The sequence below is a fragment of the Carboxylicivirga litoralis genome, from assembly GCF_025499605.1.
GTDB classification, from domain to species: domain Bacteria; phylum Bacteroidota; class Bacteroidia; order Bacteroidales; family Marinilabiliaceae; genus Carboxylicivirga; species Carboxylicivirga litoralis.
Genome location: NZ_JAFMVC010000017.1, coordinates 1 through 112,906, shown reverse-complemented (window position 1 = coordinate 112,906; position 112,906 = coordinate 1). Strand labels below are relative to the sequence as shown.

Annotated in this window: 82 protein-coding genes and 2 tRNA genes; 57 read left to right on the top strand and 27 right to left on the bottom strand. The window is 40.1% G+C overall.

Annotated elements, in window-relative coordinates:
• Window positions 1–590: 590 nt before the first annotated feature.
• Genes mce through J1N10_RS15165 form a run of 5 tightly spaced genes read left to right on the top strand, consistent with a single transcriptional unit; the run spans window position 591 to window position 4,697 of the window.
• Entirely contained in the window at window positions 591–1,001 is a 411-nt protein-coding gene (mce, locus tag J1N10_RS15185) for a methylmalonyl-CoA epimerase (RefSeq protein ID WP_262327579.1), read from the top strand.
• 32 nt (window positions 1,002–1,033) lie between these two features.
• On the top strand, window positions 1,034–2,593 hold the full coding sequence (locus J1N10_RS15180; RefSeq protein ID WP_262327578.1) for an acyl-CoA carboxylase subunit beta: 1,560 nt from the start codon (window positions 1,034–1,036) through the stop codon (window positions 2,591–2,593).
• 11 nt (window positions 2,594–2,604) lie between these two features.
• On the top strand, window positions 2,605–2,967 hold the full coding sequence (locus tag J1N10_RS15175; RefSeq protein WP_262327577.1) for an OadG family protein: 363 nt from the start codon (window positions 2,605–2,607) through the stop codon (window positions 2,965–2,967).
• Window positions 2,968–2,973: 6 nt separating this feature from the next.
• Window positions 2,974–3,402 (top strand): biotin/lipoyl-containing protein, encoded by a 429-nt coding sequence (locus J1N10_RS15170; protein ID WP_262327576.1) that lies wholly within the window; start codon window positions 2,974–2,976, stop codon window positions 3,400–3,402.
• A 38-nt stretch (window positions 3,403–3,440) separates the two neighbouring features.
• Window positions 3,441–4,697 carry a sodium ion-translocating decarboxylase subunit beta gene (locus J1N10_RS15165; RefSeq protein ID WP_262327575.1) on the top strand — a complete coding sequence of 419 codons (1,257 nt, stop codon included), beginning with the start codon at window positions 3,441–3,443 and terminating at the stop codon, window positions 4,695–4,697.
• A gap of 62 nt (window positions 4,698–4,759) precedes the next feature.
• Here the strand turns inward: J1N10_RS15165 and J1N10_RS15160 are convergent, their stop codons facing one another.
• The 3 genes from J1N10_RS15160 to J1N10_RS15150 all read right to left on the bottom strand — a co-directional run bounded on the left by J1N10_RS15160 (window position 4,760) and on the right by J1N10_RS15150 (window position 8,678).
• Window positions 4,760–5,446: a DUF4377 domain-containing protein gene (locus tag J1N10_RS15160; protein WP_262327574.1), complete on the bottom strand. Its 687-nt coding sequence runs from the start codon at window positions 5,444–5,446 to the stop codon at window positions 4,760–4,762.
• Window positions 5,447–5,510: 64 nt separating this feature from the next.
• A complete protein-coding gene (locus J1N10_RS15155; protein WP_262327573.1) occupies window positions 5,511–7,892 on the bottom strand; it encodes a polysaccharide biosynthesis tyrosine autokinase in 2,382 nt (793 codons plus the stop codon).
• 9 nt (window positions 7,893–7,901) lie between these two features.
• The gene (locus J1N10_RS15150; protein ID WP_262327572.1) at window positions 7,902–8,678 is read right to left on the bottom strand and encodes a polysaccharide biosynthesis/export family protein; all 777 of its coding nucleotides are present in this window, start codon (window positions 8,676–8,678) and stop codon (window positions 7,902–7,904) included.
• A 358-nt stretch (window positions 8,679–9,036) separates the two neighbouring features.
• On the opposite strand from J1N10_RS15150, the gene ffh reads away from it, so the two are divergent.
• The 3 genes from ffh to J1N10_RS15135 all read left to right on the top strand — a co-directional run bounded on the left by ffh (window position 9,037) and on the right by J1N10_RS15135 (window position 13,167).
• Entirely contained in the window at window positions 9,037–10,374 is a 1,338-nt protein-coding gene (gene ffh, locus J1N10_RS15145; protein ID WP_262327571.1) for a signal recognition particle protein, read from the top strand.
• Window positions 10,375–10,606: 232 nt separating this feature from the next.
• A complete protein-coding gene (gene folD / locus J1N10_RS15140) occupies window positions 10,607–11,488 on the top strand; it encodes a bifunctional methylenetetrahydrofolate dehydrogenase/methenyltetrahydrofolate cyclohydrolase FolD (protein WP_262327570.1) in 882 nt (293 codons plus the stop codon).
• Between the two features lie 188 nt (window positions 11,489–11,676).
• On the top strand, window positions 11,677–13,167 hold the full coding sequence (locus J1N10_RS15135; protein WP_262327569.1) for a NapC/NirT family cytochrome c: 1,491 nt from the start codon (window positions 11,677–11,679) through the stop codon (window positions 13,165–13,167).
• Between the two features lie 82 nt (window positions 13,168–13,249).
• On the opposite strand, the gene J1N10_RS15130 is transcribed toward J1N10_RS15135, so the two are convergent.
• The 4 genes from J1N10_RS15130 to J1N10_RS15115 all read right to left on the bottom strand — a co-directional run bounded on the left by J1N10_RS15130 (window position 13,250) and on the right by J1N10_RS15115 (window position 18,190).
• Window positions 13,250–13,588, bottom strand: coding sequence for a DsrE family protein (locus J1N10_RS15130; RefSeq protein ID WP_262327568.1), 339 nt, complete (start codon window positions 13,586–13,588; stop codon window positions 13,250–13,252).
• Between the two features lie 100 nt (window positions 13,589–13,688).
• Complete coding sequence (locus J1N10_RS15125) at window positions 13,689–15,389, bottom strand: UvrD-helicase domain-containing protein (protein ID WP_262327567.1); 1,701 nt, start codon at window positions 15,387–15,389, stop codon at window positions 13,689–13,691.
• 84 nt (window positions 15,390–15,473) lie between these two features.
• The gene (locus J1N10_RS15120; protein WP_262327566.1) at window positions 15,474–16,214 is read right to left on the bottom strand and encodes a DUF4197 domain-containing protein; all 741 of its coding nucleotides are present in this window, start codon (window positions 16,212–16,214) and stop codon (window positions 15,474–15,476) included.
• A gap of 20 nt (window positions 16,215–16,234) precedes the next feature.
• The gene (locus tag J1N10_RS15115; protein WP_262327565.1) at window positions 16,235–18,190 is read right to left on the bottom strand and encodes a YgiQ family radical SAM protein; all 1,956 of its coding nucleotides are present in this window, start codon (window positions 18,188–18,190) and stop codon (window positions 16,235–16,237) included.
• A gap of 160 nt (window positions 18,191–18,350) precedes the next feature.
• On the opposite strand from J1N10_RS15115, the gene J1N10_RS15110 reads away from it, so the two are divergent.
• The 8 genes from J1N10_RS15110 (at window position 18,351) to J1N10_RS15075 (ending at window position 28,549) form a co-directional block, all read left to right on the top strand.
• Window positions 18,351–18,644, top strand: coding sequence for a hypothetical protein (locus J1N10_RS15110; RefSeq protein WP_262327564.1), 294 nt, complete (start codon window positions 18,351–18,353; stop codon window positions 18,642–18,644).
• Window positions 18,645–18,653: 9 nt separating this feature from the next.
• The gene (locus J1N10_RS15105; RefSeq protein ID WP_262327563.1) at window positions 18,654–18,959 is read left to right on the top strand and encodes a cell division protein ZapA; all 306 of its coding nucleotides are present in this window, start codon (window positions 18,654–18,656) and stop codon (window positions 18,957–18,959) included.
• 105 nt (window positions 18,960–19,064) lie between these two features.
• Complete coding sequence (gene rny, locus J1N10_RS15100; protein WP_262327562.1) at window positions 19,065–20,606, top strand: ribonuclease Y; 1,542 nt, start codon at window positions 19,065–19,067, stop codon at window positions 20,604–20,606.
• Between the two features lie 148 nt (window positions 20,607–20,754).
• Window positions 20,755–21,741, top strand: coding sequence for an SDR family oxidoreductase (locus tag J1N10_RS15095; protein WP_262327561.1), 987 nt, complete (start codon window positions 20,755–20,757; stop codon window positions 21,739–21,741).
• A gap of 85 nt (window positions 21,742–21,826) precedes the next feature.
• Window positions 21,827–22,291: a DUF4625 domain-containing protein gene (locus J1N10_RS15090; protein ID WP_262327560.1), complete on the top strand. Its 465-nt coding sequence runs from the start codon at window positions 21,827–21,829 to the stop codon at window positions 22,289–22,291.
• A 73-nt stretch (window positions 22,292–22,364) separates the two neighbouring features.
• On the top strand, window positions 22,365–23,543 hold the full coding sequence (locus J1N10_RS15085) for a MalY/PatB family protein (RefSeq protein WP_262327559.1): 1,179 nt from the start codon (window positions 22,365–22,367) through the stop codon (window positions 23,541–23,543).
• A gap of 25 nt (window positions 23,544–23,568) precedes the next feature.
• Window positions 23,569–24,597, top strand: coding sequence for a glutaminyl-peptide cyclotransferase (locus J1N10_RS15080; protein ID WP_262327558.1), 1,029 nt, complete (start codon window positions 23,569–23,571; stop codon window positions 24,595–24,597).
• A gap of 94 nt (window positions 24,598–24,691) precedes the next feature.
• Complete coding sequence (locus J1N10_RS15075; protein WP_262327557.1) at window positions 24,692–28,549, top strand: leucine-rich repeat domain-containing protein; 3,858 nt, start codon at window positions 24,692–24,694, stop codon at window positions 28,547–28,549.
• A gap of 45 nt (window positions 28,550–28,594) precedes the next feature.
• On the opposite strand, the gene J1N10_RS15070 is transcribed toward J1N10_RS15075, so the two are convergent.
• Window positions 28,595–28,993, bottom strand: a complete 399-nt coding sequence (locus tag J1N10_RS15070; protein WP_262327556.1) for an acyl-CoA thioesterase — start codon at window positions 28,991–28,993, stop codon at window positions 28,595–28,597.
• Between the two features lie 95 nt (window positions 28,994–29,088).
• Here J1N10_RS15070 and J1N10_RS15065 point away from each other — a divergent pair, with 95 nt between their 5' ends.
• A complete protein-coding gene (locus J1N10_RS15065; protein WP_262327555.1) occupies window positions 29,089–29,487 on the top strand; it encodes a DUF134 domain-containing protein in 399 nt (132 codons plus the stop codon).
• 181 nt (window positions 29,488–29,668) lie between these two features.
• Window positions 29,669–30,028 (top strand): NifB/NifX family molybdenum-iron cluster-binding protein, encoded by a 360-nt coding sequence (locus J1N10_RS15060; protein WP_262327554.1) that lies wholly within the window; start codon window positions 29,669–29,671, stop codon window positions 30,026–30,028.
• Between the two features lie 45 nt (window positions 30,029–30,073).
• Here the strand turns inward: J1N10_RS15060 and J1N10_RS15055 are convergent, their stop codons facing one another.
• Together J1N10_RS15055 and J1N10_RS15050 are read right to left on the bottom strand one after the other, a co-directional pair.
• Window positions 30,074–31,363 carry a cryptochrome/photolyase family protein gene (locus J1N10_RS15055; protein ID WP_262327553.1) on the bottom strand — a complete coding sequence of 430 codons (1,290 nt, stop codon included), beginning with the start codon at window positions 31,361–31,363 and terminating at the stop codon, window positions 30,074–30,076.
• A gap of 163 nt (window positions 31,364–31,526) precedes the next feature.
• Window positions 31,527–32,402, bottom strand: a complete 876-nt coding sequence (locus tag J1N10_RS15050) for a DMT family transporter (RefSeq protein ID WP_410053449.1) — start codon at window positions 32,400–32,402, stop codon at window positions 31,527–31,529.
• A 129-nt stretch (window positions 32,403–32,531) separates the two neighbouring features.
• Between J1N10_RS15050 and J1N10_RS15045 the strand changes: the two genes are divergently transcribed.
• Window positions 32,532–33,344, top strand: coding sequence for a M48 family metallopeptidase (locus J1N10_RS15045; protein WP_262327551.1), 813 nt, complete (start codon window positions 32,532–32,534; stop codon window positions 33,342–33,344).
• Between the two features lie 38 nt (window positions 33,345–33,382).
• On the opposite strand, the gene J1N10_RS15040 is transcribed toward J1N10_RS15045, so the two are convergent.
• Entirely contained in the window at window positions 33,383–33,886 is a 504-nt protein-coding gene (locus J1N10_RS15040; RefSeq protein ID WP_262327550.1) for a hypothetical protein, read from the bottom strand.
• Window positions 33,887–34,099: 213 nt separating this feature from the next.
• Here J1N10_RS15040 and J1N10_RS15035 point away from each other — a divergent pair, with 213 nt between their 5' ends.
• From J1N10_RS15035 to trpB, 3 genes are all read left to right on the top strand, one after another.
• The gene (locus J1N10_RS15035; protein WP_262327549.1) at window positions 34,100–34,690 is read left to right on the top strand and encodes a DNA-3-methyladenine glycosylase I; all 591 of its coding nucleotides are present in this window, start codon (window positions 34,100–34,102) and stop codon (window positions 34,688–34,690) included.
• A 74-nt stretch (window positions 34,691–34,764) separates the two neighbouring features.
• Window positions 34,765–36,165 (top strand): NfeD family protein, encoded by a 1,401-nt coding sequence (locus J1N10_RS15030; RefSeq protein ID WP_262327548.1) that lies wholly within the window; start codon window positions 34,765–34,767, stop codon window positions 36,163–36,165.
• Window positions 36,166–36,392: 227 nt separating this feature from the next.
• Window positions 36,393–37,619, top strand: a complete 1,227-nt coding sequence (trpB, locus tag J1N10_RS15025; RefSeq protein WP_262327547.1) for a tryptophan synthase subunit beta — start codon at window positions 36,393–36,395, stop codon at window positions 37,617–37,619.
• A 522-nt stretch (window positions 37,620–38,141) separates the two neighbouring features.
• Here trpB and J1N10_RS15020 read toward each other — a convergent pair.
• Window positions 38,142–39,023 (bottom strand): porin, encoded by an 882-nt coding sequence (locus J1N10_RS15020; protein WP_262327546.1) that lies wholly within the window; start codon window positions 39,021–39,023, stop codon window positions 38,142–38,144.
• Window positions 39,024–39,113: 90 nt separating this feature from the next.
• On the opposite strand from J1N10_RS15020, the gene hrpB reads away from it, so the two are divergent.
• Window positions 39,114–41,600 carry an ATP-dependent helicase HrpB gene (gene hrpB, locus J1N10_RS15015; protein ID WP_262327545.1) on the top strand — a complete coding sequence of 829 codons (2,487 nt, stop codon included), beginning with the start codon at window positions 39,114–39,116 and terminating at the stop codon, window positions 41,598–41,600.
• A gap of 67 nt (window positions 41,601–41,667) precedes the next feature.
• Here the strand turns inward: hrpB and J1N10_RS15010 are convergent, their stop codons facing one another.
• Window positions 41,668–42,273, bottom strand: coding sequence for a zinc ribbon domain-containing protein (locus J1N10_RS15010; protein WP_262327544.1), 606 nt, complete (start codon window positions 42,271–42,273; stop codon window positions 41,668–41,670).
• Window positions 42,274–42,458: 185 nt separating this feature from the next.
• On the opposite strand from J1N10_RS15010, the gene J1N10_RS15005 reads away from it, so the two are divergent.
• Entirely contained in the window at window positions 42,459–43,550 is a 1,092-nt protein-coding gene (locus tag J1N10_RS15005) for a BamA/TamA family outer membrane protein (protein WP_262327543.1), read from the top strand.
• A 137-nt stretch (window positions 43,551–43,687) separates the two neighbouring features.
• A complete protein-coding gene (locus J1N10_RS15000; protein ID WP_262327542.1) occupies window positions 43,688–47,767 on the top strand; it encodes a hybrid sensor histidine kinase/response regulator transcription factor in 4,080 nt (1,359 codons plus the stop codon).
• A gap of 38 nt (window positions 47,768–47,805) precedes the next feature.
• Here the strand turns inward: J1N10_RS15000 and J1N10_RS14995 are convergent, their stop codons facing one another.
• Entirely contained in the window at window positions 47,806–48,684 is an 879-nt protein-coding gene (locus J1N10_RS14995) for a helix-turn-helix domain-containing protein (protein WP_262327541.1), read from the bottom strand.
• A gap of 293 nt (window positions 48,685–48,977) precedes the next feature.
• Between J1N10_RS14995 and J1N10_RS14990 the strand changes: the two genes are divergently transcribed.
• The 16 genes from J1N10_RS14990 to J1N10_RS14915 all read left to right on the top strand — a co-directional run bounded on the left by J1N10_RS14990 (window position 48,978) and on the right by J1N10_RS14915 (window position 75,502).
• Window positions 48,978–50,078 (top strand): glycoside hydrolase family 26 protein, encoded by a 1,101-nt coding sequence (locus J1N10_RS14990; protein ID WP_262327540.1) that lies wholly within the window; start codon window positions 48,978–48,980, stop codon window positions 50,076–50,078.
• Between the two features lie 19 nt (window positions 50,079–50,097).
• Window positions 50,098–51,282 (top strand): glycoside hydrolase family 130 protein, encoded by a 1,185-nt coding sequence (locus J1N10_RS14985; protein ID WP_262327539.1) that lies wholly within the window; start codon window positions 50,098–50,100, stop codon window positions 51,280–51,282.
• 45 nt (window positions 51,283–51,327) lie between these two features.
• Window positions 51,328–52,704 carry an MFS transporter gene (locus J1N10_RS14980; protein WP_262327538.1) on the top strand — a complete coding sequence of 459 codons (1,377 nt, stop codon included), beginning with the start codon at window positions 51,328–51,330 and terminating at the stop codon, window positions 52,702–52,704.
• Between the two features lie 22 nt (window positions 52,705–52,726).
• Window positions 52,727–55,300, top strand: a complete 2,574-nt coding sequence (locus J1N10_RS14975) for a beta-mannosidase (protein WP_262327537.1) — start codon at window positions 52,727–52,729, stop codon at window positions 55,298–55,300.
• Between the two features lie 280 nt (window positions 55,301–55,580).
• Window positions 55,581–58,787 carry a SusC/RagA family TonB-linked outer membrane protein gene (locus tag J1N10_RS14970; protein WP_262327536.1) on the top strand — a complete coding sequence of 1,069 codons (3,207 nt, stop codon included), beginning with the start codon at window positions 55,581–55,583 and terminating at the stop codon, window positions 58,785–58,787.
• A 12-nt stretch (window positions 58,788–58,799) separates the two neighbouring features.
• On the top strand, window positions 58,800–60,500 hold the full coding sequence (locus J1N10_RS14965) for a RagB/SusD family nutrient uptake outer membrane protein (RefSeq protein ID WP_262327535.1): 1,701 nt from the start codon (window positions 58,800–58,802) through the stop codon (window positions 60,498–60,500).
• Between the two features lie 19 nt (window positions 60,501–60,519).
• The gene (locus tag J1N10_RS14960) at window positions 60,520–61,761 is read left to right on the top strand and encodes a glycan-binding surface protein (protein ID WP_262327534.1); all 1,242 of its coding nucleotides are present in this window, start codon (window positions 60,520–60,522) and stop codon (window positions 61,759–61,761) included.
• Window positions 61,762–61,789: 28 nt separating this feature from the next.
• The gene (locus J1N10_RS14955) at window positions 61,790–64,078 is read left to right on the top strand and encodes a hypothetical protein (RefSeq protein WP_262327533.1); all 2,289 of its coding nucleotides are present in this window, start codon (window positions 61,790–61,792) and stop codon (window positions 64,076–64,078) included.
• A gap of 87 nt (window positions 64,079–64,165) precedes the next feature.
• On the top strand, window positions 64,166–65,572 hold the full coding sequence (locus J1N10_RS14950; RefSeq protein ID WP_262327532.1) for a glycoside hydrolase family 26 protein: 1,407 nt from the start codon (window positions 64,166–64,168) through the stop codon (window positions 65,570–65,572).
• Between the two features lie 26 nt (window positions 65,573–65,598).
• The gene (locus J1N10_RS14945; RefSeq protein ID WP_262327531.1) at window positions 65,599–66,996 is read left to right on the top strand and encodes a sialate O-acetylesterase; all 1,398 of its coding nucleotides are present in this window, start codon (window positions 65,599–65,601) and stop codon (window positions 66,994–66,996) included.
• 19 nt (window positions 66,997–67,015) lie between these two features.
• Entirely contained in the window at window positions 67,016–68,224 is a 1,209-nt protein-coding gene (locus tag J1N10_RS14940; protein WP_262327530.1) for an AGE family epimerase/isomerase, read from the top strand.
• Window positions 68,217–69,203: a glycoside hydrolase family 5 protein gene (locus tag J1N10_RS14935; RefSeq protein ID WP_262327529.1), complete on the top strand. Its 987-nt coding sequence runs from the start codon at window positions 68,217–68,219 to the stop codon at window positions 69,201–69,203. Before J1N10_RS14940 ends, J1N10_RS14935 begins: the two co-directional genes overlap by 8 nt.
• 29 nt (window positions 69,204–69,232) lie before the next feature.
• Entirely contained in the window at window positions 69,233–70,612 is a 1,380-nt protein-coding gene (locus tag J1N10_RS14930) for a cellulase family glycosylhydrolase (RefSeq protein WP_262327528.1), read from the top strand.
• A gap of 125 nt (window positions 70,613–70,737) precedes the next feature.
• A complete protein-coding gene (locus J1N10_RS14925; RefSeq protein WP_262327527.1) occupies window positions 70,738–72,693 on the top strand; it encodes a glycoside hydrolase family 97 protein in 1,956 nt (651 codons plus the stop codon).
• Between the two features lie 211 nt (window positions 72,694–72,904).
• Window positions 72,905–74,500, top strand: a complete 1,596-nt coding sequence (locus J1N10_RS14920; protein ID WP_262327526.1) for a glycoside hydrolase family 43 protein — start codon at window positions 72,905–72,907, stop codon at window positions 74,498–74,500.
• A 279-nt stretch (window positions 74,501–74,779) separates the two neighbouring features.
• On the top strand, window positions 74,780–75,502 hold the full coding sequence (locus J1N10_RS14915; RefSeq protein ID WP_262327525.1) for a DNA alkylation repair protein: 723 nt from the start codon (window positions 74,780–74,782) through the stop codon (window positions 75,500–75,502).
• Between the two features lie 187 nt (window positions 75,503–75,689).
• Here J1N10_RS14915 and J1N10_RS14910 read toward each other — a convergent pair whose 3' ends face one another.
• The 8 genes from J1N10_RS14910 to J1N10_RS14875 form a co-directional block, all read right to left on the bottom strand.
• Window positions 75,690–76,094 carry a LytR/AlgR family response regulator transcription factor gene (locus J1N10_RS14910; protein ID WP_262327524.1) on the bottom strand — a complete coding sequence of 135 codons (405 nt, stop codon included), beginning with the start codon at window positions 76,092–76,094 and terminating at the stop codon, window positions 75,690–75,692.
• Between the two features lie 41 nt (window positions 76,095–76,135).
• A complete protein-coding gene (locus J1N10_RS14905; RefSeq protein WP_262327523.1) occupies window positions 76,136–77,488 on the bottom strand; it encodes a TolC family protein in 1,353 nt (450 codons plus the stop codon).
• A 30-nt stretch (window positions 77,489–77,518) separates the two neighbouring features.
• Entirely contained in the window at window positions 77,519–78,277 is a 759-nt protein-coding gene (locus tag J1N10_RS14900) for a Clp protease/crotonase-like domain-containing protein (protein WP_262327522.1), read from the bottom strand.
• Window positions 78,278–78,293: 16 nt separating this feature from the next.
• Window positions 78,294–81,335, bottom strand: a complete 3,042-nt coding sequence (locus tag J1N10_RS14895; RefSeq protein ID WP_262327521.1) for an efflux RND transporter permease subunit — start codon at window positions 81,333–81,335, stop codon at window positions 78,294–78,296.
• A 3-nt stretch (window positions 81,336–81,338) separates the two neighbouring features.
• Entirely contained in the window at window positions 81,339–82,415 is a 1,077-nt protein-coding gene (locus tag J1N10_RS14890) for an efflux RND transporter periplasmic adaptor subunit (protein ID WP_262327520.1), read from the bottom strand.
• Window positions 82,416–82,549: 134 nt separating this feature from the next.
• Window positions 82,550–83,116, bottom strand: coding sequence for a TetR/AcrR family transcriptional regulator (locus tag J1N10_RS14885; protein ID WP_262327519.1), 567 nt, complete (start codon window positions 83,114–83,116; stop codon window positions 82,550–82,552).
• A 365-nt stretch (window positions 83,117–83,481) separates the two neighbouring features.
• Window positions 83,482–83,555, bottom strand: a tRNA-Arg gene (locus J1N10_RS14880).
• A 356-nt stretch (window positions 83,556–83,911) separates the two neighbouring features.
• Window positions 83,912–85,951, bottom strand: a complete 2,040-nt coding sequence (locus tag J1N10_RS14875; protein ID WP_262327518.1) for a M13 family metallopeptidase — start codon at window positions 85,949–85,951, stop codon at window positions 83,912–83,914.
• A gap of 379 nt (window positions 85,952–86,330) precedes the next feature.
• On the opposite strand from J1N10_RS14875, the gene J1N10_RS14870 reads away from it, so the two are divergent.
• The 3 genes from J1N10_RS14870 to J1N10_RS14860 all read left to right on the top strand — a co-directional run bounded on the left by J1N10_RS14870 (window position 86,331) and on the right by J1N10_RS14860 (window position 90,274).
• The gene (locus J1N10_RS14870; protein WP_262327517.1) at window positions 86,331–87,641 is read left to right on the top strand and encodes a dihydrolipoamide acetyltransferase family protein; all 1,311 of its coding nucleotides are present in this window, start codon (window positions 86,331–86,333) and stop codon (window positions 87,639–87,641) included.
• 71 nt (window positions 87,642–87,712) lie between these two features.
• Window positions 87,713–89,758 (top strand): alpha-ketoacid dehydrogenase subunit alpha/beta, encoded by a 2,046-nt coding sequence (locus tag J1N10_RS14865; RefSeq protein ID WP_262327516.1) that lies wholly within the window; start codon window positions 87,713–87,715, stop codon window positions 89,756–89,758.
• A 12-nt stretch (window positions 89,759–89,770) separates the two neighbouring features.
• The gene (locus tag J1N10_RS14860) at window positions 89,771–90,274 is read left to right on the top strand and encodes a flavodoxin (RefSeq protein ID WP_262327515.1); all 504 of its coding nucleotides are present in this window, start codon (window positions 89,771–89,773) and stop codon (window positions 90,272–90,274) included.
• 55 nt (window positions 90,275–90,329) lie between these two features.
• Here the strand turns inward: J1N10_RS14860 and J1N10_RS14855 are convergent, their stop codons facing one another.
• Window positions 90,330–90,890, bottom strand: coding sequence for a manganese efflux pump MntP (locus J1N10_RS14855; protein WP_262327514.1), 561 nt, complete (start codon window positions 90,888–90,890; stop codon window positions 90,330–90,332).
• A gap of 681 nt (window positions 90,891–91,571) precedes the next feature.
• Here J1N10_RS14855 and J1N10_RS14850 point away from each other — a divergent pair.
• From J1N10_RS14850 to J1N10_RS14835, 4 genes are all read left to right on the top strand, one after another.
• Window positions 91,572–91,700, top strand: a complete 129-nt coding sequence (locus J1N10_RS14850; RefSeq protein ID WP_262327513.1) for a hypothetical protein — start codon at window positions 91,572–91,574, stop codon at window positions 91,698–91,700.
• 220 nt (window positions 91,701–91,920) lie between these two features.
• Window positions 91,921–92,373 carry a helix-turn-helix domain-containing protein gene (locus J1N10_RS14845; protein ID WP_262327512.1) on the top strand — a complete coding sequence of 151 codons (453 nt, stop codon included), beginning with the start codon at window positions 91,921–91,923 and terminating at the stop codon, window positions 92,371–92,373.
• A gap of 227 nt (window positions 92,374–92,600) precedes the next feature.
• Window positions 92,601–93,371 (top strand): dihydroorotate dehydrogenase electron transfer subunit, encoded by a 771-nt coding sequence (locus J1N10_RS14840; RefSeq protein ID WP_262327511.1) that lies wholly within the window; start codon window positions 92,601–92,603, stop codon window positions 93,369–93,371.
• A complete protein-coding gene (locus J1N10_RS14835) occupies window positions 93,365–94,276 on the top strand; it encodes a dihydroorotate dehydrogenase (RefSeq protein ID WP_262327510.1) in 912 nt (303 codons plus the stop codon). The genes J1N10_RS14840 and J1N10_RS14835 overlap by 7 nt, the downstream gene beginning before the upstream one ends.
• A 401-nt stretch (window positions 94,277–94,677) precedes the next feature.
• Here the strand turns inward: J1N10_RS14835 and J1N10_RS14830 are convergent.
• Window positions 94,678–94,750: transfer RNA gene (locus J1N10_RS14830), tRNA-Lys, on the bottom strand.
• 104 nt (window positions 94,751–94,854) lie between these two features.
• Entirely contained in the window at window positions 94,855–96,018 is a 1,164-nt protein-coding gene (locus tag J1N10_RS14825) for a hypothetical protein (RefSeq protein WP_262327509.1), read from the bottom strand.
• A 217-nt stretch (window positions 96,019–96,235) separates the two neighbouring features.
• On the opposite strand from J1N10_RS14825, the gene J1N10_RS14820 reads away from it, so the two are divergent.
• The gene (locus J1N10_RS14820) at window positions 96,236–96,535 is read left to right on the top strand and encodes a hypothetical protein (RefSeq protein ID WP_262327508.1); all 300 of its coding nucleotides are present in this window, start codon (window positions 96,236–96,238) and stop codon (window positions 96,533–96,535) included.
• A 58-nt stretch (window positions 96,536–96,593) separates the two neighbouring features.
• On the opposite strand, the gene J1N10_RS14815 is transcribed toward J1N10_RS14820, so the two are convergent.
• A complete protein-coding gene (locus J1N10_RS14815; RefSeq protein WP_262327507.1) occupies window positions 96,594–97,700 on the bottom strand; it encodes a substrate-binding domain-containing protein in 1,107 nt (368 codons plus the stop codon).
• Window positions 97,701–97,811: 111 nt separating this feature from the next.
• Between J1N10_RS14815 and mtnA the strand changes: the two genes are divergently transcribed.
• From mtnA to J1N10_RS14785, 6 genes are all read left to right on the top strand, one after another.
• The gene (gene mtnA / locus J1N10_RS14810; RefSeq protein WP_262327506.1) at window positions 97,812–98,843 is read left to right on the top strand and encodes an S-methyl-5-thioribose-1-phosphate isomerase; all 1,032 of its coding nucleotides are present in this window, start codon (window positions 97,812–97,814) and stop codon (window positions 98,841–98,843) included.
• Window positions 98,844–99,222: 379 nt separating this feature from the next.
• Window positions 99,223–101,643, top strand: a complete 2,421-nt coding sequence (gene thrA / locus J1N10_RS14805) for a bifunctional aspartate kinase/homoserine dehydrogenase I (protein WP_262327505.1) — start codon at window positions 99,223–99,225, stop codon at window positions 101,641–101,643.
• Window positions 101,644–101,654: 11 nt separating this feature from the next.
• Window positions 101,655–102,866 (top strand): cofactor-independent phosphoglycerate mutase, encoded by a 1,212-nt coding sequence (locus J1N10_RS14800; RefSeq protein WP_262327504.1) that lies wholly within the window; start codon window positions 101,655–101,657, stop codon window positions 102,864–102,866.
• Window positions 102,867–102,869: 3 nt separating this feature from the next.
• A complete protein-coding gene (gene thrC / locus J1N10_RS14795; protein ID WP_262327503.1) occupies window positions 102,870–104,171 on the top strand; it encodes a threonine synthase in 1,302 nt (433 codons plus the stop codon).
• 117 nt (window positions 104,172–104,288) lie between these two features.
• Window positions 104,289–104,927, top strand: coding sequence for a tetratricopeptide repeat protein (locus tag J1N10_RS14790; protein WP_262327502.1), 639 nt, complete (start codon window positions 104,289–104,291; stop codon window positions 104,925–104,927).
• Between the two features lie 140 nt (window positions 104,928–105,067).
• Window positions 105,068–105,949, top strand: coding sequence for a tetratricopeptide repeat protein (locus J1N10_RS14785; protein WP_262327501.1), 882 nt, complete (start codon window positions 105,068–105,070; stop codon window positions 105,947–105,949).
• Window positions 105,950–106,065: 116 nt separating this feature from the next.
• Here the strand turns inward: J1N10_RS14785 and J1N10_RS14780 are convergent, their stop codons facing one another.
• On the bottom strand, window positions 106,066–108,585 hold the full coding sequence (locus J1N10_RS14780) for an ATP-dependent Clp protease ATP-binding subunit (protein ID WP_262327500.1): 2,520 nt from the start codon (window positions 108,583–108,585) through the stop codon (window positions 106,066–106,068).
• 349 nt (window positions 108,586–108,934) lie between these two features.
• Here J1N10_RS14780 and gyrA point away from each other — a divergent pair, with 349 nt between their 5' ends.
• Together gyrA and J1N10_RS14770 are read left to right on the top strand one after the other, a co-directional pair.
• Entirely contained in the window at window positions 108,935–111,463 is a 2,529-nt protein-coding gene (gyrA, locus tag J1N10_RS14775) for a DNA gyrase subunit A (RefSeq protein ID WP_262327499.1), read from the top strand.
• Window positions 111,464–111,511: 48 nt separating this feature from the next.
• On the top strand, window positions 111,512–112,672 hold the full coding sequence (locus tag J1N10_RS14770; protein WP_262327498.1) for a tetratricopeptide repeat protein: 1,161 nt from the start codon (window positions 111,512–111,514) through the stop codon (window positions 112,670–112,672).
• The last annotated feature ends 234 nt before the right edge of the window (window positions 112,673–112,906 follow it).

Sequence of the window (112,906 nt, the reverse complement as noted above, 5' to 3'; positions counted from 1 at the left end):
GCCGATGGTACTGCGTAGAAGTGGGAGAGTAGGTCGCCGCCTTTTTTTAGAGAAATCCGATATTCATTTGAGTATCGGATTTTTTGCGTTTATAGGATTCTGATAAGGTTTCCATTAGTATAGTGGTACTGGAAACAAATTCTGACTTCAGCATAAATTTTTAAAGCCAGTAAAGGAAAAACTTGACATCTGTTACGCATCTAAATTGTCTTCTCAATACAAAGCGTACTTACCTGGCAAGCCAATTTTTTAAACTATAGATTTTAGACCAATGACAAGGGCTGAATTCTAATTAATTCAATATCCTGTTATTTGCTTTCATATAGTAAGTATATGTCTAAATTGACTTATAGTATTTTGCACTAATTCTTTCAAATTGTAAGTACTGTAGGAGGTGACATGTCAGCTACTGGGTTATAAAATTGAATATATGCAAATATCTAACAAGTTTGATTTATTACTATTTAACGTTGTTTTAAGGACATTATATGTTTTAAAACAATCTTTTTTTTAGGGGAAATATGCGGAAACATTTCGATTAGTTTCTACTTTTGTTCTTTCATTTTTTATTAAACAATAAATTATTAGATATGAAGCCTACGCATATTGAGCACATTGGGATCGCCGTTAAAGATTTAAAAGAAGCAATTCCTTTCTTTGAAAAGGTTTATGGATTAGAGTGTTACGCTGTTGAGGAAGTAGCTGATCAGAAAGTGAAGACTGCGTTTTTTAAAGTTGGTGATACTAAAATTGAACTTTTAGAATCAACAGATTCTGAAGGGCCAATTGGTAAGTACATCGAGAAAAAGGGAGAAGGTATTCACCACATGGCTTTTGCCGTAGAGAATTTAGCTGAAAAGTTAACATTCGCGGAAGAGCAAGGAGTAAGATTAATTGACAAAGCGCCTCGTAAAGGTGCAGAAGGTTTAAACATAGGCTTCCTTCATCCAAAATCAACTTTTGGTGTATTGACAGAGCTTTGCGAAGATCCTAACAAATAATTTAATCGTTTGACTAAATCGTACAATTTCATATGTCAACTCAGGATAAAATTAAGAAACTAATTGACCTCCGCTCAGAAGCCAAGTTGGGTGGTGGTGAAAAGCGCATTGAAAAGCAGCATTCGCAAGGTAAAATGACTGCGCGCGAAAGAATTGAAGTATTATTAGATGAAGGTTCTTTTGAAGAACTGGACATGTTTGTAACCCACCGTTGTACCAATTTTGGTATGGAAAAGAACAAGTTTCTTGGTGATGGTGTGGTAACAGGTCATGGTACTATCGATGGTCGTGTAGTGTATGTTTATGCACAGGATTTTACAGTATTCGGAGGATCATTGTCTGAAACAATGGCTCAGAAAATCTGTAAAATTATGGACATGGCCATGAAAGTAGGAGCTCCAGTTATTGGTATCAATGATTCAGGAGGTGCTCGTATTCAGGAAGGTGTAACTTCATTAGCTGGTTATGCTGAGATTTTTGAGCGTAATATTCTTGCTTCTGGTGTTATTCCTCAAATTTCGGCCATTTTTGGTCCATGTGCCGGAGGTGCTGTTTATTCGCCTGCATTAACCGACTTTATTATGATGACAGAAGAATCATCGTATATGTTTGTGACAGGTCCTAAGGTGGTTAAAACTGTTACTGGTGAAGAAATCACAGTTGAAGACCTTGGTGGTGCAGATGTTCATGCTTCTAAGTCAGGTGTGGCTCACTTTAAATGTGAGAATGAAGAAGAAGGCTTGTTGTTAATTCGCAAATTGGTTTCTTATTTACCACAAAACAATATGGAGGAAGCTCCAGTATTGGAATGCAACGACCCAATTGATCGCTTGGATGATGCATTAAATAATATCGTACCGGATAATCCGAACTTACCATACGATATGAACGATGTTATCTTCTCTATTGCCGATGAAGGTGAGTTTTTAGAAGTGCACCGTAACTATGCTAAAAACATCATTACCGGATTCTGTCGTTTAGATGGTCAGTCGGTTGGTGTGGTAGCTAACCAGCCAAACTATCTGGCAGGTGTGTTAGATTGCGATGCATCGCGTAAAGCAGCTCGTTTTGTGCAAATGTGTGATGCTTTTAATATTCCTATCTTAACATTGGTTGATGTTCCAGGATTCTTACCTGGCTCGGGACAGGAGTATGCAGGTATTATAATACATGGTGCGAAATTAATGTTTGCTTATGGTGAGGCAACTGTACCTAAAGTAACTGTTACCATCCGTAAGTCATACGGTGGAGCACACGATGTAATGTCATCTAAACAGTTGAGGGGTGACTTTAACTATGCATGGCCAATGGCGGAAATCGCGGTAATGGGTGCCAAAGGAGCTATTGAAGTATTGGAAGGCAGAGCTATTTCGAAGCTGGAAACTGAAGAGGAGAAAGCAGAATATGCTAAGAAAAAGACCGACGAATACGAAGACTCATTTGCTAATCCATATCAGGCGGCTTCTTATGGTTATATTGACGATGTTATTGAGCCACGAAATACACGTTTTAGAGTGATTAGAGCTTTCCAGAATTTACAAACTAAGAAAGTAACAAATCCTCCTAAGAAACACTCGAATATTCCACTTTAAACCACAGAAATATGAATTTATTAATCGTAGACTCGATGACGTGGACCATTACCGTATTAGGTTGGTTCATTGTATTTGTGGCTTTGGTGTTCTTAATCGGCGTGTTTTTAACGGTCCCCAAAATTTTAACATGGGGCACAAAACGAGCGCTTCGTAAGAAAAACAGAATGGCAAAGAAAGATGTGGCTGTAGAAGATGATGAATTGGTTATCACTGGTGAGACCAATGCGGCTATTGCCATGGCTTTGCATATGTATTTCAACGAACAGCACGATGAAGAAAGTAATGTGATCACCATTAAAGAGGTGAAAAAACGTTACTCTCCATGGAGTTCTAAAGTGTATAGTTTTAACAATGTTAATTTCCCCAGATAACAGGACATGAAAAAGTTTAGTTTTACCATAAGAGGTAATAAATATGATGTTCATCTTCAGGATATTGAGGAAAATATCGCTCAATTAGAAGTGAACGGCACAAAGTATGAAGTAGAAATTCATCAGGAAGTTAAAAAGACAGCCAAAACACCTAAGTTGGTTCGTAAAGAAATACAGCGTAAACCAGGTGAAGGCTTTATTACTAAAAAAGACGGTGGCAAAGCCATTAAGGTGAATGCACCGCTTCCTGGTAACATCTTCAAAGTATTGGTTAACGAAGGTGACACCGTGAAAAAGGGTGACGTTTTGTTGATTATGGAAGCCATGAAAATGGAAAACAACGTATTGGCTGAAAAAGACGGTACAGTTTCTTCTGTTAAAGTATCAGTTGGTGATGCAGTATTACAAAACGATGTATTAATTGAAATGGTGTAATTTCATTGTGAAGTTATGCTATTGAATAAAAATTAATTATGAAAAGATTTATCACTCTTTTTGGTGTTTTATCGCTTCTTTTCAGCCTTCAGTTTATTGGAGGTGGTTTTGAAGCGTTCGCTGCCGGCCCAGATGCTGCTGGCGACACCTTTATGGATCATGCATCAAAAGGGCTGGAAACATTCTGGAATTTTACAGGATTTCATAACGTGCACTTCACACACCTGATTATGATTGGTGTGGGGTTGTTCTTTATTTTTCTGGCCATTAAATATGATTACGAACCACTTTTATTAATTCCAATTGGTACCGGTGTAATTTTGGGTAATATCCCATTTTTAGAGGGGTATAAAATTGGTCTTTACGAAGAGGGTTCTGTATTAAACTACTTATACTTTGGTGTACAACAAGGGGTTTATCCGCCATTAATTTTCTTGGGTATTGGAGCCATGACCGACTTTTCGTCATTGATTTCCAATCCAAAGTTAATGATTCTTGGAGCTGCTGCTCAGGTAGGTATTTTTGCTACATTCTTAGGGGCATCATGGATGGGCTTTACACCTCAGGAAGCAGGTGCAATTGGCATTATCGGTGGAGCAGATGGTCCTACGGCAATTTTCTTGTCGTCGAAGTTAGCGCCAACCTTGATGGGAGCGATTGCTATTGCAGCCTATTCATACATGGCATTGGTGCCGGTGATTCAGCCTCCAATTATGCGCTTAATTATTCCAAAGCATGAGCGTACAATTAAAATGAAACCTCCGCGCGCCGTTTCGAAGACAGAGAAAATCATGTTCCCGATTATTGGCTTATTACTAACGACGTTTATCTCACCATCAGCATTACCACTATTAGGTATGTTGTTCTTCGGAAACTTATTAAAAGAGTCTGGTGTAACTGAACGTTTAGCTGATACAGCGCGTAACTCAATGATTAATATCGTTACTATTTTATTGGGTATCACTGTTGGGGCATCAACTCAGGCCGATTATTTCTTGACAACAGATTCGTTGAAAATCTTTGGCTTAGGTGCTGTTTCGTTTATGGTGGCTACAGCTGGTGGTTTATTATTTGCTCGCTTAATGAATGTTTTCTTAAAAGGCGATAACAAAATTAATCCATTAATCGGAGCGGCTGGAGTATCAGCAGTACCCGATTCAGCGCGTGTTGTTCAGCACGAAGGATTGAAAAGTGACCCGAACAATCACTTGCTAATGCATGCCATGGCACCAAACGTTTCTGGTGTAATTGGCTCGGCAGTAGCAGCGGGTATTCTGTTATCATTCTTGATGTAAAAAATACATTAGAAATATATAAATGGCCGGTAGATTATACTATCGGCCATTTTTTTATTCTATTAATCCATGCGCTTGCATTTAATGATGACTGTATCATTGTGCAACAAATAGAGATTTTGGTTGAACCTAAAGTAGGCATCCACTTGATTCAAAGTTTGTATGTATTTATTTTCCAAGCTTTGATGGGGGCAGGTGCGACGTGAGGCTAAAATATTTTTAAACTTGATTCGATTACTGTTTTCCAGTATCGATATTTCGCCTCTATAGTTATTGCAGCCACCTTTCCCCATAGCAATGCTATCGGCTAGATTAATTTCAATGGTTTGTTCGCAATTTGATTTTAAAGGATTTTCACCCATCACTTCAACAACACCCCAGATGTCGTGCAATACTTGAGTGTTTGGATTATATGGATGCGATTCAATGATTTCTATTAATTCATAAGCTAAAGATGAGGCATCTGCAGGTATATTCTTCTTCTTCCTGGTTTTTACTTTAATTTTATATGATATTCCTGCCTCGTGCTGAAAGCCTTTAATTGGCGAATAGAAGTTTTCCCATTGTTGGTTGATTTCTCTTTTAACCAGAAGACAATTCATCGGGCCAACACCAACACAATCAACTTTGTACGGAGCTACAAATAAAACTGAAGTATCAGATTTCGTAGCTTTAGTGTCTTGCTTATTTCCACTTGAGAAACAAGCCAAAAGAACTAACGATAGGGTAATGTAAATAGAGTACTTCATGGTAATAAGTGATTGATTACCATGTAAATTACGACAATAATAAATTAAATAGCAATAATGTTAATTATTCTTCATAATAGCCGTGACCATACCCGTAACCGTAACCGTATCCGTAACCATAGCCATATTTATGCCTTTTAGCATGAATGTCATTTAAGAGGATACCAACATTTGTAATTTCTTCTTCTCGCATGTTTTTAATAGTTTGCGCAAGAACCGTTTTAATCGTATGTTGTTGACGGACTAAAAATACCAATGTATCCGTATGGCGTGCTAACAAGTAGGGGTCAGAAACAATGCCCATTGGAGGTGTATCTAGAATGATAATGTCAAATTCTGATTTTAGTTTTTTAATCAATATCCCTGTTTTATCAGAACTAATCAGTTCTGAAGGGTTCGGAGGAACGTTACCTGAAGGTATAATTGTCAGGTTTTCTTGTCCCGATTCCATCAATATATCTTCGTATTCTACTTGTCCAATCAGGTAATTTGAAATACCCAGCTGGTTATGACTATCAAAAATTTTATTCATACCTGGTTTACGCATGTCAAAACCAAGTAATGCTGTTTTCTTGCCACTAAGCGCAAAGGCAGCCGACATATTTAAGGCGCAAAATGTTTTTCCTTCGCCAGGCATCGATGATGAAACGCCAATAATAGGCGATTCAATACCTTTATTCATGAATTCTATGCGTGTTCTAACGCGTCTGAAAGTTTCGGTAACAACAGATTTAGGGTGCGAATTAACCACGTTGGATTCATCATTGGGATTGTGTATGATATTTCCTATAACCGGGAGTGAAGTGATGCGTTCAATATCCTCTATATCGATGATTTTGTTATTCAGCAATTGGCGTAACGCCAGAAATACTAAAGGAATAATGATTCCAAGTAATAAAGCTTTTTTCTGGTTACCTGCTTTATCTGGTGATACTTGTCCTGAGAATCGAGCACTTTCCAATACTTGATGATCAGGCGTGTTGGATGCTTTTTGTATCTGAGCCTCTGACTGCTTTCGTAATAAAAATGTATATACTTCATTACTCAATTCAAATTTACGCTCAATGCCCAGTAGTCTGCGCTCAGTTTCGGGCAGACCATATAATTCTTGCTCATTCTTGTGTTTTTCGGCCATTAAACGCTTCCTATTATTTTCAAAAACACTCAGCTGACTGGTTATGGTTTTTAAGAGTGTCTGACGTGCAATTTCAATTTGATTTACTAAATCTTTGTTTGCCAGATTCAGTTGCTCACCATACAAGCCAATTGATAAACGCTGCGAGTTAAGTTCCATAATAGCTTTAATCTGCTCACTAAGGATACTGTTTTCCATTTCATACATGGCAGGGGCGAGTACATGCTCTTCGGTTAAATCAGCAGAGAAATAGTCTTTTAAATACAAGTAGTAACTTTTCTTTATCTCTAACTCAGTAAGTTTCTGATCGATTTCCTGCATACCACTAAATAAGTATTCCGCTTTGGCCGAAACGCTTTGAATTCGGTTATCAGTTCTAAACTGACTTAGTTCAGAGCCTGTTAACTGCAGTGTATCTGCTATCACAACCAGCTGTTGACTAATGAAATCAATGGTATTGGTGGCTATTAAATTCTTTTGTTTGAGGTTATTGGCAATGAAAACTTCAGCCAGCTTATTTAGGAAAACCTGGTTTTTATTGTTGTTTTTACCAGTCATCGAAACTCTAATAATAGAAGATCCTTCGCTTGGTAGTTGAGCTCTAAGTTTACTCTTATATTGGCTAGCTAAGGTGCGGGGATTGTTAAAAATAAAATATTGCTCAATGTTCGAGTGATTATTAGGGTTGCGAGGAACTACCTTAAAATTGGCCCAAGGTGTTTTAACCGTCTCGTTATAATTAACAGTTGTATCAAAGTTGATGGGACCAACTGTTCCTCCACTTGTTTTACTCTGATAAAGATAAGTGCTGCCTCCGTTTTCAGCTTCAACTCTAATCTCGCATTTTTTGTCGTCTAGCGGAACAACATAGATTGGCACATTAATTAATTGAGGATAGGCAGAATCAAATTCTATCACATAATTAGTGCTACGATACATTTCTGTATTTTTCAAGCGACCTTCGGCATAATAGCTCACATGAAAATCAAGTTGATCGATGGTTTGCTGCACAATATCCCAAGAGGTAAGGATGGCAATCTGGTTATCAACGCTTCGTTGTCCAGGGGTTAAACCAAATCCTTGCATAATATCGTTTTTCGGCATCACATCGCCGCGTTCTTCCATTAATAGAGTGATGGTGGCGCTATAAACCGGATGGATATAGCGATGCACCATAAATACACTTAATAAACTGATGGGAATAGTTATGGCAAACAGCCACCAGTAGTGTATTAAATCCTGGATAAAGCGTTTTATGTCTATGTTAAATAACGAATTGTTCGGTTGAGAATTATGTGTTTCGGGCGACATGAATTCAAATTAGTTGATAATGGTTTGTAAGGTCAGGTAAAGAGCTAAAGCGGTAGTGATAATTCCGATTGAGAATGATTCGCCAATGCCTAACTGTTTAGCTTTCATTGGACGTACATAAAGCATGTCGTTAGGGTAGATGTAATAATACTCTGAATTGACAATGTTTTTATCGGTCAAATCAATCTGATAAGTAACAGGCCCATCCGGTAGTTGACGCACCAATTTCATTTTTCGTTGTTTACCAAATGGGGTAACACCGCCCGCCATGGCCACGGCTTCAAAAATGGTGACTTGCTCTTTTTGCATTATAATCACCCCTTGTTTTCTAAACTCTCCAAGAGCTGTAAACGTATTTGATGCCAATTTAAAGGTCAGGCTGTATTCTTTAAGGAAGGGTTTAAGCGCTTCCTGCACGCGTTCTTTACCCATTCTAACATTGCAATTGCTCATATTGATTTTACCTACATACGGGAAATCAATATTCATCGAATCATCTAATTGATAAAAAAAGAAGTTCTGGTTGCGCTGCGTAGTTGCATTACCACTTTGTGACTGGTTAAAGAATTCTGAGATTTTTGGATCTGGTGTTGAAACATTAATAAATAAGTAATCATTCGGTTGAAGGAAGTATTTATCAGTAATGTTATCGAGCGGCTGAAAAGGATTTTGGTAATTTCTATCGTCACTTTTATCCTGTAATAAAACAATTTCTTTTTGTGGGATACAACTTGAGAATAGTGAAACAACAAACAAGAAACCAGCTAATTTTGGTAAAAACTTCATGTGTTTGGTTTGATTACAATTATATGTGTGCATTGCTATTTTGAGTGTTTAGTAGCTATAAAAATAGAAAAAAGATAGAGTTGCTCATATTTTATGCAAAAATAAGTTTTTATTCGTTTTCCAGGCTTTATTCCGACTATGATTAAAATAAATAAACGGTTAAATGCGTTGAAAATTGTCAGTAATTAGTATTGTTGTTTGTAAATGGCAGATTATCAGCGTGGCATGAGAGAAAGTGAGTTCTCCTTTTTTAGATCATGCTTTAGGTTTTATTATTTGCATTCACTTCTGTATAAAAAACTAACAACTATCTGTTATAATTTTTTAATTTTGCACAAAATTTAAAATAGTTACAGGAATGTTTGAGAATCTGAGCGAAAGGCTGGAGAGGTCATTTAAACTACTGAAAGGTGAGAGTAAAATCACCGAACTAAATATTGCCGAGACACTTAAGGATATTCGTCGTGCATTATTAGATGCCGATGTTAACTATAAAACCGCCAAAACCTTTACCGAAACAGTAAAGCAAAAGGCCATGGGCCAAAACGTGCTAAATGCTGTTAAACCAGGTGAGATGATGGTGAAGCTGGTTCATGACGAGCTGGCTGTTTTAATGGGTGGTACGTCAATCGACATCAACCTTAACGGTTCACCAAGTATTATTCTGATTGCAGGTTTGCAAGGTTCTGGTAAAACCACATTTACCGGTAAGCTGGCCAATTTATTAAAAACTAAGCGTAGCAAGAATCCTTTATTGGTGGCTGGCGATGTTTATCGTCCGGCAGCGATTAACCAGTTGCAGGTACTGGGTGAGCAGATAGGTGCCACGGTTTATACCGAAGAGGGGTGTAAAGACCCGGTTAAACTGGCCAAAGATGGTATTGCACAGGCTAAAAAAGGAGCACACGATGTTGTTATCATCGATACCGCCGGTCGTTTAGCGATTGATGAGCAGATGATGGAAGAGATTTCAGCTGTTAAGAAAGCTGTAACTCCGGATGAGATTCTGTTTGTGGTTGACTCGATGACTGGTCAGGATGCGGTGAATACAGCCAAGGAGTTTAACGACCGCTTAGACTTTGATGGTGTAGTACTAACCAAGTTAGACGGTGATACACGTGGTGGTGCTGCATTATCGATTCGTAGTGTTGTTGATAAGCCAATTAAATTTGTTGGTACTGGCGAAAAGATGGAAGCATTGGATGTGTTCCACCCGAATCGTATGGCCGACCGTATTTTGGGTATGGGTGATATCGTTTCACTTGTAGAGCGTGCTCAAGAGCAATACGATGAAGAAGAAGCCCGTAAGCTGCAGAAGAAGATTGCCAAGAACCAGTTTAACTTCGACGATTTCTTGAAGCAGATTCAGCAAATCAAAAAGATGGGTAACCTGAAGGATTTGGCAGCCATGATTCCTGGAATGGGTAAGATGCTGAAGAATATCGATTTTGACGATGATGCCTTTAAAGGGATTGAAGCAATTATTCGTTCGATGACACCGGCAGAGCGTGAGCAACCGGGCATTATTAACGGAAGCCGTAAAAAACGTATCGCAGCAGGTAGTGGAACAACCATTCAGGAAGTGAATCGTTTGATCAAGCAGTTTGACGATACGCGCAAAGTCATGAAGATGATGACGACCGGTAATAAAATGGGCAAAATGATGGGAAAAATGCCAACTGGACGCCGTCGTTAAATAAGAAAGTATTAAAATCCTAGATTAAGGATGTCGAAATTATACCACAAAGACACTAAGAATGCAAAGGGAACTACTTTGTGTACCTGGTGTCTTTGTGGTTTAATATATAAATAAAAACGCGTGGGTCGCAGATGTTTAGATTTAAGTGGTTCTATCTACTTCTGTCTTCCCCCGATAGCTATCGGGGCTTCTGTCTTCCGACTTGGTAATAACCCCTAAATCAATAATCATGCAACTGATTGATGGAAAACTAACATCGAAAGAAGTAAGAAAAGAGATTGCTGCAGAAGTAGAAGCTATCAAAGCAGCTGGAGGTAAAATACCTCATTTGGCAGCTATCCTGGTAGGCCACGATGGTGGTAGTGAATCATATGTATCAGGTAAAATGAAAGCCTGCGAAGAAGTGGGTTTTAAATCGAGCCTCATACGTTACGACGATGATGTAACTGAAGAAGAGTTATTAAATAAGGTGAAGGAGTTAAACAATGACCAGGATGTAGATGGATTTATTGTTCAGTTACCATTGCCAAAGCATATTGATGAAGAGAAAGTTAACGAAACTATCGATCCGCGTAAAGATGTGGATGGTTTTCATCCGGTTAACGTAGGACGAATGACAATTGGTATGCCGGCTTTTATTTCAGCAACGCCACAGGGTATTATGGAGCTGTTAAAGCGATACAAGATTGAAACATCGGGTAAGCATGTGGTTGTGGTTGGTCGTAGCAATATTGTAGGACGCCCAATGAGCGTGCTGTTGTCGCAAAAAGGTAATCCTGGTAATGCGACGGTTACAGTGGCTCACAGTCGCACGGCTAACCTTAAAGAATTGTGCTTGAGTGCTGATATTATTGTAGCGGCTATCGGTTCGCCAGGTTTTGTTAAAGGCGATATGGTGAAAGAAGGAGCTGTGGTGATTGATGTGGGTACAACTCGTGTTCCGGCAATGGATACTAAATCAGGATGGCGCTTGAAAGGGGATGTGTTATTTGATGAAGTAGCGCCTAAATGCTCTTATATTACACCAGTTCCGGGTGGTGTAGGTCCAATGACCATTACTTCGTTGATTATTAATACGCTGAAGTCTGCTAAGAAAGAGATTTATAGTTAAGAAGCGTTAAAGGATATGACAAGGGCTGATGGTTATACTGTCAGCCTTTTTTATTTTTTTTTATAAAGCACAAATACAGTGGTTTAGAAGCATTTCATTGACGAATAGTTAATGTGTAATTGACCATTGAACAGGCCAATGTGTTGAAAATATAGGGCAGGAGTCGTAACTTTTATCAAAACGATCCGATGAAGTTGCCTCATTCATACTACAATCCCTTGTCGCTAGCCGGAACCGTTATTAGTGGTTTCGCACTTGTTTTAATTGTTTTATCCTTTTTGTTTTCTGTTATTTTTGATGCAGGCAGTTCCTATCTGGGGCTGTTTACCTACATTCTTTTGCCGGTTATATTAATCATGGGCTTGTTGTTGATCCCGATTGGGATGTACAGGGCCGTTAAGCGGGCAAAGCGCCTTAATGAGCCTGTATCTACCCGTTGGCTTGTCATTGATTTTAATGATCCGCGATACCGAAATGCAGCGGCCATATTTGTAATAGGAACGGTTGTCTTTATGCTGATTACTGCCGTTGGTAGCTACGAAGCCTATCACTATACCGAATCGGTTGAGTTCTGTGGGCAGGTGTGCCACAATGTGATGAAACCTGAGTACATCACCTATATGAATTCATCTCATGCCCGGGTGGCTTGTGTTGAATGTCACGTAGGGCAGGGGGCTAACTGGTATGTTAAATCCAAATTGTCGGGTTTGTACCAGGTCTATGCTGTTGTAGCCGATAATTATCCGAGGCCGATACTCACACCAATCAGTGATCTTCGTCCGGCCAAAGAAACCTGTGAAGAATGTCACTGGCCCGAAAAGTTTTATACGCCGCGAATGCAGTTCGAACGGCATTTCTTGTCCGATTCAGCCAACACGCAATGGGATATCCAGTTGTTGATTAAAACCAACAGTCAGCACAGTGCCAACAACCTGGTGGAAGGCATTCATTGGCACATTAACCCCAACGTGCGCATTGAATACATTGCTGAAGATGAAAGCCGGGAAGTTTTACCCTGGGTGCGTTCCGTGAATCTGGCAACGGGCGATACAATGGTGTATGAGGATAGCTGGGCTCCGCTGGATTCGGCCACCATTGCTGCTGCCAAGCCGCGGGTAATGGATTGTATGGATTGTCATAACCGGCCTTCGCACAATTACCTGTTGCCCCAGCAGTTTGTGGATGTGGCCATGGCTTCGGGCAATATTCCTTTTCTTCCGGAAATAAAGCGCGTCGCGATGGGTATTTTAAAAGATCCATATCCGACCGAAGACGCTGCCTTGTCGGTAATTAAGACCGAAATAAGTAAGTTTTACCAGGGAAATTATCCCGGGATACCCGCTGCAAGTGTTGATAAAGCCATTGCTGGCGTGTCTGATGGTTTCAGACGCAATGTGTTTCCTGAGATGAAAGCCAGCTGGGATGTGTATTCCGATCATATCGGGCATGTTGAATACAATGGCTGTTTCAGGTGCCATAACGATACGCACATGAGTTCGACTAATGACAAGATTACGCGTGATTGTAATGCCTGCCACACTATATTAAAGCAGGGAAGACCAGGCGAAGAAGAATTTTCAGGCGGAAGCGAACCGCTGCCATTTAAGCATCCGGTGGATATCGATGAAGTTTGGAAAGAGTCGCTGTGCACAGATTGCCATCGTTACTTATATTTGTAATAGGATGGCCATTAAAAAATCTCCCTTTACAAGGTGTATAGGGAGATTTTTCTATTTGTCATTTCGTTGTTTCGTAAGAAAACTACAGCGTGATTACTTTATCGGCATCACTTTGCAAGGTGATGATATCGGGCATGGTACCTTTAATACCCGCCACAGGCTCAATGTTGTAATAATTTAGGCAGGTGGTGCAAGCTATTAGTTTACAACCTTTCTGTTCTAAATTTAATAGTTCCTCTTTATAACCATTGGATTCATCCAGCACTTTAACTCCCTCATTGTAAAATACTATTATTGAAGGAAGTCTGTTGTCTTCAGCAATAAGTCTAAGATACGTTTTTAGTAATTTGTGCGAAAGTTCTTGAGCGCCACTTCCCATACCATTTCGGGTTATCTGCAGTAGGTCAGTTAATTTTTTCATTTGAATAATTTTTAAGTATCAAAGGTATTGAAAACAGCTGATTTATCGGGTAAATATTCGATTTACTCTAGTCATAATTGAGATGAATAGGAGTGGAACTTTAAAACCACAAATCCAGCTTTTCCACCCGCCTTATGACAGCGCTTTGGCTTCTGCCTAGTAGTAAGGCAATTTCTTTTACTGTTTTGCCTTGGATGAACAACTGTTTCAATTCGGCTTCTTCCATTTTTGACCACAATTGATTGCTCCGCTGTGGTTTAGTTTTAACAGTCTTGGGTTTAAGCGACAGGTTAAGGTTATTACTTACCGTATTAAAATCATGAATTTGATAGGAGGAAGGTAGTAGATGGATAGGCAGGTGCAGCTTTGATTTAGTCCGCGTGGCGGCCACATACAGCAGGTTAATTTCTTCTGCCACCGCTTCTGGATTAATTTCCTGCGCTTTTATGGCTTCTTTAGCATCAATTATCTGCTGTTCATTAATAAAATCATCCATAATAAACACCTGGTCGTATTCCATGCCTTTGGCTTTATGAACAGTTGAGAATACCATGTCGGCCTTGTCTTTATCAGCTTCATCTACACAACATTCTTTAATGCGGCTGATAAAATACGGGATGTCTTTGTGGTATTTTTCCACTAAATCAACTAAAGCTTTTAATGAGGTGTCTGAAGTTTCTTCCAGGTAGTCTTTTAAGTGGTCGAAGCTTGGTATTGATTTAATAAGGTCATCTTTAATTAAATGGCGTTGGTTGTTATATAAATTCAATACATCGTAAATGGAACCGCCGTCTTCAGAGAAAGTGTAGGAGCTCAGCTGTCCTTCAAAATATATTTTGCTGAGTTCTTTTTGCTGGATGAGTAGTTCAATAGCGCGAGATACGAGTTTACTGTTGGAGCGGGCTAAGGTAACACGACTATTAATTGGTTGATGTGTACCCAGGCCTTGTAAACATACTTTGCTATTTTGGCCAATGTGTGTTTTAAGCTGAAGGATGGATTTCGATAGCCGCGCCACTTCCTGGTTAAATCGAAAGCTCTTGCTTAAATCCATTGTTTGAAAATCAACTTGCTGAAGGGCATTGGTGGCAAAGCGCCAGCCATATATTTGCTGATGCTGGTCACCAATAATAATTTTATTGGCCGGCTGCTTGATAAATGCTGCCAGCATGGCACCTGATGCATCTTGTCCTTCGTCAAATAATATATAGTCGTATGAAAGTACGGGTTGGCTAAGTTGGAACTGTTTCAGGTAAAAATCGTGGATAATATCTACTTCGCCTTTGTGCATTTTTGCCAGGAAGAGACGGGTGTAATGCACTATCAACTCATGGTTTTCGGTGGCAAATGCCAGGCTCTCCAGGTCGCTTAGTGTTTCCAGATAGTTGATTTCAGCCACTTTCTGAGCCATGGAGTTGCAAAAATAGCGTACAAATCGATAGACATGGCTGGCCAGCTTGAGATGTGATAAATCGCCTGCTTTTGGTCTGATGTTTAGTATTGCTACAATTTCATGCGGCTTATAATCAAAGCGTATTTTGTGGCGCTGATAAGGCGCTGTATACTTGTAAGCCAATGAGTGGGCTGTTTCAACCCGCACATTGCTTAAACTCATCTGACTTAGTTTATACTCAGCCTCAAGTTTAACCGATTTGTTAAAAGCCAGGTATAAAATAGGTGATTTAGGTCGCCTTTGAGCATACTGAAGAATGGTAGTTGTTTTGCCAGAGCCAGCAACCGCATTGACTTTTAAGTTACCTTCGTGCGCTATTATTTGTTCCTGTTCGTCGGTTAGTTGCACTTGATAAAAGAGAAAAGTGAAAAATTAAAATAGAAAACATCGTTCTAATAATCTAATTACCTATCGACCTTCCGATCTATTGACCTAAACACTACCAAACACTCGCTTTAAGATATCATTGACCCTGGCCATGGGGTCTTTACGAATGTGTGCCTCTTCTTCGGCAATCTTAATAAAAAGACCATTGAGTGCTTGTTCTGTCAAATAGGCATCCAAATCAACATTTACCGTATTAAGTCCGGCCATTTGTCCAAGCGGATTACCAGCAATTTTATTCCATTTGCCAGTCAGTGTTTCCCATGACATATTAGGCGATATGCCCGCTGCAATCTCTTTATCTAATGAAGCTTGAATACGTGGATTGTATAGTTTAAATAACTCATCGTAAGTTGTTGTCTTTAAGTACTGAGTAGCAGCATCCTTTTCGCCGTTTAAAATATTAAAAGCATCTGTGATACTCATTTGTTTAATGGCGCCCCAAAAGACAGGACCGGCATCTTTGGCAGCATCTTCGGCCGCCCGATTGATATGCATCACCACATCTTCAATCACTTTTTCGCCACCTGGTATTTTTGAGGCATTTTTTACGATGATATCGGCTTCTTCGGGTAAAAGAATCTTCACCAGGTCATCGCCATAATAACCATTGGTATGGCCCAAATGAGCAGATGCAGAATCCGTTCCAACTCTAAGGGCTTCTTTTAATCCGGTTGCTACATCTGTTTCAGTTAAAGGAGCAGATGCTTCGTAGGCATCAATTACGGCAGTTAACTCGGCACAAGCGCTTAGGGTTAGTATGGACAGAAAGTAAATGATTCTTTTCATGGAATTTATGTTTATGGCGATTATCTTCTTGATTTGAAATTGTTTTTCTTATGTTTCGAAAATTGTTTCGGCTTATTTCTTTTGCCTTTGGCGTGTTTGACTGGTTCTTTGTTTTCTTTTTCAGGGAATAACTTTTTAAGCATGTCAAACCGTTTAAAGCTTTTAAGGCGTTCTTTGATTTTTTCTTGATACTCTTTTTTGTACCAAAACAAGTACATGCGTTGCTGTAATTTTTCGTTTTTAGTACGAGGGGTATAGGTTTCTTCCAGCGTATACGGATGGACGCCGGAATAATAGATAACCGTAGCTACCGTCATAGGAGTAGGCGTAAAATCCTGTACCTGTTCCAGTTTAAAATCCATGTCATGGGTTTCGCAGGCCAGGTTAGCCATGTCCAGTTCTTCACTTCCCGGATGACTAGAAATAAAATAGGGAATAATCTGCTGGTTAAGTTGTTTGGTTTTGTTAATGCGGTCAAAATCTGCTTTAAACTTATGAAATAGTTTAAATGTTGGCTTGCGCATAATCTTCAATACCTGGTCGGAGGTATGTTCGGGGGCTACCTTTAATCGTCCGGAAACATGATTGACAATCAGCTCTTCCATATAGGCTTTATGGCTTTTTTGCTCATCCGCTGAGGCCATTGGGTTGTATAACATGTCGTAGCGCACACCACTGCCAATAAAAGCTTTCTTAATATCTTCCCGTTGGTTAACTGACTTGTAAATATCAGTCATCTCACTGTGATCGGTATTGAGGTTGGTGCAAATATTCGGATGAATACATGACGGGCGTGTGCAACGTTGACAAATGCGTAGGTTTTTGCCTTCCATCTTGTACATGTTAGCACTTGGCCCGCCTAGGTCAGATAAATAGCCTTTAAAGCCTGGCATTTGAGCAATTTCATCCACTTCTTTCAATATGCTTTCTTTGGAACGGGATGCGATAAATTTGCCCTGGTGCGCCGAGATGGTGCAAAAGCTACAGCCGCCGAAGCATCCGCGATGCATGTTGACAGAAAACTTAATCATTTCAAAAGCCGGAATGGGGCCTTTGGCCACATAGCGCGGGTGAGGTAGGCGCGTGTAGGGTAAATCAAAAGAAGCATCTAGTTCTCCCGTGGACATAGGGGGATAAGGCGGATTAATTACAATTTTACTATCGCCAATGGTTTGTATTAATCGTGCAGCATTCCAGCGATTGGACTCTTCCTCCACGTGGCGAAAGTTTCTGGCATAGTTCAATTTGTCGTCCAGGCATTCTTCGTGCGAATGAAGCTCTAAATCTTTCCAGTTCTTATTTTTGGGTAAAGGTGCTTCTTGATCCAGTAAAAAAGCTGTTTGCGGAATGGTTTTCAGGCTTTCAACAGGCACCCCGCGGTCGATCAGGCGGATGATTTCTAATAAAGGCTGTTCGCCCATGCCATAGACCAATAAATCGGCTTTGGATTCTGCTAAAATACTGGGTTTAAGTTTGTCGGCCCAATAGTCATAATGAGTTACACGTCGCAATGAAGCTTCAATGCCACCCAGTAAAACTGGTACATCCGGATACAGCTCCTTTAAAATATTACAATAGACTGCAGAGGCATAATCAGGTCGTTGTCCTGCTCGTCCATCTGGTGTATAAGCATCATCAGAGCGTAACCGTCGATTGGCTGTATAGTGATTCACCATTGAATCCATAGCACCGGCCGTCACGCCAAAAAAATAGTTGGGGCGACCCAGTTTTTTAAAGTCGCGTAAATCATCGCGCCAGTTAGGTTGTGGGATTATGGCTACACGTAGTCCATGTGCTTCTAACATACGACCAACCACAGCGGCACCGAAGGCAGGATGATCCACATAAGCATCACCCGTAAATAAAATAACATCAACACTGTCCCAACCGCGTCTTTCTACCTCTTTGGCTGATGTTGGCAGCCAATCTTCCATCTTTCTCCGATTGTTATCGGTGCTTCGTTCTGTTTTTATCATATCGTTGGCAAATGTAGCTGAATTTTAATTATCTTGCTTTCTCATTCGTTTCGTTGCTTTAATTTAAAAGCAGCTTTATGAAAGAATAACCACTAAAAGAGTTAAAGGTTTTTTTTTATATTTTAAAACCAATGTTAACTTTGTAATGAAAAATTTGGCCATGACAGATCCAAATAGCGAATTAATTGTTGAGTTAAAGGATAAAATAAACAGACTTGTTCAGCAGTACCAAAGCTTGAAGTCGGAGGTGCAACTGTTGGAGGATGAGAAGAGAAGATTAACAAGTCAATTGGAGACTGCTTCCAATGAATATAATAATTTGGAGCAGCGATTCAACAATTTAAAACTATCGAAAGAATTGGTAGCCGGAAGCACAGAGGCTAGCGATACAAAAAAACGGATCAGTCAGATTGTGCGGGAAATTGATAAGTGTATTGCACTATTGAATCGTTAAGCAAGTTAAATGGAAGATAAATTATCTATACGCGTTAATATTGCCGACAGGTATTATCCATTACGAATTGATCGTAATGATGAAGAGCGCATCCGTTTAGCAGCTAAACTCATTAATGAAAAGGTTTCACAATATAAGCAACGTTATTCAGATAAAGATGTACAGGATTTTTTGGCAATGGCTACTTTGCAGTACGTCATTAAATTATTAGAGCTGGAAAACCGTCATGATGTGGATCCATTCATTGCTTTGGTTCGCGATTTAAATGAGCAATTAGATAATGTATTGACTGAAAAAACAGATAAAGTTTTGTAGTTAAGACATTGTAATTTTGAAGTTTACCCGTATTATTTGTTTTGTTACTTTAGTTAGTGAAAAGACATGATAATGCGGTTTTGTTATATATATAAATGCGATAATATGGAATTACCATTAGTAATAGGAATCGCAATTGGAGCACTATTGTTGGGTGGTTTGGTTACATGGCTGATAATAACCAAAGCATTAAAAAACAGGAGTGAACGAGTTGTGAGAGAGGCAGAAGCGGAAGCGGAAGTCATTAGAAAAGATAAAATACTACAAGCTAAAGAAAAGTTTCTTCAGCTGCGTACAGAGCATGAGAAGGAAATTAATTCTCGTAACTCTAAAATGGTGAATGCTGAAAACAAGATGAAGCAAAAAGAATCGGCTTTATCTCAGCGCATCGAAGAAAACAATCGTAAGAAAAAAGAAGTAGAGGCGATTCGTGAAAACCTGACAGCTCAATTAGAAATTGTTGAGAAAAAGACGGAAGAGGTTAATAAGGCGCACAAGCAACAGGTTGAGCAGTTGGAAGCTATTTCGGGTATGTCGGGCGATGAAGCCAAAGAAATGCTGATTGAAAGCCTGAAGGCAGAAGCCAAAACGGAAGCCATGTCGTACATCAACGACATTATGGACGATGCTAAAATTAATGCCAATAAAGAGGCTAAACGCATCGTGCTTCAAACAGTTCAGCGTGTAGCAACCGAAACGGCTATCGAGAATTCAGTCACTATCTTCCATATCGATTCAGACGAGATGAAAGGCCGTATTATTGGTCGTGAAGGCCGTAATATCAGGGCTTTGGAAGCTGCTACCGGTGTTGAAATCATTGTGGATGACACGCCCGAGGCCATTGTGCTTTCAGCTTTTGACCCCATGCGCCGTGAGATTGCCCGTTTGGCGTTACATCAACTGGTAACAGATGGTCGTATTCACCCGGCTCGCATCGAAGAGGTAGTAAATAAGGTGCGTAAACAGGTTGAAGAGGAGATTTTGGAAACAGGTAAGCGAACAGCTATTGATTTAGGTATTCATGGTCTTCATTCAGAACTAATCAAATTAGTTGGTAAAATGAAGTACCGTTCATCATACGGGCAAAACCTGTTACAGCACTCGCGCGAAACAGCTAACCTTTGTGGTATTATGGCATCAGAACTTGGTTTAAATGCCAAAAGAGCTAAACGTGCCGGTTTATTGCATGATATTGGTAAAGTGTCGGATGAAGATCCGGAACTACCACACGCTATTTTAGGTATGAAGCTGGCAGAGAAGTACAAAGAGAAAGCTGATATTTGTAATGCTATCGGAGCTCACCACGATGAAGTAGAGATGACAACCATGATATCACCAATTGTTCAGGTTTGTGATGCTATTTCAGGAGCTCGTCCGGGGGCACGCCGCGAAATTGTAGAAGCTTATATCAAGCGTTTGAAAGATTTAGAAAATCTGGCTCTGTCGTATCCAGGTGTTCTTAAAACATATGCTATCCAGGCAGGGCGTGAATTGCGCGTAATTGTTGGAGCTGAGAAGACATCGGATAAAGAGGCAGAAGAGTTGTCATACGATATTGCCCGTAAGATTCAAACTGAAATGACCTATCCGGGTCAGGTGAAGATAACGGTGATTCGTGAGACACGCGCTATTAGTTATGCAAAATAGTTCATTAGGCCGATAGCAGGAAAGAGTACAAAAAAGCGACCACTGGTCGCTTTTTTTATACTCTTATATTCAGTCCACAATATTTATTGATAATTGTTGAATGTTTTTGTCCCTGCTTTACTACTTTTACATGATAAAGACAGACAGAATGAGCAGAATACTTGAAAATAAAAAAGTACTTGTAACAGGGGGAGCCGGATTTATAGGTTCAAACCTTTGTGAGAAACTATTGACTCAAAATAACCATGTGGTTTGCCTGGATAACTTTGCAACTGGTAAGCGCGAGAATATAGCTCCATTTCTATCTCATGAAAACTTCACATTAATTGAGGGGGATATTCGCAATATTAATGATTGCACTAAGGCTGTAGATGGAGTAGAAGTGGTGCTGCATCAGGCCGCCCTTGGTTCTGTTCCGCGTTCAATAAAAGACCCGATTACTTCCAATGAGGTTAATGTCTCCGGTTTTCTTAATGTATTGATTGCTGCACGTGATAATGGTGTAAAACGAATTATATATGCGGCCAGTTCATCAACTTATGGCGACAGTACTAATCTGCCCAAGGTTGAAGATGTGATTGGCAAACCTTTATCTCCATATGCTATTACTAAATATGTCAATGAATTATATGCCGATGTGTTTGCCAAACTTTACGATATGCAAATCATAGGACTACGGTATTTTAATGTGTTTGGCCGACGCCAGGATCCGGATGGTGCTTATGCCGCTGTTATTCCCAAATTTGTAAAGTCATTAATTAACCATGAATCACCCACTGTTAATGGTGATGGAACGTATTCGCGTGATTTTACTTACATCGATAATGTAGTGCAGGCTAATGAGCTGGCAGCCACAACTGATAAACTTAACGCAATTAATACGGTTTACAATGTGGCTTTTGGAGAGCGAACCACGCTTAATGAGTTGATTGGCTATTTACAAAGGTATTTAAGCGACTTTGATGCTGAGATAGCTAATGTTGAAATTAAACATGGACCTGAACGTGCGGGCGATATCCCTCATAGTTTGGCATCGATTGCGAAAGCAGAAGAACGATTGGGCTATCAACCAAAATATAATATTAAAAGTGGCTTAAAAGAGGCAATAGGTTGGTATTGGGAGAATTTGAAATAAGATTAAAATCATGAATCGAGATTATTTCAGTTCATTTTTCTGCTAGTATGCTTCAAAAAATTATATTTGTGTAAAATTTAAACCTATGATCAAAAAAATTACAAAAACTTTAGCCCTTAGTTTTTTACTAATCGGAGTATTCGCTTGTGGAAGTGATAGTGAAGGGCCGGATACAGAAGGACCTTCAGTTGATATTACAACGCCGAATGAGACAGATACATACAAAAGAGGCACTGCACTACCATTAAATGCCAAATTTACAGATAACAAAGAGTTGGCAAAATGTATCATTTCAATTTCTTACGTTACACCAGCTTCTTCTGCTGCACAACTAAAAGGTATTGGAACACCATGGACACCTGCTGAGAATGGTGATACTGAAGTGATTAATTTTACAGAGAAAAAAGAGCAAACTGTTACAATTTCAATGCTATTTGGACAAGAAATTGAAGCAGCTTGTTTAAGTGGTGATTATAAGCTTAAGTTTGAAATGACAGATGCTGAAGGTAATGCAACCACAGAAGAAATTACCATTAAAATTGGCGGATAAGCTTCAATATTAATGAATGATATTAAAGGGCTTCGGCCCTTTTTTTAGATTTATACTTTAATAAAAGACCATTATGTACGATTTTGATAAGATAATTGAGCGCTCAGGAACCAATGCCTATAAATTGGATTTAAGGGAAAAGTACTTTGGCACCGATGACCTTGTACCCTTGTGGGTTGCCGATATGGATTTTGCTGCTCCGCCCGAGGTTCAGGATGCTATCAAATCGCGTGCAGCTCACGAAATATATGGTTATACCATCAGAAAAGACGAGTTTACTGATGCGATTGTTGATTGGTGTTCCTATAAACATCAGTGGAATATTAAAAATGACTGGATAGAGTATTCGCCTGGGGTGGTGCCGGCTTTGGTTTTTTCGGTGTTAGCGTTTTCTAACCCGGGAGATGGTGTTATTATCAATACGCCGGTTTATCCGCCATTTTATTCAGTCATTGCCGATAATGATCGAAAAGTAATCAAGAATGTTTTAGTGAATAACAATGGACGTTATGAAATTGATTATGATCTGCTGGAGCAACAAGCAGCTGACAAATCTACGAAGCTTTTCTTACTGTGTTCGCCTCATAATCCGGTTGGAAGGGTTTGGAGTGAGGAGGAGTTATTGAAAATCCAGACTATTTGTCAAAAGCACAATGTGCTGGTGTTGGCCGATGAAATTCATTCTGATTTAGCTTTGTTCAATAATAAGCATATTCCTTTTGCTTCAATTTCAGATGATGCCGCGCAGAATAGCATTTCTTTTATGGCACCTTCGAAGACTTTTAATATTGCAGGTTTCAGCACGTCGTATGTGGTAGCAGCCAACCCGACACTGCTGGAAGCATACCGTAAAGTGCAGAACAGGTTGCAATTGCACATGGGACATTTATTTAGTGGTGTAGCTCTAACTGCAGCATATAATTTAGGAAGAGACTGGTTAAAGGAGCTCACAGCTTATTTGGAAGGCAACATTCTGTTTGTTGAAGAGTTTTTAAGAGAAAATTTGCCTGAGTTAAGTTTTTTCAGACCAGAGGCTACCTATTTAATTTGGATTAACTTTAAGGATTGGGGGTTGAGCCAAAAGCAATTAAGGCAATTTATGGCCAATGAGGCGAAGGTTGGTTTAAATGATGGCGTTTCGTTTGGTATGGAAGGAGCAGGTTACATGCGTATGAACGTAGCGAGCCCACGTGCGACTTTAGAAAAAGCCCTGAACCAGATTGTGGAAGCACGTACTAAGCAAAACGTCTAATGTTTAATTAGAACAGGTTTTACTGATGAAGTACTTCTTACTTTGCATGTTTGTATTCACGCTATATGGCTGTGGTGTATATCTCGAATATCCGCCAATTGGTAATAATATGCAATGGAAGTTGATACAATACAACGATACCGCTGTTTATCGTTTGGCAAAGAAGGGGGCTTTAATTGATTCGGTTGTTGATATGACGAATCAAGACGTTTATTACCCAGATGACCAACAGTCGTTTATGTTGTTAGCTTCGAAGCTTGAGCCCGGAATAAATGAGGTGTCTCTCGACTTTTATTCCGAAGGAAAGAGAAAGCGCTCCAATGAAAGGCTTTACATGGTTTCTGATGTTGAGCCCCTTCAGGTTGAATTAGACGATTACTATATTTTGAAGCACGATGAAGAGGCATTTACACAAGGTTTACTTTATTGGAATGATTATTTGTATGAATCAACGGGGCTGGTTGGTAAGTCATCATTGCGCATCATCAATCCTGAAAATGGTGATGTAATTCAGAAGCTTCAACTTGATTCTGCAATTTTTGCAGAAGGCATGGCATTAGATGACAATATCTTGCATGTACTGACCTGGAAAGATGGCCTGGTATATCAGTTTAATCATAATTTGGAACAATTAAGTGTTCATTCGTACCGACAAGAAGGATGGGGGCTAACAAGTGTTCATGATCAACTTGTTGCCTCGGATGGTTCCAATGTGTTATATTTTTTGTCCAATAGCTATAAGGTAGCTTCAACAATTCAGGTTTTTAACCACCGTGGTCCAGTCCATTATATTAATGAATTAGAGTATATTAATGGTATGCTTTGGGCCAATGTGCTCGGCAATGATAAAATCATCGTTATTAATCCTTCAAATGGCAAGGTAGAAGTTGAAATCGATGCTTCCAACTGTATCAATCGTCATCGCTATCCCGATGCCGGAGTGCTTAATGGAATTGCTTTTGATGCAGACAAGGAGCTGGTGTATTTAACCGGTAAAAATTGGCCTCACCTTATCGTTTGCCGACTAATGTCCTTTGATAAATCGAATAATTAAGCTATGTTTGTTAACAATTGTTAACAGTTAGTTTAGGGAAAAATTCAACCTCGTAATGCTCAAGTTTGCATCTAAGATATTTATTACTCTTGTCATGCTAAGCTATCAAGTAACTTACGCCCAGTCAGGTGTTAAGGAATTTGATTTGCTGCTAAATATATTGCCAGAGCTGGATGGCGACAATGACGGAATGCCCGATGATAATTTCATTAGACTCAATAGAGATGGTAAAATTATTCGCCTTTCAGTCAACCATATTATCACCAGAGATTCATTAATTGCCGATTTATCATTTTTACCTTTCCTTGAGCAATTGGATTTATCGAGCAACCACCTTAGTTATTTAAAGCTTATAATTGGAAAAAAGAATTCACTTAAGGTGTTGGATTTGAGTGAGAATGACTTGGTTGAGCTAGATGTTAACTTTAAAGATTTAAACCGTTTGCAAGAACTGGAATTATCAGGCAATCAGTTAAAACACTTTGTGCATGATTTTGCGAGCGACAACAAGCTCCGGAGACTAAATATTATTAAAAATCAGCTTGAAGAAATTAATATTGATTTCCAGAAGCTTAGTAAATTGGAAGTACTGTTATTAAGCTACAATCAAATTGAAGACTTTAAGCATGCATCGGGCTACAATAGCCGTCTGCATACCCTGTTTATTGATCACAATAAGCTCATTAACTTCAATAATGATTTAAATAAGTTTGTTAACCTAAGGGAGTTAAATTTATCATCCAATCGCTTACAGACTTTCACCCCCAACTTAAGCGGATGTAAAGCACTTGAACGACTAGCCTTAAGTAACAATGAATTGAGCCACTTTAGTTACGATTTATCAGCCTGTAAGCGTTTGGCTGGTTTGTATTTAGCATCAAACCGCATTCAGGAGTTTAATAGTAATTTAAAAGGTTGTGCAGAGCTTCAGGTAATTGACTTATCGTTTAACGACTTAAGGTACTTTAGTGGAGATTTTAAGAGTAATCCAAAGTTATTTAAGCTTTTGCTTAACTCTAATTATATATCAGAACTTAATCTTGATTTAAGACATTCTAAAGAACTTAGAGAGTTAGATTTATGGGGAAATAACTTGTATAAATTTGATGTTAACATTAATTATTGTCGAAACCTGGAAGTACTGAACCTGGGTAATAATAATCTTGAATTCTTTGCACCAAGTTTACGATACAATACCAGGTTAAATAAACTGTTTTTAGGGAATAACCGCTTGTCGGTGTTTAATCAGCAATTGCAAAATCACAAACAACTGGAGATTTTGGTATTAAGAAATAATCAGTTGTATGAGTTTTCAGCACAGTTGAACCGTTGTTCGGCTTTGGTTAATGTTGATTTATCCAATAATCAGCTAACTTATTTTGAGTATAATCTGATGACATGTCCAAATCTTAAGTATTTGGATATTAGTAATAATAGAGTGTCTGACTTCCAAATTGACTTCAAACGTAATTGGCAGTTAGAAGCGCTGCGATTAAATGGTAATGAAATTAATAGTTTTGATGCGCAATTATTTCATTGCCCTAATTTGAAAGAAATTGATTTATCGGATAATCAGCTGCAACAGTTCGAAATAGATTTATTGAACCAGCACAGGTTAGAGGTTTTAGCACTTCATCACAACCATCTTAAAGAAGTTAATCTTAAATTATTTAATTGCCGTGAACTGAAAGTGCTCGATTTGTCTTATAACCAACTGGATACTTTTAAATTAGATTTAAGAGCTAATCATAAGCTGGAAATATTAAACCTTTCGAATAATCAGTTGACTAAGTTTTCTGATTTGAAAGTCAATGGTTTTCGAACTAAAGTATTGGATTTGAGCTACAATAAGTTAAGTCATCCGAATATTAACTTCTATCTGTTTCCTCAATTACGAGAGCTTAACTTACGCGGTAATTATATCTCGCGCTTTAATTATAATTTGCGAAACAATGAGCAATTGGTATACCTTGATTTGGGTGAGAACTATTTGAGTCACATTGAGAGTAAGCTCAATTATTGTCCGCGTTTACGCTATTTGGTATTGGATAATAATGATTTTAAGCAGTTTGCGCACAACCTGGATAGTTGCAAGTTTTTACATACACTTGATTTGAGTCATAACCGAATTGAATATATCGGCACACCAATAGGAAAAATGCGCAAGCTTCGACAACTGAATTTATCACATAATAACTTGTACGACATTCCTTTTTCGTTTAAAAATCTCACAGAGCTAAGATATTTAAATTTAAGTCATAATTACATCAGTTTTTTAGATAATGGCTTGGATATATGCTATAACCTTGAGGTAATGCTGTTGAATGATAATCGTCTGGTACAATTCGATATTGAGTTTGACGACTTATTTTACTTAACTGAAATTGATTTATCGGCTAATGAACTTTTCTTTTTTGTAGCCAATTTATCCAATAGTTTCAACTTGAGGCGATTAGATTTTTCAGATAATAATATTGCTTTATTAAAACTCGATTTGAATGAATGCTGGTTTTTTGAAACACTTGATGCATCAAACAATATCATTGAACAAGCTTATTTCGATTTTAAAGGATGCTCCTTAATTAAGGACATTAACCTGAGCACGAATAAAATTAAAACCCTGGATTTAAATTTGGAATGGAGCCCATATTTGAAGAATTTATTTTTAGATAATAATTTGTTGAGCGAATTAGATCTAAGATTATCGATGGGAGTGGAATTGGATTCTCTGACTTTAAATGATAATCATCTTTCACTCGATTTTCTGATTGGTGCCAGTAAGACATATGGAAGATCAGCTAGTTTCTTTAGTTATAAAAATCAGTATTCGCCAGGTTTGTTGAAGTGGCAAAAAGTAAATTCGAGTCAGAGTGTTTATTCGCTCATGGCACGAATTGAAGACTTGCAAATTGATTGGTATTTCAATAATAAACTAGTTAAAGGCGAATCAAATCAATTGGTGATAAATAACAAATACACCGGGGTGATTGAGTGTGTTATTGGTCATCCGGAATTGCCAGGTTTAAATTATTCCTACCAGGCGTATTTGAACATTGATGTGCCTAAGGAGCAAATTATGGCGCTTTCCAGTTTTTATAACGAGTTACAAGGAGATAAGTGGAATAGTAATCATGGTTGGAATCAGATTAAACGCGGGAAGCGACTTTCCAAGTCTTTCATGGCACTATACGGTATCCGTTTTGATAAAGACGGAAATGTTATAGACATTTCTTTGCCAGATAATCACTTAAGGGGTTATTTGCCAGGTGATTTTAAAGCTTTTACCGAATTGCAACATGTTGATGTTTCAAATAATGAAATTGCAGGTGTATTAGCTGATAATATTTTTAGTAAGCAATTGGCAAGTATTAATTTGTCTGGTAATCTGTTTCGGGAGTTTAATGTGGATTTAAGTAATTTAAATCAACTGATTGAGTTTGATATTAGTTCAAATCACTTGAGTTCATTTGAGCCATTATACGCTGGTGAAATGGCATTACGAAATCTAAATATTAGTCATAATCGCCTGGATAGTATTCGGTATAAGGTGTATTCGCCCGATTTGCAATTCTTTTCGTTGGAAGATAACAACCTTCAGAAGCTGAACTTGGATTTAACTGCTTGCCTCAAACTGGATACCCTTAATCTGTCGATGAACTATTTGAAGTTTGAGGATTTAACACCATTGCTATATAATTTACCTAAAAAGGTAGGAAAGCTGATAACCGGACAGCAGAAGGTAAAATATAAACTGGCTTACGATAATGGGGTTAGAGCTGTATATGTTAACGATGTGATGGATAAAACGAACACCATCAAGTGGTACAAAGCAGGAGAGGCCGTAAAAACACAAAGGCCTTATATTGGTCTTAAGAGTGAATATTATCGCGATTATTCAGCCTATATAGAAAATCCATTTTTCCCTGGGACGTCTATTGAAGCTGTGTGGTAATATAATCTAGCTTCTTATATAAGCAATACTAACTTCATTTCCGAATTATAGTTGGTGAACCAAGCTGTAATCGATGCGTTGTGGCTGATTTTCATCGTTTAATGACACCATGATAAAGTTGCTCTCAATGGCTAATTCGCGCTCCTGATTATACATGTTTTCTGTAAAAATCTGCACCTGAATAGTCAGGCGAACAGCTCCGGCTTTTATCACGCGCGCAACAACTTCTATAATTGAATTTGGTTTCACTGCTTTTAGAAACTTAATTGCAGTAGTATTGGCAGTAAACATACGTTGTCGCGTAAAACGTGTAGCTGAGATATAGGCAGCTTCGTCCATCCATTGCATGGCTTTGCCACCAAACAAGCTATTATTGGCATTGAGTGTTTCGGGAAATATTGCTTTACAAATGCGTGTTTCGCTGATATTAAAGAACTCTTCCATAAATTTATTTGTAATTTGAATGCAAAAATAAGATTCGTAATGAACATTTGTTCATTATAATTAATAAATTTGTGCAATCTTTTTAAAATAATTTCATGCCACGTCCTAAACGAAAAAGACTAATTGAGCATCCACCTCCAATTGATGGCTTTAAGCCATTTGGTGTACCAATTCAAAATCTGGAACCTGTTATATTGTTATATGAAGAATATGAAGCTATGCGTTTGGCTGATTACGAAGGGATGAATCAAGAGCAGGCAGCAGAAAAAATGCAGGTTTCGCGACCTACGTTTACACGTATTTATGACAGGGCCAGAAGAAATGTTGCAAAAGCCTTTGTGGAAGGCAAAGCTTTGATGATTGAAGGAGGAGATTTTCATTCGGAGAATTACTGGTATAAATGTGAGGCATGTCAGAAGTTAAACGTGAGTGATTTAGAGATGGTTAATTGCAGGTATTGTCAAGCTAATAGTTTACGTCTGATAAACGGATAAATCATGGAATTAGAGCAAAAAGGATCATGTATTTGTGTGAAATGTGATATTAAAATTCCTCACTATAAAGGTCAGCCATGTCGTGAGCAAACTTGTGAAAGGTGTGGAGGGCCGTTAATGCGGGAAGGAAGTTATCATCATCAGTTATATTTAAAAAAGATAGGAGACAAAAGTTATGAAAATGGCAATTCCAACCAGGGGTGAAAGGGTTGACAGTCACTTTGGGCATTGTGAAGCGTATACTGTTTATACAGTAGAAAACAATCAAATTGTAGGTTCAGAGTCTGTGCCGTCGCCTCAAGGCTGTGGGTGCAAAACCAATATCATCCCGGAATTAAAGGAACGCGGTGTTGAAGTAATGCTGGCTGGTAACATGGGAGCCGGAGCCTTAAATAAGATTGAACAAAATGGTATTAAAGTGGTAAGGGGCTGTCAGGGAACGACAAAAGAGGTTGCAGAAGCCTACTTGCGCAACGAAGTTGTAGACTCTGGCATTGGGTGCGAGCATACGCATGACGACGGACACCAGTGTGCACATTAATTAAAGCTTGAGTTATGAATGTATGAAGGCTGCCAATGGCAGCCTTTATTTTTTTACAGCTGTCTGATAGGTTTCAAGTGCTCTTTTTCTAGCCATAACATGTTCTACCATTGGTTTGGGGTAGGATGTGGTATCGAACTCTTCAATCCATTGTCGCACATAACTGAAATCCGGATCAAATTTACGCTGTTGTTCTGTCGGATTAAATATTCGAAAGTAGGGGGCTGCATCGCAGCCAGTTCCAGCTGCCCACTGCCAATTGCCGTTGTTGGAAGCCAATTCATAATCAAGCAATTTATTGGCAAAATATGCTTCTCCCCATCGCCAGTCAATTAAAAGATGCTTGCACAAAAAACTGGCACAAACCATTCGCACACGGTTATGCATACAACCAGTTGTGTTTAATTGGCGCATGCCGGCATCCACCAACGGATAACCAGTTTGCCCCTGGCACCAACGTTCAAATTCGACTTCATTATTTCGCCACTTGATATCATCGTATTGCTTCCTAAAACTCTGGGTGACAACGTAAGGAAAGTGGAATAGAATCTGCATGAAGAACTCACGCCAGATTAGTTCACTTAAAAAAACAGTATGTTCCATTTTTAATTGAAGTAGTATCTGACGCACGCTAACTGTGCCAAAGCGTAAATGTGGTCCTAAATAACTTGTACTATCCAGGTAAGGAAAATCACGTTCTTCGGCATATCTATCGATGGATAATAATGTATAATCAGGCACATTGATGCATGAGTTTCTAAAACCAATTAATTCGATAGGTGGAAAGTTAAAATCTTGCTGTAAAAAGTTATCTGATATACCTGATTCTGAATCTAGTTTTATGTGTTTAAAGTGTTTGAGCCATTGTTTTTTATAAGGTGTATATACAGTATAAGGTGAAGCATCCTTTTTTAATATTTCATGGGCTTCAAATACAACATGATCCTTATAATTTATGACATTTATTGATTGCTTTTGCAGAAAATCTGTTACGAATTTATCGCGTTTAATTGCATAAGGTTCATAATCGCGATTAAAATGCACTGATTCGATATTAAATTCCTCTGCGAGTTCCTGAAAAATATCTATAGGATTACCGTACTTAATAAGAACGCTGCTTTTGTAATTTAGCTTCAGTTTCTTATTTATGTGCTGTAACTGTTTGTGAATGAAATTGACCCGGGCGTCATTTGGGGCTAATTCATCCAGTATATTGGTGTCAAATATAAACAAAGGAAGCACAGGTGATTGGCCCTTAAGAGCCGTATTTAAGGCTGTATTATCCTCTAAACGCAAGTCGCGTCGAAACCAATGAATAGTAATGTCTTGCTTCATTTAGTTATTTTTTAGCATGGCCTTTAAGGCAGATTGAAGAAAAGCGGTGGAATACATATGAGAATAGGTAGTTACACCTGTTAGTAGACTCTACTTCCTTTTAAAAGCAACAAAAAGCCACATTGTTCACTAATAATTAAATATTAATAAACAATATTGCCAGCTATTTCTTTTGGAAACGTTCAATAACAGGATGAAGAAAAACTGCGGCTAAAATGACTAAAGTGCCTATATAAAAGCCACCTGACATAAACTCGCTTTGTCCAAAAATGGCAAATGCCAGTAAAATACCGTAAACAGGCTCCATGTTAATGGCTAGCACAACTGTATAAGCCGATAGTACCTTCATCACATCAACTGCCACCACAAAGGCATAAGCTGTACATGCAATTCCCAAAATCAAAATATAGATGATGTCAGTGGTCGTTGGCATGAGTAGATTGTATGGTAATACATCAATAAACAGAAGGAAGAAACCAATGCTTATAAAGCCACTAATCATTTCATAAAAACTGATTGTTACCGGGTGGTGCTTATTGATAAATAATTTGTTAAGTACTGTAAATAATCCTGCTAAAAAAGCAGATATCAAGGCAGTTATGATACCTTCCCAGTAATCTAGCTCAAATTGAAAAATTAAATATAGTCCTCCAATGATTAGCAGACCAATAAATACTTCGAGCCATTTAATTTTTTTTCGGAAGATGATAGGTTCCAGAAAACTGGCAAAAAGTGTTGTAGAGGCCATACATCCAAGCGTCACTGATACATTAGATATTTTTACGGCATGAAAAAAAGTAATCCAGTGGAAAGCCACTACAATACCAACACCCATTATTTTTAGAATGTTGTATCGGCCTATTTTTACCGGTATTTGTTTATACCAAATAAAGCCACCCAAAACAATGAGAGCAATCAACATGCGGTACCAAACCATCTGAGGAGCCGGCAAGGTGATTAATTTTCCTAAAATTGCTGTAAAACCATACAATAAAACAACAAAATGGAGTTTTAAGTGGTTCTTTAAAAGTGCACTCATACGTGTTAAATAAAAAGGTGCTATTGTTTGGGCAAAAATAGAAATACTTTCGATGTAACGCATTAATTTTGTATTTCATCGTTTATAAATAAGGATATAACTTTATCACACTATAATTTTAAGCTGATTATGAATAAAATAGCATTTAAATGGACTGCTGGCTTTAGTTTGTTACTCGCACTTACACTGTTGTATTCGTGTTCTACTGTACCAATTACCGGGCGAAAGCAGTTGAACCTGGTGTCTGATTCAGAAATGATGGGCATGAGTTTTAGTCAGTACGATCAATTTTTGAAGGAGAATAAGTTATCGGCTAATAAACAACAAGTTGAGATGGTGAGGCGCTGTGGGAAACGCATTGCTGATGCCGTTGAAAAGTATATGCGGGATAACGGTCATGCCAACCACATTGCGGGTTTTGAGTGGGAGTTTAATTTAGTTGAAGACGATACACCCAATGCCTGGTGTATGCCAGGAGGCAAAGTTGTGTTTTATACCGGTATTCTTCCTTTTACTCAAGATGAAGAAGGAATGGCTGTTGTAATGGGACACGAAATTGCTCACGCAGTTGCCAAACACGGTAATGAACGCATGAGTAACCAAATGGCGGTTCAAATGGGAGGTACAGCTCTTTCAGTGGCGGTTGACGAAAAGCCAGAGGAAACGAAAGCTATTTATATGGCTGCATTTGGTTTAGGTGCGCAATATGGTTTTATGTTACCTTATTCGCGTACGCATGAGACTGAGGCTGATAAAATGGGGCTTATATTTATGGCCATGGCAGGATATAACCCGGAGGTAGCAGTTGATTTTTGGGGTCGCATGGCAGCTTCAGGAGGACAAAAGCCGCCTGAGTTTATGAGTACGCACCCGGCCGATGAGACACGCATAAAAAATTTGCAAGCCTTTATGCCCGAAGCAATGAAATACTACAAAAAATAACAAGTAAGAAAGCGTTCTGAGAAGAGCGCTTTTTTCTTTTAAAAATTATAGCCCAAACTAACAGAGGGAGCAACAAATGTGTCTAAACCAAAAATGGCATTGGCTCCTGCGCGTATAACCAAGCCGCCGGCTTTTTGATAGCGATACATCATTGGAAGAAAAATACCATAGGCCACTAGGTTATTATCTTCATAGGTATAATCGTTGATGCTTAAAATGGCACCTGCACCAAACTCCAGGTGATGATGTTTTAAGCTTGCAGTCAACCAATTGATAGAAAAGGGAATGTTGGTTGTTCTGTCAAAATCAGTAGAAATACCAATACGTATTGATAGGCGATAGAGCTTATCCAGATAGCGTTCATAGTTTAATGAAGGATAGCCAAAATTATACTTGGCGGTATTCATTAGAAATCCCTCAAAATACACGGCATTGCTTTTAAAACCAGTGTGTTCATTAAAGGAAACTTCATTGTCCTGGCTATATCCAGCTGTGCAAATCAGGCATAGTAGTAAGCCCAGCGTTAACAATTTTCTTTTCATAAAATGCTTAGTTGGCAATTAAAAGTGTGAGAACTAAGTTTATTATGTTGCGTCATACTAATTATTACCTTTAAGGTTACAGTAATTGTGTAATACGTTACTTATTTGTTCTTTGTGTAAATAAGAGAAGATGCAAATTAGATTATTTATTTGGTAAATGACACTAAATGTGAATTTTAGATACTAAGAATAACTATAATTGAAAAGTAGTTTATGAAACACAGGTGTAAATGGAGTTTAGGTTCAGAGTTGTATGTGGCTTACCACGATGAAGAATGGGGTGTTCCCTTGCATGATGATGATAAGTTATTTGAGTTTCTTATTCTTGAAGGCTTTCAAGCAGGTTTAAGCTGGTCAACAATTCTGAATAAACGAGAGGCTTTCAAGGAAGCATTTGATGGCTTTGATGCTAAAATAATTGCTGAATATAACGATACTAAAGTGTCTGAATTACTGCAAAATGCAGGAATTATAAGGAATAGACTGAAAATTAAGGCGGCCATTAAAAATGCAAGGACTTTTCTGCGCATTCAAAAAGAATGTGGCAGTTTTGATAAATATATCTGGCAGTTCGTTAATTATCAGACCATTCAAAACCATTTTGAAAACGAATCGGATATTCCAGCCACGACCAACCTGTCTGATAAGATGAGCAAACAACTCAAAAAGGATGGTTTTTCTTTTGTAGGCAGCACTATCTGTTATGCATTCATGCAAGCTACAGGAATGGTCAATGATCATACTACGAGTTGCTTTCGTTATAAGAAGTGTCGTTCCATAAGCGATCAGGCTTTATCTGATTAATTTTAATGCGCATTATGGTGTATAAACTACGAACTAATGTGTATTTTTAAACTTCAACATAATTCTACTAAATAATGACTGTTAGAAAACTATTGAGTTTAGCCTTGCTTTTTATTGTGGTGTTCAGCTTGCGTGCTGAATCATCGGATAGCCTGAAAACACAGGTTTATACCTATAAAATTTTCCGCGAGATTGGCAGTACGTCATGGATTCATACACAAGAAGCTTTTGCTGAAGCCAAAGCCATGAATGCCGATGTGATTTTGCTACACATGAATACTTACGGAGGGCAGGTCGTATTTGCCGATTCTATTCGAACGAAGATATTAAACAGCGATATTCCGGTTCATGTGTTTATTGATAATAATGCCGCTTCGGCTGGCGCATTGATTTCAATAGCTTGCGACAGCATCTACATGCGTCCCGGAGCCAATATTGGTGCTGCTACAGTGGTGAATCAGAGTGGGGAGAAAATGCCGGATAAATACCAGTCGTATATGCGGTCAACCATTCGGGCCACTGCCGAAGCACACGGGAAAGACACGATTGTATCGGGCAAAGACACGACCTATGTATGGCGTCGCGACCCGCATATTGCCGAGGCCATGGTGGATGAAAGTATTTACATTGAAAATGTAGTTGATACAGGTAAAATACTAACATTTACCACCTTGGAGGCTATCGAGAATGGTTTTTGCGAAGGACAGGCCAATAACATTGACGATGTGCTGAAGCAGTTAAAAATATACGATTACGAAATGACCACTTTCAAACCTTCATTTTACGATGGACTAAAGGGTTTGCTGACGAGTCCCATACTTCAGGGGATTCTGATTTTGGTGATTATGGGAGGCATCTATTTTGAACTGCAAACGCCGGGAGTAGGTTTTCCGTTGTTGGCAGCAACCATAGCCGCTGTGCTTTACTTCTCGCCACTTTATATCGATGGTTTAGCCGATAATTGGGAAATCATCCTATTCATTATCGGATTGGTGCTGATCGGCCTCGAAGTGTTTGTGATACCTGGTTTTGGCGTAGCAGGGGTGTCGGGTATCATCCTGGTTGTAGGTGGTTTAACCTTAAGTTTACTGGATAACGACTTATTTAATTTCGATGGCGTTGGTTTCAATAAGCTTCTGGAAGCGATGGGAATTGTCCTATCCGGCTTATTTGGGTCCTTTTTAGCCATTATTTATCTCAGTAAGAAATTACTGTCATCATCCACATTTGGAGCGAAAATAGCCTTGCAAACTGAGGAAAACGTGGAGTTGGGTTATATTGGTGTGGAAGCATCGCTTGGCGAATTGGTAGGCGAAGAAGCTGCGGCGTTTACCAGTTTAAGGCCATCGGGCAAAATAATAATTGATGATGAGCAATACGATGCCGTGGCAGAGACGGGCTATATTGAAAAAGGAACCAAAGTGAAAGTCACCCGTTTCTTGCATGGTCAATTGTATGTGAGAGCTCAAAAATAAGCCGCAATGCTTTGCGATAAATCAATAAATAAGTATTATTGCGGAATAGAATTGAAAAAATGACAAATCAACTGTTTCATACGTATTGGTGGCGTTGCTCTACTTTTTAAACAAGTGGAACAGTAGGTATATGTCTTAAAAATATAGAAGCCGCAGGAATTCCACCTGCGGCTTTTCTTTTAATAAATTACTAATAAAGAGCCTTTGGGGCTCATAAACTTAAATGAATGAATAAATCACTTTTAAACGGTGAGGTAATGCCCAACGCAGAAGGTTTCTTCGGCGAATACGGTGGTCGTTTTGTGCCGCCAATGCTGGAGCCAATCATGCAGGAGATTACCGACGCTTATGAAAAAATCAAAGACGATCCGGTGTTTAAAGAAGAGTTGTATTACCTTCAAAAACACTACACCGGCCGTCCTTCACCGGTATTCCATGCCAAAAACCTTTCTGATAAACTGGGCGGTGCGCAAATTTACCTCAAGCGCGAAGATTTAAATCACACGGGAGCACATAAAATCAACCATTGCTTAGGCGAAGCCCTTCTGGCTAAGAAGATGGGCAAGAAAAAGCTAATTGCCGAAACAGGTGCTGGTCAGCATGGCGTGGCCCTGGCAACCGCCGCCGCTTTGGTAGGATTGGAGTGCGATATTTATATGGGTGAAGTAGATATTTACAAGGAACACCCTAATGTGGTGAGGATGCGCATATTAGGGGCTAATGTTATTCCGGCCACGCATGGATTAAAGACATTAAAAGAAGCGGTTGACGCAGCTTTTGAAGCCTACCTGCAAGACCCGGTTAACCAACTGTATGCCATTGGTTCGGTGGTAGGTCCGCACCCGTTTCCAATGATGGTGCGCGATTTTCAGGCGGTGATAGGACGCGAAGCTAAAGAGCAGTTTCAGGACATGACCGGGCAATTGCCCGATAATCTGGTGGCCTGTGTGGGCGGTGGTTCCAATGCCATGGGATTGTTCTCAGCCTTTTTACAGGATGAAGGGGTGAATATTTACGGCGTTGAACCGGCTGGAACCAGCTTTAAAACCGGCGATCATGCAGCAACGCTCACCTTGGGGAAACCGGGTATGATTCATGGCTTCAAATGTTATTTGTTGCAAGATGAAAAGGGAGAACCTTCACCGGTTAATACCGTCGCATCGGGCCTGGATTATCCGGGCGTGGGACCGCAACATTCTTACCTGAAGGATATTGAGCGCGTTAATTATAAAACCATTAACGATAAAGAAGCCATTGATGCCTTTATGCAACTGGCACGACTAGAAGGGATTATTCCGGCTTTAGAAAGCTCGCATGCGGTGGCTTATGCCATGCAGCTAGCACCAACCTTAGCCAAAGACCAAACCATCTTAGTCAACCTCTCGGGACGAGGTGATAAGGACATAGACTATGTGGTTGAGAAGTTTGGTAAAGACTATGGGATAGAGGGATAGATAAAATTACCTTGAGTATAAATGCAAACCAGTCGGAGCTTTAAATCCTGACTGTTTTTTTTATGGGAATCTCTAATGTTTCATCCTGTTCAAGGCCTACGATTAAGTGAAACAGGATAGTTTGGTCTTATTCGTTGCTTGCAAAAAGGTGCCGCAGTTTGTTTTAAGCTAATTGTAGGCTCCGATTGGGATAAAACGCTTTGCGGCATCCCAAGTAATGACTCAGAATGTGTTACACAGTTTGTTTCACCTTATTTGTAGCCTACGAAAAGGAGTAGCAGCTTCTTTTGTACTTGTTGTAGTTTCCGTTTGGGGTAAAACGCTTTGCAGGACCTCAATCAAGGCCTCGGATGGTGTTCCGCAGTTTGTTTTACCTTTTTTGTAGCACTGGGTGAAGATGAAAACCTTGGTGTTACCCTTGTCAGATAGCTCAGGCAGGAGCAAAATACTTGTTCTTACGCTTCAGTACAATAAGAGTAATTTCAAACCTGACCGTTTTTTTCATCCTGTCAGGTTTAAGTTTTATTTAGCAAAGCGATAAGCTAGTTTAATACCTAGAGTTCCAGAAATAACATCTCTGATATCGTCTCGGGTATAAACCGAATAGAACAAGCTTGGCTGGAAATTACCAGCTGAATAATGTGCCCCCAAACTGAAAACATCGAACATTTGGTCTCTAAAATCATCATATTCATCCGTAGTCAGATTAATTAAGCCTGTGTAATCAGCACTCAAAGCGAATTGGTCGAAAGAGTAATTTCCGTTAAATGAATAATTCAAGTACAAATCATCAGCTACCGTAGCATTGCTTCCGGCAAACATATATTCAAGGCCTCCTCCCAATTCAAAATTCCAAGCTGTTTGCTTAATTGTGCCATAAGCTATTTTAGTGAAGATGGTGGTCACGTAGTTTAAATATTTATGCATCTCCGACATATCACCATACAGCATGTAATCCAACGCTTTGTTATTGCTGCCATGGGACGCTGTCGGCAGAAAGATGCTCCCCTGAGTATTTAAGTACTTCGAGTTATTTAGTTTTTTGCAATATGTTGCACCTAACATCAGATTTCCCCATGCTGTTTTCGAGACATCAAATGGATTTGATATTAGAGGATCGCTATATTCCAAATAATCTAATTCGATTTCATATTTGGCAACTCCATATGGAATAGAAGCCATTAGCTTCCAGTTGTCACTAATCGGATAAGAAAAGGCAATATCATAGGCACCGCTTATTATCTTATTCTTATCGATATAATCATAAAACGGGTGCAAATACCGTAATTCAAGTCGCGCAACAGAATCGGCGGGTGAGAATAACTGAGTTGATTGAGCTTTAGTTAGAGTTGTTGTTAAGGTCATAATAACCCCTAAGATAGAGACTGGAAGAAATCTATTCATAAGTATTGTTAGTTTGGTTAGAATTCGCACGAATGTACTAATTATTTTACACAATTTATTTCCCTACTTTTGCAGCAAAATAAGCACAGCGTGAGTTTCAATCCATATAGCACAGATTTGCCCATTACCGAAGTTATAGACGAGGTAAAAGCACATTTACACAGCAATAATACCTTAATCGTTAATGCACCTCCGGGAGCCGGTAAAAGTACTCTATTGCCCTTAGCGTTGCTGGAAGAAGATTGGTTGGAGGGGCAAAAAATCATTATGTTGGAGCCGCGTCGTCTGGCTGCCCGAACTATTGCCATGCGCATGGCCGATTTAATAGGCGATAAGGTAGGGAACCGGATTGGTTATCGCATACGTTTTGATAACTGTGTGAGTGAACAAACGCAACTGGAAGTGGTGACCGAGGGTATTTTAACGCGCATGCTACAAAGCGATAATGCCCTGGAAGGTGTTGGTCTGGTTATTTTTGATGAGTTTCATGAGCGTAGTTTATTTGCCGATGTGGCCCTGGCACTCTCGCGGGAAGCACAGCAGGTGTTACGCCCCGATTTACGCCTGATGATTATGTCGGCCACCTTGGATATGCCACAACTGACCAAGTTGTTGAATGCGCCATCGGCGGTGAGTAAAGGGCGTCAATACCCGGTTGAAATTATTCACGAGGGCGAGAACGATGTGATGCTGCTGCCTGAGTTAACAGCACGGGTGGTCTCAAAAGCGGTGAAAGAACAGCAGGGCGATATTTTGGTGTTTCTGCCCGGCGAAGGTGAAATTAGAAGTTGTGAAACCATCCTTAAAAAGAAGCATCGCGATATTTCGATTCACCCCTTGTATGGCCAGTTGCCACCCAATAAGCAGTATGCTGCTATTATGCCGCATCGCGAAGGCAAACGCAAAATAATATTAGCCACATCAATAGCTGAAACCAGTTTAACCATTGAAGGAATTAAGGTAGTGGTGGACTGCGGTTTTAGCCGAACACTTAAGTTTAATCCCAACTCGGGTTTATCACGGCTCGAAACCGTTGATATAACGCTGGATTCGGCCGATCAACGTGCCGGACGTGCCGGACGTCTGGGGCCAGGTGTGTGTTATCGCATGTGGAGCAAAGGCACGCATAACCGTTTGCAGCCTCATCGAACGCCCGAGATAGAAGAAGCCGACCTGGCCTCTTTGGTACTGGAAATGGCCCAGTGGGGCGTGGCGGACATCCGCAAGCTCACCTGGCTATCGCCGCCGCCCAAAGGTCATTTGGCACAGGCAACAGAGTTATTGCATCAGCTTGAGGCTTTAGATAATAATCGCATAACAGAGCATGGTAAAGCCATCCATCAGCTGCCATGTCATCCGCGCCTGGCGCATATGTTATTAATGGCTGAAGAAGAAGAGCTGGCACCATTAGCCTGCGATATAGCCGCTTTGCTCGAAGAGCGAGACCCCTTGGGGAAAGAAGCCGGAATTGATTTAAATGCCCGCATTGAAGCGCTCCGGCGACACCGCTTAGGGGAACTGAAAAGCAAACCCTTGAGCCGTATTGCTAAAATAGCTGAGCAGTATCGACGCATATTATCGCTGGAGGAGGACAATTCATCAGTTGACCCCTACGAAACGGGCTTGTTACTGGTTTATGCCTTTCCGGAGCGCATAGCACATGCCAAGCCGGGCAACAATGCGCAGTTTAAATTAGCCAACGGAAGTATTGCCGCTGCAGGTCATCAGGATGATTTAGCTCACGAAAGCTGGCTGGCAATTGCCAATGTGAATGCCCGCGAAGGTGTTGGGAAAATATTTTTGGCATCGCCATTGAACCCGCAGGATTTAGCGCCCATGGTAAAAACCGTTGAATCGGTCAGCTGGGATACAAAGCGTGGTGGATTTAAAGCGCAATCAGAATTACGGATTGGCAGCATTGTTTTACAAAGTAAACCCTTGCACCATTATGACGAAGGCCTGAAAATAAAGGCGATTTCCGAAGCTATTAAAAAGGAGGGAAGCTGGCTCTTAAACTTCGATAAAGAGGTGATGCAATGGCAAAACAGGGTGTTGAGCTTGCGTAGCTGGGATGCCGGATATGACTGGCCCGATGTATCGACAGAGGCCTTGTTGGCCGATAATGAAAGTTGGTTGTCGCCCTACCTGAGTGCTGTTAAGAAACCGGATGATTTAAAAAAGATTGACTTAAAAACCGTTCTCCAGCACCATCTCGATTTTGAGTTGCAAAGCCGGTTGGAGCAACTGGCGCCAGAGCGCATTAAAGTACCCAGTGGCTCACAAATAAAACTTAATTATCAAAGCAATGGGGAAGCGCCTGTTTTGGCTGTTCGCCTGCAAGAGGTGTTTGGCATGACCGATACGCCAAAGGTTAATAACAGTGCTGTTAATGTGTTGATGCATTTGCTTTCGCCGGGTTTTAAGCCGGTGCAAATTACCAACGATTTAAAAAGCTTCTGGAGTCATGCTTATTTTGAGGTGAAGAAGGAGTTGAAGTCCCGCTATCCAAAGCACCATTGGCCCGATAATCCTTTAGATGCACCGGCCGTGAGAGGTGTAAAGCGCCAGAATAAATAAAATTATAGCTCATCAAGATGAATATCTTTGTCTCGATGAGCTATTTAAATTGATTATATCCATGGTATTATTTCCGATTGACATCGTAGATAGTTCCGTCGTTGTACATGGCTTTTAGCTCTTCACGCGACACCATGTAAGCCTCGTTTGAATAGCATGAATCCACATCGATCGCTTCTATGCCTGACTTTTGTGAGTAATTGTAGTTATTGTACACAAAGTAAACACTGTCTTCATCTACTTCAACAACTTTCAGGGTTGAAAATTCGTTTTTGTCGGCTTTGTACTCATACACATCGCCAATCATGGGATTATCCAGGTATTCCAGTTCATTCTGAGCTTCAGCCTTATCATTAATCGTAAACAGTGCGATGATGATGGCAATAATGGCCACTCCCGAAAAATGCCAGAATGGAATGCGGGTATCGCTTTTCAAGGTTTTATAAGAGCGCTTCAAGTCATCATTCATTTCTTTAGGTTTGTACACCTTTTTACAGTGTGAGCATTGTGCTGCACCTGTTTTACCAATCGATAGGGTTGGAATCCAGAAAATATGGACGTAGCGTCCATATACACTGTTGTAAATTCCACCTTTTTCGCCACAATGTGGGCAGCTTATTTGATTGTTCCCCTCTGTTTTAATGTGCGACGTGCGCCATCCGTAGATTACCATTTGTGAAGTTTTTTTTAAAAATGTGAGTTAGAAGTTTAAAAATAGTCAGCTGTATGAATAAAACAGCATCAGGTTGCCTTAGAATTATTCTGAATAAGAGCGTCAGGGAAGGTCAGTGATTTCATTTGTTATCAAAACCATAAAAACCTAACTTTAGATACGAAATATTTTAACCAACTCACGTTATGAGAATTCTACTCTCAAAAATCAGTATCATATTAGTCTGCAGCATCATCTTTGTAACTGTTTCTATCAAAGCACAAGAGGTGGCTGATACAACCAAAAAGCACTCTTTTGCGGCCATCCCAATGCTTAATTACAACAACACTACGGGTATGAGCTTTGGGCTTATCGCACAGGCTTTTTATAAGATAAATAGGAATGATACCATTTCACCAACCTCGTCTTCTGGAGTATTTGGTATTGTTACAACAAATGGTACCTATTTTACGTCCTTGTTTCAACGAATGTACCTGAAAGAAGACAGATGGCGTATTTTGTTGGCAGTCGGCCTGGGAAATGTCAATTACCAATATTGGCAGGAGTTTACACAAAACTCGGGTACATTTATCGGTTTTAGTACAGCTGCTAATTTTGCTTTTGCACGGATACAACGGCAAGTATACAACAAACTGTATGTTGGAGTTCAAGGTATTTATTCGGTAGCAGAAACAGATTTTGATTTACCTGATTTCTTTCCTGATGACATGAAGAATCAGCGCATTAATATGAATAATATAGGGTACTTATTCAATTTTGATAAACGGGAGCATCAGATAAATCCTTATGGTGGTTACAACGTTGAATTTAAGAACAATTTTTACCGGGATTGGCTTGGAAGTGGAGCCGAGTTTGAAAGTTATGAAATAACCTACAACCATTACTACAAAATAAAGAATGAACGCAATATTTTGGCTACACGCGTTCATGCATCTATTGCAACCGGAGATGTGCCGTTTCAGGGGCAAAATGTGGTTGGTCACGATGATATACGGGGCTATTCCGAGGGTAAATACCGGGCAGATCAAATATATGCGATCCAAGCTGAATACCGCTGGCGTTTTTACAAAAAGCTGGGTATGGTAGGTTTCTTTGGTTTGGCCAGTGCGGTTGATAGCTTTGATACTATTTTCGATGAAGAATTGTTACCGGGTGCAGGTCTTGGAATCCGTTACCAGGTGATACCCAAAGAGCGCATTAATATTGGAATCGATGTGGCTAAAGGAACAGATGACTGGGGTTTGTATTTTCGTATAGGTGAGTCGTTTGGGAGATAAATCTGCTAGTTTCAAGATAGAATCGTATTATCATCTTATACATGCATTTTTATCATTTTTATAAGTGCTAAACGGCTTTAAATAGGTATTATTAGCACCTAAAATAATGCTGGATTATTACAAAACCATTGTAGCACATGAATAGAATTGTATCGGTCATAACTCTGCTTTTTATTATTGGTATTAGTGCTTTCACTCAGCAAAAACAATATTCTTTTTTGCCGGTGACCAAAGCCGATGGTATGATTAATAATAAAATTCAATGTATTCATAAAGATTCAAGAGGGTTTATTTGGGTTGGCACCTTGGCAGGTCTGAGTCGTTACGATGGGCATTCGTTTGTCAATTTCTTACATGATTCATCTGATTCGACCTCGCTGTCAAATAATTATATAGTTGAGATACAAGATGACAATAAAGGTAACCTTTGGATTCAGACGAGTTTGAAACCAATCGTTTATGATGTTGAAGAAGAACGGTTTTATAATGATATCGGTGAATACTTAGGTGGAGATATGCTTGGCTTTACGGCTTATCGATTCTATTGCGATAAAAATAAGCAAGTGTGGCTTAGGAATTATGACCAAATGTATTTTCAATTATATGATGAAGTTAATAATCAATTGATTCAAAAGTTTCCAGATAAATCAACGAATGGTGTGAAGGCTTTTGATTTAAAACATTATAACAATGCCTACTATTACCTGTTTGAAGATGGCAGGATTGAATGTTATGACGATACAAGTTTCGAACTTCTCTTCACCGATGACTTCCTGGTTGGCAAAATGGGTAAGGACTATTTAAACTCCGAAATATTTGTTGATGCTGAAGGAGATATCTGGTATTATGGTAATCATAACGGAATAGCGCATTTCAATGCTCGTAAAAAAGAGTGGCAACAATATTCGAAAGAAGCTGGTGACATACGATTAACAAGTAACACGGTACATAGTATTATCCAGGATGAAAAAGGTCAAATATGGATTGCTACAGACCATGGAGGCTTAAATATTCTAAATAAATATTCAGGAAAGATAGAGGCATTGTACAATCAGCCAGATAATAATAAGAGCTTGAGCCAAAATTCGATTATAGACCTATATATCGACAACAACAACATCATTTGGCTGGGAACGACTAAAAATGGTTTATGTTATTACCACGAAAGTATTCATAAGTTTGCCCACTATAAACACATTGTATCTGATAGTAACAGCTTGCCATTTAGTGATGTTAACTGTTTTGTGGAAGATTCAAAGCAAAACCTTTGGATAGGAACCAATGGTGGCGGTTTGATTTATTATGACCGACAGAACGAACGCTATACGCGTTTTCAGAACGACCCGGATGATAACTCTTCGTTAAGCGGCGATGTGATTGTTAGCTTGTTTATAGATCACAATAAGCAATTATGGATTGGTACTTATACGGCGGGCTTAAATCGCTATGATGGAAAACAGTTTGTTCGATACAAAACGACAACTGGTAATGGACTAACAAGTAATAGTATTTGGTCCATAACAGCCGATGGCAATCAACGTTTGTGGATAGGCACATTGGGAGGAGGTGTGGTGACGTATGATACAATCTCTGATTCGTTTCATCCATTACCCAATAAGGGGCTGATAGAATGGCCTTACGTATTTGTAAATCAGGTGTGTAATTTAAGCAATGGGAATATGGTCATTGCCACTGCTAACGGTATTATTTTTTATAATGTTGAAGAGGAGCGTTATAAATACCATCCGAGCGACAACCGAATGCAACCTTTAGGTTTTGGCAGCCGATCGGCCTTTGATGTTTTAGAAGATTCAAGAGGTTTATTATGGTTTGCTTCTCGTGAAGGTGTTATCGTTTATGATGAACTTAGGGATGAGATAATACAATTGACGGAGAAGGATGGAATCGCCGAAGATTTGGTGACAAGTATTGAAGAAGACGAGTTTCAGTCAATTTGGGTGAGCCTGCCAACCGGTTTGTGTCAGATATTTGTTAACCGATCTTCGGCTAATGGAAGTTATGAGTTTAAGGTTAAGCATTATACGCATGCCGATGGGCTTCAGAGCGAGGGATTTAACGACCGATCTAGTTATAGAACGAGTGAGAATGAGTTGATATTTGGCGGAGCCGATGGCTTTAATATGTTTAAGGTTAAAGACATAAAGTATAACCATATTTTACCCCAAGTGGTTTTTACGAAGTTACAAGTGTATAATCAAAGTATTTCACCAAACTCAAAGGTCGAAAACATCAGGCTTTTAAAACAGTCGATTGTTTCTACCAAAGAAATTGTTTTGAAATATTGGATGAATGTATTTTCCATTGATTTTGCAGCACTCGACTTTTTTATTCCTCAAAAAACACGTTATCAATATAAATTGGAAGGAGTTGATGAGCAATGGCATTTACTGGACGAAGGTTTATTTAGTCTGACTTATGCTAACCTTAAGGCTGGAGATTATATTTTAAAAGTGAAAGCAGCCAACAATGATGGGGTATGGAATGATAAATACGCAGAATTGCGAATCAAAGTGTTACCGCCATTTTATGCCACTCCGTTGGCATATGCTTTATACTTTGCTGCCATCTTATTGATGATCATATATTTCAGGTATTCAATGATTCGGAAAGAACGCTCAAAATTCGCTATTGAACAAGAGCGTTTGGCCGCTAAGCGAAATCACGAAATGGATGAGATGAAACTACGTTTCTTAACCAATGTGAGTCACGAGTTCAGAACACCTTTAACCCTGATTTTAACACCTGTTCAGAAATTGCTTGAAAAAGCTTGTTCACCCAAGGATGAAAAGTTACTGAAGGTCATTGATAAAAATGCTAAACAGTTGCTCAACCTGGTGAATCAATTGCTCGATTTCAGAAAGTTGGAGTTACATGGTTTACGCTTTAATCCGTCGTACGGAAACCTGGTCTCCTTTATCAGGGATGAAGCCGATAGTTTTTCGGAATCATTTGATAAAAAGCACATTAAATTCACTTTTAAGCATGAAATGGATGAATTGATGCTTAGTTTTGATAAAGATAAGTTACAAAAGGTAATCATGAACCTATTGTCAAACGCCCTAAAATTTACTCCTGAAAATGGCCGGGTTAGTATGGTTTTATCAATGGATGAGCAGGTGCAAAAGGCTAAAATTGAGATTAAAGATACAGGTGTTGGAATTAAAAAATCGGATTTAGAAAAAGTTTTTATCCGGTTCTACCAGGCCGATAATAACAAAAAGTTAGGTTTGTCAGGTAGTGGCATTGGGCTGAATTTAGCACGTGAACTTGTGCAGCTACACAACGGCAGCATAGGGGTTGAAAGTGAAGAAGGAAAGGGGGCGGTTTTTACCATTTTATTGCCGCTTGATGATGGCAACAATGTTGCTCAGAAGACCAAAGAAAAAGATGCTGAACGGCACATTATTGAAGAAGACGCGACAAAACCTGCAGATAAGCCAAGCTTGCTGTTGGTGGAAGATAATATGGACTTCAGAACCTTTATGAAGGAAACACTTGAAGAGGATTTTGTAATCAGAGAGGCTGCCGATGGACAGCTTGGTTATAATGCGGTTCACGAGGCTTTACCCGATATTATCATTAGCGATGTTATGATGCCAAACATGGATGGACTCGAGTTGTGTCAGAAATTGCGCAATGATATTCGTACATCACATATTCCAATCATATTATTGACCGCTCGTACGGCCGATGAAGATAAGATTAAAGGACTGGAGATAGGCGCTGATGATTATATTACCAAGCCTTTTAATATGGATTTATTGTTGCTTCGGGTAAATAAGTTATTGGAGAAACGCAGTAAAATGCAACAGGAGTTTCAGAAAACGGTGGAAATTAACCCAAGTGAGGTGCAAATTACTTCAATGGACGAAAAACTCATAAAAAAGGCGGTTAAAGTGGTAGAAGACAATATGGCAGAAGCTGGGTTTTCGGTCGAGGATTTAAGTAACGAGCTGGCCATGAGTCGGGTTTACTTATATAAAAAGCTGGTGTCGATAACCGGAAAGTCGCCCATTGAGTTTATTCGTATTATCCGCCTGAAGCGCGGTGCTCAGTTATTAGAGAAAAGCCAGATGAGTATTGCTGAAGTAGCTTATGAGGTGGGGTTCAATAATCCACGATATTTCAGTAAATATTTTAAAGAGGAGTATGGCATGTTGCCAACGGCATACATTAAGGCACATGCTAAAAAGTAATAATGAACTGCTTGAAACAAAAAACTCTAGTCCTTCTTTTAATAAACGTTTTTGATCCCAGTAAAATTTTGCCTGAACTCCGACGGGGTATATCCTTGTTTCTTTTTAAAGATTCGGTTAAAGTTCGATATGTTATTAAAACCGCACGAGTAACATATTTCACCAACGCTTTTATTGGTTTCAATTAAAAGGCGTGTGGCATAACCCAGTCGAATTTCGTTGGTAAAGTCGACAAATGATTTACCTGTGCGCTGTTTTATTAAGCGGCTAAACGAAACAACAGTCATATTAATATGGTTGGCCGCTTCTTCTACTTTTATTTTTCGATGGTAGTTGTCTTTTACAAAGGCATAAACAGCTTCAATGCGTTCGCTGTTATGAAAATCGTTCTTTCTGAGAAAGGAAATATTTGACAAAAGCTGCTGATCGCGCGAAATAGCTAAATCATATAATAGCGATTGAAATTCTAAAAAACTATCGAAACTCCGCTTGCGGCTGATGGAGTAAATCCTGTTTTCCACTTTCTGAATGGTTTCCTGTGAAAACAAAATACCCCGGTTAGCGTTGGTAAATAACTCTTTGATAGGCTGTAAAATATTTCGACCCAATAAGTTATCGTTAAACAGCTCTCTTGGAAATTGAATGGTTATTTCATGGTAGGTATGATCCGATTGGTTTTGATGGTTCTCCCAGCCATGATAAATGTTAGGGCCCACCATTACCAGTTCTTTATCGTCAATAATGCCTATGTGATCGCCCACGGTGCGCTTGCCTCCTTTGGCATTAACGATAAAATTTATCTCGTATTCAGGATGAAAGTGAATAGGAAAAGAAAAAGCGCGTCGTTCCCGGTCAAAAACCAGAAAACAATCGTTCTCTTTAAGTGGCGTTATTTCGCGATGAACTTCATGTTGCATGGTTGTTCTGTTTAATAGGTAAAAGTAAAAGGGCTTATACTATTATATATGTTCAAATGTTAACAAACTATGTTTGATTTGAATGCAAACTGTAATTCTATCTTTGCGCGTTATTATTAATGTCTTGAAATATAACCACATAGAGTGTGTTGGGTGAGAGGGTTATATTAAAAAAATATTGAATAAACAATTGATACAATAATATCACATTCTGATTGAAAAATAGTTGGTGTAGGGGGTACACACCTCTACATTTGCTATTGTAAAATCACTAACTAATATTCAATCTTAAAATGGCAAGAATAAGTCTGTTTATACTTTCGTTATTCTTCTTGATAGCATGTCAACCTGCGCATCAAAAAGAACTAAGTCCCCAGGAGGAATTATTACACACTTTAAAAGCTGTAAAAACCAAAGCTGTTTTATTTGGCCATCAGGACACCTATGCCTACGGTTATTATTGGAACAATGTAGAAGGCAATTCCGATGTGAAACGTGTCACTGGTGATTATCCTGCCGTATTTGGATGGGAGTTGGGTGGTATTGAAAAAGGTGTTAAAGCGAATCTCGACACCGTTTATTTCGATGACATCAGACGCTATGCCGTAACAGCCTATCAGCAAGGCGGCATCAACACCATTAGCTGGCATCCCTTTGCGGTTATCGATAGGGTGGATTCGTGGAACACTGAAACCCGGGTGGTTGAAAAGATTATTCCGGGAGGTGAATATCACGAGGCCTTTAAAAAAGATATGGATGTTTTGGCCGGTTACCTCAATAGTATTGTAACACCTGAAGGTGTTAAAGTGCCTTTTATTTTTCGTCCATGGCACGAGATGGATGGAACCTGGTTTTGGTGGGGCGTTAATAGCTGCACTGCTGAAGATTTCAAAGCTTTATTCCGGTTTACGGTTGATTACCTGCGTAACGAAAAAGGTGTGGACCAGATGTTGGTGGCCTATTCGCCTGATCGTAACTTCAATACCATTGAAGAATACCTGACCTGGTATCCGGGCGATGAGTATGTTGATGTGGTCGGAATGGATAACTATTACGATTTATATACCGATGGCTTATTAGACGAAGCCATTCGCAAACTGCACATCGTTATTGATTATGCCAACAAAACGGACAAAGTATCGGCCCTAACAGAAACGGGTTATGAAAATATACCTGATTCAACCTGGTATATGAGTAAATTAGGCGTTGTTCTGGCCGATCCAAAAGTAGCATCCAATATCAGTTATACGCTGGTGTGGCGCAACGATCCTTTAAAACATTTCTTCTTTCCTTATCCCGAGCACGCATCAGCTATATACGCTAAAGAAATGTTGGCACGCGAAAATGTATGGTTGCTCAATGACCTGACGGAGTATAAAAAAACAATGGAATAATAGTTTAATAATGAAGAGCATGATGTCATTTGAACCGCGTTTGGAAGCGATTAAAAAGAAACATAACAAACTGATTTCAAAACCAAATAAAGCATTATTTAGCGAAAACGGTATCTATACACGATATAAGCGCCCCATACTAACGCGCAATCATGTGCCGATTCACTGGCGATACGATCTGAACGAAGCCACCAATCCCTACCTGATGGAGCGCATTGGCTTTAATGCCGCCTTTAACGCAGGTGCGATAAAGCTGGATGGCAAGTATTTGTTGGTGGTACGCGTGGAAGGTAACGACCGTAAATCATTTTTTGCTGTTGCCGAAAGTGACAATGGCATCGATGGTTTTCGGTTTTGGGATAAACCCATTACATTACCACAAACCGATAAGCCGGATACTAACGTGTATGATATGCGCCTGACGCAGCACGACGATGGATGGATTTATGGTGTTTTTTGCACCGAACGAAAAGACCCGTTAGCTCCCGAAGGCGATACCAGTAGTGCAGTTGCCGCGGCCGGCATCGCCCGCACCAAAGACTTAAAAACGTGGGAGCGTTTACCTGATTTAATTTCTACAAGTGGTCAGCAGCGCAATGTGGTGTTGTTTCCGCATTTAATTGAGGGTAAATATGCCTTCTACACGCGTCCGCAAGATGGTTTTATCGATACAGGCAAAGGTGGAGGCATTGGTTTTGGATTATCGGAGTCCATTGAACAGCCGGAGGTTAAAGAAGAGGTGATTGTGGATGCCAAGACTTATCACACCATTTACGAAGTAAAGAACGGACTGGGACCGGCGCCAATCAAAACCGCGAAGGGATGGTTGCAACTGGCACACGGTGTACGCAATACAGCGGCCGGTTTGCGCTATACCTTATATGTGTTTATGACTGATTTGGAAAAACCTTGGGTCGTTACGCATAAGCCCAACGGCCACTTTATTGCCCCAATGAAAGATGAACGGGTGGGTGATGTGTCTAATGTGGTGTTTTCTAACGGGTGGATTGCCGATGATGATGGCACTTTATACATTTATTATGCAGCTTCGGATACGCGCATGCATGTGGCGACAACAACCATCGACCAATTGGTGGATTATTGCCTCAACTCGCCCGAAGATAAGCTTCACTCGCACTTAAGCGTGCAAACCATCAATGAGCTGGTTGATAAGAATAAGGAATTCATGCATTTATTGAAATGAACCTCGATTCTGCAGTTCAACAACTAAATGATTCAACAAATAAACATGTCAGATAAAGTTACTTTAAGAGAGAAAATCGGTTATGGTTTTGGTGATGCAGCTTCCTCCATGTTCTGGAAGATATTCTCCATATTCTTACCGTTTTTTTACACCGATGTCTTCGGAATTTCAGCAGCTGCGGTGGGAACGATGTTTTTGGCAACCCGCATTTGGGATACAGCCAACGACCCTTTGATGGGCGTGCTTTGTGATCGCACAACCACCAAATGGGGGAAATTCCGGCCTTACCTGTTGTGGGTGGCTGTTCCGTTTGGTGTTGTGGGTGTTTTAATGTTTACAACACCTGATTTAGGACTTACAGGTAAGTTGATATATGCTTATATTACATACACGCTTATGATGATGGTGTATACCGCTATCAATGTGCCTTATGCCAGTTTGTTAGGGGTGATGTCGCCTAAATCCAACGACCGGACCTTATTTGCTTCTTATCGCATGGCTTTTGCTTTTGCGGGTAGCATTCTTGTGGTGTTGATTTATCAACCTTTGGTTGATGGTTTTAAAAATGTGGTGGCCGTAACTACTGCTTATCAGTTAACAATGGTGGTAGTGGGCTGTCTTGTTATTATCATGTTTTTATTAACCTTCAGCTGGACACGCGAACGCATTTCACCGCCCAAAGAACAGAAGAATAACCTGAAAGAAGACTTAAAGAATCTGGTTGGTAATATTCCCTGGTTTGTATTATTGGGAGCCGGAGTGGCTACTTTGGTTTTTAACTCGGTGCGCGATGGCGTAACTCTATATTATTTCAAATACTTTATCAGCGATGATGTAGCGCTATCGTGGACAAGTGCCACTTTTACGTTCAGTACATTATACTTGTTTTTAGGCCAGGCTACTAACATGATAGGGGTTATAATGGCCAAGTCGGTTTCGTCGGTATTGGGTAAACGCAAGACATTTATGTATGCCATGTTTTGTGCTGCTATTTTAAGTGGTTTCTTCTTTTTCGTCGGTAAAAATAACTTGTGGTTGATCTATACCTTGCAAGGCTTGATTAGTTTCTGTGCCGGTATCGTTTTTCCATTGTTATGGTCGATGTATGCCGATGCGGCTGATTTCTCGGAGTGGAAAACAGGAAGAAGGGCAACTGGTTTGGTGTTTTCAGCATCAAGCATGTCACAAAAACTAGGATGGACCATTGGTGGCTCCATTACTTTATGGCTCCTGGCATTCTACGGTTTTGAAGCCAATGTTGATCAGTCGGCCGAAACCATTAAAGGCATTAAATACATGATGAGCTTTGTGCCGGGAGGAGCAGCTCTTTTGTCTGGTTTGGTTATGATGTTATACTCGCTAAACGACAAGAAAATGGTAAGCATTAATGCCGAATTAGATCAGCGAAGAAACGCTGAATAATTACGAATTAAACGATTTAATGATGAAAAAAAATCTACTGCTAGGCATTAGCTTAATAATGCTGATAGCTTGTCAGCCCTCAAATACAGAAAATATGACGGTTCAGATTGTTGATCAAGGATGGACGTATCAGGAAGTGGATGGCGATCATAGTGGAAATGCCACTGTTCCGGGAACGATTCATACCGATTTACTCAATAATGGCCAAATCGAGGATCCTTTTTATCGGACTAATGAAAGTGATTTGCAATGGATCGATAAAAAGGATTGGGCCTATCAAACAAGTTTTGAGGTTAGTAATTCCACCATGCAAAACGACCGTGTTGAGTTGCACTTTTATGGCCTTGATACCTATGCTGATATTTTTCTGAACGGGAAGTTAATAAAGGAGACTAATAATATGCACCGCGAATGGACGGTTGATGTTAAAGACTTTATTCGCCTGGGTGAAAATCACTTGAAAGTGTATTTGCATTCGCCAATTAAAAAAGGTCTTGAACTTTATGAAGCGGCCAGTTATTCGTATCCAGCCACCAACGATCAGTCGAAGAATGGCGGATTAGAAGATAAGAAAGTGTCTGTTTTCACCCGTAAAGCCGGTTATCATTATGGGTGGGATTGGGGCCCACGTTTTGTGACGTCTGGCATCTGGCGCAATGTAGAGTTACGCAGTTGGAATCAATTACGATTGAAATCGGTCTACATTAAGCAACCCTTAGTAACTTCGGAGCTCGCAAAGCTTGTTGCCGATATCGAAATTGAATCAGAAGCTGCTGTGCATGTGGATGTGATCATTAAGAATAACGAAAATATTCTGGCTCATCAGGAGTTAAGTTTGGCAAAAGGAATGAATCAGTCAGCAGTGGCTTTTGAAATTCAAAACCCGCAATTGTGGTGGAGCAAAGGGCTTGGCGAGGCTCATGTGTATGATTTTGATATTCAGGTTAAAGAGAAGTCGAAAATATTAGCGGAAAAAACCGTTTCAACAGGGTTGCGTTCAGTGAAGTTAGTTCGCGAAAAGGATGAATTTGGAGAATCATTCTTGTTTGAGTTAAATGGCGTTCGCGTTTTTGCCAAAGGAGCCAACTATATTCCAAACGATAACTTTTTGCCACGTGTTTCAAAAGACGATTACGACAAAGTGGTAGCCGATGCCGTTGATGCCAATATGAATATGTTGCGTATTTGGGGCGGAGGGATTTACGAAAACGACTACTTCTACGAGTTGTGCGATCGGAATGGGATTATGGTGTGGCAGGATTTTATGTTTGCCTGCTCTATGTATCCTGGTGATGAGGCCATGCTTGATAATATTAAGCATGAAGCGATCGATAATGTTAAGCGCTTGCGCAATCACCCTTCTATTGTGCTTTGGTGCGGTAATAATGAAATTAATACAGCCTGGCATCATTACGGTGAAGGAGGCTGGGGCTGGAAACAGCGTTATACACCGGCTCAACAAGAGGAGATTCAAAAGGCATACCTGGATATCTTTCATAAGGTATTACCTGATGTGATTAATGATTATACAGCTCATGTTGATTATTGGCCATCATCACCACAGTCTGGATATAATCCGGAGGAACATGCCAGCTACGAAACCACTTCGGGCGATATGCATTACTGGGGTGTGTGGCATGGTTTACATCCATTTAAAGACTTCGATAAATACAAATCACGTTTTATGAGTGAATTTGGCTTTCAGTCTTTTCCTGATTTTGAAACGGTGAAAACCTATACGAAACCAGAAGATTATGATATTGAATCAGATGTAATGGCTGCCCATCAACGTAGTGGTATTGGAAACTTACGGATAAAAGAATACATGAGCTGGTATTACAAGGTGCCTGATGATTTTGAACAGTTTTTGTATATGAGCCAGGTGTTGCAGGCTCATGGAATGAGAATGGGTATTGAAGCGCATCGTCGGGCCATGCCTTATTGTATGGGTTCACTATATTGGCAAATTAACGATTGCTGGCCAGTGGCTAGCTGGAGTAGTACCGATTATTATCACAAGTGGAAAGCGATGCACTATGCTGTTCGCGATGCATTTAAGCCCATCATGATTAGTGCGGTGAATGCCGAAGATAGGGTGGAGTTGTATGTTGTTTCTGATTTGTTAGAAAGTAAAGAGGCAACTTTGAAAATTGAAGTTATAGATTTTGATGGAAACAAAGTTTATGAGGCTTCACGTGAAATCACGATTAATGCCAACACTTGCACACAACTCGAACCTTTAAGCTTAATCGATATTAAAGGTTTGAATAAAAAGTACGATGTTTTGGTTCTAAAAATAGAAGACGAACACAAAAACGTTAGTTCTAAGTACCATTATTTTAAACATGCCAAAGACTTAAATTTACCAGATGTTGATTTAAATATTTCGGTCACAACGGACGGTGATGATACTTTTATTGATGTTAGTTCTAAAAAACTGGTAAGAAGTTTATACCTGTATGACGAACGCTCTGGTTTAGTTTTAAGCGACAATTATTTTGATATTTTACCTGGTCAAACTAAAAGGGTTAAAGTGTTAAATAGTGATGTTCCAGTAACTTATGATAAAGTTAACTTTAGATACATAAGACGTTAACAAATCAACACATCTTTTGGTAAAAAAGAACAGATATTTGATGCTTAGATATTATCAACTCTGGTTATAAATAAAGATTAATAATCAGAGTTGATTTCAGAAGTGTCGTTAAAATGTAAACTCATTTAATAAGAAAACTGCACATTACTCTCAAGTGAAAAGTACATGTTATTGATAAAATAGTATAGTATTCTACTAAGTAATGTGTTTAAATTTGTTAAAATTTCAAAGTGTAATAAATACAATAAGTGAATCAAATCTATTAATTAAAAAAGTTTTTATGAATTTGAATCTGCGATTATTTGGAGTTATTGTATTATTCCTCATGGCTCACTGGAGTTATGCACAGGAAAAAACAATAACCGGAACCGTAAAGGATGATACAAATCAGCCTTTACCGGGCGTTTCCATCGTTATTGAAGGAACAACGCAGGGAACTATAACCGATTTTGAGGGAAAATTCTCGCTCGAAGTACCAGATAGTAATACTAATCTGGTGTTTTCTTTTATCGGTTTTGAAGCACAGGTCATTAATGTCAGTAATCAAACGACATTAAACGTCCGAATGGTTCCCGATACTAAAGATTTGGATGAAGTAGTGGTAGTTGGATACGGTACCATGAAAAAGAGTGACCTCTCCGGGGCGTCTGTGTCTTTGGATGCAGATAAGTTGGTGGCGGCTGGTATAGCTAATATCGACCAGGCGCTGAAAGGTCGTGCAGCTGGTGTTACAGCTGTTTCTACAACAGGGCAACCGGGTGGAGCAGTAAGTATCCGTGTACGGGGGCAAAGTACAGTAAATGCAGGTGCTGAGCCCTTATACGTAATTGATGGGGTGCCCATGCAAAACACATCTACAGGCGGTCATGATTTAGGTTTGGGCGATGCTTTGGGTAACGCGCCTACATCTGGCGTTTCACCTCTTTCAAAGTTGAACCCGAATGATATTGTGTCGATGGAAATCTTAAAAGATGCCTCGGCAACGGCCATTTATGGTTCGCAAGGTGCCAATGGAGTAATCATTATCACCACCAAACGCGGAAAAGAAGGAGATGCCAAATTTAATTACGAAGGTTCTTACGGTGTGCAACGTCAAAACTCGTTGATTGACATTATGAATCTGCGCGAATTTGCTGAATTTAGCAACTCTGTGGCTGCTCAGACAAACGGTCGTGAAGAGCGCCCTGAATTTTTGGACCCATCATTGCTGGGGCATGGTACCGACTGGCAGGAATCAATTTTTCAGATTGCACCAATTCAGCAGCACCAGGTGAATGTGTCCGGTGGTAGTGATAAGCTAAAGTATTATGTTTCGGGTGGTTATCTAAACCAGGAAGGAACTGTTATTGGTACTGAATTTGAACGTTTTTCATTTAGAACCAACCTGGATGCTCAGTTGAAAGATTGGTTAAAAATGGGGGTCAATGTGAATTATTCACAAACCGATGAGCGCTTAGGACTGGCTGATTCAGAAGCAGGTATCATCCGCATTGCATTGCAAACAACACCTGATATGCCTATCTATAATATGGATGGAAGTTATGCCAGCATTTTCCGCGAAGGACAAACATCACAGCCTAATGCCATTGGAATGGCTATGGATGATGATAATTTCTTAAATAGAAATTCATTTGGCAGTACTGTTTTCTTCGATGCAACCATTCTTAAAGATTTAGTACTCCATACTGAAGGAACTTTAAACCTCGATTTTTCGAAAGCAGAGGTGTTTCGTCCAACCATAGTCTACGGTAACTGGGAACGCTCCATTAACTCAATGCGGGCTCAAAACAACAAAAATACGTTCTGGCAGGTAAAAAACTACCTTACTTATTCAAAAACATTTGGTAAGCATAGTGGAACGGTCATGATTGGGCAAGACATGTGGGAAAACAGTTATGAATACGAAAGTGTATATAATACCAACTTGCCAAGTAACGATATTCAAAATCCGCAATTGGGTGATGGTACTCCACAAATCACGTATGGATTTGGTAGTGCTGCTAATGCTTCTTATTTCGGGCGTTTGACCTATAATTACGATAACCGTTACATGATGACTTATACTTATCGTCGCGATGGTTCCTCTAATTTTGGACCTGAGAACCGATGGGCTGGTTTCCATTCATTTGCAGGATCGTGGCGCTTTAGCAACGAATCGTTTATGGAATGGGCTCAACAATACTTAACCAATGGAAAATTACGCGTTGGTTGGGGACAAGTGGGTAACCAAAACATTGGTGGTTATTTATGGGGCGCAAGTATTTCTAAAATGGATACAGGCCTTGGTGCTGGCTATCGTCAATCGAATATTGCCAACCCATACATTCAATGGGAAAAGCAGGAGCAGATTAATATTGGATTGGATTTGACCTTGTTCAATTTTGCCGATTTAGTTGTTGAAGTGTATGATAAAACCTCAAAAGATATGTTGATGCCATTACAGCTACCTTCATACATGGGTACACGAGGTAATGCATCAAGTGCATTGGCTGCTCCATGGGGTAACTTCGGAGAAATCAACAATAAAGGTTTAGAGGTTTCTTTAACAACGCACAATTTCAAAGGCAATTTTACATGGGATACTGACTTCCAGATTTCATTTAACCGAAATAAACTGGTGGCTCTTGATGGTACTCCATCAGCCCATATTGAAGGTTACGGACAGTGGAGCGATGTAGTTTCATTAACCGAAGTGGGTGACCCATTATTTAATTTCTATGGTTATGTAACCGATGGTGTTTACCAGGATTTGGAAGATTTACAGAATAGCCCGAAACCAACAGGATACCCATCAGATGGTGTATTCGGAATCAATACAACCACTTATGTAGGTGACTTGAAGTTTAAGGATATCAGCGGACCCGATGGCAAACCAGATGGTATTATCGATTCATACGACCGCACAACCATCGGTTCGCCAATGCCTGATTTTACCTTTGGTTTTAACAATACTTTCTCGTACAAAAACTTCGACATGAGTATTTTTATCAATGGTTCGTATGGTAACGATGTTATGAACTACACGGCTATTAGCTTATCAAGCATGAAAAGTTTATTTACCAACCAGCTTGATGTTGTTAATGACAGAGCCAGGTTAGAGCCAATTGATGGAAATTACGAAGGTATCTGGTGGGATGATGTGACAAATGTAAGGGTTGCTAACACCGGTACTGATGTGCCTCGCGCAACAGGTACTGACCCCAACGATAACGATCGCATCTCAGATCGCTATATTGAGGATGGCTCATTTATTCGTATCAAAAACATCACTTTGGGTTATACTCTGCCAAAGAATGTAATTGAACGTATTCGCCTGAGCAATGCCAGGGTGTATGCGAGTGTTGAGAACCTGGCCACATTCACTAAGTACACTGGTTTTGATCCAGAAGTCGGAGCCAGCACGCAAAGTGCCAATGTGTTTGGTTTGGATAACGGACGTTACCCATCACCACAGGTATTTACATTTGGTTTAAGTGTTTCATTCTAATACGTATTTGCTATGAAAATATATAGTTTAAAAAGATTTATTATAGCTATCCTGGTATTAGGAGCTGTATCATCTTGTGAAGATTTTTTAGAGCGTCCGGCAGAGGACACGTATACAATTGATAGTTTTTATCAGAACGATGAGCAACTATATCAATCGGTTAACACGATTTATAACTCACCATGGTACGATTTTCAGCGTGGGTTTATGAAAATTGGCGATGTGATGCCAGGTAACCTGGTATTCGACATTGGCGATGGTTACACCAACCTGGTACTTAATAATTCAGATGCCGATATCGCCAACGCTTCTGCATCTCTATGGTCGGTAAATGCCTATTGTAACGGGGTCATTCAAAACGTTGACCTGAAATCAGGGCCACAGGTGTCGCAAGAAGCTAAAAATACTGTAAAAGGTGAAGCCATGGTGTGGAAAGCCATGAGCTACTTTTACCTGGTACGCTGTTTTGGAGCCGTACCTATCATTCATGATAACGCGGCTATTATTGCCGATAATTCTTCAGCAACTTTAAAGCGTAATAAGGTAGAGGACGTGTATAAATACATCACATTAATTTTACATGATGCGATTGAATTGTTGCCAGAAGAGAATATGAAGGGGCGCATTGATAAATACAGTGCTTACGGTTTATTGGCTAAGGTTTATCTGACAAAATCGGGTTATGGAATGAGCGGTTCGCGTAACGAAACCGATTTAGCCGAGGCTGCTAAGTATGCCAAAATGGTGATTGACAACAGTGGACGTACCCTTCACCCTGAATATTCGGAGATATTTCAGTTAAAAGGCAATTTCAGCGAAGAAAGCCTGATTGCCTGGCACTGGACGGTTGGAGCACAATGGACGAGTCAAAACTCATTGCAGTCTGATTTATCATTAACTAACTTTTCCGATGCGGTTCAATCGTGGGGCAACTGGGTGTATCCAACCATCGATTTACAAACGGCATTTGAAGAAAGCGCTACTACCTTATCGCGCAATTACCGCGATTCGCGCCGTAAAGCCACTATTATGATGGTAGGCGATACCTACGACTATTTCTGGACTGATATGGGTGGTTTTGCTTATAACTGGGACAGTGCCTCTGATGGTATGTATGGCGGAGCCATTAGCTTTGTAAGTGGTACAGGATCGAATGTTACCAAGCACATTGTAGGCCGATTAGCCGATGCGCAAGCGCAGGGTTATGAGTCCTTAGATCGCATGCACACACCACTAAGCACACATATTTTACGTTTGTCAGATGTTTATCTGGTGTATGCCGAAGCCGTTTTAGGTAACAATGCTACTACAACTGATGCTTCGGCTCTGGCTGCTTTTAATGCGGTAAGAGCTAGGGCTTTAAAAGGTAATCACGTTGATGAAACCAGCCTTGACTTTGAAATGATTGACCACGAGCGTCGCGTTGAATTTGCGATGGAAGGTGATCGCTGGTATGATTTAGTTCGATTACATTATTATGACCCAGCTGCTGCCAAAGCACAGATTTTAGCACAGGAAAGAGGTAGCTGGCAAGGTTTGGAAGATTTTTACACGAATGGTGATGATTCCAATCTTGAAATAACTAGTCATAAGGTTACCGGATTAAGTGATGAAGATTTCACAATCCCATTCCCGGAAGTGGATTTGTCATTAAACCCTGGTTTAATGGATGAGCCTGTTGATTTTGACTTTGGTTCTATCGGTTATAATTAATTCAACAAAAGAGTTTAGTATGAAAACGATATATAAACAAAAGATATACACGCTTTTTCTGTCACTATTAATGCTGGCAGGCATAGGCTTGTTTCAGTCGTGCGAAGAATATCCGCATGAGTATGAGGTCACCGGTGGTGTTCCCAGTGTGAATTACATTCGAATGACCGATCCGGATAAATCGGACTCACTGATTGTGAGTGCCTCTTTAAATACAACGATTGCTCTTATTGGAGATAACTTAACCAGTATTACCGAAATGTGGTTCAATGATAAAGAAGCATATTTGAATACTAGTTTTATCTCATCCAATTCATTGATTGTTACCGTTCCTAACGAAATACCTGGTGAGGTTTCGAATAAGATTTATATGGTAGCAGGAGGTGATACAATAACACATGATTTTAATGTGATAGTGCCTGCACCAGTTCCAAATTCGATGTTATGCGAGTTTGTCGCCGATGGTGAGCAAGCCGTCATCAGAGGCAGCTATTTCATTGATGATCCGAATGTGCCTATTCAGGTTATATTCCCTGGAGAATTACAAGGAGAAGTGGTGGCTGTGAGTGACGATTTTGATGAAATAGTTGTTAATGTACCTGCTGGAACCACAACCGGTCAGGTAACCGTTAAAAGTATTTACGGATCCGGTCGTTCATCATTTTATTTCCGCGATGACCGTAACTACATTTTAGATTGGGATAATCTGGATGCTGCCGGAGGCTGGCGTTCGGGAGTTATTGCCAATTCTAACCCTGCTGGTATCAGCGGTAATTATGTACGTTTCGATGGCGATATGGCAGGAGATATTGGAGCTACCTGGAACGAAGATGCCCACAGTTTTAACTTGTGGAATGCTTCTAACGGTCGTCCTGATGTGCCATTTTATGAAGGTGATTTAAATGAGGCCGTTCTGAAATTTGAGTGTTACGTGGTGGAAGAGTGGAAATCAGCTGCTTTACAAATGATTTTTACACCTTATTCGGTGAGTGGAACCAATGGTTATATCGCAGATAACGCTACGCAGCGTGGCTTGTGGAATCCATGGGCATCATCAGGCAGCTTTATAACTGATGGTTGGATAACTGTTTCGATTCCAATGAAGGAATTTCATTATTACCACGATGGTAAAGATGCCGGATCAATGGTCACTAATGACATGTTGGGTGGCCTTACATTCTTTGTGTGGCACGGTGGTGTTGAAGGACAAGATTGTAGAGTTCACATGTGCATCGATAACATCCGTATCGTACCAATGTAATAATACTGAACAATAAAAACGATTTGCTATGCAAACCAATTATAAGAAATATTTTAAATCATTGTTGTTTCTGTCAGTTGTTGTAAGCCTCGGTTTTATCACCATCTTAAGCTCTTGTAGCGACGATGATGATCAGGGTATCAACGAAGCAACATTATTTAGCTATGGGCCAATGCCCATAGCTCGTGGAGCCGAATTACGCTTTATTGGCGAAAAACTAAGCCAAATCAATACTATTATTTTGCCACCTAATATTGAGATTGGCAGCAGTGAGTTTACCGAGCACACCGACAAGAGTATTAAATTGACAGTTCCTCAAGACGCTGTTGAAGGTTTTATAACCTTGTTAGGCGATGAGTTAAGCATTACTACAAAAACCAAAATTGGCTATTCGGAACCGATTGATATTGAAGGCTCATTTTCGCCCAAGTCCATTAAGCCGGGTGAAATATTAACCATTGATGGTGATTACCTTAACTTGGTAGGAGAAGTGCTTTTTACTGATCGTGTGGCAGTAGATAGTTCTGAATTTATCACCAAGTCGCGCAAGCAATTAACCCTAAAAGTGCCTGCTGAGGCTCAAACCGGTAAAATTGCTGTTTCAAATGGTGCCGAGGATCCGATTATTATTTATTCTGAAGAAGAATTAAATGTTGTCACACCGGTCATTGCCGAAGTGACACCAGATCCGGTTAAGCCAGGTACGGCATTAACAATTGCCGGAACAGATTTAGATCTAATAACTGCAATTACTTTAGGTGGAGATATTACAGTCTCTGAATTTGCAAGTCAAAATGCAACCAGCCTGGTAATGACCGTGCCAACCAATGCGCTGAGCGGTCAGGCAATATCAGTTTTGCCATCGGGCATTGAAATTGCTATTGGCAACATCACTCTTATTGAACCGACAGCAGCCATAGAAGAAGTAAAGGATTCTTATGGCGTGGGCGAGATAGTTGTTATCGGAGGTAGCGATTTGGATTTAGTAACTACAGCCACATTCACCGGAGGTGAGGCTACACCCGTTACCTTAGCGGATGGAAAGCTAAATCTAGAAGTATCGGAAGCAGCTCAAAGCGGTGATATTACCTTGACTACAGCCAATGGAACTACAGTGGTTGTAGATGGTTTTGTAACAACAAAGCCGGTAGCTACTATACCATCGGATGCTACGCCACTGGATGAGCTTACGATTGTATCGACTTTAGGAAGTCGTGTAAAAACAGTTTTGTTTGGCGATATTGAAGCCGAAGCAACAGAAACAGTAGATGGATTTAAGGTGGTCGTTCCACTCGAAGCCGAGACAGGCAGTGTAACACTAGTGATGGATAATGGAGAAACAGTTGCTGCAGGAAGTATCACCATTAATGCTTTTACATTTTGTGCAGTTGCTGAATTTGCTGCCGAATCAACAACGGTTGGTGAATTGTTAGAGTGTTCGGTTGTTAATGGCGAAAACCTGACCAATGTACTTCTGAATGACGGAGACACGCCGTTTTTGCTAGTAGGAACAGTACTCTATGTAGCTGTTGGAACAGATGTTGGCGAGAATAAATTGACCTTAGTGTCAGGTACAACAAATGTTGATTATACAATTAAGGTTGAAGCATCTGGTTTGGTTGAAACTGTATTGTACAACACGCCTGTTGAGCTGGCTAATTGGAGTGCTAACTACGAGCTGAATGTTGACTTTTCTGGAGCTCCGGACGATTCATACGTTCGCATCCGATACACCAAAACCAACGACGAACCGAAAATGAAGGCGTTCAATGGTCATTGGGAACAGGTATATGATGGAGCTGACAATGCTGATAATGCAGCACTTATAGCTGCTTCTGATTATATCGATTTACCGGTATCATTATTCCCATATAGCGATTGGGGTTATTCAATTATCCTTCAGGGTGACGGAATGATTATTTCATCTATCTCATGGGTGAAGGATTTCTCACCGCCAACACCTATTTGGGAAGGTTCTGCGCTAGTTTCGGGTTGGAGCACTTCATTCACAGACTTAACCTGGGGAGGATACGATTTCAGTGGTCTACAAGTAGGACAAACCATGTATGTCTACTACACAGCAGAAGGTAGTGGTGATATGCGCCTTGGTAACGGTAACTGGGCAGCTTTGCCTTCTACCATTGCTATTGCCACAGACTCGGGCGATGACTCAGGTGAAGGAAACATTAAGATAACAGCTGGTTCTTCAGTTATATCGTTTAAACTAACTGCTGAAGATATTGCTTCTATTCAGGGCAATGGTGGTTTTGGAGCTTATGGTGGTGACTATACAGTGACTAAAGTGGCGCTAAAATAGACTGCTTGATTTTTCAGATTTTTAAAATATTTAAGGGGAGGGATAATACCTCCCCTTATGCATAAAACATTATTAAATTATAGTTTCATGATGAGATCGTGGATTGGTTTATTAGGGTTTGTGTTAATCATTTTTTCATGCAGTCAAAGCGATGGAAATGCTATTGTTGATACCAATCCGCCAGAATTAGTAAGTTGTAGTTTTCAGAATGCAACCGATGTCGACAAAGGAGATGTAAGCATAGAAATTATTTATAACCAAAATCTTATCCTGTTAAAACCACATGGAATTACTTTAAATGATCTTCCTGTTAGCGATGCTTCAGCGGCTTTCAAAAAATTAACGGTTAAGGTCACTCTTGAAGAAGCTACTGAATACGACTTAAAAATTCCCGCCGGAGTGGTTCAGGGACCGGATGAAAGCACTGCCGAAGAAATTGTTATTTCGTTTAAAACTAAAGAGCCTGTTTCAGTGAATATCGATGCTGATTTGGTAATTGATAATCCATCACCACAGGCTGTCAATGTATACAACTTCCTGAAAGACAATTATGGAATTAAAACACTGTCTTCAACCATGAGCAATGGTGCGGTTGACATTAACGAAGCAGAATGGGTGAAGCAGCATACAGATAAATATCCGGCAATAATTGGTATCGACTATATATTTCTAAACTGGTCGCCAGCCAACTGGATTGATTACAATAGTATTGATGTGCAAAAAAACTGGTGGGCTAACAATGGCTTGATATCTGCCTCGTGGCATTGGAATATTCCACCCAATGAAACGATAACTGACCATACAAAATTTACATTTCGGCTCGAAAACGAGGATGGTGTTAAAGTAAATTTCCAACCGTCGAACGTGCCCATAGACGGAACCTGGGAAAACGAGGTGGCCAAAGCTGATTTTGATGAGCTGATTGCCTACATCAAATTGCTTCAGGACGAAAATATACCATTGATTTGGCGCCCTCTACACGAAGCAGCCGGTAATATTTATGAGTACAACAATGGGCAAGCCTGGTTTTGGTGGGGTATGGAAGGTGGCGATGCTTACGTTGAGCTTTGGCGTTTTATGTTCGACTACTTTCAATCAAAAGGCGTTAACAACCTTATTTGGGTGTGGACGACGCAAACTAAGGATGACGATTTTTACCCGGGCGATGCTTATGTTGATATTATCGGAAAAGATGTCTATAATAACAGCAATATTGATGAATTAGCTGAGTTATTTACATCGATACAACAGAAATATCCTACAAAAATGATAACACTCAGCGAGTGTGGAAATGTTGCTGATGTTTCCAAGCAATGGAATAATGGTGGAAAATGGTCGTGGTTTATGCCTTGGTGTGATCACGACCGCACTAACGATGTGAATGAAGCTGACTTTGCATCAACAGAGCATGAATTTGCCAATGCAACCTGGTGGATAGACGCCTTCAATCACGATGATGTGATAACGCTCGATGAAATGCCTGATTTGAAATAATGATTCTCAAAATAAAATAACGGACAATGAAACTAACGAAACGCCACCTTACTTTTTTAAGCTTTGCATTCATTTTAAGTTTTGCCAAAGCCAATATCTCATTACCTGAGTTTTTCAGTAACCACATGGTATTGCAACAACAAAGTGAAGCGAAACTCTGGGGTTGGGGACACCCACAAGAGAAAGTTACCATCACTACTACCTGGAGTACTGATACCATCAGAACAGAAGTTAACAACCAGTGCAAGTGGTCAGTTGCTTTGCCTACAGCCAAGGCTGGTGGACCATATGAAATTACCATACAGGGTTATAATACGGTTGTTTTATCAGACGTGATGCTGGGTGAAGTCTGGCTGCTTTCTGGTCAGTCGAATATGGAATGGTGCGCACGCTGGGGGTATAATAACGCCGATGAAGTGGTCAAAAATGCCAATCGCCCTAATATACGATTGTTTACGGTTACCCGTCGTACGGCCGAAAACCCAATTATGGACTTACAAGGTGATTGGAAAGCTTGTTCGCCCGAGACGGTGCTTGATTTTAGTGCCATTGGTTACATTTTTGGTCGAACACTGCAAGATTCACTTGATAACGTACCAATTGGTTTAATTAATACCGCTTGGGGAGGTTCACCAATTGAAATTTGGGTGCCAGAGGAAGAGATTACAAAAGATGAATATCTATTTGAGGAATCTAAAAAATTAGAGGACATGGCCTGGACGGCTCGCGAACCAGGTCGTGCCTACAATGCTATAATTGCACCTTTAATGCCGATGAATATCGCCGGGGTGTTATGGTACCAGGGCGAAACCAATGCGGCTAATCCTAAAGCCTATACCGGCATGTTAGCTGCTTTAGCCGATTCATGGCGAAAAGGTTTTGACAAAGATTTTTCGTTTTACTATGCTCAAATCGCCCCTTGGAAAGATTACGGACCTGTTTCAGGTGTTCAAGTGCGAGAGGCACAACGACGTGCTTTGGATGTGATGGATAATGCAGGTATGGTGGTTGTTAGCGATATTGGTGATACGCTTGATATTCATCCGCGCAATAAAATAGACGCTGGCATTCGTTTTGCCAACCTGGCGCTGAATCAAACGTATGGTAAACGTCATTTACCAGTTTCCGGGCCTATCTACAAAGCACATACGGTGAATGGAAAGAAGGTAGTGGTCAACTTTGACTATGCAGAAGGATTACATGCAAAAGGCCCCGCGCTAACCATGTTTGAACTCAAAGATAAAGATGGCAAATGGCACAAAGCCAAAGCCAGAATTCGTAAAAACACCATTGAAGTTTCTGCACGTGAAGTAAAAGAACCAATAGATGTGCGATTTGCCTGGAGCAGTGCGGCTACGCCTGGTCTATTTAATAAAGATGGACTGCCGGCATCGTGCTTTACATCTTCAGAAGATATGGAGTAAAACAACTTGACGAATAGTGATGGATAAAACAGTAGATGCAACAATGGTTTCTGAAATGGAAGCCGAACTAAGAAATATTCTGGAGTTTTGGGCGAACAACACGCTGGATGAGATTCATGAGGGGTTTATTGGTGAGATGAATGCAGAATGTTTCGTTAAGGCCGATGCAGAAAAAGGAGCGGTGTTGAATGCCCGCCTGTTATGGACTTTTTCTGCTGCTTATAACTTTTTTAAGGAAGATAAATACCTGCAATTGGCAGATCGGGCTTATAACTACCTAATACAGTATTTTTGGGACCAAGAAAATGGCGGTTTATTCTGGTCATTAAATCCCGACGGCACCGTTAAAAATAACCGGAAACAGGCTTATGCGCAGGGGTTTGGTATTTATGGTTTTTCAGAATACTATAAAGCTTCTGGCAACCAAGAAAGCCTCGATTATGCCACTCAATTGTTTCAATTAATCGAAACACATTTTTATGAGCCTAAGCATGGCGGTTATATCGAAGCATTAACTAATAATTGGCAAGCAATGGACGATATGCGCTTAAGCGAAAAAGACGCCAACGAACCCAAGTCGATGAATACGCACCTGCACATCATTGAACCATATACCAACCTGTACCGGGTTTGGCCTGATGCTGCACTAAAAGAACGTATTCAGCATTTGATAGCTGTTTTCAGAGATAAAATCATTGATAGCGAAACGGCGCATTTTAAGTTGTTCTTCGACCTCGACTGGACCAGTAAATCATCGATCGTCTCGTATGGCCACGATATTGAAGGCGCCTGGTTGTTGAATGAAGCTGCTCATTTTATCAAGGATGATGAATTGCTTGAACAAATGAAAGAGGTGTCCATCAAAATGGTGGATGTTACCATGGTCGAAGGTGTGGATAAAGATGGAAGCATCTTTTATGAGTTGGAAGAGGATGGTCATCTTGATACTGATAAACATTGGTGGCCACAAGCCGAAGCCATGGTGGGATTGTTGGATGCTTATCAAAATACCTCGGATAGAATATACCTTGAAGCAAGTACACGTGTCTGGAACTTCATACAACAGTATATGGTTGATACGGAAAAAGGTGAGTGGTACTGGAAAGTTGATGTTACTGGTCAACCAGACAATGTTCCGCCCAAAGTTGGTTTTTGGAAATGTCCGTATCACAATTCACGCGCTTTAATGGAAGCGATTAATCGATTAAAAACACTTGGATATGCTTAAACGCTTGATAAAAAATGCCAGTTTACTGTTGGTGATTGTCCTATTATCCTGCCAGTCCGAGTCAGGCTCCGGAAATGGTTATTTCACGACCAATGCCTCCCGGTTATTGGATGCCAATAATAATGCATTTGTCCTGCGTGGGGTGAATGTGCCGCATGCCTGGCACCCCGAGGCGTCGTTTGAGGCATTGGATGTGATTGCAGCGAATAAAGTAAATTGTGTGCGCATTGTCTGGGAAACACGATTACCTGCCAGCGGTCTGGATAGTATTCTTCAAAAATGCATTGATTTGGAGATGATTCCCATGGTGGAACTGCACAATGCCACCGGTGATTCAACCGAAACAAAGCTACTAAAGCTGGCCGCTTATTACACCAGTGATGAAATGTTGTACTTGTACCGCAAATACGAGAAATATCTGCTTATAAACATTGCCAATGAATGGGGCGAAAACACTATGAACGATGAATACTGGCGCGATGCGTATAAAAAAAGCATTCAAATGCTTCGTGAGGCCGGCTATCGTTCGACTATTGTGATTGACGCTTCTGGTTGGGGACAAAATAGCAGTCCGATATTGAAGTATGGACAAGCGTTAATCGATTTTGATTCAGCGCATAATCTACTATTTTCGGTGCATATGTATGGTTCGTGGAATGACAAAACAAAGATTGAGAATGACTTAAAAGACGCACATGCTAAGCAATTACCTCTTATCGTTGGCGAATTTGGATATAATTTTAGCGAAGGAGAGAATAATTTAGGCTGTAAGGTTGATCATCAACAAATTCTCAAAACATGTGATGCATTAAAAATGGGATACCTGGCTTGGTCGTGGACCGGCAATAACGAAGAAAACAAATGGCTCGATCTGGTGGAATATAGCGATTGGCAAACACCAACCTGGTGGGGAAAAGAGATTTTAAATTCGCCATTGGGCATTCGGCAAACAGCTGTTAAAGCATCTGTTTTTAATTAATAATTCAGCAAATAAAAAATTAAGATAACATGCTAAAAATAGGTATTATTTGCATAGTGGCCATACAGCTTTGGGCTTGCCAGGCCTGCTCTAAAGAAGATGACACTAAACACTCGGCACCCGTGTTTAAATCGAGTTTGCCGGTTAACGGAAGTACCGATGTTGATGTCAACACATCCATAGAAGTCACCTTCGACGAAGTCATCACCTTATCATCGAACCATGGCATTACCATCAATAATATAGTGGTGAATGCTGAAGCTTCTTTTACAAAGCTGTTGATCGATGCTGCACTTGAGTCCAATACTCAGTATGAACTTGTGATTCCCAATGGAGCTGTTGTAAATACTTTTGGTATTGAACTGGAAGAAACGATTAAGATTAGTTTTACAACGAAAGAGGTTTACGAACCGGCTGATGAAGATATGCTGTTTGTTGCCAATATGGGTGTTGGATGGAATCTTGGAAATACCCTCGACACCAAAAATGTTGATGAAACACAATGGGGAAATCCATTAGCGACCAAAGAACTTATCGATGCTATTAAAGCGAAAGGATTTAAGACGTTGAGGGTACCTGTGACCTGGCAATATCATATGGGCTCTGAACCTAACTACACCATTGAAGCAGAATGGCTAAACAGGGTGGAAGAGGTGGCCAACTATGGTTTAGATAATGATATGAATGTGATTATTAATATTCATCATGATGAAGAATGGCTGATACCAACCTATGCAGAGATCGAGAGGGCTAAAAGTCAATTGGCTAAAGTGTGGACACAGATAGCAGAACGTTTCAAAGACTACGATAATACATTGATATTTGAAACACTTAATGAAACACGCCTTAAAGGCTCAGCCGAAGAATGGACGGGAGGAACACCAGAAGGACGCGATTGTATTAACCAATTGCATCAAGCGGCTGTAGAAGCTATACGTGCAACAGGTGGCAATAATACCGGGCGATACATTATGATTTCGTCCTATGCGGCTTCATCTGCGTCAGTCGCCATCAATGGTTTAGTTCTGCCTCAATCTGAGAAATTAATTGTATCGGTACATAATTACTTCCCCTATAAATTTGCTTTGGCCGAAACAGATTATGTTACCAGCTGGGGTACCAATGCCGAAAAACAAGCTATGGATGCTGAGTTGGAGCGCCTGGTTGATGTCTTTATCTCCAAAGGTATACCTGTGGTGATGGGCGAATGGGGTAGTTTGCATCATAACAACATAGAAGATCGTGTAAGGCATGCTGCATATTTTGTCAATGGCTGCCTTCAACGGGGTATTTGTCCGGTTTGGTGGGATAATGGAAGCAGCGATCACTTTGGTATTATTGATCGCCATAGCTACCAATGGGTTTATCCAGAAATTGCAGATGCCATTGTTAATGCACAAAATCAATAAAATCAAATAAAGGTTGATTGATTGAAAACGACTATGCTATCTGTTCTTATATTTGTTTATAATTCACCGATAGTAGACACATTATCATTGATACAGATAGTATTACAAAACTAAAATTTAATTTTATGAAACGATTTATCTGGGTTCTAAGCGTTCTGTTTATGGGACAATTGGTTAATAGCCAGGATTTCGAACTTTTTTCACCTGAAAAGAACCTAAAAGTTCACATAAATATTGGAAAATCAATTACCTGGCTAGCAGTTTTAGATGGAAAGACGGTCATTGATAAAACAGAAATAGCCATGGATTTTTCGTCTGGTATTGATTTTGGCATCCATCCAAAATTAGCGAAACACCAACACCAGCAGCATTCAGCACTTATACATCCGGTCATTTCTTATAAAGATTCAGAAATAATCGATGAGTATAATCTATTGACCTTTTCATTTAAAGGCAAATATAAGCTTGAATTCAGGGCTTTTAACGATGGCATAGCCTACCGTTTTATTGATGAAAACAAAGCAAAACGTCAGGTGATTACCGAAACAATGAACTTATCGTTTCCGACAGGAACACGATCTCTTTTTCCCAAAGAAGAATCGATGTATTCGCATAATGAGCGTTTTTACCACGATGTTGCCATTTCAGATTTGAAAACTGATGAATTTTGTAGCTTACCGGTAATGTTTTCAGGAGCTAATGGCAAGGTGCTGTTTACCGAAACTGCATTACTAAACTATCCAGGTATGTTTCTGCAAAAGACAGATGGAGAACGTTTTAATACATTGTTTCCCAAATATGTACTCGAAGCACTTCCTAATCCTGCAATGCCTGATCGCGATCAACTTCTCACTAAGAAAGCCAATTATATAGCTCAGGTTAATGGGAGAAGAGCTTATCCATGGCGTGTTTTTATAATTGGTCAGGATGAATCGGTATTTGTGGAAAGTAACCTGACTTATCAACTGGCCAATCCTACTGCAATTAAAAATACCGACTGGATAAAACCAGGTAAAGTGGCCTGGGATTGGTACAATGCTAATAATATTACAGGCGTTGATTTTAAATCGGGCTTAAATACCGCAACATATAAATACTATATTGATTTTGCTTCGGCTAACAATATTGAATATGTGATTTTGGATGAAGGCTGGACCAAATCGACCACGGAAATTTTGGAATTTAATCCGGATATGGATGTAGAGGAAATTATCCGCTATGGCGAATCGAAAAATGTAGGTATCATTCTTTGGGTGCTTTGGAAACCATTGGATGAAAATATGGATGAAATTCTGAAAACTTATAAGAGCTGGGGAGCCAAAGGTATAAAGGTGGATTTTATGCAACGCAATGACCAGTATATGGTTAACTCATATGAGCAAATAGCAAAGACTTGTGCTCAATATGAATTGCTCGTCAATTTCCATGGTGCCTTTAAACCAATAGGTTTGCGTCGGATGTACCCAAATGTACTAAACTATGAAGGAGTTAAAGGCAGTGAAAACAACAAATGGAGCAATGAAATAACACCCAAACACAATGTGACGATTCCATTTATTCGAATGGCAGCCGGGCCAATGGATTATACGCCAGGAGCCATGCGCAATGCACGCCCCCTGAATTACGCTGAGAGCTTTGAACGCCCTATGAGCCTCGGGACCCGTGCCCACCAGGTGGCTATGTATGTGATTTATGAAGCGCCTTTGCAGATGATGTGCGAATCACCATCTATCTACTACAAGGAGCAGGAAACCGTTGATTTCATTACGCAGATTCCTACTACCTGGGATGAAACAAAAGTGTTAAAAGGTGCTGTAGGCGAATATATTGCAGTGGCCCGCCGCAAGGGTGACACCTGGTACATTGGCGCGATGACCAACTGGGATAAGCGGGAATTACAATTGGATTTATCCTTTCTCAGTGAAGGGAAATATCAGATGCAGATTTTTAAAGATGGCATCAATGCCGAGCGCAATGCTGAGGACTATAAAATTGAACAAAAGGAAACAAATTCAGACAATCAAATAGTTATTGATTTGGCATCAGGTGGTGGATGGACGGCCATTATTAAGAAGAACTAGGAAACTGTTTAATTTCTATTTTGTGAGCTATTTTGATTGAATTAAGTACTCAGAAAAGGGAAAAATGATGCGAACAACATTGGTTTTAAGAAAGTTTAGGATGCACGTTATAAGCGCAACAATTTTTCATATTGAGTGAATTGCATCAGCGAGTAATATCGATAAGCTAATTGAGAAGATGAATTCTAACTATGAAATAGAAATTAAAATTATGAAAGTACTTAAATTATGCATATTTCTGGTGATGAGTGGTTTAATGATGGCTCAGGAACCACCCTTAACCTTTAACAATCCAATTTTACCTGGCTATCACCCTGATCCATCTATTTGTCGGGTTGGTGATGACTACTATCTGGTTAATTCCACTTTTGTATGGTTCCCAGGCTTGCCCATTTACCACAGTAAAGACTTGGTTAACTGGCAACTGATTGGCCATGCTATTGACCGACCTGACGTGGTTGATTTTGATGGTTTGCCCGATAAGTTGGGCTTGTTTGCACCAACTATTCGTTATCACAATGGTGTGTTTTACATTATCAATACTTGTGTGGGATGTAAGATGAACTTTTATGTAACGGCAACCGATCCGGCAGGTCCATGGTCTGATCCAATTTGGCTGCCCGATGCACCAGGTATTGATCCGTCATTGTTTTGGGATGACGATGGCACCTGTTACTACACAGGTATGGTTGGTGTTGAAAAAGAAGATTGGCCCACACAAACCGTAGCCTGGAACCAGGAACTGGATTTGGAACAAAAAAAACTGGTGGGAGAGCGCATGAATTTAAGCTTTGGCCATGCCAACAATGCTTCTTACACCGAAGGACCACATATTTATAAGATTAATGGGAAATACCTCCTGATGGTTTCAGAAGGTGGGACAGGAATGTATCACGCTTTAACAGTGCACCATAGTGATTCAATTAATGGCCCATATGTCAGTGACTACATCAACCCGGTTTTAACGCATCGTCATTATGGCGAAGACTACCCTTTACATGCTATTGGTCATGGTGATTTGGTGGAAACACAAAATGGTGAATGGTGGTGTGTAATGCTTGGTAAACGTCGCATCAATAAAGAAACAACCCTTGGCAGAGAAACATTTTTAGCTAAGGTTGAATGGGAGGGACAAACGCCTATTTTTAATCCGGGGGAAGGAAAAGTGCTGATGAAACAAAAGCGACCAGACTTGCCGTGGACACCTTTTGAGAAAGAGGCAATGCGCGATAATTTTGATGGAAATAAGCTGGGGATGAAATGGTGCACCATCCGAACTCCTAAAGAGGATTTTTACCATGTTGCCAATGGAAAGGTACAACTTAAGTTGCGTAAAGAAGTGATGGATAGCTTGGTTAATGCTTCGGTATTGCTGCAGCGAATTGAACACCATAGCTTTGAAGCCATGACAAAAATGAATTTTAAAACGTCGAGGAGCAATGAGCAAGCTGGTTTAACCATTTATCGTACTAATGAAAATCATTTTAAGTTATTAAAAGACAAAAAGTCATTGGTGCTGATGCAATCGTTTAAAGGTGAAGTGACAGAGCTAGCTCGAGTGCCTTATACCAAAAAAGAAGTGGTTTTCCATGTAAAGGGCAACGACCTGGAGGTACAGTTTAGCTTTGGTGAAACCGAAGATTCGCTAAAGCCGATAGGTGGCTCAGAAAGCCTGGTGGTTATCGCCGATGGCCATGGCAACACACAGTTTAACGGGCCAGGAGTGGGCATGTATGCCACCAGCAATGGAAAGGTATCTAAAAGTTATGCTGTGTTTGACTGGTTTGAGTATAAGGAATTGCCCTAAAAGTACTCTGTTTTGCAAATAAAAGCGGCTGTCCAACTATTGTATTGAACAGCCGCTTTCTTTTATTTATACCTTAATCTATACAGTTAAAAGATCGTCAAAGTCGCACTCATTATCCTTGTAACAAACAAAAATCTTTATCCGATTGAAGAAGCCAAGAACTTACCTATTAATTAATGTGGTTGTTATAAAACTGTTTTCTTTTTAATTTCGATAATTAAATAATTAGGTAATGATTTATATAAGTGTAAACCAATTAATTGATAAAAACCAAACGCTATGGACCTAAACGAAATTCACCAGGAAATAAAAGCTTTTTGTAAAGCAAATGCCGATGAAGCTATTGTTACCAAATATTCACGCTATTTTAAAGAGGGGTATAATGGCTATGGTATTGAATCAAAATTATTTGAAGCTCAGAAAAGTAAATGGTTAGCAGCTTGGGAAGATAAACTTTCTATCAATGATTACCTTGACTTGGGCGATAGATTGGTTGCAACAGGCAACTTTGAAGAGGCTGGCTTTGCGGCGCATTTTATTGCGTCAAAAAAAGCAGAGTTCACGCCTGATACATTTGACAGGGTAGGTAAGTGGCTGGAAAATGGCATTCAGAACTGGGCCAATACCGATGTACTTTGTATGTTGGTTTTGTCACAGTTTATTATCGAAGGAGTTGTTCAAATTGAGGATTTTACAAGTTGGACAAGGTCTTCATCGAAATGGAAGAGAAGGGCAGTGCCTGTTACTTTTGTTGAAATAATTAAAAAGAAAGGAGATCCTACGCTTGTTTTGCCAATCATTGATAAATTAATGCAGGATGAAGAAGAAGATGTTCAGAAAGGTTTAGGCACACTATTAAGAGAAATCTGGAAAAAACAACCTGGTGTTGCCGAAACCTTTCTGCTTAAATGGAAAGATGAATGCGGCCGCAAGATTATCCAATATGCCACCGAAAAGATGGATAAAGAGAACAAAGCTCGGTTTAAAAAGGTAAAAAAATAGTAGCATGACATGTGTTTTCGAAATTGTATACAAAACCAAAGAACCCCCTTGCGGCCTCACTCGAAAAAACACTTATTAAAAAGAAAGGCTGTCTCCGTTGAAACAGCCTTTCTTACTAACATTTGGAATTAAATTAATCAACCATTGTTGCAGATGGTTGACACATCATAGAAAACATATCGTTTTGTTAGCTATCAATCCACTCCTTGAATTTATTGGCATTCTGACGGCTAACAATTATCTTTTCATGACTTACAGGAATGGTTTTTACCACCAGCCTGCCGTTAAAGTATAGCTCAAAACGCTTGATGCAGGCTATGTTAAGCAAAAACTGACGGTTGCTCCTGAAAAAAATACGTGGATCTAGTTCTTCCTCCAATAGTCTCATATTGGTATTAAGCAGGTACTGTTTCTTATCAAAACCAATGGCAGACAAGGCATTTCCCTCCACATGGAAGTAGGCTATTTCTTTTACTGGTAATACAATAAATGTATTGCCTTTGTTCACAATTAATCGGGAGCGATATTTCTGTTGTCGCATTGAAATATCAACAGTGTGCATCAAAGGTATGCTTGCTAAAGAATGGCTCATATACTATCCTCATAATTGTTGATTTAATCGTTATATAAAAACTAAATAGTAAGTTGTCCTATACTTTTATAGTAAACTGCCTCATTAATTTTTACGTCTGTTTTGGCATTGATATAGTCGGCATGAGACTGTTGCCATTGCACCTGAGCATTCAACAGTTCGCGAGTGGTGGTAATACCTTCCATCAAACGGTTCGTTTCCAGCTTCAGGTTTTCTTCAGCTTGTGCTAATGATGTTTGCGTAAATTCTAGCTTTATCAACGATTCTTTTAATCGAAAAACAGCCTGCCTGATTTCTAACGTGATAAATTCGAGGTTTTGATCCAGGTTATACTCAGCTTTTTGAATAGCCATCTTTTGCTGATGCTTTTTTAAGCGTTTTTCGCCCCAATGAAACACCGGTATGCTTAATGAAGCACCGGCATTAAAGGTCAATTCGTTTTCTTGTTTGGCATAATGGTTCGGGTTTTGAGCCACATAGTTGGCAAACGAAACCAACTGTGGCATATAATCTGCATTAACCATCTTTTTTTGTGTTTTCGAGAGTTCTACCTGACTGTTGAGCATTTTGACTTCGGGGCGCATGGCTAGTTGTTCAACATTAAAATCAACAGATGATAAATCATCAGAGATAATCATAATCGAATCCTGTATTTCTATTGACGATAAAATGCCGTGGCCTATAACTTGGTTCAAGCTCATTTTAGCCAGTTCAATGTTATTACTTAATTCGATTAAAGCCAGCTCGGCATTATTAAGCTCCACCTGTGTTTTTAAGACTTCGTTTTTGGTGACTATGCCAGTTTCATAGCGGTTATTCACTTCTTTTAGTACATCTTTTAAGAGTAAAATAGATTTCTCCAACACATTTTTTTGTTCCTGCAAAGCCACCAATCCCCAATACTTTTGCTCTACATCAAGTAGCAAATCTGATTTGGTCAAATCAACATTGTCACTCGCCAACTGGTGAGAAATAAAAGATAGCTTTTGGGCATGATGCAATTTGCCTCCCATGTATATCGGCAGGCTAACACCCAGCTGGGCCGAATAGGAATTGTTATAGGCCAAATCAGTTACCCCTCCGGGCGAATATACGCCGCTTGGCAAGCCATCGATGGTTGGCAGTTCATAGCCAGGCATCACCATTTGATTCGGGTCGTTCAAATAGGTATAGGTCGATGAAAAGTCAAAGCTTGGTAAATAGGCTCTTTTACTGAGTTTAACAGCATATTCACTCGATTGCAAGTCAGACAGGGCAACTTTGAGTGTTTGGTTGTGTTCAAGTGCCTTTTGCTTGCACAAAGGAAGAGTCAATAACTCCTGGGCTGGTGTGTAAACGGTTGTCAGTAGGCATATTAGTATGGCTGCTGATAGTTTTAATATAGTGATATTCATTGAATTATTCTTGTGGTTTGACAGAGCAGACTAGTTGAGTACGGCATTTTTCTTTTTACGAATACAGCTTAGTAAATAGTCATTTTCCTTTTGTAATAACAGGTCGATTCGCTTCAAAATGCTGGTATTAACCATTTTTACGGCTTCAAATTCGATGTAATTAAACTGACTGTAACGTTTGGCTACTGTCATTACACGTTCCATCAGTTCTTCAGGATTAACAACTTCATCGACCAGGTGCTTCTTGTAAATCTCACTCGAGAATATCTTGTCGGACTGAAACAGCATTTTTACGGGGTTGACATACATCAGCCTTGCCTCAGAAAATGCGGCGCCTCCTTTAGGAATATTCACAAAGTTGTAGTTGTTGTTATCCACATAAAAATCGCGCGAGACAAATCGTAGGTCGGCTGCCATACCCAGGTTAAAAAGCATAATATTAACTGGCTTGGAGAACATCGCCAGCACAATTTTCTGCATCGATTTAATCTTTAAGAAAACCTGGTTGTAGGTTCTGAACACCCTGATTATGTTACTTTCAAAGTCGGTGCTTTCATAAATTGTATCCCATTTATCTTTATAGGTATCCAGTTGAAAGCCAGGATAATCATTACTGATAATCAGGGTTGTTATGGTTTTATTGCTTTCAATCATTTCTAAAAACTCCAGAAGCTTATTTTTGTGTGTAAACGATTCATCTTCCAAAAAGATGGAGTAATCCAGGTGAAGCGTAACGATTGTTTCGTTATGCTCGCTGTAGAAATATTTATTATTGATATTTATTGTCATTATCGTCAAATTGAAATTATTCACTTGCTTTTATTCCATAAAAAATAACATAGAGTAGAGGCACTACCACCAGTGTTAGTATGGTGGCAAACAAGAGTCCAAAAATGATAGTAACAGCCATAGAGCCATACATGGCATCGGTGATAATTGGTGTCATTCCCAATATGGTGGTAATAGCGGCTAAAAACACCGGACGCAAACGACTGATAGCAGCATTGACAACGGCAGGAAAGGGGGGCATGCCTTCGGTATGCAGGTTGATATTAATTTGGTCCATCAATACAATGGCATTTTTAAGTACCATTCCAATCAGACCTAAAAAGCCAACAATAGCCATAAAACCAAAGGCTTTATTCGTTACAAACAAACCAATGCCAACCCCTATGATTGACAAGGGAATGATGGCCACCACCACCAATGATTGACGTACACTGTTGAATAACATCACAATTATAAACACCATTAGAAGCATCGCCATTGGAAAATAGGTACCTGTTCCTTGCTGCGATTCGGTAGATGGTTTTAACTCGCCGTCCCACATTAAGGTGTAGCCCGGAGGCAATGGAATTGCTTCTATCTGCTTTTTAACTTTACTCAAAAGGGTGGCACCCGTCATATCCGAGTCAACAGGATCGCACTGAACAGTGATGGCACGTTGACGATTGTAACGTTTTATCACACTGTTTTCCCACGACACGGTTATGCTATCAACGACTTCCTTCAGTGGCACTGATTGAGTGCCCATCTGTGGCCAAATACCTGTATTCTCAATAGCCTCGATGCTATTTTTAGCTTTGGGATCAACTTTCAGCATAACAGGTAATTTTTCTTCATGCTCGCGATAGATACCTATGCCAAGACCTGTACTTGTCAATTGCTGTATACTCATACCTAAGTCGCTGCGACTAATGCCTGCTTTTGCAGCTTTTACCTGGGAATAATGTGGTGCCCAGGTCAATACTTTATTACGCCAATCATCGCAAATATCGCCACATTCAGGCGTGTTGTGCATAATGTTTTTTGCCTGAGCCGATAAATCGCGCAAAATAGCCGGGTCGGGACCGATAAAACGGGCTTCTACTTTGTAAGCAATAGGAGGGCCGGCAATAAACTTCTTAACTCTGGCTCGTGCCTGAGGATAATGCTCGGCAAAATAGTTTTTGATGGATGGTATTATTTCATCGGTTTCCTCCGGGCTGTGTGTTTCTATCAGCAACTGACCAAAGCTGGTGTTGTAGTTTTCGGCATGAGCCATCAATAAATAACGCGGTGGCGTCTGGCTAATGCTGGTTATGATGTTGACAATCTGATCATGTTGGTCGAATAAACCCTTCTCTGCAAGGAGCAGGTCATTCTCAACACTGTTAACCGAACTGCCTTCGGGCAACCAATAATCCACCACGAAATAGGATTTTTCCATGGCTGTAAAAAAGGCCTGTTTTAAGTTGGCAAAGGCAATCATTGAGATAATAAGAAAAGCAATAACACCACTTAATGATAGCCATCGACGTTTTAATATTTTAATAAGAAAACCTTTAAACAACAGGTACATCTTACTTCCATATGGATCTTTGATTTTTTTTGGGGCCTTTAAAAATCTCTCATTGGTAATGGCGGTCTGTGTCATGGCAAAAAACCAGCTTAAACTCAGTGATATAGCCAATACTAAAAACAGGTCGCGACAGATTTCACCGGCAGCGTTGGGAGCCAGAAAGACGGGTAAAAACGCCAAGATGGCAATCATAGTAGCGCCAAGCAATGGTAGTGATGTTGAGCTCGAAATATCTACGATTGCTTTGCGGCGGTTTAAGCCTTTTTGCAGAGATACCAGTGCTCCATCGGTCACTACAATAGCATTATCAACCAACATACCCATGGCAATGATGATGGCAGCCAGTGAGGTGCGATGCAAACTGATGTCCAGTATATTCATCATGATAAGGGTGCCTAGAATGGAGAAAATCAGACTACTTCCAATTAATAAACCAGATTGAAGTCCCATAAAAAGAAGTAAGACCACAACCACAATCGCCACCGATTCAATCAGGTTCACGATAAATACTTTGTTGGCCGCTTCAACTTCTCTGGCTTCGCTGTAGATGGGTATTATCTCAATGCCCAAAGGTAAATAAGTGCGTATATTTTCAATTCTTGGCTGTAAATTCTCAGCGAGTGTCAGCACATTACCACCTTTGGTTGTTGATATGGCCATGCCAATCGCATCATTGGAGTTATGCTTCATCAATCCCTGCGCAGGTTCTAAATAGGATTTTTTAATGTCTGCAATATCCTTCAGGTAAAACTGCTCTTCACCCACCTGCACAATCGTATTTCTGATTTCGTCAAGATTTTTAAAAGCATTATTGCCTGATACACGGATGTAACGGTCGTTTAGCTCAATGCTGCCAGCTGCAGCTATTGCCGCTTGCGAATTAAATACTTGCGCAATAATACCCGGGTTGATACCCAATTCAGTTTTTTTAGCATCGTTAAGAATGACATCGACACACTCAATACGGTTGCCAAACAGAGTGATTTTACCCACTTGTTCAACAGGTAGTAATTCTTGTTTAAGGTACTGTGCATAATCATTTAGCTCTTCATAACTATAGCCATCACCTGTTATCGCATAAAACATTCCATATACATCACCATAATCATCAATAACATTAGGTGCACCAGCACCTTGAGGCAAATTACCTTCGGCATCTTTAATTTTCTTGCGTAATACATCCCATAACTGCGGCATTTCTTTGGAGCGTAATTTCTCCTCTAGATCAATTTCAACGATTGACAGACCGGCATAGGAGCTTGAAGAAATCTCGTCGATATTATCCATGCTTTGCGCTGCCCGCTCAATGACCTCGGTTACTTCCTGTTCTACCTCGTGTGCCGAAGCACCTGGATATTGTGTTACTACCAATGCTGTTTTAATGGTAAAAACCGAATCTTCGAGTTTACCCATGCTAAAGTAGGAAGCTATGCCTCCAAGCAATACAAGCAACAACAAGAAGTAGATGACGACTTTATTTTTTAACGAGTATTCTGTAAGATTCATAACTTATAGTTTGTTGCCGATATTGGTTTTTGAAAATCCATTGTACATTTTAACTTTCTGGCCTTCGGATAAGTAGTGCACACCAGTGCTTATTAGCTTTTCACCACCGTTTAAACCACTTTTCACTTCAATCATATCATTGGCTAGCAGACGGCCTCTTTTAATTTCTTTGGACGAAACCGTGTTGCCATCATTTAGTAACCAGACAAATGTTTTATCAGCTCTGTTAAAAAGGCAGGTAACAGGTATTTGCATGGAAGAAGAAGCCTTGGTATCGTGATGAGCAATTTCAAGATGTGTTGACATGCCGGAGCGCAGGTTAATATCGTCGGGGTTGTCAATGATAACAGAAACCGGGTACGATTGCTTTGATGCACTTGTTTTATGCCCGATTTCTTTCAAAGTTGCGGGTATCCGTATTTCAATACCGTTCTGGTCAATTAAACAGGTAAACTGTGTTTGCTCATTAATTTTGTTCAATTCGTTTAATGAAACCCAGGCTTTCACCTCTAATTTGGAGAGGTCGATAAACGAAACAATAGGTTGACCAGGATTGACTTCTTCGAAATTGTTAACAAACACATTGCTGATATAACCTGAAAATGGTGCTCTCAACTCAGTATCGGCCAAAGCATTTTTTGCAGAAGTAAAGGCCGTTTTAGCCGATGTATAATTTGATTCAACCTGGTCATACGTACTGACAGCTACACTTTCCTTTTCTAAAAGAGTCTTGTAACGTTGATACTCTGCTTTTGCCAATTTATGCGTGGCTTGTGTCGATTCCACTGCTATTTTATAATCGCGTGGGTCGATTTGTGCAATAACCTGGCCTTGTTCAACGTAATCACCAATTATATCGTTGAGTTGCATCAATGGGCCTTTGACTCTAAAAGCCAACTTAGTTTCACGCTTTTCGTTAATGGTGGCAGGAATCAGTGTTCTATTATCAATACCATAATTACTTATGGTGCTATACACCTTAACTGGGCGGATAGCCGCTTTTTGTTCGGTTTTATTCTGGCAACCATAAAAAGCTAAACTTCCCATTAGCAAGAAGTTTAATCCTGTTATTTTTTTCATTGTTATTTGTTTTGGTTTTTAATATTATTTTCCTATTATAAGTAAACTAAGTACGTATATGTAGTTTACTTTTATTCAAAAAAAAATGGACACATGCATAGCTTATGTCCAATCGTCTGCGTTATCCTCCTGGTTTACTTTCTAATAACGTTAAATAAAAAGATTAATTCATCTTTGGTTTGGGTAACAAATTCAGTCTTGTCTTTACAGTTTAAGATATTATAACTCATCAGCGCATTGATAAAATTATTGATAATTTTAGCCGTAACATTATCACGCAGTATTCCTTCCGCTTTCAATTGGTCGAACAAGTTAGCAAGTATCATTCTCTGCTCCTCAATCTTATCTTCAATCATTTGCGATATTCTCGGGTATTCAGTCTTAATACTTTTGGAAGCACTAATGATGTATTCATCGATATCTGCCATGATTTGTTCCGGTAGCTTATCAAGTAATGTGTTATAATTGCTATTTTGCTTGATGAGTTTTCGTAATGTCATTAAGCGTTGTTCAAACCCATCGTGATAACATTTATAGAGCAAATCCTCTTTATTACCAATTATCTTATATAAGGTGCGTTTTGACATACCACATTCGCTGGACAAATCATCCATGTTCCAGCCTTTAATGCCGTATCTGATTAAAAGCTCTTTCGTTCTTTCAAACACGATCCGTTCAATATTTTCATCTCCTATTTTCATAATGTAAACGAGAAAATCAATATTAGTTTACTAGGTGCAATTTTAGATAGGAAAACTTTGTTGTCCAAATTAAAAGGAGAAGATTAATATATTTTAACTTTTGCACTGCTTTGTCATTTGTTATAGAAACTGCATGAAATATCATCTGTAGTGTGATGTTATTTAAATACTTAGCATTAACTCCTAGATGGGGTTTACAATGAAAGGATCTCAGTTTCTGATAAAATGGAGTTGTGTTGCAGTTAAAAGATTCTCCAGGAAAGAAATGTATTAAAGCAGGATAATGCCTTGAAAGTGTTTTTGAAGAATTAGTTGGCACAATAAAATACAGAAGCCTGTAAGTTAAAAACTTACAGGCTTTTATGTGATCTTGAAGGGACTCGAACCCCTAACCTCCTGGGCCGTAACCAGGTGCTCTATCCAATTAAGCTACAAGACCAATAAATTTGTTGTTTTGCGAACCATTGTTCTCAAATGCGGTGCAAAGAAAGGGTATTTACTTGTAAGCTCCAAACTAAAAAATCTAAAAAAATGTAACAAAATCCCATGTAGATGGGCAATTGCCAAAGGATCAAAGCTTAAGGTATTGTTATTTTTATAGTGTTTTTTTAAGACTATTTTATGTAGGGGGAATTTGCCTTAAGTTAGTATAATATAAAAAAGAAGAATGAATTGGCTGCGGAATTCTTCACAAGTAGAATGACAAGAATTCACTGACAATACAAAGTTAGTTGCGTATAAAAAAATAAGCGTGCCTGTTTGAGCACGCTTATTATAATAACATTACAATAGTTTCTACCAAATGCTGGCCCTGTTTTCAGGGGTAATGTACAAAGCAGCTGTATTATCAAGCTTAAATGCCTGGTAAAACTCTTCCATGTTAGGCAGTGGGCCGTTTACACGGTTAATACCTAATGAGTGAACATCTGTTTTTGTACGACGTAAAATCTCTTTGTCTCTGATGTTTTGTGCCCAAACGCGCGAGTAAGCTAAGAAGAAACGCTGCTCATCTGTAAAACCATCAATGTCAGTTATTTCACCTTTGTCCTTGATGGCATTCTGATAAGCCTGGTAGGAGATGGTTAATCCTCCTAAATCGGCAATGTTTTCACCTAGAGATAACTCGCCATCGGCAAAGGTACCAGGTAACACTTCAATCTTATTAAACTGATCAACTAAAATTTGAGTGCGGGCATTAAAACGCTCTGCATCTTCATCAGTCCACCAGGTTTGCAGGTTACCATCTTTACCATACAATCGTCCCTGGTCATCAAAACCATGCGTCATTTCATGCCCAATTACTACACCAATAGCACCATAATTAACAGCATCATCACCATCTAAATAAAAGAATGGAGGCTGTAAGATAGCCGCCGGGAACACAACTTCGTTGCCAACCGGGCTATAGTATGCATTTACCGTTTGTGGGAACATGTGCCATTCATCTTTGTCAACAGGTTTACCCACCTTTCCCATGTCGTGAGCAAAATCAAACCGGTTGCTGGCCAATATATTATTAACGTACGAGTCGTCCGAAATACTTAAAGCTGAGTAATCGCGCCATTTATTTGGATAACCAATTTTTACGCGTATGGCAGCTAATTTTTCATGTGCTGCGGCTTTAGTTTCGTCACTCATCCATTCTAACTGGTCGATGCGCTGACCAAAGGCAATGCGCAGGTTCTCTACTAAATCGTCCATACGTTGCTTAGCCGCAGGTGGGAAGTACTCGGCAACAAACAACTGACCAACAGCTTCACCCAAGGCGCTGCTGGTATTGCCCAATACTTTTTTCCAGCGAGGTTCCTGGGCTTTCTGACCCGATAGTGCTTCACCATAAAAGGCAAAATTCGCATTGACAAAATCTTCACTCAATAGCGTGGCTGTTTTGCGCACTACCACGGATGATAAGAAGGCTTTCCAAGTGTCGATACTTTCATTCTGGTACATTGATGCTACTTCCTTTATGAAAGCAGGTTGGCTCACGTTGATATCGCCAGGTTCCGGCATGTTGATGCCAGCTAAAAATTCGTTCCAAGGAAATTCTGGTGCTAAATCAACCAATTTGGTCACATCCATCTTATTATAAGTCGCATGTGGATCGCGGTTTTGCAAACGCGTATTGGAAGCTTCGGCCAGTTGAGTTTCAAATGCCATCACTGTGTTGGCCAGTTCCGCAGCCTCATCTTCAGCATTACCACTCAAGGCGAATAACTTAGTTAGGTACAAAACATAAGCTTCCCGCAGTTTAACCGATGTTTCGTCATCTGATAAATAATAATCACGGTCAGGCATACCCAAACCACCCTGATAAATACCAGCGATAGTCATTTCACTGTTTTTCTGGTCGGCCGACGAATAGAAATAAAACAGTGGTGTAAGTTGTTGTTCCTGCAAATCACTGATAACATTAACAATGCCTTCTTTTGAATCAATGGCCGCAACTTTGTCCAGCAGAGGTTTAATCGGCGTATAACCAGCAGTGTTAATGGCTTCAAGGTTCATTCCAGCGTTATAAAAGTCACCAATTTTTTGAGATAGAGTGCCTTCAGCACCTTTTTCAGCAGCGGCTTTTTCAACAATGGTTTTTACTTTTTCTTTACTTTCTTCAGCCAAAAGGTCAAAACTACCAAAACGACTTTTGTCATCGGGTAGAGGATGTTGTTTCATCCAGCCACCATTGGCATACTGGTAAAAGTTTTCTCCCGGATTCATGTTAAAATCCATATCATTAGCAGAGAAAACAGGCTTAATAAGCTCTTTTTTAGATTGATTGGATTGGCAGGCGCCCAAAGCTAAACTGGCGGCACATACCAACATCAAATAGTTTTTCATAGATGTTTTTACTTGTTATTGTATGTTTTTCAGAAATGATTTCCCGCTCAAATTAAGCGAAAAGCTAACACTTGACCAAGGATATTCGCATGATTCATTTCATATGGGGCTATAAAGAAGATTAGCTAATAAGCAGTTTTACAGGATGATAAAGATGAAACTTTTTAAAAAAATATGATTTTAACATCTTTTCAAGATTATAAGATAAACAAATCTTAATTGCGCTTGTTTGTAAAATGGATTTTGCAATGTAGAGATTGCAATTGAGCTAAAACATTTTGATAAAAAAGTTTGTTTAAAAATAGTATTTAGATTTAATATAAATAACAGTTTTAGTGTCTGAATCACTATTTAGAAAGAATAAATTAAAGATAAGCATATGTCAACATTTGAAATTTTAATGCCAAAAATGGGCGAGAGTGTCGAGGAAGCAACCATAACTAAATGGTTTGTTTCAGAAGGAGATACTGTTCAGGAGGATGATGTATTATTGGAAATAGCAACCGATAAGGTCGATTCTGAAATTCCTTCGCCAGTGGCAGGTACAGTTAAAGAAATAAAGTATGCGGTTGATGATGTGGTGGCAGTTGGTCTACCCGTAGCCGTTATTCTTTTGGAGGGCGCCGAAGATAATGAGAGTGAGACTACTCCAGAGGCGACACCTATAGCTTCAAAAACAGAAGTAACAGTAGAAAAGCCTGTTGCGGCCGATTCAATCAATAAAACATCCGATCGTTTCTATTCGCCTTTAGTGCGGAGCATGGCCCAGCAAGAAGGCATTTCAGCCGATGAATTGGAGGAAATACACGGTAGCGGAAAAGATGGACGTGTGACAAAGTCAGATATGCAGAACTACATTGCCAATCGGGGTCAACAGGCTGCACCATCTCCAGCTCCTGTTAAGGAAACTGCGGCTTCTTCACCTGCACCAGCACCAGTTGCTGCTCCTAAAGAGCATAAGGTAAACGTTTCGGTATCGGCTAACGATGAGATTGTGGAAATGGGACGCATGCGCAAGTTGATTGCCGATCACATGGTTATGTCGAAGCAGGTATCGCCGCACGTGACCAGCGTGGTAGAGGCTGATGTGACCAATATGGTGCTTTGGCGCACAAAGGTGAAAGATGATTATTTGAAAAAATATGGTGAGAAAATCACGTATATGCCAATTATCACGGAAGCGGTAGCCAAGGCATTGCGTGACTTCCCAGGGGTTAATGCTTCTGTTGATGGTGATAAAATCATTTTACGCAAAAATGTAAATATCGGTATGGCAGTATCATTACCAACAGGTGATTTAATTGTACCGGTTATTAAAAAAGCAGATCAAAAGAACTTGGTTGGTTTAACCGGAGAAGTTAATCGATTGGCAAACGAGGCAAGGGGAAATAAGCTGTCGCCGGATGATATCCAGGATGGTACTTTCACAATTACCAACTTTGGTTCTTTTAAAAATATTATTGGCACACCAATTATTAATCAACCGCAAGTGGCCATTTTGGCGACCGGTTCTATTGAAAAGAAACCAGCGGTGATTGAAACGCCTACCGGAGATGTGATTGGTATTCGTCACAAGATGTTCTTGTCATTGTCATACGATCATCGTATTGTAGATGGTGCACTGGGAGGAGCTTTCTTACGCCGCATTGGTGATTACCTGGAGGCTTTTGATATAAATCAGGAAATTTAATTATTGTATCTATCCGAAGAAAGGTGAGTACTTCACCTTTCTTCCTGTCATAATTATTTAAAGTTTTTAATATGAATGATATTCCAAAAATACATTCCATAAAAAAGACGGATAAGGAAACCTTATTAAAATGGTACCGCATTCTGTTTTTAGGACGTACGCTTGATGAAAAAGCGCCTAATTATTTAAAGCAGGCTATTGGCTGGTCGTACCATGCGCCGGCTGCTGGGCATGATGGTATTCAACTGGCTATTGGTCAGGTATTCGATCGCTCTAAAGATCACCTGTTTCCGTATTACCGCGATTTGGTGACCAATGTATCGGCTGGCTTAACTGCCGAAGAGATTATTTATAATGGGATTTCCAAAGACGCCGATGTGGCTGGTGGTGGTCGACACATGTCCAACCACTTTGCCAAGCCTGAGTGGAACATCCACAACGTATCGTCGTGTACGGGTAACCACACCTTACATGCCGTAGGTGTGGGACGTGCCATCAAAACTTACGAAGGAAAAGGTGTGGCCATTAGTTCACAAGGTGAATCGTCTGTTTCAGAAGGGTATGTTTACGAAGCCATCAACGGCGCTTCTAAAGAGCAGTTGCCGGTTATCTTTGTTTTCCAGGATAATGGCTATGGTATTTCGGTGCCTAAGAAAGACCAGACGGCTAACCGTAAAGTGGCCAAAAACTTTGAAGGTTTTAAGAATCTTCGGGTGATGTATTGTAATGGCAAGGATGTGTTTGATTCAATGAACACCATGCTGGAGGCAAGCAAATGGGCCGAAGAGAATCAAAAACCGGTGATTGTGCAGGCTAACTGTGTTCGTATCCATTCGCACAGTAACTCTGACCGTCATGATTTGTATCGTGATGACAATGAATTGGGTTATGTGAAAGAATATGATCCACTGGCCAAATACCAGCGTTTGCTGAAACGTTACAACCGTGTGACGGAGGAAGAGATGCAGGCGATTGAAGCCGAGGTGGCTGAGGAAGTGAAGCAGGCACACCGTAAAGGAATGACAGCGCCGCATCCAACGCCGGAGTCAATTCATGATTTTGTATTGCCCGAACCCTACGCAGCAGCGAAGTATCCTGATGGAACACATAATTATGAAGGTGAGCCACAGAAGTTAATTCAGGGCTTAAACGAAACCTTGAAGGCCGAGTTCCGTCATAACCCGGATACTTATATTTGGGGACAGGATATTGCCAACAAAGATAAAGGCGGTATCTTCAATGTGTCGAAAGGCATGCAGCAGGAATTTGGTAAGAAGCGTGTGTTTAATGCGCCTATTGCCGAGGACTTTATCATGGGAACGGCCAATGGTATGGTGCGTTACAACAAGAATATCCGTGTGGTGGTGGAAGGTGCCGAGTTTGCCGATTACTTCTGGCCGGCCATGGAACAGTTTGTGGAAACAACACATGAATACTGGCGTACCAAAGGACAGTTCTCGCCCAATATTACAGTACGCTTAGCTTCTGGTGGTTATATTGGCGGAGGCTTGTATCACTCGCAAACCATCGAAGGGGCCCTGGCTACTTTCCCGGGTGTGCGAATTGTATATCCATCGTATGCCGATGATGCGGCTGGTTTGTTACGTACGTCAATGCGTTCCGAAGGAATGACTGTTTTCCTGGAACCGAAGGCCTTGTACAATGCGCCTAAGGCGGCTACGCCAATTCCGGATGATTATGAGGTGCCATTTGGTAAGGCGCGTACACGTCGTGAAGGAACGGATTTAACTATTTTCACCTATGGTAATACTACTCACATGAGTGTGGAAGTAGCTGAGCAGCTGTCGAAAGAAGGCCTGGGCGAAATTGAAGTGATTGACCTTCGCTCCATTATTCCATTGGATACCGAAGCCGTTATTGCTTCTGTGAAAAAGACATCCAAAGCTTTGGTGGTGCACGAGGATAAGGTGTTTGGTGGTTTTGGTGGAGAGATTGCCGCACAAATCACATCTGAGGCATTTGAGTATTTAGATGCACCTGTTAAGCGTGTTGGTTCAACCTTTACTCCGGTTGGATTTAACCGTACATTAGAAGCGGCTGTATTGCCGAATAATCAACGCATTATGGATGCAGCAAAAGAATTATTAGCGTATTAAATTAGTTGTATCATGAAAAAAACAGGAATATTCTATAGTTTCAGGTCGGTAAAAACCGGGCAGCAGGTTAAAAAAATTATCAAAGCATTAGGGGCTGAAGTAGAGGTTGTTGATGTGGATATTATGACGGGTGAAGATTTTATGCAATTCACCAATTACATACTGGCTGTACCTACGTGGTTTGATGGTGAACTGCCCAATTACTGGGATGAATTTTTACCAGCTGTTGAAGATGAGGATTTAAAAGGTAAGCACTTTGCCATCTTTGGTGGAGGCGATCAGAAGGGTTATCCTGAGAATTTTGTGGATGGCATAGGTTTGATGGCCAACTTTTTGGAAGAGCGTGGTGGAACCATTGTGGGCTTCACGTCAACCGACGGATATGAGTTTGAAGGCAGTGTTGCTCAGCGTGGCAACCAGTTTGCCGGTTTGGCTTTGGACATTGAAAACCAGGCAGCCCTCACCAATGAGCGCATTGAGAAATGGAGTCAGGAATTAAAGAAGGCGTTTAAATAAATAATCGCTTTAGCTTATAGATTAGGGGTGGTCATATTTTGAACCATCCCTTTTTTTATATCCACAAATGGGCGATTAATACCCGTGTACCAATTGCAATTAGTAGCAGGCCTCCAATTAATTCTACTTTTCGTTTGAAGATGCTGCCGAGCTTAAGTCCGATGGTCAAACCACCAAAGGAAAACAGAAAGGTCATGAGGCCGATGATTAAGGCTGAGAAAACGATATCTACATGCAATAATGAAAAACTGATGCCAACGGCCAAAGCATCAATACTGGTAGCCAGTGCTAATGTACAGATGGTTCGCTTACTGTATATGTTGATGCTGTGTACTTCTTCTTCCTGTCGTATCGATTCGTAAACCATTTTACCACCAATGAGTAACAGTAAACAAAATACCACCCAGTGATCATAGTTGCTGATAATTTCAACAAAATTTCGTCCTAATATCCAGCCAATGACAGGCATGATGCCTTGAAAAACGGCAAAGGTCAGACTAATGCGACTCATCGTTGCCGGAGCAAATTGCTTCAGCGATAATCCAGCAGTAATAGATACGGCAAATGAATCCATAGCCAAAGCACAGGCAAGCAATACGAGGGTAAATAATTCCATTGTTCATTTTTGTGTGCTGCGAAAATAGATCTTTCATTTTGAATCAAAAAAAATATTCGCTCAGACTTTTTTGCTTAACAATAATTAATGGGCGCAGAATCAATTATTCTGACATAGTTCTATACTTGTTCAGATTGATCAATTTTTATTTTTAGGGATTGATTTCGGTCGAATGAGAGAAATATGATAAGAAATAGTCCTAAGAAGTTCGAATGTGTTTTTCAGAAGGAAAATCCCAATCAAAGTATGTTTGACAAATGTACATTAAGAAATGAGAGTAGGGAAGAAGAGTGAGTTACAAGTGTAACCTTCAGCTTTGCTCCACTCAAACGGTTTGAGTATATCTTTTAATGCCAAATAATATACATATGTAATCACACTAGGAGTCACGCTTAAAAGCCATTTGTTATGCTGTGAAAAATATACATCTACTGAATGATTGTAGTATATGCATCAATATATCAGTATTTTAATGAATTCATATAAAGCTTAAGTGCAATCTATTGGAAAATATCTTGCATAAATATACGTTTCACTACATTAAGCTTGGTCTTATTTGATATATAGTATTGAATATCAGTATTATATTGGATTTATATCATACTTAACTTCATATAGAATAATGGACCTGATTATTAATGCATTAGTGATTGGATTTTACTTAAAAACAGGCTTTTGAAAATGGCATTAAACGTAATTGTAATCAACAATATAATTGATAAAGGCTTTGTTAATAGGAGGTATGAGGGGGTTGTTAAAGTGATTGTTCAGGTTGTGTATAGTGAGAATAAGTCGAAAGCCGAAAATTAGGCCGTTTAGGTGTGTTTACTGTCGATTATTACCCATATTTTTCATGCTTACATTTGTACAGGTTAATTTAGATGTTTACATTTGTCCTCAGTAATAAACATTTGTAGAAAGAGAAGTGGTAATTTAATTAAGTTACAGATGTCAATGTTAAATACTATTACTACACGAGTGTGTTGTTAATTGTAAACAAAAGCATAAACCAACAGTTAAGCATAAGACGATGAAAGAACGCATTGAAGCCATTATACAGCATGAGCGATTAACGCCCTCTCAATTTGCCGATTCCATAGGTGTGCAACGCTCAGGTGTTTCTCACATCTTATCAGGACGAAACAACCCCAGTGTTGATTTCTTAAACAAACTGTTGAGTAAATATCCGCATATCAGCGGTGATTGGTTGATTACCGGTCAGGGCAGCATGCTAAGTAGCCCAAAAATAAGCTCTCAACCTACTGAACAGCTTAGCATTCCGGTTGAGGAAGAAAAGCCCAAAACGAGCTTTAAAATGCCTTCAAAAAAGGTAAGAGAAGAAGAACAGGCACCCTATAAAACAGTAGCGTCGAAAGAAAAAGCCGTTGCTCCCTCATTACCCGATAGAACAGAAGTAAGAAGCATCGAGCGCATCGTTGTGTTTTACACGGATAAGTCCTTTAGTGAATACCGGCCTGAGTAATAGGGTACTTACAGGGGGTGCAACACAATGTATGTATATTCCTATTTAATGGTTGGCTGATAAGATGATATAAGTAAATACGCATTTCGAAAGATAGTGGCTTAAACAATCATTATGCTTCAAGCAATTGTAGCTTTATTCCATTCTTTTTATGTATCTTTGTCCAATTTTAGGGTATTTACAAATGTAAACCCAACTAAATTGCATATTAAATTCTTATAAGATACATGAAGAAATACATCGACGATTTTAAGGTCATCAAAAATGAACGCTTAAACCACGAGTATGTCATCCTTACCCTTAAACACCCAGGAAAATTACCGGCTATGCTACCGGGGCAATTCGTGGAAGTGCGGGTAGATAACGGACCCAATACCTTTTTAAGGCGTCCAATTTCCATTCATGATGTGGATGTAGAGGCCAATACCATGAAACTGTTAGTACAGGAAATTGGAGAAGGCACTCGTTTAATGGGGCAATTGCAGGAAGGTGACATTTGTAACCTGGTTTATCCATTGGGGAACAGTTTTTCGCTGCCTGCAACAAATCGGGTATTGCTGGTAGGTGGAGGCTGCGGTATTGCACCTTTGTTGTTAATGGGCCGTCATTTAAAAGCCAATGGCATTAAGCCACAGTTTTTGTTAGGAGCCCGTTCAAAAGATGGTTTAATTGCGCTGGACGCCTTCCAGGAATTGGGGGATGTGCATATGACCACTGAAGATGGTTCGGCAGGTACAAAAGGTTATGTGATACACCACCCGGTGATGCGCACGCAAAGTCCTGAAATAGATCATATTTACACTTGTGGCCCCGAGGCCATGATGAAAGTGGTGGCAAAGTATGCTAAAAACCATGGTATTAAGTGCGAGGTTTCATTAGAAAACTCGATGGCCTGTGGTTTTGGTGCTTGCTTGTGTTGTGTGGCCGATACCTTAGATGGTCATAAATGCACATGTACAGATGGTCCGGTATTTGACTCAACTTATTTAAAATGGTAGACTTAAAGATAGATTTAAACGGATTAGAACTGAAAAATCCGGTGATGACAGCCTCGGGTACCTTTGGTTATGGCGAGGAGTTTATGGATTTCTTCGATATTAGCTGTTTGGGAGGTGTTTTGGTGAAAGGAACGACCCTGGAACACCGTGAGGGCAATGCTTACCCAAGGATGGCTGAAACACCACAAGGCATGCTTAATGCCGTCGGACTACAAAACAAAGGGGTGCACTACTTTGTAGAGCATATTTACCCGCGTATAAAGGATTATCAGACGAATATGCTGGTCAATGTATCGGGATCGACTATTGAGGACTATATTGCAACTGCTGAAGTGGTTAATGAGCTGGATAATATACCGGGCATTGAACTAAATATCTCTTGCCCCAATGTAAAGGAAGGTGGCATGGCATTTGGCACCAGTTGCCCATCGGCTGTGTCGGTGGTAGAGGCTGTGCGAAAGGTGTATAAGAAGCACTTAATGGTGAAACTATCGCCTAATGTGACGAATATTGCTGAGATTGGTGCGGCCGTGGAAGGCGCTGGTGCGGATTCTATTTCCTTAATTAATACTTTATTGGGTATGGCAATAGATGCCAAAACGCGCAAACCACTATTATCAACCATAACAGGTGGCTTATCCGGACCTGCTGTTAAGCCGGTTGCCTTGCGTATGGTATGGCAGGTGGCTCAGGCAGTCAAGGTGCCTATTGTGGGTATGGGTGGTATCATGAATACAACCGATGCTGTAGAGTTTATGCTGGCTGGTGCTTCGGCTGTTCAGGTGGGTACGGCTAACTTTATTGATCCTTGTGTGACGGCCAAGATCGTTAAAGGCTTGGAGCAATATTGTAGTGAAAATGGTTTTGATAAGGTGAGTGACCTGGTTGGAGCTATGGAGATATAGGAATTGAGTATATAGAAACTGTTTAAATTTTGTTTTTGTGAGTTATTTTGAATGAATTATGTTCTCAGATGAAGCAAAACTGATGCGAAATGAAATTCGTGAATGCGATAAACAATAGACACAGAATGAACAATAGCATCGCTATTTAAAGAAGTTTTGCAGAAATATGAGTGCTTAAGTCGTCAAAACAAACCGAAGGATAAAACTTAAACAGTTTCTTAGTATTAGTATGCAGAAAAGCTCGTCATTATGGCGGACTTTTTTATGTAATTACAAATGTAAATTAATTATGATTTACATTTGTATACGTAGTTTATGATGTCAGGTGAGGCTTTATTTACCTGACATAATTGAATCTCTATATACAAAAAAAAGCCCCGTAAAACGGAGCTTTTATCGAGTGACTCAGCAGGGATTCGAACCCTGGACCCACGCCTTAAAAGGGCGTTGCTCTACCAGCTGAGCTACTGAGTCATCCTTTTTGCTTTTGCGCTTGCAAATATAGACCATATCTGTAATACCTACAAATATTATTTCTATAAATCTTGTGTTTTAAAAGTACAATAGTAGCAACGGATTTAGCTACTGATGCTTAAGCGTTGATTATTTTTTGAAATTAAATTGGTTATTGGCTTAAACGATTGGCGTATAATAGGCCATTTGCTTGGGTATTGCTCCAAAAGCTGTAATATACGCACCCGGTTTTTACGCATGGCATCACTAATGGCAGGGGCTGTTATGGGTTTAGGCATATGGGCTCCCACATCAGCACTGGTTATTGACAGGCCTTGGTTATGAAGAATAGTGGCTGATTGTTCCAGACGATCAAGTAAAGTCATGGTTTTGTTGCTTCGTGAAGGAGCAATATCGAATGCTTTAACTGGTTTGATTGGCGGGTTTATTGGATCAAGCACCAGGTAGCTTTCTTCAATTAATACATCGTCACCAGGTGATGTATTGTATAGGTTACATATGTAAACTATACAATTGTCAATTGTTTTTTTACATACTTCAAAACTGGATGCATCTCGAAACAGTTTAGTACGGGCATTATCTGATATAACATAATTAAAGCCATCTCTTTTGCTTCTTTCGCTTAGGTATGTATCTAACCAGTTATTTTTCCACAAACTTAGGGCCTCATTGCTATTATTGGTTTCTAATTGTTTGTTTTCCAATATACTCCGTGTATGATGCCGAAATAGTTCTTCTTGCTTCTTTGAATGGGAATAGTTTTGTATGATCATTTCGCCAAAACGACTGGCCATTTTTCCAATAATTGCTTTATGACTGGTTTCAAGCTGTGCTTCGCAGCTACTGATTCCAAAATTACTGGTATCGTTCCTGAAAAACAGATAGCTTAATAGCGGATCTGAGTTTGGTGTTTGGATTCGCACTAATAATACAAGGTAGGCTGATTCGGAAAATAGGTTGAGTTGGTTAAGACTTGATGTTGCTTGTTGAATAAAAGGTAATAACTCTGGTCGTAACCATTGGTAGTTGATTTTTTCACGCCTGACGGATAACATTTTCTCATTGACTTCTTCCGAAATGGAAACTGGTAGCAGATTGTTGCTAAGCTGCCTGTTCCATTCTATACCATTCAGCTTATTATCATCCTTTTCATCGCTATAAAAACTAATAATGCGATCAATACCGTCCATAAATAGCTGCCATTGCTGCATCATGTAGATTGCAGGATGGATGCTTGTGGCTTTATGTTTAGGAATTGGGTTGTGCATAGAATTAAGCGATTAAGCAAAAATATAAAATATTAAGCAAAAAGTTAAGCTAAAATTAAGTTAAAAACTTAAATCTGAAAATAAGTTAAGTCTATAAATAGTGCTTAATAAGTTTTTAAAGTTCTGATAATGAGGTGATATTTGCAAGTATTCGTTTGTTATTTTAAAATGATGACAGACAATTTTATCAAATGTATTAAGAGAAAAATTAAGCGTTATGGAACACTATTATCAATTTATTGAACAACTGGCTGAATGGTTTATGCAATTGTTTTTTGATCCGGCTTATCATTTGGTGAGTGATAAAAAAGTACGACGTATGATTACTAAAAAGAGTCAGAATGTATCACGTTGGTGGACCAAACAAAAGCGACAGCTAGAAAGTTTTGTTGAGCCAGAAAATTCTAAGAATCGTAATAATAGCTGGATGAATTCTTTGGTAAAAGGAAATCTATTGGACAGAATAAGTGGGGCAGTCCATTTGTACAGAGATTGCATGGTTCAGCTGATTCATTAAAAAAAAGCCATCTACAGAACGCAGATGACTTTTAAGAGCATGAATAACTTTTCATGAATTAATTGAATATTTCTTGCTCTCCGATATAACCTTCCTGAATGACGGTCATTTTTATATTCTGGCTATTGACGACACTGGCTTGTAACAAGATAGCGGGAACTAGTCGCTTGCCGTTATTAACGGTAATATTCATGTTGGATGGCGCTTCTCCATCTGAGATTTTAATAGCAGCATTGGCGGCTGCAAAAGCTAATGATTCGATGGGTTTGTAGATGGTGATCGTCTGGTTACCGGCTACTATGTTTCGTACAGCCTGAATATCGGCATCCTGACCTGCTAAGAGTACTTTCCCATCTTTCTGATGTTCTTTAAGGGCTTGGATGGCGCCGGATGCCAGGGCATCGTTACCGCAGATGATGGCATCAACTTCATTTTTATCTTTGAAGTATTGACTTAAAATGCGATAAGCTTCATCGGGTAACCAAAAGTCACTGAATTCATCAAGCACAACATTAACATCACCTTTATCAATCAATGGCTGTAGTACATTCATCCAGCCCAGTCGCAATAAGTAAGCATTGTGATCAGATCGGGGCCCACTAATTAAAACGTAATTCCCTACGGGGGCAATTTTAGTTAAATAATTGGCCTGTAACTCACCAATATTAATATTGTCGGTGGATACATAGTAATCGAGGTTGCAGTCTTTGATCAGGCGGTCGTAGGAAATAACCGGAACATAGTTTTGGTGAGCCAGTTTGACAATTTCACCTGCTTTTTCTAAATCCACGGGTACCACAACCAGGACATCTACACCATCATCAATCATTTGCTGGGCTTGTTCTAATTGTTTGTCCGGATCAGAATCAGCTACTGCAACCATTGAAACACCACCTAGCTCCTTGACCTTTTCTTCAAATAAGGCTTTATCTTTGTTCCAGCGTTCTATTTCAAGGCTATCCATTAAAAAACCAACCCTGGGTTTCATATCGCAGGACGATAAAATTAGCAGTCCGATAAAACAAAGAAAAGTCAAGTACTTTAGGCTTTGCTTAAGGATGGTTCGTGTTCTTCCACTAATCGAAAGTGCCATTATAGAGGTGTTGTCTCGATGGGCAGTTGCGGTATTAATGGTATTCGTTGTTGTTTTGACGATTCTTTTCATACCGGATATTTTTGAGGTGCATAAATTTGTATTTAATTTACAAAAAATGATTTCCAAAGTAAAGAGTGCAGCGTAAGATCGTTGATTTGATATTAATCGAAAACGAAATTCATGAAGATAAATAATACACCATACCGTACCGTGTGGTTTGATGCTGGAAATAATGTGGTATCGATGATAGACCAGGTGAAATTGCCCTTTGAGTTTGCAGTGGTTGAATTGAAAGATTACAAGGCAACTGCAGAAGCTATACGCAATATGACGGTTCGGGGGGCCGGAGCCATCGGAGCAACGGCAGGCTTTGCAATGGCACAGGCCTTTCAGAGTTTAAAAGGAACGAAAGAATTACAGTTGGCCAAAGATTTTATAGAAGCAACCCGACCGACGGCTGTCAATTTATTTTATGCGACTAATAAGGTGTTTGAAGCGGGCATGGCAGGTGTGGAACAGGCTGTTGTCATGGCTCAACAAATCGCGGATGAAGATGCGGAAGGTTGCCGGATGATTGGGGTGAATGGAAATAAGTTGGTTGCAGCCAATAGTCGTATTTTAACACACTGCAATGCAGGTTGGCTGGCCTTTGTGGATTATGGTTCGGCTTTATCACCTATATATGCAGCTAAAGCTTCCGGCAAAGAGCCTTTTGTGTATGTGGATGAAACACGACCACGTGGTCAGGGCGCGCGATTAACCGCCTTTGAATTATTCCATAATGAAGTGGAACACCGTATTATTGCTGATAATGCAGCGGCTTTTTATATGTCGAAAGGAGAAATAGATATGGTCATTACCGGTGCCGATCGGATTACAGCCAATGGTGATGTAGCCAATAAAATAGGGACCCTGGAAAAAGCCATTGTTGCAAAGGAGTTTGGTATTCCATTTTATGTGGCGGCGCCATTTAGCACATTTGATTTTGCTACAGCATCGGGTGATATGATTACCATTGAAGAACGTCATGAAGATGAATTGCTTTACCATGAAGGCCTGGATGCCAATAAGCAGTTGACATCCATTCGTATGGCATCACCAGGTTCCAAAGGTTTAAATCCTGCTTTTGATGTGACGCCGGCTCAATACATTACTGCTTTTATAACCGAAAAAGGCATAATTAAACCTGAGGAATTAGCAACTTACCAATAGTAGTGTAAAAAAAGCCGTAGTATCTTATAGTCTTTTCTTACAAATTAAATTAAAAAATAGGGTGTGTAATTTTGATTTAAATTATATATCCCTATTTTTGCAATGGATTCATTCATTCGTGACCAAAATAATGATGATTTATATTTCTTTAAATATTACAACTACAACAACTACAACAACTACAACAACTACCCCTTGGGGGGTATAGTCTATTCATATCATCAGGTCAAATCATTATTGTATTTTTTTTAAGTCGCTTAAATGTTTAGTTGAAGCAATTAAACACAGACTTGTATTATTCGTTAAACCGTTTATTTGCGAATGATTAAATACTTCGGTATTTATCATGACAATGCATTGAACATGAAAGAATAAATGTATGAAGGTCTTAAAGTTTGGTGGAACATCAATGGGCAGTGCCGGTGCCATTCAAAGTGTAAAACAGATTGTAGAAAAAAGTTGTCAACCTGTGGCAGTGGTGGTTTCAGCAGTAGGGGGCGTTACCGATAAACTGGTTAATGCAGCTCATTTGGCACAATCAGGAAGTGCGTATACAAATATAGTCCAGGAGATAGAAAAGATTCATGAGCAAATCATCAGCCAGTTGTTTGATGAAGAAAAAGCACGTGAAGTTGAACGTCAAGCCGATGCAATTTGGCAAGAGCTGATTCAGGTATTAACCGGTGTTAGTCTTACGAAAGAATTAAGCACCAAGAGTTATGATACGATTGTGGGCTGTGGTGAGCGTTTGTCTTCGCTGATACTTAGTTGTTTACTGGATATGGCAGCTTTATACGACAGTCGGCAGTTTATAAAAACAGAACTGAATGGTCGTGGTCATCATGTGCGGTTGAACGAAACCATGCAGGCCATTGGTGAATTGAAGTTCTCATTAAACCCGGTGGCTATTTTCCCTGGTTTTATTGCCTCGAATGATGATGGCGATAATACGACTTTAGGGCGTGGAGGCTCTGATTATTCGGCAGCCTTGCTGGCGGCTGGTTTAGAGGCTGAGATGTTGGAAATATGGACCGATGTGGATGGTTTTATGTCGGCCGATCCGCGTGTGATTCGCCGCGCGTATTGTATTGAACACCTGAGCTATGCCGAAGCCATGGAGTTGTCGCATTTTGGAGCCAAAGTAATATACCCGCCAACGATTATTCCTGCGCTTCAAAAGCAGATTCCAATCAAAGTGAAAAATACTTTTAACCTAAAGGCTAAGGGCACTTTAATCGATAATAATAAAGATGCCGAACAGAAGGTGAAAGGTTTGTCCTCTATTCGTGATGTGTCTTTATTAACCTTGCAAGGCAATGGTATGATTGGTATCTCTGGTATTTCCATGCGCATGTTCAGTGCTTTGGCTAAAGAGGATATTAATATTGTACTGATTTCACAGGCGTCGAGCGAAAGCAGTATCAGCGTGGTACTGGCATCAGATGATGTGGAAACGGCCCGTCTGGCTTTGGTAAAAGAATTTGAAAAAGAGATTGGCCGACAGGAAATTAATGGGGTTACTGTTGAGAAAGAGATGGCTGTTGTGGCCATTGTTGGTGAAGGTATGAAGCACACTTCTGGAGTATCAGGACAGTTATTCAACGATGTTGGCCGTAATGGTATTAATATTTACGCCATTGCGCAGGGGGCTTCCGAGCTTAATATATCGTTTGTGATTCATGAGCATGATTTGCGTAAGGCCTTGAATGTGGTACACGAGACTTTTTTCCTAAGTCAGTACCAGGCCATTCATATGTACCAGGTGGGTGTTGGGACGGTTGGTAAAAATCTTTTGCAAAAGATTGAACGACAGTCTGAACGCTTGTTGAAGACGGAACACTTAAGTATCCGCCTGGCAGGTTTAGCCAATTCGAGTCAGATGATTTTTAACGACCGTGGTTTGGAACTGGATTCGGCTATTGATGTGCTGAAGCAGGCCAGTCAGGGTAATATTGAGCAGTTTGTCAGCCAGATTATAGCCAACAATCACTCCAACAGTGTGTTTGTTGATTGTACGGCCAGTGCAGCGGTGGCGGAACAGTATGAACGTTTGCTCGAGAATAACATTTCGGTGGTGACAGCCAATAAAATAGCAGGATCGTCGGCTTTCGAACGCTATAGTAAATTAAAGAAAACCGCTCGTCAGAAAGGTGTGAAGTACCTGTTTGAAACCAATGTGGGAGCAGGCTTGCCGATTATCAATACCATCAACAGCATGGTGCAGAGTGGTGATCGTATTTTGCAATTGGAAGCGGTGTTGTCAGGTACCTTAAATTATATCGTCAATAATGTGAGCGCTGAGAAACCATTATCGGAAGTGGTCATCGAAGCCAAAGAAAAAGGTTATAGTGAGCCTGATCCTCGTATTGATTTGGGGGGAACGGATGTACTGCGTAAATTGTTGATTCTATCCCGCGAGAGTGAATACGCACTGGAGGAACAGCATGTTGAGTTAGAACCGTTTGTGCCACGAGAATTCTTTACGAAGGAGTCGGTACACGATTTTATTGAGCGACTCAAAGGCTACGATGCTGATTTTGAGTGCATGCGCAGCAAGGCAGAGGCCAATGGTCGCGTTATCCGTTACGCTGCATCGTTAAAAGAAGGCCGGGCCAAGGTGGGTTTTATCGAAGTGGATGCCAGCCATCCTTTTTATAATCTGGCTGATAGTAACAATAAGGTGATTCTGCGTTCGGATTATTATTACGATCATCCCATGGAAATCAAAGGCTATGGCGCCGGTGCCGATGTAACAGCAGCTGGTGTATTTGCCGACATTATTAAAATTGTAAACCTTTAATCCCTTTAGAAATGCAATACTTAGTTATTCTGGCCGATGGCTTTGCCGATGAACCCATCGAACGATTGGGCGGCAAAACACCCATGATGGTGGCTAAGACCCCTCATATTGATGCACTATGCAAATTATCGCGTTGCGGTACCTTAAAGACGGTGCCTGATTCTTTACATCCGGGCAGTGAAGTGGCCAACATGACCATTATGGGGTATGATGCTGAAAAATACTACCAGGGGCGTGGTGTGTTGGAGGCAACGGCACTTGGGCTTGATATTGAACCTGCTGATTTGGTATTTCGCTGCAACCTGGTAACGGTGGAGCAGGCCAAATTGCAGAACCACTCAGCTGGTCATATTTCAACAGAAGAAGCTGAACAGTTAATTGCTTCGCTCAATGAGTATTTGGGCAGTGAGCGTGTACAATTTTACACAGGTGTCAGTTACCGCCATGTGATGGTGATAAAAGGTGGTCAGGAAGGTGTGCAGTGTACGCCGCCACACGATGTTCCGGGCGAATATGTGGAGACGGTTTTACCCAAACCCATGGAGAGTAATGATACGGTTAAGTTATTACGTCAGCTGATGTTTGCATCCAATGAGTTATTGAGCAATCACCCGGTGAATGTGCGCCGACATGCTGAAGGAAAGCCTGTTGCCAATATGATTTGGCCCTGGTCGCCAGGTTTTAAGCCTCAAATGCCAAGCATCAACGAGATGTATGGTCTGAATAAAGGCGCTGTTATTTCAGCTGTCGATTTAATTCATGGCTTAGGCAAGCTGGGTGGTTTGCAATCTATTTTTGTTGAAGGTGCAACAGGTTTATATACAACTAACTATAGTGGTAAGGCCGAAGCCGCTTTAAAAGCACTGGATGAGGGCCATGATTATGTATTCTTGCACATTGAAGCCCCGGACGAAGCGGGTCACGAAGGGGATGTAGAGCTGAAGATTCGCACACTGGAAGACATTGATGCGAAAGTAGTGAAACCCGTATTGACCTATCTGGAAGAAAACAAGGAAGACATTAGCGTGGCGTTCTTGCCCGATCACCCAACTCCCTGTGAAGTGCGCACGCACACCCGTGAACACGTCCCGTTGATGATTTATCGTCCGCAGGCGCCGGCTGATGGTGTCAAGGTATATGACGAGCAGTCGGTGAAGGCGGGAAGCATTGGATTTCTTAATCAGACAGAGTTTATGCAAGTTTTTTTATCCGGTAAAAAATAGCCTATGTTGTTTTATAGTACAAATAATAAAGAACTAAAAAGTGATTTAAAACAAGCTGTTATACATGGTCTGGCGGCTGATAAAGGCTTGTTTATGCCAGAGGAAATTCCTGTTTTACCCGATAGCTTCTGGACGAAATTACCGGAGCTGTCATTGGGTGAAATAGGGTTTGAAACCCTAAAGTACTATTTCTGCCCCGATATTTCAGAAGGTGATTTTAGGCAATTGACTGCAGATGCCTTCAATTTCCCGTCGCCAGTTGTATCGGTCTCAAAGCGCATTTCTTCATTGGAGCTGTTTCATGGCCCAACGCTGGCTTTTAAAGATTTTGGAGCCCGTTTCCTGGCACGTGTGATGGCACACTTTACTAAAGATTACAATAAGGATATCAATGTTTTGGTGGCCACGTCGGGTGATACGGGTAGTGCCGTTGCGAATGGCTTTTTGGGTGTGAAAGGTGTGAATGTCTTTGTCTTATACCCGAAAGGCTTGGTGTCAGACGTACAGGAAAAGCAATTTACAACGTTGGGACAAAATATTACGGCCATAGAAGTGGATGGTACTTTTGATGACTGTCAGCGTTTGGTGAAGACGGCTTTTATGGATGACGACTTGAAGCAACAATTAACCTTAACATCTGCCAACTCTATTAACCTGGCGCGTTTTCTGCCTCAGATGGTGTATTATTTTTCTGCTTATGCACAAGCTGTTAAGCAGGGCCGTAAGGAAATGGTGGTGTGTGTTCCCAGTGGTAATTTCGGTAATTTAACGGCCGGATTAATAGCACAACAAATGGGCTTGCCAATCAAACGGTTTATCGCGGCCACCAATGTTAATGATGTGGTTCCCAAATACCTGTCAACTGGCCACTATCAACCGGCTCCAAGCATTGCAACACCTGCCAATGCCATGGATGTAGGCGATCCTAGTAATTTTATCCGCATCCAAAAGCTCTTTAAACACGATTTAAACCAAATCAATGCGCTTCTATCAGGGATAGCAATTAACAATGATGATATTTTTTCAACCATTGATAAGGTGTATGGTACTGAGGGGTATATACTTGATCCACACGGTGCTGTAGGGTACAGGGCCCTGGAAAAATGTCTGGCAACAGGTGAGCATGGCATATTTCTTGCGACAGCACATCCGGCTAAATTCCCCGAAACAGTTGAAAAGATAATAAACCGCGAGGTGGAACAGCCAGAACGTTTAGTAGCTTTTCTCAACGGAGATAAGCAAGTGGAAAGTTCGTCGGATAAGTACGAAGATGTAAAACAAGTTATATTGGACAAAACGCTTTAATGACAGGCTTTTTTTTTAAAAAATAAAGTTAATTTTTAAGATATTTTTAAAAAAAAACTATTTTTACGGCCATTGAAGTGAATTGTATCAATTAAAATAAGTTAAAAGAGAATTGTTATGAAGTATTTAGCAACTTTATCCCTTGTGTTATTGATGTCTTTAGGAGCTATGGCTCAGGAAGAAAGTGCAGCAGAATTGAAAAATCAGGGAAATGAAGCGTTAAGAGCAAAAAATTACAAAGGCGCGTTAGAGTTATTCGAAAAAGCGATTGCAGCTTGGGGAGATGAGGAAATGGACGCAGCAATGGTATACAATACAGCTACCAGTGCACGTAAAATCAAAGATTACGAAAAGGCTCAGAAATACTACGATGAATCAAAGAATTTGGGTTATAAAGCCGACGTTTCTACATACTACATCGCCTCTTCATTGAAGAGCTTAGGTAAGAACGAAGAAATGGAAAAAGTGCTTTTAGCCGGTATTGATGAGTATGGTACCAGCAAGTATGTGAAGCATATGAAAAAAATGTTGGCTGGTTACTATGTGAAAGAAAGTAACAAGTTATACCAGGAAGGGCAGGATATTTTAAATACACGCGCTGACGGTAACCGCGACCAATGGGATGCTATCAAAGCAAATGCTAAAACGGTTTTGGATGAAGCTGCTGACTTTGCTAAGAAAGCTACAGAGTATGACCCGACCAACAAAAATGCACAAGCTATTTTAACAGGAATTGACGGCTTACTTAAGAGCTAAGAAATAACTCATTAGAGTACAAAAGAAGCGATGGTTATTATAACTGTCGCTTTTTTTGTAACCCTTTTTTGCTAAAAGAGTGTCTAAAGTAATGTAGGAGGCATTAATCTCGTTTTTCACCCCCTAAAAACAAGTATAAAATGAAACAGTTATTTTTTGGATGCATGCTCTTGTTTGGTCTTTTACCAATGCTTTTGGCTCAAAATGCTGATGTAACAAAGAGTGATGCCATCATGCAGGAAAGTCAGATGCAGTACCAGGCTGCAGCCGAGTTGTATCAAAAAGCAGCCAAATTATATGAAGCAGATGGTAAAACAGATGCGTTCTGCTATTTCAAAGCAGGACAGAACTTTGCCAAGGCTAAAAAGTACACCAATGCCATACCAATGTTGGATAAGGCCAGAACAAATCATTACGATGAAGTAGATTTATACCTAAGCTATGGTGATGCTTATGCAGGAGTTAAGCAATTTGCAGAGGCTGAAAAAGAGTTATTGTCCGGTAAAGAAAAGTATGCTGATAAGGGTGCTGAGTTCAATAAAAAGTTAGGCTATCTGTTTTTTAATTCAGGTCAGTATGAAAAGGCCGTTGAATATTTGCAGGTAGCGCTGGAGTCCGAACCTAATAATTACACCTACCATTATTTGTTGGGCTCTTCCTATGAACGCATGAAAAAGTACAAAGAGGCGACCATTGAGTTGGAAAAGGTGGTGGCCCTAAAGTCGAATCACAAAAATAGCATCAAGAAACTGGGTGTTATCTACTTTAAGCAGACCGATTATCTGTATAATAAAGAAACAAAACGCTATGAGGCGATGAAAAATCCAACGCGAGTGGATTATCATAATTCCACAAAGAAACTGGAGCAGATAGCGCAAGGCTATACAAAGGCGCTTCCTTATCTTGAAAAGGCACATGCGTTTTCACAAAAGGATAAGGCTATTATTAGCTGCTTAAGTGTATCGTATCGCCGCTTAAAGATGGAGGAGAAGGCTGCTAAAATGGCTGAACTGCTTAAGTAATGTAAATAATATGGGACATAAAAAAGGATCGTATCTTACTGTGCATATTGCCAATAAAGATGCGATCCTTTTTATTTCTACTGGTCTATCGACCTAATGCCCTATAGTCTATTGACCTATTCTTCTTTCTCTTTCGATAATTCTACAATCTCGGTAATTATCTTTTCTTCTTTCTTGTCAAAATCCACTTTAATGATATCGCCCTCAGATACAGAAGCCTGAATGATCACTTCGGCCATTTCATCTTCAAGGTATTTCTGGATGGCTCGTTTTAAAGGACGGGCTCCATATTGGATATCGTAGCCTTTTGATGCAATAAAGTCCTTAGCTGCATTCGATAATTCCAGTTTGTAGCCTAAGCCTTCAACGCGTTCATACAAGCCTTTTAATTCGATATCAATAATCTTATGGATGTCTTCTTTCTCCAGATTATTGAAAATAATCACATCGTCAATGCGGTTGATAAACTCAGGGGCAAAGGCTTTTTTCAGTGCTTTTTCTATTACACCCTTGGCATGATCCTGATCCGAAATACTGCTCTTCGGTGTAAAACCAACACCGCGACCAAAGTCTTTCAGCTCTCGCGTACCAATGTTAGAAGTCATGATGATGATGGTATTCTTAAAGTCCACTTTTCGACCTAAACTATCGGTTAAACGGCCTTCATCCAGTACCTGAAGCAGCAAGTTAAACACATCAGGATGGGCTTTTTCAATTTCATCTAAAAGCACTACTGCATAAGGGCGACGACGCACCTTTTCGGTTAGCTGACCACCCTCTTCGTATCCAACATATCCCGGAGGCGCTCCAACCAATCGTGAAACAGAGAATTTCTCCATGTATTCACTCATATCGATGCGGATAAGCGCATCTGTGGTATCAAAAAGATACTTGGCCAGTACTTTTGCCAGGTGTGTTTTGCCCACACCGGTAGGACCTAAAAAGACGAAAGAGCCAATCGGACGGTTGGGATCTTTCAAGCCGGCACGATTACGCTGAATGGCCTTCACAATTTTTTCAATGGCCATATTCTGACCAATGACCGAACCGTTCAGTTCTTTGCCCATCTTCAGTAAACGGAATCCTTCTGCCTGGGCTACGCGTTGAACAGGGATGCCTGTCATCATGGCAACTACCTCTGCCACTTTTTCAGCGTCTACGCTTTCGCGGTGTTCCAGCAGTTCTTCTTCCCATTTATTTTTGGCACTTTCAAGCGCTTCCATCAGGCCTTTTTCCTTATCACGGAAGCTGGCTGCCAACTCAAAGTTCTGTGCTTTAACAGCTTTAATCTTATTCTCTTTTATCTCATCTATCTCATTCTCAATCTTCAGAATGGTCTCCGGAACGACAATGTTGGAGATATGTACGCGCGAACCAGCTTCATCCAGGGCGTCAATGGCCTTATCGGGCAAATGACGGTCCGAGATATAGCGCTCGGTTAGCTTTACACAAGCTTCAACAGCCTCGGGTGTATAATTCACATTGTGGTGATCTTCGTATTTTTCACGGATATTATTCAATATCTCCACCGTTTCCTCTATAGAGGTTGGCTCGACCATAACCTTCTGAAAACGACGCTCTAAAGCCCCATCTTTCTCAATGTGCTGACGGTATTCATCCAATGTTGTAGCGCCAATACATTGTATTTCACCACGTGCCAGTGCTGGTTTTAGCATATTAGCGGCATCCAGCGAGCCCGTGGCTCCACCGGCGCCTACAATGGTATGAATCTCATCAATAAATAAAATGATATTGGGATTACGACTCAGTTCATTCAATATGGCTTTCATGCGCTCTTCGAACTGGCCCCGGTATTTAGTTCCGGCTACAATAGAGGCTAAATCAAGCGTTACCACGCGCTTATCAAACAGAACGCGCGATACTTTCTTTTCAATAATGCGCAAGGCTAATCCTTCAGCGATAGCCGATTTACCAACACCGGGTTCTCCAATAAGTATCGGGTTGTTCTTTTTACGACGACTAAGGATTTGTGCCAGTCGTTCTATTTCTTTTTCACGCCCCACAATAGGGTCGAGGCGATTTTCCTCGGCTGCTTTGGTAATATCAATCCCAAAATTATCCAGCACTGGCGTGTCAGAACCTGATTTGGAACCAGCTTTACTGCTTTCGCCCGAGCCTGAACCAGATCCAGAGCCGGAAAATGGGCTATCCTGATCATCATCTTCCGGATAATCAGCCTTAGCCACAGGTTCTTCCTCGTTCAGCATGTCTTTAACCTTGCGGTAATGAATATTTTCTTCTGCCATAATTTCCCATATTATGCTGCTTTTTTCCTTCAGCAGTGCGATTAGTAGATGGCCTGTATTAATGCGGTCACTTTTTAAGGCTTTGGCTTCCAGGTGAACAAGCTTGAGTACTCGTTCGGTCGATTGAAGCAAGGGCAGGTTATCGCTTTGAATGGGTTCATTCTCCATTAAATGCGTTTCCAAAGTGTTCTTAATCTTCGGAATATCAGCATTGGTGCGATGTAAAAGTTTAATGGCGACACCTTCACCATCCCGCAATATGCCCAACAACAGGTGTTCGGGTGATATAAAGCGGTTGCCCAATCGTTCAGCTTCTTCCTTACTGTATGATATCACGTCTTTAATACGTGGCGAAAAGTTTAAATCCATATTTTTTGTTAGCGTCTTATGTTACAAAACAAATGGCTGGAGCTCTTGTTTAGCTCCACCATTAATAATTTTCAATCAAGAACCGTGCTATTCTGACAATTGTCCTGTTTTGTTCGAAAAACATGACAATAATGCCGGTTTCTGTCAATGGTTGAATTTAAATATTATCGTGCCAATAATCAAAAATTGTTGATAACATTCCTGAGTATCTTATGCTTTACACCTGTTGATAAATTGTGTTAACAATCGTTTTTTCATGTAATTGAAATTACTTAAATTAGTGCGTTCAAAAAATGGCTCCTAAAAAGCCATTTTTTATGTAATAGCATACAATAAAATAGACTCATAAATGACTGAAGGAGAAAAAATAATTAAAATCAACATTGAGGAAGAGATGAAGTCAGCCTACATCGATTATTCGATGTCGGTAATTGTTTCGCGTGCCTTACCTGATGTTCGTGACGGTATGAAGCCGGTACACCGCCGTGTTTTATATGGCATGAGTGAGCTGGGATTAGCTGCCAATAAACCTTATAAGAAATCTGCCAGAATCGTGGGAGAGGTGCTTGGTAAGTTTCACCCACACGGCGATTCATCTGTTTATTTCGCGATGGTGCGTATGGCGCAGGAATGGTCGTTACGTTATCCTTTAGTTGATGGACAGGGAAACTTTGGATCGGTGGATGGTGATAGCCCTGCGGCTATGCGTTATACTGAGGCCCGCTTAAATAAGCTGGCTGAAGAGATGTTGGTGGATATTGAAAAGAACACTGTTGATTTTCAATTGAACTTCGATGATTCGATTCAGGAGCCAACTGTATTACCAACCCGTATCCCTAACTTATTAGTGAATGGAGCCTCGGGTATTGCAGTAGGTATGGCGACAAATATGCCACCTCATAACCTGAGTGACACCATTGATGCGACGATTGCTTACATCAACAACAATGACATTGAGATTGATGAACTAATCGATATAGTTAAAGCACCTGATTTCCCTACAGGAGGTAGTATCTATGGCTATCAGGGGGTTAAAGATGCGTTCCATACCGGTAAAGGTCGCGTAGTGATGCGTGCCAAGTCGGATATTGAGACAGAGGCCAACGGGCGAGAGAAGATTGTTATCACAGAAATACCTTACCTTGTTAATAAGGCCGAGCTAATCATGAAGATTGCCGACCTGGTGAATGATAAGAAGATTGATGGTATCTCAAATGTGAATGACGAGTCGGACCGCCAGGGAATGCGCATTGTGATTGACCTGAAAAGAGATGCTATTGCTAATGTGGTGTTGAATCACTTATATAAGTATACAGCATTACAATCGTCTTTTGGTGTTAATAATATTGCACTGGTCAATGGTCGTCCGCAATTATTGAACCTAAAAGGTTTGATTCAGTGTTTTGTGGAGCACCGTCACGAAGTGGTGACACGCCGTACGCAGTACGAGTTAGAACAGGCTGAGAAACGTGCTCACATCCTGGAAGGATTGATTATTGCCAGCGATAATATTGATGAAGTGATCAAGATTATCCGTGCTGCTCAAACACCGGACGAAGCTCGTCAGAATCTGATAGAACGCTTTGAGTTAACAGATATCCAGGCGCGTGCCATTGTTGAGATGCGTTTACGTCAGTTAACAGGACTGGAGCAGGATAAATTGCGCGCTGAGTACGAAGAGCTGATGAAAGAAATTGCTCACTTAAAAGATATTCTGGCCAATGTAGAGCTGCGAATGAGCATTATCAAGGAAGAGCTGGAAGAAGTTAAAGCTAAGTATGGTGATGAACGCCGTACTGATATTGTTTATAGTTCAGAAGAGTTCAACCCGGAGGATTTCTATGCCGATGAAGAGATGATAATTACCATCTCGCATTTAGGTTATATGAAACGTACGCCACTGGCTGAGTTTAAGACACAGAACAGAGGTGGCGTGGGTTCTAAGGGGTCAACAACTCGTGATGAAGACTTTATTGAGCACATTTATCCGGCCTCAATGCACAATACCATGCTGTTCTTCACCAAGAAAGGACGCTGTTTCTGGTTGAAAGTGTATGAGATTCCAGAGGGTAATAAAACATCGAAGGGTAGAGCGATTCAGAACCTGCTGAACATCGATCCGGACGATACGGTGAAAGCTTTTATCAAGGTGAAGAAGCTGAATGATGAAGATTACATCAATTCGCACTACATCATGATGGGTACCAAAAAAGGAATTGTGAAGAAGTCTTTATTAAAAGACTACTCGCGTCCGCGTGTGAACGGGGTCAATGCCATTACCATCAAGGAAAACGATGAGTTATTGCAGGCACGCTTAACTAACGGACAGTCGGAAATATTAATGGCGACACGCTCAGGTAGAGCCATCCGATTTAACGAAACACAGGCCCGTTGTATCGGTCGTACAGGTGCCGGAGTGCGGGGAATAACGCTGGCTTCAGCTACTGACGAAGTAGTTGGCATGGTTTGTGTTAAAAATACAGAGGCCGAAGACATTCTGGTGGTATCGGAAAAAGGGTATGGTAAGCGATCGAAAACAGAAGATTACCGTGTGACCAACCGTGGTGGTAAAGGTGTAAAAACCATGAATATCAGTGATAAAACAGGTGAGCTGATTACCATTAAGAATGTGACGGATGATAATGATTTGATGATTATTAACCGTTCAGGTATTGCCATTCGTCTGTCGGTGAGCGAAATGCGTGTGATGGGACGTGCCACACAAGGTGTTCGTTTGATTAATTTAAGTAAAAAACAGGATGAAATTGCATCGGTAGCTAAAGTAACATCGGAAGCGGCTATTGAAAATGAAGCTTTTGAAAGCGACAATGGCGATGATGCAGTCACTGAAAATACAACGGAACAAACTAATGAATGAGGATAAATACTATATTTGCCTCACAAAATCAATCTAAAACTTTTTGAAATGAAAAGATTAGCGCTATTTGCAATTCTAATTTTCAGCATCTCAGCTGTATACGCTCAGAAGGGTAAAGTATCGGCTGCCAATGGTTATTTGGAAACAAATGATTTGGAAGCTGCAAAGAAATCTATTGACTTAGCTCTTGAGCATGAGAAGTCAATTAACTGGCCAAAAACATACATTGTTGCTGCTAAAGTTTACACAGAGCTGTCTAAGGCAGGTCAGGATGCTGAAGGCATCAAAAAAGCAGTTGACTTTTATAAGAAAGCCATTGAATTAGACCAAAAAGGTGATGCTAAAGGTAAAGGTATTGGTAAATATGAGAAGGAAATTAAGTTACAATTAACTTTCTTCAAGCCTGACCTGACTAACTCAGGTATCGAAGGTTTTAATACTGAAGATTTTAACCAGGCCTTGTACGCGTTCGAAAACGTATTGTATTTCAACGAGTTGCCAATGTTCCAGGAAGAAGCTCCAGGTATTGATACGGCTATCGTTTATAACTGTGCATTAGCAGCTTACAATGCTAAGAACTGGGATAAAGCAGAGAAATTCTTCAATCAGGCCATTGACTTAAATTATGGTGGTGGAGATGCTGTTTTATTGTTAGACCAGGTTTTTGACGCAGCAGGTGACAGCTTAAAAGTGCCTGAGAACTTAAAGCGTGGTTTCCAGAAGTATCCAGAAGATGAGCGTATTTTAACGACTCTAATTCAGTATTACTTAGATGCTCAGCAGAACGATGCTGCTTTAGAGTATTTGAACACAGCTATTGAGAAAGATCCTGAGAATCCATCATTCTACTATGCACGTGGTGTATTGTACGAAAACATTGATAAGGATAAAGCAATTGAGAACTACGACAAGTGTTTGGAGATTGATCCTGCGTTCTTTAACGCTTTGTATAATATTGGTGTAATTTATTACAACAAAGGTGTTGAGCAGCAGAATGTTGCCAATGACAAAACAACAACGAAGGAATTTAATGCAGCCATGGAAGTTGCTAACGGTTTCTGGGAAAAGTCATTGCCATTTATGGAAAAGGCCCACGAAGTACAACCTGAAGAAGCTGCTGTATTAGAGACTTTAAAAGGTTTATATTACCGTTTTGAAAGAATGGACAAGTACAACGAGGTTAAGGCTAAATTAGAAGCTTTAAACTAGGAGACTTAAATAATAGTAAAAGGTTAGCCGGTAAATTCTATCGGCTAATTTTTTAATCTATAAAAATAACATAATATCAAATATAAGACAAGGATGCATGTAATTCATATAACACGTAATTCCAATTAAAACATAAGTTTATAGATGAGCTATTTGAAAATTGATATCCTAAGATGTACTAAATATTTTTAAAGCCGTGAGAATTTCATATTTAAAACTAGCTGGTCATCAGTT

What these genes read in the sequence shown, in the direction of transcription:
- J1N10_RS15020 (WP_262327546.1), bottom strand. Translation starts at nt 39,023, where the DNA reads ATGAATAGATTTCTTCCAGTCTCTATCTTAGGGGTTATTATGACCTTA.
- J1N10_RS14855 (WP_262327514.1), bottom strand. Translation starts at nt 90,890, where the DNA reads ATGGAATTATTTACCCTCGTATTGCTTGCCTGTGCTTTGGCTATGGAT.
- J1N10_RS15050 (WP_410053449.1), bottom strand. Translation starts at nt 32,402, where the DNA reads ATGAGTGCACTTTTAAAGAACCACTTAAAACTCCATTTTGTTGTTTTA.
- J1N10_RS15180 (WP_262327578.1), top strand. Translation starts at nt 1,034, where the DNA reads ATGTCAACTCAGGATAAAATTAAGAAACTAATTGACCTCCGCTCAGAA.
- J1N10_RS15055 (WP_262327553.1), bottom strand. Translation starts at nt 31,363, where the DNA reads ATGAAGCAAGACATTACTATTCATTGGTTTCGACGCGACTTGCGTTTA.
- J1N10_RS15085 (WP_262327559.1), top strand. Translation starts at nt 22,365, where the DNA reads ATGTACGATTTTGATAAGATAATTGAGCGCTCAGGAACCAATGCCTAT.
- J1N10_RS14825 (WP_262327509.1), bottom strand. Translation starts at nt 96,018, where the DNA reads ATGCACAACCCAATTCCTAAACATAAAGCCACAAGCATCCATCCTGCA.
- J1N10_RS15120 (WP_262327566.1), bottom strand. Translation starts at nt 16,214, where the DNA reads ATGAAAAGAATCATTTACTTTCTGTCCATACTAACCCTAAGCGCTTGT.
- J1N10_RS14780 (WP_262327500.1), bottom strand. Translation starts at nt 108,585, where the DNA reads ATGGATTTAAACTTTTCGCCACGTATTAAAGACGTGATATCATACAGT.
- J1N10_RS15155 (WP_262327573.1), bottom strand. Translation starts at nt 7,892, where the DNA reads ATGTCGCCCGAAACACATAATTCTCAACCGAACAATTCGTTATTTAAC.
- J1N10_RS14965 (WP_262327535.1), top strand. Translation starts at nt 58,800, where the DNA reads ATGAAAATATATAGTTTAAAAAGATTTATTATAGCTATCCTGGTATTA.
- J1N10_RS14850 (WP_262327513.1), top strand. Translation starts at nt 91,572, where the DNA reads ATGGCATTAAACGTAATTGTAATCAACAATATAATTGATAAAGGCTTT.
- J1N10_RS15130 (WP_262327568.1), bottom strand. Translation starts at nt 13,588, where the DNA reads ATGAAAAAATTAACTGACCTACTGCAGATAACCCGAAATGGTATGGGA.
- J1N10_RS15060 (WP_262327554.1), top strand. Translation starts at nt 29,669, where the DNA reads ATGGCAATTCCAACCAGGGGTGAAAGGGTTGACAGTCACTTTGGGCAT.
- J1N10_RS14985 (WP_262327539.1), top strand. Translation starts at nt 50,098, where the DNA reads ATGATGTCATTTGAACCGCGTTTGGAAGCGATTAAAAAGAAACATAAC.
- J1N10_RS14915 (WP_262327525.1), top strand. Translation starts at nt 74,780, where the DNA reads ATGGACCTAAACGAAATTCACCAGGAAATAAAAGCTTTTTGTAAAGCA.
- trpB (WP_262327547.1), top strand. Translation starts at nt 36,393, where the DNA reads ATGAATAAATCACTTTTAAACGGTGAGGTAATGCCCAACGCAGAAGGT.
- J1N10_RS14925 (WP_262327527.1), top strand. Translation starts at nt 70,738, where the DNA reads ATGAAACGATTTATCTGGGTTCTAAGCGTTCTGTTTATGGGACAATTG.
- folD (WP_262327570.1), top strand. Translation starts at nt 10,607, where the DNA reads ATGCAACTGATTGATGGAAAACTAACATCGAAAGAAGTAAGAAAAGAG.
- J1N10_RS14790 (WP_262327502.1), top strand. Translation starts at nt 104,289, where the DNA reads ATGAAGTATTTAGCAACTTTATCCCTTGTGTTATTGATGTCTTTAGGA.
- J1N10_RS15010 (WP_262327544.1), bottom strand. Translation starts at nt 42,273, where the DNA reads ATGGTAATCTACGGATGGCGCACGTCGCACATTAAAACAGAGGGGAAC.
- J1N10_RS15160 (WP_262327574.1), bottom strand. Translation starts at nt 5,446, where the DNA reads ATGAAGTACTCTATTTACATTACCCTATCGTTAGTTCTTTTGGCTTGT.
- J1N10_RS14945 (WP_262327531.1), top strand. Translation starts at nt 65,599, where the DNA reads ATGAAACTAACGAAACGCCACCTTACTTTTTTAAGCTTTGCATTCATT.
- J1N10_RS14885 (WP_262327519.1), bottom strand. Translation starts at nt 83,116, where the DNA reads ATGAAAATAGGAGATGAAAATATTGAACGGATCGTGTTTGAAAGAACG.
- J1N10_RS14865 (WP_262327516.1), top strand. Translation starts at nt 87,713, where the DNA reads ATGAATGATATTCCAAAAATACATTCCATAAAAAAGACGGATAAGGAA.
- rny (WP_262327562.1), top strand. Translation starts at nt 19,065, where the DNA reads ATGGAATTACCATTAGTAATAGGAATCGCAATTGGAGCACTATTGTTG.
- mtnA (WP_262327506.1), top strand. Translation starts at nt 97,812, where the DNA reads ATGAAGATAAATAATACACCATACCGTACCGTGTGGTTTGATGCTGGA.
- J1N10_RS14995 (WP_262327541.1), bottom strand. Translation starts at nt 48,684, where the DNA reads ATGCAACATGAAGTTCATCGCGAAATAACGCCACTTAAAGAGAACGAT.
- ffh (WP_262327571.1), top strand. Translation starts at nt 9,037, where the DNA reads ATGTTTGAGAATCTGAGCGAAAGGCTGGAGAGGTCATTTAAACTACTG.
- J1N10_RS14835 (WP_262327510.1), top strand. Translation starts at nt 93,365, where the DNA reads ATGGTAGACTTAAAGATAGATTTAAACGGATTAGAACTGAAAAATCCG.
- thrC (WP_262327503.1), top strand. Translation starts at nt 102,870, where the DNA reads ATGTTGTTTTATAGTACAAATAATAAAGAACTAAAAAGTGATTTAAAA.
- J1N10_RS14910 (WP_262327524.1), bottom strand. Translation starts at nt 76,094, where the DNA reads ATGAGCCATTCTTTAGCAAGCATACCTTTGATGCACACTGTTGATATT.
- J1N10_RS15080 (WP_262327558.1), top strand. Translation starts at nt 23,569, where the DNA reads ATGAAGTACTTCTTACTTTGCATGTTTGTATTCACGCTATATGGCTGT.
- J1N10_RS14895 (WP_262327521.1), bottom strand. Translation starts at nt 81,335, where the DNA reads ATGAATCTTACAGAATACTCGTTAAAAAATAAAGTCGTCATCTACTTC.
- J1N10_RS14970 (WP_262327536.1), top strand. Translation starts at nt 55,581, where the DNA reads ATGAATTTGAATCTGCGATTATTTGGAGTTATTGTATTATTCCTCATG.
- J1N10_RS14975 (WP_262327537.1), top strand. Translation starts at nt 52,727, where the DNA reads ATGAAAAAAAATCTACTGCTAGGCATTAGCTTAATAATGCTGATAGCT.
- J1N10_RS15115 (WP_262327565.1), bottom strand. Translation starts at nt 18,190, where the DNA reads ATGATAAAAACAGAACGAAGCACCGATAACAATCGGAGAAAGATGGAA.
- J1N10_RS15005 (WP_262327543.1), top strand. Translation starts at nt 42,459, where the DNA reads ATGAGAATTCTACTCTCAAAAATCAGTATCATATTAGTCTGCAGCATC.
- J1N10_RS15035 (WP_262327549.1), top strand. Translation starts at nt 34,100, where the DNA reads ATGAAACACAGGTGTAAATGGAGTTTAGGTTCAGAGTTGTATGTGGCT.
- J1N10_RS14935 (WP_262327529.1), top strand. Translation starts at nt 68,217, where the DNA reads ATGCTTAAACGCTTGATAAAAAATGCCAGTTTACTGTTGGTGATTGTC.
- J1N10_RS14900 (WP_262327522.1), bottom strand. Translation starts at nt 78,277, where the DNA reads ATGACAATAAATATCAATAATAAATATTTCTACAGCGAGCATAACGAA.
- J1N10_RS14960 (WP_262327534.1), top strand. Translation starts at nt 60,520, where the DNA reads ATGAAAACGATATATAAACAAAAGATATACACGCTTTTTCTGTCACTA.
- J1N10_RS15045 (WP_262327551.1), top strand. Translation starts at nt 32,532, where the DNA reads ATGAATAAAATAGCATTTAAATGGACTGCTGGCTTTAGTTTGTTACTC.
- J1N10_RS14840 (WP_262327511.1), top strand. Translation starts at nt 92,601, where the DNA reads ATGAAGAAATACATCGACGATTTTAAGGTCATCAAAAATGAACGCTTA.
- J1N10_RS15110 (WP_262327564.1), top strand. Translation starts at nt 18,351, where the DNA reads ATGACAGATCCAAATAGCGAATTAATTGTTGAGTTAAAGGATAAAATA.
- J1N10_RS14770 (WP_262327498.1), top strand. Translation starts at nt 111,512, where the DNA reads ATGAAAAGATTAGCGCTATTTGCAATTCTAATTTTCAGCATCTCAGCT.
- J1N10_RS14815 (WP_262327507.1), bottom strand. Translation starts at nt 97,700, where the DNA reads ATGAAAAGAATCGTCAAAACAACAACGAATACCATTAATACCGCAACT.
- J1N10_RS14920 (WP_262327526.1), top strand. Translation starts at nt 72,905, where the DNA reads ATGAAAGTACTTAAATTATGCATATTTCTGGTGATGAGTGGTTTAATG.
- J1N10_RS14800 (WP_262327504.1), top strand. Translation starts at nt 101,655, where the DNA reads ATGCAATACTTAGTTATTCTGGCCGATGGCTTTGCCGATGAACCCATC.
- mce (WP_262327579.1), top strand. Translation starts at nt 591, where the DNA reads ATGAAGCCTACGCATATTGAGCACATTGGGATCGCCGTTAAAGATTTA.
- J1N10_RS14930 (WP_262327528.1), top strand. Translation starts at nt 69,233, where the DNA reads ATGCTAAAAATAGGTATTATTTGCATAGTGGCCATACAGCTTTGGGCT.
- gyrA (WP_262327499.1), top strand. Translation starts at nt 108,935, where the DNA reads ATGACTGAAGGAGAAAAAATAATTAAAATCAACATTGAGGAAGAGATG.
- J1N10_RS15040 (WP_262327550.1), bottom strand. Translation starts at nt 33,886, where the DNA reads ATGAAAAGAAAATTGTTAACGCTGGGCTTACTACTATGCCTGATTTGC.
- J1N10_RS15030 (WP_262327548.1), top strand. Translation starts at nt 34,765, where the DNA reads ATGACTGTTAGAAAACTATTGAGTTTAGCCTTGCTTTTTATTGTGGTG.
- J1N10_RS14950 (WP_262327532.1), top strand. Translation starts at nt 64,166, where the DNA reads ATGATGAGATCGTGGATTGGTTTATTAGGGTTTGTGTTAATCATTTTT.
- J1N10_RS15065 (WP_262327555.1), top strand. Translation starts at nt 29,089, where the DNA reads ATGCCACGTCCTAAACGAAAAAGACTAATTGAGCATCCACCTCCAATT.
- J1N10_RS14990 (WP_262327540.1), top strand. Translation starts at nt 48,978, where the DNA reads ATGGCAAGAATAAGTCTGTTTATACTTTCGTTATTCTTCTTGATAGCA.
- J1N10_RS14940 (WP_262327530.1), top strand. Translation starts at nt 67,016, where the DNA reads ATGGATAAAACAGTAGATGCAACAATGGTTTCTGAAATGGAAGCCGAA.
- J1N10_RS14820 (WP_262327508.1), top strand. Translation starts at nt 96,236, where the DNA reads ATGGAACACTATTATCAATTTATTGAACAACTGGCTGAATGGTTTATG.
- J1N10_RS15165 (WP_262327575.1), top strand. Translation starts at nt 3,441, where the DNA reads ATGAAAAGATTTATCACTCTTTTTGGTGTTTTATCGCTTCTTTTCAGC.
- J1N10_RS15150 (WP_262327572.1), bottom strand. Translation starts at nt 8,678, where the DNA reads ATGAAGTTTTTACCAAAATTAGCTGGTTTCTTGTTTGTTGTTTCACTA.
- J1N10_RS15075 (WP_262327557.1), top strand. Translation starts at nt 24,692, where the DNA reads ATGCTAAGCTATCAAGTAACTTACGCCCAGTCAGGTGTTAAGGAATTT.
- J1N10_RS15095 (WP_262327561.1), top strand. Translation starts at nt 20,755, where the DNA reads ATGAGCAGAATACTTGAAAATAAAAAAGTACTTGTAACAGGGGGAGCC.
- J1N10_RS15000 (WP_262327542.1), top strand. Translation starts at nt 43,688, where the DNA reads ATGAATAGAATTGTATCGGTCATAACTCTGCTTTTTATTATTGGTATT.
- J1N10_RS14890 (WP_262327520.1), bottom strand. Translation starts at nt 82,415, where the DNA reads ATGAAAAAAATAACAGGATTAAACTTCTTGCTAATGGGAAGTTTAGCT.
- J1N10_RS14870 (WP_262327517.1), top strand. Translation starts at nt 86,331, where the DNA reads ATGTCAACATTTGAAATTTTAATGCCAAAAATGGGCGAGAGTGTCGAG.
- J1N10_RS15170 (WP_262327576.1), top strand. Translation starts at nt 2,974, where the DNA reads ATGAAAAAGTTTAGTTTTACCATAAGAGGTAATAAATATGATGTTCAT.
- J1N10_RS15090 (WP_262327560.1), top strand. Translation starts at nt 21,827, where the DNA reads ATGATCAAAAAAATTACAAAAACTTTAGCCCTTAGTTTTTTACTAATC.
- thrA (WP_262327505.1), top strand. Translation starts at nt 99,223, where the DNA reads ATGAAGGTCTTAAAGTTTGGTGGAACATCAATGGGCAGTGCCGGTGCC.
- J1N10_RS14875 (WP_262327518.1), bottom strand. Translation starts at nt 85,951, where the DNA reads ATGAAAAACTATTTGATGTTGGTATGTGCCGCCAGTTTAGCTTTGGGC.
- J1N10_RS14860 (WP_262327515.1), top strand. Translation starts at nt 89,771, where the DNA reads ATGAAAAAAACAGGAATATTCTATAGTTTCAGGTCGGTAAAAACCGGG.
- J1N10_RS14980 (WP_262327538.1), top strand. Translation starts at nt 51,328, where the DNA reads ATGTCAGATAAAGTTACTTTAAGAGAGAAAATCGGTTATGGTTTTGGT.
- J1N10_RS14905 (WP_262327523.1), bottom strand. Translation starts at nt 77,488, where the DNA reads ATGAATATCACTATATTAAAACTATCAGCAGCCATACTAATATGCCTA.
- J1N10_RS15105 (WP_262327563.1), top strand. Translation starts at nt 18,654, where the DNA reads ATGGAAGATAAATTATCTATACGCGTTAATATTGCCGACAGGTATTAT.
- J1N10_RS14785 (WP_262327501.1), top strand. Translation starts at nt 105,068, where the DNA reads ATGAAACAGTTATTTTTTGGATGCATGCTCTTGTTTGGTCTTTTACCA.
- J1N10_RS14955 (WP_262327533.1), top strand. Translation starts at nt 61,790, where the DNA reads ATGCAAACCAATTATAAGAAATATTTTAAATCATTGTTGTTTCTGTCA.
- J1N10_RS15070 (WP_262327556.1), bottom strand. Translation starts at nt 28,993, where the DNA reads ATGGAAGAGTTCTTTAATATCAGCGAAACACGCATTTGTAAAGCAATA.
- J1N10_RS15135 (WP_262327569.1), top strand. Translation starts at nt 11,677, where the DNA reads ATGAAGTTGCCTCATTCATACTACAATCCCTTGTCGCTAGCCGGAACC.
- J1N10_RS15175 (WP_262327577.1), top strand. Translation starts at nt 2,605, where the DNA reads ATGAATTTATTAATCGTAGACTCGATGACGTGGACCATTACCGTATTA.
- J1N10_RS14845 (WP_262327512.1), top strand. Translation starts at nt 91,921, where the DNA reads ATGAAAGAACGCATTGAAGCCATTATACAGCATGAGCGATTAACGCCC.